The sequence below is a fragment of the Streptomyces griseus genome (assembly GCF_900460065.1).
GTDB classification, from domain to species: domain Bacteria; phylum Actinomycetota; class Actinomycetes; order Streptomycetales; family Streptomycetaceae; genus Streptomyces; species Streptomyces griseus.
Window position 1 is genome coordinate 1 of record NZ_UAVD01000037.1, and the last position, 115,343, is coordinate 115,343.

Annotated in this window: 89 protein-coding genes (1 of these 89 running past the window's edge); 40 read left to right on the forward strand and 49 right to left on the reverse strand. The window is 72.3% G+C overall.

The features are described from left to right. Positions 1 to 141 precede the first annotated feature (141 nt). Genes DTB53_RS26520 through DTB53_RS26530 form a run of 3 tightly spaced genes read right to left on the reverse strand, consistent with a single transcriptional unit; the run spans position 142 to position 3,547 of the window. Complete coding sequence (locus tag DTB53_RS26520) at positions 142 to 972, reverse strand: GNAT family N-acetyltransferase (protein ID WP_003965616.1); 831 nt, start codon at positions 970 to 972, stop codon at positions 142 to 144. 55 nt (positions 973 to 1,027) lie between these two features. Next, complete coding sequence (locus DTB53_RS26525) at positions 1,028 to 1,849, reverse strand: PaaX family transcriptional regulator (protein WP_003965615.1); 822 nt, start codon at positions 1,847 to 1,849, stop codon at positions 1,028 to 1,030. A 9-nt stretch (positions 1,850 to 1,858) separates the two neighbouring features. Continuing rightward, positions 1,859 to 3,547 (reverse strand): AMP-binding protein, encoded by a 1,689-nt coding sequence (locus tag DTB53_RS26530; RefSeq protein WP_012378623.1) that lies wholly within the window; start codon positions 3,545 to 3,547, stop codon positions 1,859 to 1,861. A gap of 145 nt (positions 3,548 to 3,692) precedes the next feature. Here DTB53_RS26530 and DTB53_RS26535 point away from each other — a divergent pair, with 145 nt between their 5' ends. The 11 genes from DTB53_RS26535 (at position 3,693) to DTB53_RS26585 (ending at position 14,033) form a co-directional block, all read left to right on the forward strand. Further along, the gene (locus DTB53_RS26535) at positions 3,693 to 4,910 is read left to right on the forward strand and encodes an acyl-CoA dehydrogenase family protein (protein WP_012378622.1); all 1,218 of its coding nucleotides are present in this window, start codon (positions 3,693 to 3,695) and stop codon (positions 4,908 to 4,910) included. Next, a complete protein-coding gene (locus tag DTB53_RS26540) occupies positions 4,907 to 5,308 on the forward strand; it encodes a RidA family protein (RefSeq protein ID WP_003965612.1) in 402 nt (133 codons plus the stop codon). The genes DTB53_RS26535 and DTB53_RS26540 overlap by 4 nt, the downstream gene beginning before the upstream one ends. Before the next feature lie 76 nt (positions 5,309 to 5,384). After that, positions 5,385 to 5,843, forward strand: coding sequence for a (4Fe-4S)-binding protein (locus DTB53_RS26545; protein WP_012378621.1), 459 nt, complete (start codon positions 5,385 to 5,387; stop codon positions 5,841 to 5,843). 207 nt (positions 5,844 to 6,050) lie between these two features. Then, positions 6,051 to 8,954 (forward strand): Na+/H+ antiporter subunit A, encoded by a 2,904-nt coding sequence (locus tag DTB53_RS26550; protein WP_012378620.1) that lies wholly within the window; start codon positions 6,051 to 6,053, stop codon positions 8,952 to 8,954. Continuing rightward, entirely contained in the window at positions 8,951 to 9,568 is a 618-nt protein-coding gene (locus DTB53_RS26555; RefSeq protein ID WP_003965609.1) for a Na(+)/H(+) antiporter subunit C, read from the forward strand. Before DTB53_RS26550 ends, DTB53_RS26555 begins: the two co-directional genes overlap by 4 nt. Continuing rightward, on the forward strand, positions 9,565 to 11,217 hold the full coding sequence (locus DTB53_RS26560; RefSeq protein ID WP_003965608.1) for a Na+/H+ antiporter subunit D: 1,653 nt from the start codon (positions 9,565 to 9,567) through the stop codon (positions 11,215 to 11,217). Before DTB53_RS26555 ends, DTB53_RS26560 begins: the two co-directional genes overlap by 4 nt. Then, positions 11,214 to 11,843 (forward strand): Na+/H+ antiporter subunit E, encoded by a 630-nt coding sequence (locus DTB53_RS26565; protein WP_012378619.1) that lies wholly within the window; start codon positions 11,214 to 11,216, stop codon positions 11,841 to 11,843. The genes DTB53_RS26560 and DTB53_RS26565 overlap by 4 nt, the downstream gene beginning before the upstream one ends. Then, on the forward strand, positions 11,840 to 12,163 hold the full coding sequence (locus tag DTB53_RS26570) for an MrpF/PhaF family protein (RefSeq protein ID WP_003965606.1): 324 nt from the start codon (positions 11,840 to 11,842) through the stop codon (positions 12,161 to 12,163). The genes DTB53_RS26565 and DTB53_RS26570 overlap by 4 nt, the downstream gene beginning before the upstream one ends. Then, a complete protein-coding gene (gene mnhG / locus DTB53_RS26575; protein ID WP_003965605.1) occupies positions 12,160 to 12,513 on the forward strand; it encodes a monovalent cation/H(+) antiporter subunit G in 354 nt (117 codons plus the stop codon). The genes DTB53_RS26570 and mnhG overlap by 4 nt, the downstream gene beginning before the upstream one ends. Positions 12,514 to 12,658: 145 nt before the next feature. Further along, positions 12,659 to 13,204: an MOSC domain-containing protein gene (locus DTB53_RS26580; RefSeq protein WP_012378618.1), complete on the forward strand. Its 546-nt coding sequence runs from the start codon at positions 12,659 to 12,661 to the stop codon at positions 13,202 to 13,204. A gap of 88 nt (positions 13,205 to 13,292) precedes the next feature. Next, complete coding sequence (locus tag DTB53_RS26585) at positions 13,293 to 14,033, forward strand: CDP-alcohol phosphatidyltransferase family protein (RefSeq protein WP_003965603.1); 741 nt, start codon at positions 13,293 to 13,295, stop codon at positions 14,031 to 14,033. Here DTB53_RS26585 and DTB53_RS26590 read toward each other — a convergent pair. Beyond that, a complete protein-coding gene (locus DTB53_RS26590; protein ID WP_003965602.1) occupies positions 14,002 to 14,451 on the reverse strand; it encodes an FAD synthase family protein in 450 nt (149 codons plus the stop codon). The two genes, DTB53_RS26585 and DTB53_RS26590, sit on opposite strands and share 32 nt — an antisense overlap. Positions 14,452 to 14,602: 151 nt before the next feature. Here DTB53_RS26590 and DTB53_RS26595 point away from each other — a divergent pair, with 151 nt between their 5' ends. The 3 genes from DTB53_RS26595 to DTB53_RS26605 are packed head-to-tail and all read left to right on the forward strand — an operon-like array spanning position 14,603 to position 18,785. Further along, the gene (locus DTB53_RS26595; RefSeq protein WP_012378616.1) at positions 14,603 to 15,865 is read left to right on the forward strand and encodes a glycosyltransferase; all 1,263 of its coding nucleotides are present in this window, start codon (positions 14,603 to 14,605) and stop codon (positions 15,863 to 15,865) included. Beyond that, positions 15,862 to 17,544: a hypothetical protein gene (locus DTB53_RS26600; protein WP_003965600.1), complete on the forward strand. Its 1,683-nt coding sequence runs from the start codon at positions 15,862 to 15,864 to the stop codon at positions 17,542 to 17,544. The genes DTB53_RS26595 and DTB53_RS26600 overlap by 4 nt, the downstream gene beginning before the upstream one ends. After that, the gene (locus DTB53_RS26605; protein ID WP_012378615.1) at positions 17,541 to 18,785 is read left to right on the forward strand and encodes an MATE family efflux transporter; all 1,245 of its coding nucleotides are present in this window, start codon (positions 17,541 to 17,543) and stop codon (positions 18,783 to 18,785) included. Before DTB53_RS26600 ends, DTB53_RS26605 begins: the two co-directional genes overlap by 4 nt. Here the strand turns inward: DTB53_RS26605 and DTB53_RS26610 are convergent. Next, entirely contained in the window at positions 18,754 to 20,286 is a 1,533-nt protein-coding gene (locus DTB53_RS26610) for a hypothetical protein (RefSeq protein ID WP_012378614.1), read from the reverse strand. The genes DTB53_RS26605 and DTB53_RS26610 overlap by 32 nt on opposite strands. A 109-nt stretch (positions 20,287 to 20,395) precedes the next feature. On the opposite strand from DTB53_RS26610, the gene DTB53_RS26615 reads away from it, so the two are divergent. Continuing rightward, positions 20,396 to 21,559 (forward strand): glycosyltransferase, encoded by a 1,164-nt coding sequence (locus tag DTB53_RS26615; protein WP_012378613.1) that lies wholly within the window; start codon positions 20,396 to 20,398, stop codon positions 21,557 to 21,559. Between the two features lie 15 nt (positions 21,560 to 21,574). Here the strand turns inward: DTB53_RS26615 and DTB53_RS26620 are convergent, their stop codons facing one another. The 4 genes from DTB53_RS26620 to gmd form a co-directional block, all read right to left on the reverse strand. After that, on the reverse strand, positions 21,575 to 22,414 hold the full coding sequence (locus DTB53_RS26620; protein WP_003965596.1) for a glycosyltransferase family 2 protein: 840 nt from the start codon (positions 22,412 to 22,414) through the stop codon (positions 21,575 to 21,577). Beyond that, positions 22,411 to 23,142: an Rv1352/Rv1906c domain-containing protein gene (locus tag DTB53_RS26625; protein ID WP_042495878.1), complete on the reverse strand. Its 732-nt coding sequence runs from the start codon at positions 23,140 to 23,142 to the stop codon at positions 22,411 to 22,413. Before DTB53_RS26625 ends, DTB53_RS26620 begins: the two co-directional genes overlap by 4 nt. A gap of 4 nt (positions 23,143 to 23,146) precedes the next feature. Then, on the reverse strand, positions 23,147 to 25,405 hold the full coding sequence (locus DTB53_RS26630; RefSeq protein WP_042495875.1) for a LamG domain-containing protein: 2,259 nt from the start codon (positions 25,403 to 25,405) through the stop codon (positions 23,147 to 23,149). A 352-nt stretch (positions 25,406 to 25,757) separates the two neighbouring features. Beyond that, positions 25,758 to 26,771 (reverse strand): GDP-mannose 4,6-dehydratase, encoded by a 1,014-nt coding sequence (gene gmd, locus DTB53_RS26635; protein WP_012378609.1) that lies wholly within the window; start codon positions 26,769 to 26,771, stop codon positions 25,758 to 25,760. A 114-nt stretch (positions 26,772 to 26,885) separates the two neighbouring features. Here gmd and DTB53_RS26640 point away from each other — a divergent pair, with 114 nt between their 5' ends. Next, a complete protein-coding gene (locus DTB53_RS26640; protein WP_012378608.1) occupies positions 26,886 to 27,869 on the forward strand; it encodes a GDP-L-fucose synthase family protein in 984 nt (327 codons plus the stop codon). Positions 27,870 to 27,939: 70 nt separating this feature from the next. On the opposite strand, the gene DTB53_RS26645 is transcribed toward DTB53_RS26640, so the two are convergent. The 8 genes from DTB53_RS26645 to DTB53_RS26680 form a co-directional block, all read right to left on the reverse strand. After that, the gene (locus tag DTB53_RS26645; protein ID WP_012378607.1) at positions 27,940 to 29,448 is read right to left on the reverse strand and encodes a sugar transferase; all 1,509 of its coding nucleotides are present in this window, start codon (positions 29,446 to 29,448) and stop codon (positions 27,940 to 27,942) included. Between the two features lie 418 nt (positions 29,449 to 29,866). Beyond that, positions 29,867 to 32,104: a DUF8696 domain-containing protein gene (locus DTB53_RS26650; RefSeq protein ID WP_012378606.1), complete on the reverse strand. Its 2,238-nt coding sequence runs from the start codon at positions 32,102 to 32,104 to the stop codon at positions 29,867 to 29,869. A gap of 84 nt (positions 32,105 to 32,188) precedes the next feature. Beyond that, the gene (locus DTB53_RS26655; protein ID WP_003965587.1) at positions 32,189 to 32,725 is read right to left on the reverse strand and encodes a hypothetical protein; all 537 of its coding nucleotides are present in this window, start codon (positions 32,723 to 32,725) and stop codon (positions 32,189 to 32,191) included. 149 nt (positions 32,726 to 32,874) lie between these two features. Further along, a complete protein-coding gene (locus DTB53_RS26660) occupies positions 32,875 to 35,454 on the reverse strand; it encodes a SpoIIE family protein phosphatase (RefSeq protein WP_042495872.1) in 2,580 nt (859 codons plus the stop codon). 96 nt (positions 35,455 to 35,550) lie between these two features. After that, positions 35,551 to 36,180, reverse strand: a complete 630-nt coding sequence (locus DTB53_RS26665) for an alpha-ketoglutarate-dependent dioxygenase AlkB (protein ID WP_012378604.1) — start codon at positions 36,178 to 36,180, stop codon at positions 35,551 to 35,553. A gap of 39 nt (positions 36,181 to 36,219) precedes the next feature. Beyond that, positions 36,220 to 37,797 (reverse strand): GMC family oxidoreductase, encoded by a 1,578-nt coding sequence (locus DTB53_RS26670; protein WP_012378603.1) that lies wholly within the window; start codon positions 37,795 to 37,797, stop codon positions 36,220 to 36,222. A gap of 59 nt (positions 37,798 to 37,856) precedes the next feature. Continuing rightward, positions 37,857 to 39,440: an APC family permease gene (locus tag DTB53_RS26675; protein WP_012378602.1), complete on the reverse strand. Its 1,584-nt coding sequence runs from the start codon at positions 39,438 to 39,440 to the stop codon at positions 37,857 to 37,859. Then, positions 39,437 to 40,906, reverse strand: a complete 1,470-nt coding sequence (locus DTB53_RS26680) for an aldehyde dehydrogenase family protein (protein ID WP_012378601.1) — start codon at positions 40,904 to 40,906, stop codon at positions 39,437 to 39,439. The genes DTB53_RS26675 and DTB53_RS26680 overlap by 4 nt, the downstream gene beginning before the upstream one ends. Positions 40,907 to 41,201: 295 nt before the next feature. Here DTB53_RS26680 and DTB53_RS26685 point away from each other — a divergent pair, with 295 nt between their 5' ends. Both DTB53_RS26685 and DTB53_RS26690 read left to right on the forward strand, forming a co-directional pair. After that, positions 41,202 to 41,552, forward strand: a complete 351-nt coding sequence (locus tag DTB53_RS26685; protein ID WP_012378600.1) for a 5-carboxymethyl-2-hydroxymuconate Delta-isomerase — start codon at positions 41,202 to 41,204, stop codon at positions 41,550 to 41,552. Positions 41,553 to 41,625: 73 nt separating this feature from the next. Next, positions 41,626 to 42,843, forward strand: coding sequence for an FAD-dependent monooxygenase (locus DTB53_RS26690; RefSeq protein ID WP_042495868.1), 1,218 nt, complete (start codon positions 41,626 to 41,628; stop codon positions 42,841 to 42,843). Between the two features lie 60 nt (positions 42,844 to 42,903). Here DTB53_RS26690 and DTB53_RS26695 read toward each other — a convergent pair whose 3' ends face one another. The 7 genes from DTB53_RS26695 to DTB53_RS26725 form a co-directional block, all read right to left on the reverse strand. Beyond that, a complete protein-coding gene (locus tag DTB53_RS26695) occupies positions 42,904 to 43,632 on the reverse strand; it encodes an ABC transporter ATP-binding protein (RefSeq protein WP_003965579.1) in 729 nt (242 codons plus the stop codon). Between the two features lie 10 nt (positions 43,633 to 43,642). After that, a complete protein-coding gene (locus DTB53_RS26700; RefSeq protein WP_003965578.1) occupies positions 43,643 to 44,452 on the reverse strand; it encodes an ABC transporter ATP-binding protein in 810 nt (269 codons plus the stop codon). Beyond that, positions 44,449 to 46,440, reverse strand: a complete 1,992-nt coding sequence (locus DTB53_RS26705; protein ID WP_012378598.1) for a branched-chain amino acid ABC transporter permease — start codon at positions 46,438 to 46,440, stop codon at positions 44,449 to 44,451. The genes DTB53_RS26700 and DTB53_RS26705 overlap by 4 nt, the downstream gene beginning before the upstream one ends. A 1-nt stretch (position 46,441) precedes the next feature. Then, positions 46,442 to 47,650 carry an ABC transporter substrate-binding protein gene (locus DTB53_RS26710; protein ID WP_012378597.1) on the reverse strand — a complete coding sequence of 403 codons (1,209 nt, stop codon included), beginning with the start codon at positions 47,648 to 47,650 and terminating at the stop codon, positions 46,442 to 46,444. A gap of 104 nt (positions 47,651 to 47,754) precedes the next feature. Next, positions 47,755 to 48,159, reverse strand: coding sequence for a roadblock/LC7 domain-containing protein (locus DTB53_RS26715; RefSeq protein WP_003965575.1), 405 nt, complete (start codon positions 48,157 to 48,159; stop codon positions 47,755 to 47,757). After that, on the reverse strand, positions 48,156 to 50,573 hold the full coding sequence (locus DTB53_RS26720; RefSeq protein WP_012378596.1) for a sensor histidine kinase: 2,418 nt from the start codon (positions 50,571 to 50,573) through the stop codon (positions 48,156 to 48,158). The genes DTB53_RS26715 and DTB53_RS26720 overlap by 4 nt, the downstream gene beginning before the upstream one ends. Positions 50,574 to 51,129: 556 nt before the next feature. Continuing rightward, complete coding sequence (locus DTB53_RS26725) at positions 51,130 to 52,053, reverse strand: TIGR03620 family F420-dependent LLM class oxidoreductase (protein WP_012378595.1); 924 nt, start codon at positions 52,051 to 52,053, stop codon at positions 51,130 to 51,132. A gap of 108 nt (positions 52,054 to 52,161) precedes the next feature. Between DTB53_RS26725 and DTB53_RS26730 the strand changes: the two genes are divergently transcribed. Continuing rightward, a complete protein-coding gene (locus DTB53_RS26730) occupies positions 52,162 to 52,755 on the forward strand; it encodes a TetR/AcrR family transcriptional regulator (RefSeq protein WP_012378594.1) in 594 nt (197 codons plus the stop codon). A 174-nt stretch (positions 52,756 to 52,929) separates the two neighbouring features. Here DTB53_RS26730 and DTB53_RS26735 read toward each other — a convergent pair whose 3' ends face one another. Continuing rightward, complete coding sequence (locus DTB53_RS26735) at positions 52,930 to 54,051, reverse strand: hypothetical protein (protein WP_042495864.1); 1,122 nt, start codon at positions 54,049 to 54,051, stop codon at positions 52,930 to 52,932. A 707-nt stretch (positions 54,052 to 54,758) separates the two neighbouring features. Here DTB53_RS26735 and DTB53_RS26740 point away from each other — a divergent pair. Next, complete coding sequence (locus DTB53_RS26740; RefSeq protein ID WP_042495862.1) at positions 54,759 to 56,126, forward strand: tetratricopeptide repeat protein; 1,368 nt, start codon at positions 54,759 to 54,761, stop codon at positions 56,124 to 56,126. 32 nt (positions 56,127 to 56,158) lie between these two features. On the opposite strand, the gene DTB53_RS26745 is transcribed toward DTB53_RS26740, so the two are convergent. Then, positions 56,159 to 58,012 (reverse strand): hypothetical protein, encoded by a 1,854-nt coding sequence (locus DTB53_RS26745; protein ID WP_042495859.1) that lies wholly within the window; start codon positions 58,010 to 58,012, stop codon positions 56,159 to 56,161. 189 nt (positions 58,013 to 58,201) lie between these two features. On the opposite strand from DTB53_RS26745, the gene DTB53_RS26750 reads away from it, so the two are divergent. Then, a complete protein-coding gene (locus tag DTB53_RS26750) occupies positions 58,202 to 59,215 on the forward strand; it encodes a LuxR family transcriptional regulator (protein ID WP_030703682.1) in 1,014 nt (337 codons plus the stop codon). A 396-nt stretch (positions 59,216 to 59,611) separates the two neighbouring features. On the opposite strand, the gene DTB53_RS26755 is transcribed toward DTB53_RS26750, so the two are convergent. The 10 genes from DTB53_RS26755 to DTB53_RS26795 form a co-directional block, all read right to left on the reverse strand. Then, positions 59,612 to 61,507, reverse strand: coding sequence for an ABC transporter ATP-binding protein (locus DTB53_RS26755; protein WP_012378589.1), 1,896 nt, complete (start codon positions 61,505 to 61,507; stop codon positions 59,612 to 59,614). Then, a complete protein-coding gene (locus DTB53_RS26760) occupies positions 61,504 to 62,316 on the reverse strand; it encodes a class I SAM-dependent methyltransferase (protein WP_012378588.1) in 813 nt (270 codons plus the stop codon). The genes DTB53_RS26755 and DTB53_RS26760 overlap by 4 nt, the downstream gene beginning before the upstream one ends. Next, positions 62,313 to 62,921, reverse strand: coding sequence for a hypothetical protein (locus DTB53_RS26765; RefSeq protein ID WP_003965564.1), 609 nt, complete (start codon positions 62,919 to 62,921; stop codon positions 62,313 to 62,315). Before DTB53_RS26765 ends, DTB53_RS26760 begins: the two co-directional genes overlap by 4 nt. Next, positions 62,918 to 64,759, reverse strand: coding sequence for an alpha/beta fold hydrolase (locus tag DTB53_RS26770; RefSeq protein ID WP_042495855.1), 1,842 nt, complete (start codon positions 64,757 to 64,759; stop codon positions 62,918 to 62,920). Before DTB53_RS26770 ends, DTB53_RS26765 begins: the two co-directional genes overlap by 4 nt. A 542-nt stretch (positions 64,760 to 65,301) precedes the next feature. Beyond that, entirely contained in the window at positions 65,302 to 65,502 is a 201-nt protein-coding gene (locus tag DTB53_RS26775; RefSeq protein ID WP_003965562.1) for a hypothetical protein, read from the reverse strand. A 57-nt stretch (positions 65,503 to 65,559) separates the two neighbouring features. Continuing rightward, positions 65,560 to 65,754, reverse strand: a complete 195-nt coding sequence (locus DTB53_RS26780) for a hypothetical protein (RefSeq protein WP_003965561.1) — start codon at positions 65,752 to 65,754, stop codon at positions 65,560 to 65,562. Positions 65,755 to 65,824: 70 nt separating this feature from the next. Beyond that, complete coding sequence (locus DTB53_RS36965; RefSeq protein WP_003965560.1) at positions 65,825 to 65,998, reverse strand: hypothetical protein; 174 nt, start codon at positions 65,996 to 65,998, stop codon at positions 65,825 to 65,827. A gap of 291 nt (positions 65,999 to 66,289) precedes the next feature. Then, positions 66,290 to 66,493 (reverse strand): hypothetical protein, encoded by a 204-nt coding sequence (locus tag DTB53_RS26785; protein WP_003965559.1) that lies wholly within the window; start codon positions 66,491 to 66,493, stop codon positions 66,290 to 66,292. An 837-nt stretch (positions 66,494 to 67,330) separates the two neighbouring features. Beyond that, positions 67,331 to 68,860, reverse strand: coding sequence for a helix-turn-helix domain-containing protein (locus DTB53_RS26790; RefSeq protein ID WP_003965558.1), 1,530 nt, complete (start codon positions 68,858 to 68,860; stop codon positions 67,331 to 67,333). 229 nt (positions 68,861 to 69,089) lie between these two features. Next, positions 69,090 to 69,542 carry a RidA family protein gene (locus DTB53_RS26795; protein ID WP_042498244.1) on the reverse strand — a complete coding sequence of 151 codons (453 nt, stop codon included), beginning with the start codon at positions 69,540 to 69,542 and terminating at the stop codon, positions 69,090 to 69,092. A gap of 246 nt (positions 69,543 to 69,788) precedes the next feature. On the opposite strand from DTB53_RS26795, the gene DTB53_RS26800 reads away from it, so the two are divergent. From DTB53_RS26800 to acnA, 3 genes are all read left to right on the forward strand, one after another. After that, positions 69,789 to 70,223 carry a VOC family protein gene (locus tag DTB53_RS26800; protein WP_012378584.1) on the forward strand — a complete coding sequence of 145 codons (435 nt, stop codon included), beginning with the start codon at positions 69,789 to 69,791 and terminating at the stop codon, positions 70,221 to 70,223. Positions 70,224 to 70,419: 196 nt separating this feature from the next. Then, complete coding sequence (locus tag DTB53_RS26805) at positions 70,420 to 71,337, forward strand: aminoglycoside phosphotransferase family protein (protein WP_012378583.1); 918 nt, start codon at positions 70,420 to 70,422, stop codon at positions 71,335 to 71,337. Between the two features lie 542 nt (positions 71,338 to 71,879). After that, positions 71,880 to 74,615, forward strand: coding sequence for an aconitate hydratase AcnA (acnA, locus tag DTB53_RS26810; RefSeq protein ID WP_003965554.1), 2,736 nt, complete (start codon positions 71,880 to 71,882; stop codon positions 74,613 to 74,615). Between the two features lie 87 nt (positions 74,616 to 74,702). On the opposite strand, the gene DTB53_RS26815 is transcribed toward acnA, so the two are convergent. Next, entirely contained in the window at positions 74,703 to 75,281 is a 579-nt protein-coding gene (locus tag DTB53_RS26815; RefSeq protein ID WP_003965553.1) for an FxLYD domain-containing protein, read from the reverse strand. A 97-nt stretch (positions 75,282 to 75,378) separates the two neighbouring features. Here DTB53_RS26815 and DTB53_RS26820 point away from each other — a divergent pair, with 97 nt between their 5' ends. Then, a complete protein-coding gene (locus DTB53_RS26820) occupies positions 75,379 to 76,011 on the forward strand; it encodes a histidine phosphatase family protein (RefSeq protein ID WP_012378582.1) in 633 nt (210 codons plus the stop codon). 62 nt (positions 76,012 to 76,073) lie between these two features. Here the strand turns inward: DTB53_RS26820 and DTB53_RS26825 are convergent, their stop codons facing one another. Continuing rightward, positions 76,074 to 79,958 (reverse strand): GH92 family glycosyl hydrolase, encoded by a 3,885-nt coding sequence (locus DTB53_RS26825; protein WP_012378581.1) that lies wholly within the window; start codon positions 79,956 to 79,958, stop codon positions 76,074 to 76,076. Positions 79,959 to 80,462: 504 nt separating this feature from the next. Between DTB53_RS26825 and ngcE the strand changes: the two genes are divergently transcribed. The 9 genes from ngcE (at position 80,463) to DTB53_RS26870 (ending at position 92,615) form a co-directional block, all read left to right on the forward strand. Beyond that, complete coding sequence (gene ngcE / locus DTB53_RS26830) at positions 80,463 to 81,908, forward strand: N-acetylglucosamine/diacetylchitobiose ABC transporter substrate-binding protein (RefSeq protein ID WP_042495849.1); 1,446 nt, start codon at positions 80,463 to 80,465, stop codon at positions 81,906 to 81,908. A 49-nt stretch (positions 81,909 to 81,957) separates the two neighbouring features. After that, complete coding sequence (locus DTB53_RS26835; RefSeq protein ID WP_012378579.1) at positions 81,958 to 82,878, forward strand: carbohydrate ABC transporter permease; 921 nt, start codon at positions 81,958 to 81,960, stop codon at positions 82,876 to 82,878. Next, complete coding sequence (locus DTB53_RS26840) at positions 82,878 to 83,816, forward strand: carbohydrate ABC transporter permease (RefSeq protein WP_012378578.1); 939 nt, start codon at positions 82,878 to 82,880, stop codon at positions 83,814 to 83,816. The genes DTB53_RS26835 and DTB53_RS26840 overlap by 1 nt, the downstream gene beginning before the upstream one ends. A gap of 212 nt (positions 83,817 to 84,028) precedes the next feature. After that, a complete protein-coding gene (locus DTB53_RS26845; RefSeq protein WP_003965547.1) occupies positions 84,029 to 85,228 on the forward strand; it encodes an ROK family transcriptional regulator in 1,200 nt (399 codons plus the stop codon). 120 nt (positions 85,229 to 85,348) lie between these two features. Continuing rightward, the gene (locus DTB53_RS26850; protein ID WP_003965546.1) at positions 85,349 to 86,461 is read left to right on the forward strand and encodes a sugar ABC transporter substrate-binding protein; all 1,113 of its coding nucleotides are present in this window, start codon (positions 85,349 to 85,351) and stop codon (positions 86,459 to 86,461) included. A 300-nt stretch (positions 86,462 to 86,761) separates the two neighbouring features. Beyond that, entirely contained in the window at positions 86,762 to 87,550 is a 789-nt protein-coding gene (locus tag DTB53_RS26855; protein WP_003965545.1) for an ATP-binding cassette domain-containing protein, read from the forward strand. Then, positions 87,547 to 88,881, forward strand: a complete 1,335-nt coding sequence (locus DTB53_RS26860; RefSeq protein ID WP_012378577.1) for a sugar ABC transporter permease — start codon at positions 87,547 to 87,549, stop codon at positions 88,879 to 88,881. Before DTB53_RS26855 ends, DTB53_RS26860 begins: the two co-directional genes overlap by 4 nt. A gap of 164 nt (positions 88,882 to 89,045) precedes the next feature. Then, complete coding sequence (gene dxs / locus DTB53_RS26865; protein ID WP_012378576.1) at positions 89,046 to 90,959, forward strand: 1-deoxy-D-xylulose-5-phosphate synthase; 1,914 nt, start codon at positions 89,046 to 89,048, stop codon at positions 90,957 to 90,959. A 189-nt stretch (positions 90,960 to 91,148) separates the two neighbouring features. Next, on the forward strand, positions 91,149 to 92,615 hold the full coding sequence (locus DTB53_RS26870; protein WP_003965542.1) for an amino acid permease: 1,467 nt from the start codon (positions 91,149 to 91,151) through the stop codon (positions 92,613 to 92,615). Between the two features lie 16 nt (positions 92,616 to 92,631). On the opposite strand, the gene DTB53_RS26875 is transcribed toward DTB53_RS26870, so the two are convergent. The 9 genes from DTB53_RS26875 to DTB53_RS26910 all read right to left on the reverse strand — a co-directional run bounded on the left by DTB53_RS26875 (position 92,632) and on the right by DTB53_RS26910 (position 103,095). Beyond that, entirely contained in the window at positions 92,632 to 94,770 is a 2,139-nt protein-coding gene (locus DTB53_RS26875) for a prolyl oligopeptidase family serine peptidase (RefSeq protein ID WP_012378575.1), read from the reverse strand. Continuing rightward, positions 94,767 to 96,212, reverse strand: a complete 1,446-nt coding sequence (locus tag DTB53_RS26880) for an MFS transporter (RefSeq protein ID WP_042495846.1) — start codon at positions 96,210 to 96,212, stop codon at positions 94,767 to 94,769. Before DTB53_RS26880 ends, DTB53_RS26875 begins: the two co-directional genes overlap by 4 nt. Beyond that, positions 96,197 to 97,153: a DUF6895 family protein gene (locus tag DTB53_RS26885; RefSeq protein WP_012378573.1), complete on the reverse strand. Its 957-nt coding sequence runs from the start codon at positions 97,151 to 97,153 to the stop codon at positions 96,197 to 96,199. The genes DTB53_RS26880 and DTB53_RS26885 overlap by 16 nt, the downstream gene beginning before the upstream one ends. A 2-nt stretch (positions 97,154 to 97,155) precedes the next feature. Then, a complete protein-coding gene (locus tag DTB53_RS26890; protein ID WP_012378572.1) occupies positions 97,156 to 98,346 on the reverse strand; it encodes a radical SAM protein in 1,191 nt (396 codons plus the stop codon). Then, the gene (locus DTB53_RS26895; protein ID WP_042495843.1) at positions 98,343 to 99,335 is read right to left on the reverse strand and encodes a DUF6895 family protein; all 993 of its coding nucleotides are present in this window, start codon (positions 99,333 to 99,335) and stop codon (positions 98,343 to 98,345) included. The genes DTB53_RS26890 and DTB53_RS26895 overlap by 4 nt, the downstream gene beginning before the upstream one ends. Next, positions 99,310 to 100,506: a glycosyltransferase gene (locus tag DTB53_RS26900; protein ID WP_003965536.1), complete on the reverse strand. Its 1,197-nt coding sequence runs from the start codon at positions 100,504 to 100,506 to the stop codon at positions 99,310 to 99,312. The genes DTB53_RS26895 and DTB53_RS26900 overlap by 26 nt, the downstream gene beginning before the upstream one ends. Positions 100,507 to 100,878: 372 nt before the next feature. Continuing rightward, entirely contained in the window at positions 100,879 to 101,001 is a 123-nt protein-coding gene (locus DTB53_RS37575) for a hypothetical protein (RefSeq protein ID WP_003965535.1), read from the reverse strand. A gap of 579 nt (positions 101,002 to 101,580) precedes the next feature. Next, positions 101,581 to 101,976: a PIN domain-containing protein gene (locus tag DTB53_RS26905; RefSeq protein ID WP_012378570.1), complete on the reverse strand. Its 396-nt coding sequence runs from the start codon at positions 101,974 to 101,976 to the stop codon at positions 101,581 to 101,583. A gap of 39 nt (positions 101,977 to 102,015) precedes the next feature. Continuing rightward, a complete protein-coding gene (locus tag DTB53_RS26910) occupies positions 102,016 to 103,095 on the reverse strand; it encodes an LCP family protein (RefSeq protein WP_012378569.1) in 1,080 nt (359 codons plus the stop codon). A gap of 181 nt (positions 103,096 to 103,276) precedes the next feature. On the opposite strand from DTB53_RS26910, the gene galE reads away from it, so the two are divergent. The 6 genes from galE to DTB53_RS26940 all read left to right on the forward strand — a co-directional run bounded on the left by galE (position 103,277) and on the right by DTB53_RS26940 (position 112,949). Then, positions 103,277 to 104,287, forward strand: coding sequence for a UDP-glucose 4-epimerase GalE (gene galE / locus DTB53_RS26915; protein ID WP_012378568.1), 1,011 nt, complete (start codon positions 103,277 to 103,279; stop codon positions 104,285 to 104,287). 242 nt (positions 104,288 to 104,529) lie between these two features. Continuing rightward, positions 104,530 to 105,645 carry a PLL family lectin gene (locus tag DTB53_RS26920; protein ID WP_012378567.1) on the forward strand — a complete coding sequence of 372 codons (1,116 nt, stop codon included), beginning with the start codon at positions 104,530 to 104,532 and terminating at the stop codon, positions 105,643 to 105,645. A 240-nt stretch (positions 105,646 to 105,885) separates the two neighbouring features. Further along, complete coding sequence (locus tag DTB53_RS26925; protein WP_012378566.1) at positions 105,886 to 107,685, forward strand: stealth family protein; 1,800 nt, start codon at positions 105,886 to 105,888, stop codon at positions 107,683 to 107,685. Then, the gene (locus DTB53_RS26930) at positions 107,682 to 108,638 is read left to right on the forward strand and encodes a hypothetical protein (protein WP_003965528.1); all 957 of its coding nucleotides are present in this window, start codon (positions 107,682 to 107,684) and stop codon (positions 108,636 to 108,638) included. Before DTB53_RS26925 ends, DTB53_RS26930 begins: the two co-directional genes overlap by 4 nt. Further along, entirely contained in the window at positions 108,635 to 111,508 is a 2,874-nt protein-coding gene (locus DTB53_RS26935) for a stealth family protein (RefSeq protein ID WP_012378565.1), read from the forward strand. Before DTB53_RS26930 ends, DTB53_RS26935 begins: the two co-directional genes overlap by 4 nt. Before the next feature lie 49 nt (positions 111,509 to 111,557). Continuing rightward, complete coding sequence (locus tag DTB53_RS26940) at positions 111,558 to 112,949, forward strand: hypothetical protein (protein ID WP_012378564.1); 1,392 nt, start codon at positions 111,558 to 111,560, stop codon at positions 112,947 to 112,949. Positions 112,950 to 113,042: 93 nt separating this feature from the next. Here DTB53_RS26940 and DTB53_RS26945 read toward each other — a convergent pair whose 3' ends face one another. Together DTB53_RS26945 and DTB53_RS26950 are read right to left on the reverse strand one after the other, a co-directional pair. Continuing rightward, positions 113,043 to 115,175 carry a 3-hydroxyacyl-CoA dehydrogenase NAD-binding domain-containing protein gene (locus DTB53_RS26945; protein WP_012378563.1) on the reverse strand — a complete coding sequence of 711 codons (2,133 nt, stop codon included), beginning with the start codon at positions 115,173 to 115,175 and terminating at the stop codon, positions 113,043 to 113,045. Further along, on the reverse strand, positions 115,172 to 115,343 hold the end of the coding sequence (locus DTB53_RS26950) for a thiolase family protein (RefSeq protein WP_012378562.1). Its footprint extends 1,055 nt past the window's final position; the window shows 172 of its 1,227 coding nt (coding positions 1,056-1,227); its start codon lies off the right edge, out of view; the stop codon is at positions 115,172 to 115,174. Before DTB53_RS26950 ends, DTB53_RS26945 begins: the two co-directional genes overlap by 4 nt.

Genomic DNA, 115,343 nt, shown 5'->3' on the forward strand with positions numbered 1-115,343 from the left:
GCACCACATTGGCGGCGACGAGCCACAGCGGCTCCGCCGCCACGGGCTCCTCGGTCACGGGGCCGGCCGCGGACTGCCCGGCCGACTCCTCCTCGGCCAGGGACCCGGCCGCCACGGGCTGTGAACCCACGGGTTGCGAACTCACGGGTTCCTCCTCACCTGCACGCGGTCCGACACCGGTTCGTAGCCGATGCGCAGATACACCCCGTTGCTCGTCGGGTTGGCGAGGTCGGTGAACAGCACGACCTCCGCGGCCCCCGCGCCCAGGGCCGCCCGGCCGGCCTCGTCCGTCACGGCGGCCCCGTACCCCCGGCCGCGAAGCTCCGCCGGGGTGTACACGAGGGTCACCCGCACCGTGCCCGCCAGCATCCGGGAGCGGCCCGCGAGCGCCACCGGAGCCCCGCCGCACTCCCAGAGGGTGAGCGCCCCGCGTGCCGTGCCCTCGTCCACCAGCCACGCGGCCGAGGACTTCGACTGCCCGGTCGCGTCGGCGAACCCGCGCACCCACTCCACGAGCAGCGCCCGGTCGGCCGGCGTCGCCGCTCTGGCCCGGCCCTCCGGGGCGGGGGAGGGCGGCCGGCGCGGTCCCAGCCGGTAGAGCCGCTGCTCCTGCTCGGTCCGGTAGCCGGGGAGCCGGGCGGCCAGCAGCGCCGCGGTGTCCCGGTCCGCGTTGACCGCGTCCAGGTCCGGCCCCGCCCCCAGGGCTTCGGCCAGCGGGCCCACCGCCCCGGCCGGCAGCGAGTTCAGCAGCGCCGGATGCGGCGGAGTCCGCACCAGGGTCCCCGCCACCGCCCCGTCCGGCCCGCGCCACCAGCCGAGCACCGGGTCGCCCCCGCCGTAGTGGTGCGGGCCCGCATGCCTCAGCCGTTCGGTGACGGTGAGCGCCACCGTGTGCTCGACGGGCCGTGCGGCGAGCGACGCGCCGGCCGCCGCGAGGAACGTGGCGACGTCGTCCGTGAAGGTCCAGGTCATGCCTCATCGTGCCCGGGGGCCCCGGCCCGGGGCACCTGGATTTCGCCCGCCGGGGTCACGGTCGCACGTAGCGCTCCCCGGCGTCCCGCAGCCGCTCGTGCAGCCGGTCGAACACCTCCGCCGACCGGCCGCCCGGCCAGTCCCCGGGCAGCAGCTCCGGCGGCAGACCCGGGTCCGCGTAGGGGAGTTGCCGCCATGAGTCCAGGGCCAGCAGGTAGTCCCGGTAGGCGGTCTGCGGGCGGGGCGCCTCGTCGGCGTCCCCGGAGGCCTCCCAGTCCCGCAGGACCGGCTCGTGGAGCTCCAGGAACTCGTGGTGCAGCCGCGCCACCGCCGCCAGGTCCCACCAACGGGCCACGGCCTCGCGGGTGGCGGCGAAACCGAGGTGCTCGCCGCGGAACAGGTCCACGTACGGGGCGAGTCCCAGCCGCTGAAGGGTGTGCCGCGTCTCCTCGTACAGCCCGGCCGGCGCGATCCACACCCCGGGCGCGGCCGTGCCGAAGCCGAGCCGGGCCAGCCGGGAGCGCAGCAGATGGCGCTTGTTGCGCTCCGCCTCGGGAACGGAGAACACCGCGAGCACCCAGCCGTCGGAGAGCCGTGGCCCGCGCCGCCGGTAGATCCGCCGGTCCCCGTCGTCCAGCAGTTGCCGGGCGTCCGGTGACAGCGCGTACCCCGCCGAACCGTCCGCGGCACGGGCGGCCACCAGCAGCCCGCGCCGCTTCAGCCGCGAGACGCACGAGCGTACGGAGGGGGCGTCGACGCCGACGGCGTGCAGCAGACGGATCAGCTCCGACACCGCGAACGGCGCACCGTCCGGCGGGCGGCCGTAGGCGCCGTAGAGCGTGACGATCAGGGAACGGGGGGTGCGCAACTCGGCCACGTGATCACTCTAGGGGCGCTGGTCCCGCAGCAGGAACCGCTGGAGTTTCCCGGTGGCCGTACGGGGCAGGGACGGCTGGAAGACGAAGACCCGCGGGCACTTGTGCGGGGCCAGAGCGGCCTTCATATGGGCGCGCAGCGAGTCCGCGGTCTGCTCCGAACCTTCCGTGAGCACCACGTGCGCCACCACGATCTCGCCGCGCAGTTCGTCCGCCCGGCCCACCACGGCGGCCTCCGCGACCTCCGGATGGCGCAGCAGGGCGTCCTCGACCTCGGGGCCCGCGATGTTGTAGCCGGAGGAGATGATCATGTCGTCGGCGCGGGCCACGTAGCGGAAGTAGCCGTCCGGTTCGCGGACGAAGGTGTCGCCGGTCATGTTCCAGCCGTGGCGGACGTACTCGGTCTGGCGCGGGTCGGAGAGATAGCGGCAGCCGACCGGACCGCGCACGGCCAGCAGTCCCGCCTCGCCGTCGGGCAGTTCGTCCCCGCGCTCGTCGACCACCCGGGCCTGCCACCCCGGCACGGGCACCCCCGTCGTGCCCGGCCGGATCGCGTCGTCGGCGGCCGAGATGAAGATGTGCAGCAGTTCGGTGGCCCCGATGCCGTTGATGATCCGGAGCCCCGTGGCCTCGTGCCAGGCACGCCAGGTCGCCTCCGGCAGGTTCTCCCCGGCCGAGACGCAGCGCCGCAGCGCCGACAGGTCGTGGCCGTCCAGGTCGCCGAGCATCGTGCGGTAGGCCGTCGGCGCGGTGAACAGCACCGAGACCCGGTGCCGGACCAGGGCGGGCAGCAGCTGCCGCGGGCCCGCCTGCTCCAGCAGCAGCGTCGAGGCCCCGGCGCGCAGCGGGAAGACCAGCAGCCCGCCCAGGCCGAAGGTGAAGCCCAGCGGCGGACTGCCCGCGAACACGTCGTCGGCCGAGGGGCGCAGTACGTGGCGGGAGAAGGTGTCGGCGATGGCCAGGAGGTCCCGGTGCAGGTGCATGCAGCCCTTGGGGCGCCCGGTCGTCCCCGAGGTGAACGCGATGAGCGCGACCTCGTCGGCGGCCGTGTCCACTGCCCGGTACGGCCCGCTCCTGGCCTCGGCCAGCCGGGTCAGGTCCCCGGGCCCGTCCCCGCCGAACAGGGTGACCCGCAGGCCCGCCACGTCCGCCTCCGCCAGGTCCCGTGCCGACCGGGCGTCACACAGGGCGTGGCCGATCCGCGCCAGCGAGCAGATGGTGGCCAGCTCCGTCGCGCGCGCCTGTGCCAGTACGGTGACGGCGACCGCGCCCGCCTTCATGACGGCGAGCCAGCAGGCGGCCAGCCAGGGCGTCGTCGGCCCGCGCAGCAGCACCCGGTTGCCCGGCACGACGCCCAGGTCGTCGGTGAGCACCCGGGCGACGCGGTCCACCGTCTCCCGCAGTTCGCCGTAGCTCCAGACGCCGCCGTCGCCGGAGCGCAGGGCGGGACGGTCGGCGCCGTGCTCCTCGACGGTCCGGTCCAGCAGTTCGTGCCCGCAGTTCAGCCGGTCGGGGTAGCGCAACGCCGGATCGTCCAGCAGGAGCTCGGGCCACTGTTCCGGCGGGGGGAGGTGGTCGCGCGCGAAGGTGTCGGTGTGGGCGCCCGGGGCGCGCCCGGTCGGCTCGTGAGGCGCGCCGGGGACGCGTACGGACGCGTCGGCGGCGGCTGCGGGCGTGTTCGGCGAGGAATTCGGCTCCATGAAGGATCGCCCCCTTGTCGCCTCTGGAGCGTATCGTTTGGGTGACGGTAGTCAACGGTCCGCGATAAGCCACGGCGTGCGATGCGACGCGATGCCACCCGGCGCGACGGAGCACGCGACACGACGCGACAAGAGAGGCGCCGCCATGACGGCATTCTCCCTCGAACCGGAACAAACCGCCTGGTGCGAGGAGCTCCGTACCCTTGCCGCACAGGAACTGCGCCCGCTGGCGGAGGAGGGGGAGCCCGGGCGGGTCAACCGCCCGCTGCTGGCCGCACTCGGCGAGCTGGGCCTCCTCGGCCGGATGCTGGCCTCCGGGGCGCTGGACCTCTGCCTGCTGCGCGAGTCGCTGGCCCGGGGCTGCACCGAGGCCGAGACCGCCCTCGCCCTCCAGGGCCTCGGCACCACCCCGATCGTCCGGTCCGGCACCGCCGCCCACCGCGAGCGCTGGCTCCCCGAGGTGCGCGCCGGGCGGGCCGTCGCCGCCTTCGCGCTGAGCGAGCCGGGCGCGGGCTCCGACGCGGCGGCCCTGAGCCTGGCCGCCGAGCACACCGCCGACGGCTGGCGGCTCACCGGCGAGAAGTGCTGGATCTCCAACGCCCCCGAGGCCGACGTCGCCGTGGTGTTCGCCCGGACCACCCCCGGGGCGGGCTCCCGCGGCATCACCGCCTTCCTGGTCCCGTCCGACCGCCCCGGACTCACCGGCTCCGCCCTCGACATGCTCTCCCCGCACCCCATCGGCACCCTGGAGTTCGACGGCGTACCGGTCACCGCCGACGACGTCCTCGGCGAGCCCGACCGGGGCTTTCGGGTCGCGATGAACACGCTCAACCTCTTCCGCCCCAGCGTCGGAGCGTTCGCCGTGGGAATGGCCCGTGCCGCGCTCGACGCGACCCTGGACCACACCGCCCACCGCACGGCGTTCGGCGGCCCGCTGAGCGACCTCCAGGCCGTCTCGCACCAGGTCGCCGAGATGGCCACCCGCACCGAGGCCGCCCGCCTGCTGGTGTACGCGGCGGCGGCCGCGTACGACGCGGGGGAGAGCGGGGTGCCGCGCCGGGCGGCGATGGCCAAGCTGTACGCCACCGAGACCGCCCAGTACGTCGTCGACGCCGCCGTCCAACTGCACGGGGCCCGCGCCCTGCGCCGGGGCCATCTGCTCGAACACCTCTACCGCGAGGTCCGCGCGCCGCGGATCTACGAGGGCGCGAGCGAGGTGCAGCGCACCATCATCGCCAAGGAGCTGTACGCGAACGACGCCCCCCGCGCCGAGCCCGCCGCGGCCCCGCGGCCCGACGCCCGGCCGCCCGCCGCCCAGCCGCCCGTGGAGCCCGCGGGCCTCACCCAGGAGCCGCCCGCATGAGTCCGTCCCACCGGATCAACCCGGCCGAACTCTCCCCGCCCACCGGCTTCAGCCACGCGGTCGTCGCCACCGGCGGCCACCTGGTCTTCCTCGCCGGGCAGACCGCACTCGACCCGGCCGGAAAGGTCGTCGGGGCCACCCTGCCCGAACAGTTCGCCGTCGCCCTGGGCAATCTGCTCACCGCGCTCCACGCGGCCGGCGGCGCCCCCGCCGACCTCGCCCGGGTCACCGTCTACGCCACGGACATCGCCGACTACCGCTTCCACGCCCCCGAGCTGGGCCGGATCTGGCGCCGGCTCGCGGGGCGCGACTACCCGGCGATGGCCGTCATCGGGGTGGCCCGGCTCTGGGACGAGCAGGCGATGATCGAGATCGACGGGGTCGCGGTCCTGCCGTGAGCCGGGCCTCCGCGTGCCCGGGCCGGGCCTCCGAGTAGCGGCGGGAGGGCGGCGGGGCGAGGCTGAGGGGATCCGGATGCCGAGCCGACCAGGAGAGTCAGCGGTGACCAGTCAGCCGCCCCAGCGCCCCGCCGCCAGGTCCTACGACGGCGAGGGCATCGTCGTCGGCTTCGACGCGCACCGCTGCCTGCACGCCGCCGAGTGCGTGCGCGGGCTCCCCGCCGTCTTCGACGTCGGCCGCCGCCCGTGGATCCAGCCGGACAACGCCCCCGCCGACGAGATCGCCGACGTCGTCCACCGCTGCCCGAGCGGCGCCCTCCAGTACCACCGCACCGACGGCATGCCCGACGAGGTCCCCGACGTCCCCACCCATGTGTCGCTCCACGGCGACGGAGTGCTGCACCTGCGCGGGAACCTCGAAGTCGCCACCCCCCACGGTCCACGCCACGAGACCCGGGTGATGCTCTGCGGCTGCGGCGCCACCGGCAACACCCCGTACTGCGACCACAGCGGGCCCTGCGCCGGACACGGCTGAGACCGGCCCCGCGCGCGACGGGCGCCGCACCCCCGGCGCCCCCGGACGCCCCCGCGGCGGGCTCGCGGCGGGCCGCGGAACGGGGCTCCCGGGCACAGCGGCCGGGAGGTGTGCGGCGCGCCGGACGGGTGAATCGCCCTGGGGGATATATCTGTATTTAGTGCTCTTTCTTCCGGATGCCCCGCCGCCCGAACCGGACACCCCTCGGTGATCGCGCTCATCGTCGCCCACTTCGCCCTCGCGGCCTGCGCGGGCCCGCTGGTGCACCGGCTCGGCCGGCGGGCCTTCGTCGTGCTGGCGCTGCCCCCGGCGGCGGCCACCGTCTGGGCCCTCACCCGCTGGAACACCGCCGCGTCCGGAGGCGCGGACACCTGGTCCTGGGAGTGGATCCCGGACTACGGCGTCGCCCTCGACCTGCGCCTGGACGCGCTGGCCGAACTGATGGTGCTGCTCGCCGCCGGGGTCGGCGCGCTCGTCCTGCTCTACTGCGCCTCCTACTTCACCGACGACACCCCGCAACTGGGCCGCTTCGCCGGCAACCTGCTCGCCTTCGCGGGCACCATGCTCGCCCTCGTCCTCGCCGACGACCTGATCACGCTCTACGTGTTCTGGGAACTGACCACGGTCTTCTCCTACCTGCTGATCGGCCACGGCAGCGAACACCGGCACAGCCGCCGCTCCGCCCTCCAGGCCCTCGTCGTCACCACCCTCGGCGGCCTCGCCATGCTCGTCGGCTTCCTGATCCTCGGTCAGGCCGCGGGCACCTACCGGATCTCCGCGATCGTCGCCGATCCGCCCGAGGCGACGCTCGCGGTGTCCGTCGCCATCGTCCTCGTGCTGTGCGGGGCCCTGTCGAAGTCCGCGATCTGGCCGTTCTCGATGTGGCTGCCGAACGCCATGGCCGCGCCGACCCCGGTCAGCGCCTACCTGCACGCCGCCGCGATGGTCAAGGCCGGCGTCTACCTGGTCGCCCGGCTCGCCCCCGCCTTCGCCGACGTCCCCGTCTGGAAACCCGTCGTGCTCGTCCTCGGCGGCGCGACCATGCTGCTCGGCGGCTGGCGGGCGCTGCGCCTGAACGACCTCAAGCTCGTCCTCGCCTACGGGACCGTCAGCCAGCTCGGCTTCCTCACCCTGCTCGCCGGGACCGGCAACCGCGACGCCGCCCTCGCCGCCGTCGCGATGATCCTCGCCCACGCCCTCTTCAAGGCCCCGCTGTTCCTCGTCACCGGCATCGTCGACCACGCCGCCGGCACACGTGACCTGCGGAAACTCTCGGGCGTCGGGCGTTCCCTGCCGTATGTCGCCGGCGTCGCCGTACTCGCCGCCGCCTCCATGGCCGCCCTTCCGCCGCTGCTCGGCTTCGCCTCGAAGGAGGCCGCGTTCGAGGCGCTGCTGCACGGCTCCGCCGCCGACCGCTGGGCACTGGCCGTCACCGTCGCCGGCTCCGCGCTGACCACCGCGTACACCCTGCGCTTCGTCTGGGGCGCCTTCGCCCGCAAGCCCGGCGTCCCCGACACCCCCGTCCACCGCGTCGGGTGGGCCTTCCTCGCACCGCCCGCCCTGCTCGCCGTCCTCGGCCTGGTCCTCGGCCCCGGCGTCGGCTGGACCGACCGGCTGCTGGGCGCCTACGCCGACACGTTCCCGGCCGAGGGGAAGCCGTACCACCTGGCCCTCTGGCACGGCTTCGGCACCGCGCTGCTGCTGTCGGCCCTCGCCTGGGCCGCGGGCGCCGTGATCTTCCTGTGCCGAGCGCAGGTCACCCGGCTCTCCCGCCGGATCGCCTGGCCCACCGCCGACAGCGTCTTCGGCCACCTGCTGCTCGGGCAGGAACGTCTCGCCCTCCAGGTCACCGGCTTCATCCAGCGCGGCTCCCTCTCCGTGTACCTCGCCACCACCCTCCTCGTCATGCTCGCCGGACAGTTCGCCGTCCTCGTCGTCGACACCCCCTGGAACGGGGCCGTGCGCCCCCGGCTCTGGGACAACCCGCTCCAGGGCGCGGTCGCCGCCCTGACCTGCGCCGCCGCCCTCCTCTGCCTGACGGTGCGCCGGCGCATGAAGGCCGTCGTCCTGGCCGGCCTCACCGGCTACGGCGCCGCCCTGCTGTTCGTCGTCCAGGGGGCGCCCGACCTGGCGCTCACCCAGTTCTGCGTCGAGACCGTCTCGATGATCGTCTTCGTGCTGGTACTGCGCCGGATGCCCGTCCACTTCCAGGAGACCGTGAGCACCTGGCGGCGGGCCGCCCGCATCCCGATGGCCCTCGCGGCTGCCGCCACCATCGGCGTCGGCGTGTGGGTCGCCGCCGCCGCGCGCACCGCCGAGCCGGCCGGCGCCGCCATGGTCCGGGAGGTCGCCGACCACGGGCTCAAGGACGTCGTGGCCACCATCCTCGTCGACCTGCGCGCCTGGGACACGATGGGGGAGTCCGCCGTGCTCGCCGCCGCCGCGATCGGCGTCACCAGCCTCATCTACCTGCACCGCCGCAGCGAGGGCACCATGGCCCAGGAGGAGTTGCGGGGGCGCACCGCCTGGTCCCTGTCGGCCCACCGCTCCTCCCGGCTGCCGCAGGGCGACGACGTGGCCCCCGAACGCGGCTGGCTGGCCGCCGGAGCCACCCTCGCCCCCGAGCACCGCTCGATCGTCTTCGAAGTGGTGGCCCGGCTGCTGTTCCACCCGATCCTCGTGCTCTCGGTCTACCTGCTGTTCTGCGCCGAGAGCCTGCCCGGCGGCGGGTTCGTCGCCGGACTCGTCGCCGGACTCGCCCTGATCACCCGCTACCTGGCGGGCGGCCGCTTCGAACTCGCCGAGGCCGCCCCCCTGCAACCGGGACTCTTCACCGGCCTCGGCCTCTTCATCTCCACCGGCGTGGGCCTCGTCGGCCTGATCGACGGCACCGTCCTGCACGCCTTCACGTACTACGGACACCTGCCGGTCTTCGGCTCGTACCACCTGAGCACCTCGGTCCTCTTCGACTTCGGCGTCTACCTGCTGGTCCTCGGCGTCGTCCTGGACATCGTGCGGGCCCTCGGCGCCAAGATCGACCGGCAGATCGAACGGGCGGCCGGCGTCCTGACCCCCGAAGGCGGCCCCGAGGCGGGAGGGATCCCCCGATGATCGTCAGTGCCTCGCTCATCGCCACCGCCGTCGTGCTCTGCGCCGTCGGCGGCATCCTCATGCTGACCCGCCCGCTGACCCGCATCCTGCTCGGCGCCGTCATCCTCGGCAACGGCATCAACCTGCTGGTCCTCTCCTCCACCGGCCGGGCCGGCGCCGCGCCCCTGCTCTACGGGGTGTCCCTGAGCCGGGTCACCGACCCGCTGCCCCAGGCCATCGCGCTGACCGCGATCGTCATCACCCTGGCCACCACCGCGTTCCTGCTGGCCATGGCCTACCGCAGCCACCAGATCACCGGCACGGACGAGGTCCACGACGACCTGGAGGACCGGCGCATCGTGCTGCGCGCCGAAGTCCTCGGCGAGCGAGCCCAGTTGCGTGAACAGTTCCGGTCCGGCGCCGAACCCACCGCCGAGGAGCGCGAACGCTACCGGGAGGAGCGCCGCCGCCTGCGCGACCGGCTCCGCGCCGACCGCGCCCGCCAGGCCCGGGGCCGCGACGCCTCCGGCAACCTCTGGAACGACGTGCTGGGCGCGGACCCGGAGGACTACGCACGCGACGGCGACGCCAAGGCGGACGACCGCTACCCCCGCGACCGAGGAGCCGACGGATGAACGCGCTCGTCCCCCTGCCCGTGCTGCTGCCCCTGTGCGCCACCGGCCTCAGCCTCGCGTTCGGCACCCGCATGGCGCGCTTCCAGCGCTTCATCAGCGTCGCCGTGCTCACCGCCGTCCTCGCGCTCTCGGTGATCCTCATGATCGCCGCCGACCGGCAGGGCCCGCTCTCCGTCCACCTCGGCGACTTCGCCCCGCCGCTCGGCATCACCCTGGTCGCCGACCGGCTGTCCGGGCTGATGCTCACGGTCTCCTCGGCCGTCACGCTCTGCGTGCTGGTCTACTCCCTCGGCCAGGGCATGACCGACCGGGACAAGGAGACCCCGCTCGCCGTCTTCCACCCCGCCTACCTGATCCTCGTCGCCGGGGTCTCCTGCACCTTCCTCGCCGGCGACCTCGTCAACCTCTACGTCGGCTTCGAGATCATGCTGGTCGCCAGCTTCGTCCTGCTCACCCTCGGCGGCACCGGACCCCGGATGCGGGCGGGCTCCACCTACGTGATCATCTCGCTGTTCTCCTCCATGCTGTTCCTGACCGCCATCGCCATGACCTACGCGGCCGCCGGCACCGCCAACTTCGGCCAGCTCGCGGGGCGGCTGGCCGACCTCCCCATCGGCGTACAGACGCTGATCCAGGCGCTGCTGCTGACCGTCTTCGCGATCAAGGCGGCCGTCTTCCCGCTCGCCGCCTGGCTCCCCGACTCCTACCCGACCGCCCCGGCCCCCGTGACCGCCGTCTTCGCCGGACTGCTCACCAAGGTGGGCGTCTACTGCATGCTCCGCACCGAGACCCTGCTCTTTCCCGGCAACCGCCTCGGCGACCTCCTGATGGCCATCGCCCTGGCCTCGATGGTCATCGGCATCCTCGGCGCGGTCGCCCAGACCGACCTGAAGCGGCTGCTCTCCTTCACGCTGATCAGCCACATCGGCTACATGGTCTTCGGGATCGGCCTCGCCACCCGTGAGGCGTACGGCGGGGCCATCGTGTACGTCGCCCACCACATCACCGTCCAGACGACCCTGTTCCTCGTCACGGGACTCGTCGAACGCCGGGGCGGCACCACCGAGCTGACCCGGCTCGGCGGTCTGGCCAGGGCCGCGCCGATGCTGGCCGCGCTGTTCTTCGTCCCCGCGATGAACCTCGCCGGCATCCCCCCGCTGTCCGGCTTCATCGGCAAGCTCGGACTGATGCGCGCCGGCGTCGCCGACGGCGGGGTCTGGGCCTGGCTGCTCGTCGCCGGCTCCGCCGCCACCAGCCTGCTGACGCTGTACGTCGTCGCCAAGGTGTGGAACCTGGCCTTCTGGCGGGCCGCCCCGCCCGGCCAGGCCGCCGCGGGCACGGTCCTGGAGTCCGGCGACGACAGCGACGACGACGCGGACGCGGGCCCCGACAGCATCCCCGGCACCGGCGACGAGGGCGTCGAGCCCGTCCACCGCCCGGCGGGCCGGGCCGTTGCCGCGACCCTGCACGAACGGGCCGTGATCACCACCAGCAGGCTGCCCCGCCCGATGGTCGCGGCGACCGCGGCCACCATCGCGATCGGCCTCGCCTTCACGGTGTTCGCCGACCCGCTCACCGCCTTCACCGATCGCACGGCCACCGAACTGCTCCAGCGGGCCCCCTACGTCCAGGAGGTGCTGGGCCGGTGAAACGCATCCTGCGCCTCTCCTTCCGCAACGCCGACCTGCCGCCGCTGAGCGCCGAGTTCGGCACCCGCCGCCGACGCGTGCTGGACCTGCCGCTGATCGCCTGGCTCACCCTCATCTGGGTGCTGCTCTGGTCCACCCTCACCTGGGCCAACGTCATCACCGGCCTCGTCGTCTCGGTCGCCGTCTGCCTCGCCTTCCCCCTGCCCCGCGTCGACCTGGGGCTACGGCTCCACCCCTGGGGCATCCTGCACCTGGCCGTCTACCTCCTCCACGACATGTACACCTCCGGGGTGAAGGTCACCCGGCAGATCTTCTTCGGCCTGCCGCACCGGGCCGCCGTGATCGGGGTGCCCCTGCGCTGCCGCAGCGACCTGATGCTCGCGGCCACCGCCGTCGCCGTCTCCAACGTCCCCGGGGGCTCCATCATCGAGGTGCGCCGGGCCACCGCCACGGTCTTCCTGCACGTCCTGGACGCCGACCGGCCCGAGGAGCTCGAAGCCGCCCGGCGCCAGGTGTGGCGGATCGAGGAGCTGACCGTACGGGCCTTCGGCACCCCCGACGAGATCGCCCGGGTCGCCGGCCCCCCGCCACCGCCCCAGCTCGCCGCCGGGAGGCCCGCACCGTGACCGCACCCGAAGTGGTCGACCGCGTCCTGCTCACCGCCGCCGTCGTCCTGATCCTGATCGCCGGAGCCCTGCTGCTGGCCCGGATCTGGCGGGGTCCCTCCATGCTCGACCGGGCGATCTCGCTGGACGTCTGCGCCGCCCTGATCATCGCGGGCCTCGCCGCCAAGTCCGCCTTCGCCCGGGACCCGTTCTACTTCCCGATCATGCTGGTGCTGGCGTTCCTCGGCTTCACCGGCTCGGTGGGCATCGCCCGCTTCATCGCCGTACGCGACCGTCCCCGCCCCCCGCACCCCGACGACGCCCAGGAGGGCCCGCGGTGAGTCTCTGGCTCCAGATCGTCGACACGGCCGGTGCCGCGCTGCTCCTCATCGGCGCCGCGATCTGCCTGCTCGGGGTGATCGGCATGATCCGGCTCCCCGACGTCCTCTCCCGCAGCCACGCCGCGACCAAGCCGCAGACCCTGGGCATGATCCTCGTGCTGGCCGGGGTCGCCCTGCGGCTGCGCAGCGGCATGGACCTCGCGACCCTCGGTCTCATCGCCTTCTTCCAGATGCTCACCGGCCCGGTGGCCTCGCACCTGGTGGCCCGGTCCGCGTACCGCACCGGCCAGATCGACCACGACGAGCTGCTTTTCGACGAACTCGACGAGCAGCTCACCGACGGCAGGTGAGCGGACGGCGGACGAATGCGCCGCGTACCGCCGCCACCACGGCCCCGCCGCCCGGCGACGAGGGGCCCCGCGGGCCGCTCCACCGCCGGGCGTAGGGTGTCAGGGGGATCGCGCACCGGGCATGTCGAGCAGGGGGCAGGGAACCATGGCGTACGGAACGGTCACGGCGGTCAGCAGCAGCGCCGGGCACACGTTCGGCAAGGAGAGCCGGGAGAGCGTGACCCTGCTCGCCGGACTCGGGGTCGAGGGGGACGCCCACGCCGGGGTGACCGTCAAGCACCGTTCCCGGGTGGCGCAGGACCCCACCCAGCCCAATCTGCGGCAGGTCCACCTGATCCACGAGGAGCTGTTCACCGAGCTGGCCGACGCCGGCTTCACCGTGGCCCCCGGGGAGCTGGGCGAGAACCTCACCACCCGGGGCATCGACCTGCTCGCCCTCCCCGTCGGCACGCGCTTGGGGATCGGCGACGACGCGGTCGTGGAGGTCACCGGCCTGCGCAACCCCTGCCTCCAGATCGAGGCCTTCCAGGAGGGGCTGCTGAAGCAGGTCGTCGGCCGGGACGCGACGGGCGCGATCGTGCGCCGGGCGGGGGTCATGAGCGTGGTCCGCCGGGGCGGTGTCGTCCGCCCCGGCGACCCGGTCGCCGTCGAGCTCCCCGCCGGACCGCACCGCCCGCTGGAACGCGTCTGACCCCCGCGCCGCCCCGTCCGCGCCAAAGCACCGACGGGCCGGTGTCCGGCATGCCATGATGCGGGCAATGCCGGACGCTGGGGGGCGTATGGGAAGCACGGGCACAGTGCTGCGCGAATTGCGCGGCGCACAGAAGAGCGCCAAGGGCGTCTCGCTCTACTCGCGGTACGTGAACCGGCCCACCGGGCGCGTGCTCGCGGCCGGGGCGTACCGGGCGGGCATGACGCCCAATCAAGTCACGCTGACCAGCGGACTGTTCACCTACGGAGCACTGGCCTCGGTCGCGCTCGTCGAGCCGTCCTGGACGCTCGGCGTCCTGGTCTGGGCGGCCCTCGCGGTCGGCTTCGCCTTCGACTCCGCCGACGGGCAGCTCGCCCGGCTCACCGGCGGGGGAGGGCCCGACGGGGAGTGGCTGGACCATGTCGTGGACTGCGGGAAGCTGCTGCTCGTCCACGCCGCCGTCCTGATCTCCTTCTACCGCTTCGGGGAACTGCCATCCGAGGCATGGCTGTTGCTCCCGCTGGGCTTCCAGCTGGCGGCGGTGGTCACCTTCTGCGCGGGTCTGCTGCGCGAGCAGCTCGGCAAGGCGGCGGCGAGTGCCCGGGGCCCGTCCTGGGCGGCTCCGGAGGCCGCCGCGCCCGTCTCACGGGTCCGGGCCGTGGCGCTGCTGCCCGCCGACTACGGGGTGTTCTGCCTGGTGTTCCTGCTGCTCGGCGCACCCGGGGCGTTCCGCGCCGGGTACGCCGTGCTCGCGGTGGTGCAGGCGGTGTTCCTGGCGGCCTTCCTCGCCAAGTGGTTCAGGGAGCTGAAAGCGCTCCGGGCCGGTTGACGAGCACGTCGAGCGCCCGGCGGAGCTGGGTGCTCGACGTGTGCACGGTGTACGGGAAGTAGACGACCTCCACGCCCACTTCGGCGAAGTCGCGCTCCAGCTTCTCCCCCTTGTCCGTGCCTCTCCAGTCGTCTCCCTTGAAGATCACGTCGAACCGGACCTGCTGCCAGGTCTCGACCTTGTCCGGCACGGTCTCCACGAACGCGGCGTCCACGAAGCGCACGCTGCGGACGATCTCCAGTCGTTCGCGGAGCGGGATCATCGGCGTGTGCCCCTTGGCGAGGGCGGCCATCTCGTCCGACACGACCCCCGCGACCAGGTAGTCGCACTGGCTGCGGGCGTGCCGCAGGATGTTGAGGTGCCCGACGTGGAACAGGTCGTACACCCCGGGTGCGTAACCCACCCTGTGCTGCACCATCCGTATCTCTCCCCCCACGGTGAACGTGATCCGGTGATGTTCCAACGACCTTACTGTGAAGAACACTTGTGCAAGCCGTGAACGGATAAGCTCGGCAGGGGCTGTTCCCCGATGGGGGCAGCGGCTGTCGTGGGGGGAAGGCGATCGTCCGATGTCCGAAGCGTCAAGGCCCAGTCCGATCCGAGGCCGCCGTCTTCTGGTGGTTTCGACCAACTACGCACCGGAGCTGACGGGCATAGGCCCGTACGCCACGCAACTGGCCGAGCACTGGGCGGCGTCCGGGGCCCGGGTCCGCGCACTCACCGGCATGCCGCACTACCCCTCCTGGCAGGTGGAGGAGGGATACCGGGACGTATGGAGGACGGTGGAGATACGCGGCGGCGTCGGCGTGCACCGGCGCCGGCACTATGTGCCGCCCCGTCAGACCGCGCTCCGCAGAGCGGCGTTCGAGGCGAGCGTCCTCGCCACCGGCCTGTTCGCCCCACCGCCCGGGCGCCCCGACGCCGTGGTCTCCCAGATGCCCAGCCTCGCGGGCGGCGTCATCGGAGCCCGCCTCGCCCGTCGCCACCGCGTCCCCCACATACCCGTCGTCCAGGACCTGATGGGCGCCGCCGCCGCACAGAGCGGCATCCGGGGCGGCGACAGGGCCGCCGCCGTCGCCGCTGCCGCCGAGCGGTACGCCCTGCGCGGGGCCGCCCTCGTCGGCGTCATCCACGAGAGCTTCGTCCCCGGCGTCACCGCTCTCGGCGTCGACCCCGGGCGCATCCGCCTCGTCCCCAACTGGACCCATGTGCAGGGCCCCACCGCCGACCGCGCCGCGACCCGCGCCCGGCTCGGCTGGCCCGAGGGCACCCCGGTCGTCCTGCACTCCGGCAACATGGGGCTCAAGCAGGGCCTCGACGTCCTGGTGGACACCGCCCGCCTCGCCCCCGACGTCCGCGTCGTCCTGATGGGCGACGGCAACCAGCGCGAGGCCCTGCGGGCCCGCGCCGAGGGGCTGGCCAACGTGGACTTCCTGGAACCCGCGTCGGCCGAGGAGTTCACCGACGTCCTCGCCGCCGCCGACGTCCTCGCGGTCACCCAGCGCGCCTCGGTCCTCGACATGAGCGTCCCCTCCAAGCTCACCTCGTACTTCACCTCCGGACGCCCCGTGATCGCCTCCGTCGCCGACGAGGGCGGCACCGCCGACGAGGTCCGCCGCTCCGGCGCCGGGGCCCTCGTCGCCCCCGAGGACCCGGCCGCCCTGCTGGAGGCGCTGCGGAAGCTGGCCGCCGACCCGGCCGCCGCCGACGCCCTCGGGGCCGAGGGCCCGCGCTACGTCGCCCGCCACCTGAGCCGGGAGGCGGGCCTCGCCCGCTTCGACGACCTGCTCGCCGAGGCCCTGCCGGACACGCAAGGGAGCCCCCGCCGATGACGCCGCACCACCGCGCCCCGGACGACCACGACGAGCCGGCGCTCCTGCGCGACCAGTTCCGCCAACTCCTGCGCTACCGGCCCCTGCTCGTCTGCGGAGTCGTCGTCGGCCTGCTCGGCGGCGGCTACCTCGCCCTCGGCGGCGACGACACCTACACCGCCACCGGCGAGGTGCTCGTCCGCTCCGCGATCTCCGACCCCTTCGCCGCCGGATCCACCGCCGACAAGGGCATCAACATCGGCTCCGAGCGCCAGACCGCCGTCAGCGACACGGTGGGCACCCTGGCCGCCGGGACCCTGCTCAAGGCGGGCGACGACGTCACCGCCCGCAAGCTGCTCAGCGGGCTCCAGGTGACCAACCCGCCCAACACCCTCACCCTCCGCTTCACCTACACCGCCGCCGCTCCCGAGCAGGCCCGCGCCCGCGCCGAAGCCCTCGCCGTGGCCTATCTCGCCCACCGCAAGGCGCGCACCGAGGAGAGCATCCAAAACATGTCCGACGGCTACCGGGCCCAGCTCGGACCGCTGGAGGAGAAGCGCGACCTGCTGGAGGACCAGATCGAGGCCGGAGCGGAGGACGACGTCAGCAGCGCCCGCGCCAACATCATCGTCTCCATCTCCGAGCTGAGCCGGAAGATCTCCGAGCTGAAGGCCCTGGACACCACCCCCGGCTACCTCAACAAGAAGCCCGTCGCCCCCACATCACCCGCCGGCCCCGGCCTGCCCCTGCTCCTCGGGCTCGGCGGCGTCGTCGGCCTCGCCCTCGGACTGCTGCTCTCCTGGGTGCGCCTCGTCTTCGACCCCGCCGTACGCTCCCCCCGGGAACTGGTCCGCTCGCTCGGCGCCCCCCTGCTCGGCACCCTGCCCCGCGAACGCGGGGCCGCCGGCCGCCTGCTCGCCATCGGGCGCGGCACCTCACGGCTGGCCGAGGAGTACCGCGCCGTCGCCTTCCGGCTCGCCTACGACCCGTCGTTCGCCGAGAGCCGCCGGCTGCTGGTCACCGCCCCCCGCGGCGACAACACGGCCGCCGCCGCGGCGGCGGCCAACCTCGCCGCCGCCTTCGCCGAGATGGGCCGCGACGTCCTGCTCGTCGAGGCCGACCTGCGCACCCCCTCCCTCGCCCGCGACCTCGGCTCCGGCTCCCACGAGGTGCGCCCACCGCGCTGGGCCGCCGAGGAGGGCGGCGGCTGGCCCGCCCGCGGTCGCACCCATGTGGACGTCCCCGGGTCCGGGGCCTTCGCCCTGATCCCCGGGACCACCGTCGACAACGTCCCGCGCGCCCTGACCTCACCACCCGTCGGCCGCATCGTCGCCGAGGCCGACCGGGCCGGCAACGTCGTCATCGTCCTCGCCCCGCCCGTCCTGTCCTACGCGGACGCGGTCGCCCTGGTCGACCGGGTGGAGGGCGTCATGATCGTCTGCGACCCGCGCGCGGTGCACCGCAGCGACCTGGAACGCATCCGCGAGATCATCGGCGCCTCCGGGGGCTCCGTTCTCGGCGCGCTGCTGCACCCCGGCCGGCGGCGGCTCGGGCGGACGGAGCGGCGGGCGAAGCCCACCCGGCGCCGGGGTGGCGGAGGACCGGGCCGCACCGCCGAGCCGGACGCACCCGAGATCTCCGGGGATCCCACCGAGACCCTCGGCCTGCGCACCTTCACCCAGCCGGCCGCGCGCAGGTGAGAGCCCGCACCGCCGTCCTCTGCTCGGTCGCCGACCAAGGAGTGGCGGCGCTCACCAACATCCTGGTGCTCCTCGCCGCCGCCCGGCTCTCCACCGTCACCGACTTCGCCCGCTTCTCCGCGGTCTACCTGGTCTTCACGGTGCTCCTCGGCGTCTCGGGCGCGTACACCGGGCAGCCGCTGGTCCTCAAGCGCGGCGCGGGGGAGGAGACCCGGGGCGCCTGCCGGTCCGCCGTCGCCTTCACCCTCCTCGCCTCGGCCTGCCTCGGCGCGCTGCTCGCGGCCGTCTGCGCCCTCGTCCCGGGCGACACCGCCCGCGCGCTGATGATGCTCGGCCTCGTGCTCCCCGTGGTGCTGGGGCAGGACGCCGCGCGCTACGCCTTCTCCACCCTCCAGCGACCCCATCTGGCCCTGTTCGCCGACCTGTTGCGGCTCGGCGGCGTGCTGGGGGCGCTCTTTGCGCAGGACTACGGAGCCTCTCCGGCCCGGCTGATCGCCGTCTGGGGCCTCTCCGCCCTGCCCGCCCTGCTCCTGTCGGCCGCCCTGGTGCACCGGGCCACCGCGGGCGCCCCGGTGCGGCTCCGGCCGATGCTGCGGCGCGGCCACCTCGGACAGCGCTTCACCGTCGAGTTCGGCGTCGGCAACGCGACCGGTCAGCTGTCGGTCCTCGGCCTCGGCGCGGTGGGCAACCCGCTCCTCGTCGGCGCGCTGCGCGGGGCGACCACCCTGTTCGGACCGCTGAACGTGCTCTACACCTCGGCCACCTCCTTCGGACCCCCGCTGCTCGGCCGGGTCGGCGACGAGCGCCGCCGGATCCGGGCCACCGCCGCCCTCGCCGCCGTCCTCGCGGGAACCGCCGCGCTCTGGGCCACCGTGCTCGCCCTGCTGCCCGACCCCGCCGGACGCGAACTGCTGGGCGACACCTGGCCCACGGCCGCCGCCCTGCTCCCCGCCACCGGCAGCCAGTACGCGGCGATGGCCGTCGGCACCTGCGGGCTGCTCGCCCTGCGCATGCTCGACCCGCGCACCACGCTCTCCATCCAGGTCGTCTTCTCGCTCACCGCCGTGGCGTTCCTCGCGGGCGGTTACGTCGTCGGGGGCGTCCCGGGCGCCGCCTGGGGGCTCGCCCTGGGCTCGCTCGGCAAGGCCCTCGCGACCTGGATCAGGGTGGCCAGGATCCGCCGCCGGGGACCCGCGCACCGGGAGCCCGTCAGCGCCGACGCGCTTCCCGCTGCTCCCTGAACGTGGTGATCAGCGCCAGGCACAGCGCCGCGATGGCGAGCTTCCCCACCGCCTGGAGCAGCGGACCGCGCAGCAGGATGAAGGTGTAGCCGGCGATCAGCGGGGCCGCGATCGCCAGCACACTCGCCGGCCCCGGCCCCGCCCGGGTGACCGCGAGGGCGTACCTGCGGTCGGTGCGGGCCGCCGCGTAGCCGATCAGCGCCAGCCCGCCGACCAGCCCCGCCGGGCCGAAATCGACCCAGAACTCGGTCCACAGCGGGGCCGAGAGGTTCGTCATCCGCAGCCCCATCCACTGCCCGACCCGCACCCCGGTGTCCTCCGGCTTCCCGCTCCACAGCGCGCGCGGCACGAAGAACAGCGCTGAGCCCGTCAGTTGGCGGCCGTAGGTGTGTCCCCGGGTGTCCACCCACGAGACGGTGTTGGCGAACATCACCATCTGGTCGTAGTCCTTGGTCACCAGCGGCTCGAAGACCGAAGCCGACTGGACGGGCCGCTGGCCCCCCTCCTCGTAGCGGAACCTGTCCGCGTACGGGAACACCACCAGCGCCCCCACCACCCCCGTCGTCAGCACGGTGCGGTAGAACGCCGCACTGCTCGGGAACGCGGTGAACACGAACGCCATCAGCACCGTCAGGAACCAGTAACGGGCATTGGAAATCGGGTTGTTCACCACCAGGTTCAGCGCCGCCAGCGCCACCCACACCAGCACCGTCGAGGGGGTGCGCCGGGCGCGGCGGGAGGTTGCCAGGCGGCGGGTGTAGAACAGCAGCGCCAGCAGCGCCGGGACCTGGCCGAAGCCCTTGATGAACGCCGAGCCCACGTTGGAGCCCTCCGCCACCACCCCGCTCGCCGCCACCGTCTCGTTGATCTCCTGCCGACTGGAGAAGAAGACGCCGGGACCGCCCAGCTTCAGCACGTAGAACGCGCTCGCCACGAACGCCACCACCACCAGGATCCGCAGCCGCACCGGATGCGCCCGGGCGGGCCCGCCGCCCGAGCCCCGGACGGAGGGCGTCCGGCGGCGCAGCGGACGGCGGGAGGCCAGCAGCGCCCCCAGGTCGTAGGCCGCGCACCCCACCAGGATCATCGAGATGGCGGTCACCAGGTCCTGGCGCGGTCCCACCATCGGCGTCGGCGTCTGCTCGATCACCACCTGGGCGAACGGCGCCACGCCCATCGCGATGTACACGAACATCCAGAAGACGCCCTGGAGCAGCCGCCGCCGGGTCGAGAGGATCATCGTCGCCAGCCGGGCCCCCGCGTAGCACGTCAGCACCAACTGGAGCCAGTACGCCGTGTCCCGGACCCCGCCGCCGGGCTGGGCGGCTATCACCGCGGGCAGGAAGCAGACCAGGCCCAGGATGAGCGGCACGGACAGCGCCCGCGACAGCATCGACCAGGCGATCCGCCGCTCCGGGGGGCCGCCGGGCTCTTTTGGCCCCGCCGGTAGCCCGTTCACGCGGTCGGCCTCGCTCCGCGCCGACGTGTGCACCGACGTCATGCGCCCCCCCCGGGATCAGTGAACCGCTGGACACTCTAACGAATCGGCCCATATGAGGAAGACCGATGGCTACGCTGTGAACAAGTAGCCATGGTCGAGGGGAACTCCGGTGAAAATCCTGCACGTTGTCACGCTCCACACCCCGGATCACGCCTTCGGTGGACCGACCCGGGTGGCGTTCAACCTGTCCAGGGTCCAGCGGGCCGCCGGGGACGACGCCCGCGTCATGGCCCTCGGCGACGGCTTCCCCGGCGGTGAGCTGCCCGGCCAGGTCGAGGGAGTTCCGGTCCACCTCTTCCAGGCGCGGCACCTGCTCCCGATGTTCGAGGTCAGCGGCATCACCTCCGCCGCACTGCTGAACACCGCGCGCCGCATGATGCGCGGCGCCGACCTCGTACACGTCCATCTGATGCGGGACCTGGTCACCCTGCCCGCGGCGCTTCTCGCACTCGCGACCCGGACGCCCCTGGTCGTCCAGACCCACGGCATGATCGACCCCACCGAGAAGAAGGTGGCCCAGCTCACCGACCTGCTCGGGGTCCGCAAGGTGCTGCGCGAGGCCGACGCGGTCCTGCACCTCACCGAGATGGAGCGGGTCGATGTGAACGCCGTCGCCGCCCCCGTCCCGCTCACCCGCACCGTACGGCTGGTCAACGGGGTGCGCCCGCAGGAGCGCAAGCCCGCCCGCGAGCCGGGCCGTCCGCCCACCGTGCTGTACCTGGCCCGGATCCAGAAGCGCAAGCGCCCCGAGGACTTCGTCGCCGCGATGCCGCACGTCCTCGTCCGTCACCCGGACGCCCGGTTCGTGCTGGCCGGGCCGGACACCGGCGCGCTGGCCGGCACCCTCGCCCTGGCCCGGAAGCTGGGGGTGGCCGACTCCCTGGACCACGTGGGTCCGCTGGAGCACGACGAGGTCCTCGCCGCCGACCGCGCGGCCGACGTGTATGTGCTGCCGGCGATCGAGGAGCCGTTCCCGGTCTCGGTGCTGGAGGCGATGTCGGTCGGCACCCCGGTCGTCATCACCCGCACCTGCGGGCAGGCCCCGGATGTGGCGGGGGCGGGGTCGGGCCGGGTCATCGACAGCCGGGTCGGGGAGGACGCGGCCAACGCCCGCAAGGTCGCCGACGCGATCCTGGAGCTGCTGGAGCCGGAGGCCGCCGAGCAGGCGGGCAAGGCCGCCTGGGAGCTGGTCAACGAGCAGTTCACCATCGAGGCCGTCACCGCCACCCTCCGGCGGACCTATGAGGACGTGGTCCGCCGGAGGCGCGGGTGATGGCCACCTTCTTCGTCAACGCATGGGCCGTTCCCTGGACTTGAGGGCGATCTGCCAGCGGTAGAAGCTCATCGCCAGCGCGAAGTCGAAGCCCGCCCGGCCGTCCAGGAAACCCCGCTTGTAGAGGTACATGTAGGCGAAGGACACCACCGGCTTGAACGGCGCCTTGTGGAACAACTGCCCCTGACGGGACTTGACCTGGCGCACCTGCTCCTTCACCTCGGGGTGCTGCTCCAGCCACGCCTCCCAGTCCGAGTAGCGGTTGTGCCGCTCGAACCAGGCGGTCACCGGATCGAGGTCCTGGTGCTCGATCGGGTGGGTGAGCGTCCCCACGGTCGCCGCGACCGGCTGGTAGTGGCCCTCGACCTCACCGATGCCCGGGGCGTCGAGGTCCCCGACCTCCGGGTAGTGGCAGCGGGTCCGGTCGGTCAACGAGCGCTTGCGGATGGTGTATCCGTGCCGCAGCCGCTTCCCCGAGAACCAGTAGCCGAGCGGTATGTCGTACGCCGCCGGCTTCGGGGCCGCCGGGTCCCGGAAGGTCGCCCGCAGCTCGGCCAGCAGCCCGGGGCTCAGCCGTTCGTCGCCGTCCAGGAGCAGGATCCAGTCCAGATCGGTGCGGACGTTCTCCAGGCACCACTGCTTCTTGCGCGGGTGGCCCCCGTCCCAGGTGTACGTGACCACCTCCGCGCCGCACTCCTCGGCGATCTTGACGGTGTCGTCGGTGCTGTGGGAGTCCACCACCACGACGGCCTCGAAGTGGCCGAGCACCGATCTCACCGCCTCCGCGATGTTCAGCCCCTCGTTCTTCGTGGGGATCGCCACGGCTATCGGCAGCTTCGGCTTTCCTGCGGTCATCCGTCGGCTCCTTCGGGCAGCCAGGCGTAGCAGCCTGTGGAGGTGAACGTACGGGCGGACTTCGGGATCGTGATCGTGCGTGACGTGCCGGTGTCGGACGCGCCCGAGGACAGCTCCTTGCCGCCGGCTCCGATGATCCGCCAGGTGCAGGCCGTGGTGGGGGAGGCGGACCGGTAGACGCCTGGCCGGAGCCGGTCCCCGGTGTGCGTGCCGTCGGGGTAGGCGTACGCCGCCTCGTCCACCAGGTCCTGGTGCCGGGGGCAGAGGCCGGCGACCGCGTCCGCCGCGTCCGGGATCTCGTCCGTCGCGATGGCGCCGACGGCGGTGTCCCGGTCGGCCTTGACCAGGTAGCGGAGCCTGTCGCACGCCTCCTGGCCGGTCTGGAGCACGGCGGCCGGGTCCATGCCCTTCGGCACCCGGTCCGCCAGGTACTCCCGCTGCTTCTCGGTGAACGTCCCGGTGGCCGGGGTGATCTCGTCGGACGGTGTCTTTCGGCCCGTGGCGGGGGCGGCGGGGCCGGCGGCGGCCGGTTCCCCGGGCTCCCCGGCGGCGGGCTTGGCGGGCGGGGTGGGCGTGGCGGCGGACGGGCCGGGGGCGGCGGGCCCGGAGGCCGCGGGGCGCTGGGCGCCCGCGGCCTCCGGGCCGTTCCCGCCGGCGGACGAGCCGCAGGCGGCCAGCGCCGCCGTCGCCATGACGACGACGGCGCCGGCCAGGAACGGGTTCCTCATCGGATCAGCCATTCCTCAGGGCGTAGTGCGCGCTGACCTGCGAACCGCTCAGCGTGGTCGGGTAGACGGCGGTCTCGTCGATCTGTCCGGCGAAGAAGTCGCTCGTCGGCCGGCTCGGCCAGCCGGACAGAGTGTCCCCGCCGACGCGCCAGTATCCCGGGTTGCCGTCATTGCCGGAGACCAGGATGTTCGACGCGCGCAGCTGCCCGTCGACGTACAGCGCCATGCCCTGCCCCAGGGGGCCCTGGGTGGCGACGACGTGGTGCCACTGTCCGTCGTTGTAGGCGGAAGAGGTCGAGATGGTCCGTGCCCCGTTGCTCTGGACGCCGAACACGAGCCGCCCGTCGTTGCGCATGTAGACGTTCTTGTCCTGACGGGTGCTGTTCTGCTGCGTCTTGTTCCCGAAGCCGATGATCTTCCCGCCGTTCCTGGTGGTGGTCCTGATCCAGGTCTCCACCGAGAACCGGCCCGGCGCGGCGTGCAGCCGGTTGCCGAACGCGTAGTCGTCGGCGCCGTTGAAGCCGATCGCCGTCGAGGGCCCGGCGACCGCCGCCGGGGTCTGCTGGTAGGCGGGGCCGTTGCGCAGGAAGCCGTTGTTCAGGTTTCCGCTGCTGTCGTGGGCGAACGTCGACGTGCCCTCGTCGTAGCGCCAGTAGAGGGTCGCCCCGTCGGACCTGACCCGGGCCGGGTACGCCTCCGCCGTGCTCGCCACGGTCGCCGACTGGGCCGGGGACTTGGCGCTGGTGTTGGTGCCGTCGCTCGCGGTGATCCGGTACGAGTGGGTCTCGCCCGGGGCGACGTCGGTGTCCGTCCAGGTCAGCTGGGGCCGGTCCCAGAAGACCGAGTAGCCGGTCGTCGTGTGGACCGGGGTGTTCGAGCCGTCCTTGTAGATCCGGTAGGTCAGCTCACCGTCGTCGGTGTCGAAGCTGGTCTGCCAGTTCACGTCGATCCGCCCCGGGGTCAGCGTGGACAGGCTGACATTGGGCACCCAGGGCGATCCCGTGTCCGGACCGTCCGCGAACCGGGTGAGGCCCTGCTGCGGTCTGCTGTTGACGGTGGTGAACTCGCCGCCCACCCAGAGGTAGTGGCTGCCGCCGCTGCTCACCTGGCTCATCACCCGCGGTCCGACCGGCTCGCCGATGCCGTCGTTGGTGTCCGGGAACCACGGGAGCAGCTTCGGGTCGTCGACCGACTGGGCCAGCAGATGCTTGCGCGGCTGGTCGGGGAAGGCGCCCATGCTGGCGCAGTCGTGGGCGTGGCTGCCGCTGTAGAGCACGCCCGAGTGCACCAGCACCGCCTGGGTCGCGCCGAGGCAGGTGTCCCGCCAGCGCTGCTCGAAGTCGTCGAGGTCCAGGGCGATGCGCCCGTCGAACACCCCGCCGCCGGTGCCCTCGTTGCCGGTGTAGAAGCCGGTGGCGTCGGTGGTGATGTCCTGGACCGTGGAGTTGTTGTGGATGAACCCCGGGTAGGACTTGGCCAGTTGTCCGCTGGTGGCGTCGACCACGGCCAGCGCGTGCGTGTTCGTGCCGTTGATCCGGAAGAAGTCACCTCCGAGCAGCACGTGGCGCCCGTCCGGAGTCACCTCGACCGCCCGCGCGACCTCGTCGGCGTTGGCCGTGAAGGGCAGTAGCGAGGCTCCGGTCGTCACGGCGGCGAAGTGGCTCCTGGTCTGCCCGCCGACCGTGGTGAAGTCGCCCGCCAGATAGACCGTGTCGTCGGTGACGGCGAGGCCCCGCACGGTGGCCGAGACCCCGATCTTGAAGTTGTTGCGGACCGTGCAGGTCTCGGTGTCGATCGCCGCGATGTTGCTGACCCCGACACCGTTGACCGCCCCGAACTGGCCCCCCGCGTACAGCGTATCGCCGTCCGGGGACAGGGCCAGGGACCGGACGGTCGCGGTTCCCGAGGAGACGGTGAAGGACAGCGAGCAGTCGGTGGGGGCCCCGGTCGCCGCGTCGAACGCGGCGAAGTTCACCGCGGGCTGTTCGTCCGTTCCCGGGGCGGCGGCGGGGGGCCGCAGGGTCGAGAAGGTGCCGCCCGCGTAGACGACGCCGTCCCCGGCGGCCATCGACCAGACGATGCCGTTGGTCTGCCAGGTCGTGAGGTCGTCCGCGGTGATGGCGACCGGTGGTGTCAGCGCCGCCGCCGGAGAGGTCCCGGCCGCGGTCGCGGTCAGGGCTCCGGCCAGCAGGCCGAGAGCGGCGGAAGCGGCCCGCACACGGCCGCGTCCTCCGGTTCTCCGCCCCGTACTTCTGTTCATCATTCAGCTCCGAAGGTGAGATTCGAGCTGCGGCCTTCAGGCCGCGGGTCCTGCCTCGCCCGACCGGACGCGGCGGACTGTCCGGCCCGCCGCTGGTCGGGGCGAGTGAGTAGGCGGAGCCGAGGCCCCGCCCGGTGCCGGCGCGGTGAGCTCCACCGGGGAACGGTGGAGACGGCGGTCGCGCCGGTGATCTTCCCGGACACGGGCGCGGCTGGCGCCGGCCGGGAGTCGGTGTGACCGACGGCGCGGCCCGGGCGCCGGTGACCGGCACCCCCGCGGCCGCCGTCGGTGGGAACGGCCGTCGGGCCGGACGGGGCCGCCGGGCGGACGCGCGGGAACGTGCCGCCCGGCCGGTTCACCTGTCCACCCGTACGGCGGCGCCGCTCAGCTGGTCGTCCAGCCGGCGGATGTCGGCGTCGACCATGATGCGGGCCAGCTCGCGCGACCTCACCTCGGGCTTCCAGCCGAGCAGCTGCTCGGCCTTCGACGCGTCGCCGATCAACGCGTCGACCTCGCTGGGGCGTTCGTACTTCGGGTCGTAACGCACGTGCTCGCGCCAGTCGAGCCCCGCGTGCTCGAAGGCGAATTCCACGAACTGCCGGACGCTGACCCCCTCACCGGTGGCGACCACGTAGTCGTCGGGGGTGTCGCACTGGAGCATCCGCCACATGGCGTCCACGTACTCCGGCGCGTACCCCCAGTCCCGGACCGCGTCCAGATTCCCCAGGTGCAGCCGGTCCTGGAGCCCGGCCTTGATCCGGGCGACGCCCCGGGTGATCTTCCGGGTCACGAAGGTCTCGCCGCGGCGCGGCGACTCGTGGTTGAAGAGGATCCCGTTCACCGCGAACATGCCGTACGCCTCGCGGTAGTTGACCGTGGCCCAGTAGGCGTAGACCTTCGCCACGCTGTACGGGCTGCGCGGGTGGAACGAGGTGTCCTCGTTCTGCGGCGGCGGGCTGGCGCCGAACATCTCGGAGGACGAGGCCTGGTAGATCCGGGTCTCGATGCCGCTGGCCCGGACCGCTTCCAGGAGCCGGATGGTGCCGAGCCCCGTGACGTCACCGGTGTACAGCGGGGCGTCGAAGGACACCCGCACATGCGACTGCGCGCCGAGGTTGTAGACCTCGTCGGGCTGGATGTCACGCAGCAGGTTCACCAGCGCCACACCGTCGGACAGGTCCGCGTGGTGCAGGACGAACGAGCGCTCCGGCTCCTCCGGCCCCTGGTAGATGTGGTCGATCCGCTCGGTGTTGAAGCTGGAGGAGCGGCGTATGAGGCCGTGCACCGTGTATCCCTTGTCGAGCAACAACTCGGCCAGATACGAACCGTCCTGGCCGGTCACTCCGGTGATGAGCGCGGTCTTCGCCACGATTCCCCCTTCTCTGCTGATCGCCTCGGCGGCGATGGTCACCGACATATCTGAATTAAGGCGTTCTGCGGCGAAGTGTCACCGCAGTTCCCTTCTGCTGGCACAATCCGAGCCATGACGACCGAACTTCCCGTCCCTTCCCAGGAATCCGACCGCTCCCTACTGAGGCCGGGCTCCCGCATATTCGTCGCGGGACACCGCGGCCTGGTCGGTTCGGCGGTGGCCCGCCGCCTCGCCGACGACGGCCACGAGGTGCTCACCCGCGGCCGTGACCTCCTCGATCTGCGCGACGCCGCGCGGACCGGGGCGTATCTGAAGGAGGTGCGCCCGGACGCCGTGGTGCTGGCCGCCGCCAAGGTGGGCGGGATCATGGCCAACAGCACCTACCCCGTGCAGTTCCTGGAGGACAACCTGCGCATCCAGCTCAGCGTGGTCGCCGGTGCGCACGCGGCCGGGGTCGAGCGGCTGCTCTTTCTCGGCTCGTCGTGCATCTACCCCCGGCTCGCGCCCCAGCCGATCCGTGAGGACGCGCTGCTCACCGGCGAGCTGGAGCCCACCAACGAGGCGTACGCCCTCGCCAAGATCGCGGGAATCGTCCAGATCCAGTCGTACCGGCGGCAGTACGGCGCCTCCTACATCAGCGCCATGCCCACCAATCTCTACGGGCCCGGCGACAACTTCGACCTGGAGACCTCGCACGTCCTGCCCGCGCTGATCCGCCGCTTCCACGAGGCGCGACGGGACGGGGCCCCCGAGGTGACCCTGTGGGGCTCCGGCTCCCCCCGCCGCGAGTTCCTCCACGTCGACGACCTGGCCGCCGCCTGCGTCACCCTGCTGGAGGCCTACGACGGCGACGAGCCCGTCAACATCGGCTGCGGAGAGGACCTCACCATCCGTGAACTCGCCCGGACCGTCGCCGAGGTGACGGAGTATCGGGGAAGCATCGGCTGGGACACGTCGAAGCCCGACGGGACGCCCCGCAAGCTGCTCGACGTCACCCGCCTCTCCTCCCTCGGATTCACGCCGCGGATCCCGCTGCGCGACGGCGTGGCCCGCACCTACGCCTGGTGGCTCGGCCAACTTCAGCCCGGACAGTGACCGTTCGCCGCCGGGAGGTGTCTCGCGGCGGCGAACCGGCGGTGTCTGACGCATCCGCACCCTGCCGTCCTCAGTACGCCCCGCGGCCGTCGGCGACGGCGCGCACGGTGCGGGCGAGAAGTCCCATGTCGGCTGCCACCGACCAGTTGTCGACGTACCAGAGGTCGAGCGAGACGGTCTCCTGCCAGGACAGATCGGAGCGCCCGCTCACCTGCCACAGCCCCGTCAGCCCCGGTTTCACGGTGAGCCGGCGGTGCTCCCTCTCGTCGTACCGCGAGGCCTCCTCCGGCAGCGGCGGGCGCGGCCCCACCAACGACATCTGTCCCAGCAACACGTTGACCAGCTGGGGGAGTTCATCGATCGACGTCCGCCGCAGCAGCCGTCCGACCGGCGTCACCCGGGGGTCGCCGCGCATCTTGAACAACGGGCCGTCCGCCTCGTTGCTCGCGGCCAGCCGCGCCTTGAGGTGCTCCGCGTCGGCCACCATCGTGCGGAACTTCCACATGGTGAACGGCCGGTTGTGCTGCCCCTGCCGGACCTGCCGGTGGAAGACCGGCCCCCGCGAGGACAGCCCGACGCTGAGCGCCACCGCCAGGAGCAGGGGGGTCAGGGCCAGCAGCCCCACCAGGGCCCCCGTGCGGTCCAGCACGTTCTTCAGCACCGTCTGCGGCCCCCCGCGCAGCGGCGGCGCTATGTGCAGCAGGGTGAGTCCGGCCGCCGTGACGGGGCGCACCCGCTCGGCCGCCACCCCGGGCAGCTCCGAGACCACGGACAGGGCGACGCCCCCGTCGTGCAGCCCCCAGCCGAGCCGACGCAGCCGGTCCCCGGTCAGCTGGGGCCCGGGAGCCACCAGCACCAGGTCCGCCGCGTGCGCGTAGACCCCGCCGAGCACCGTCGACACGTCGTCGTCGGCCGGGCAGCCCGCGAGGCGCCCCGGCACCTGCACCCCGTCCAGCTCCAGCCGGGCGGTGCCCACGGGTATGGCCGCGACCAGGCGGTAGTCGTGGTCCGTACGGGAGTTGAGTAACTCCGCCGCCCGGCCCACGGCCGAGGCCTCGCCGACCAGGAGCACCCGGCGGGCCCGGTGGCCCCGTCGCCCGGACCGCTGCCACCGGCGCACCCCCGCCACCGCCGTGGCGATGAGCAGCCCCGGTGTCACGGCCACGACGGCCGTGGCCGGGTCCACCGGGGCGTCCGCCGCCGTGTGCAGGACGGCCAGCAGTCCGATGAGCACGAGCCAGTCCCCGACGGAACCGAGCGCGCCGCCGGGTCCGGTCCCCGGCCGGTCGGTGTACCGCCCCCGGACGCCGCGCAGCCCGGCCCAGACCAGCCCCGCCACCGCCGCGGCCGCCATCGGGCGCGGCTGGTCGCCGGCGCGCAGCAGCAGCCAGGCCGGACCGGCCAGACCCAGCAGGTCGGTCAGTGCGGCGAGGGCCGGGCCGGGCGCCGGCTTTCGCCGGGACGGTGCCCGGCCGGCCGGGTCGCGCTGTGCTGTCGGGGCCCTCCACAGCTGTTCCAGGGCCGCCGTGCGGTTCCGGGACGCGGCGGTGCGGGGGCGCGGCGCACCCCGGAGCCCCACCGGTCCGGATAGGTCGGTATCAGGTATTTCGACATGCCCCATGAACCCCCCAGTCACAGTCGCACCCCCACAAACGCGACGCATCCGCCGATCCCATGGACTGACGGATGCGCCCTCGCTCGGTGCACGATATCCACACACGTGCCATTTCGCTGGAGTTCTCGTGAAGTTCAGACGGCTCGGCCCAGACGGCTCCGATCGGCCGGAACCGTCCGATGTCGCCTTGTGGGTACGGATGTTGATGGAGCGACAGATCGGTAAGCGCTTGTGCGCGGCGGCGTCGGGGGGCGTCCTGCGGAGGCCGCGGCTCCGGTGTGCTCCGGCGGGAACGCGCTAACCCCCTGGCAGGAGCCGTGCCCGGCCAGGGGGTTCGCGGACGCGCCCGCCCGCCCGGGGGTCCGGGCGTGGCGCTTCAGGGTCAGAACGCGCCGTCCGTGCGCCTCCTGGTGCGCCGGTGGATCAGCAGGCCGCCGCCAACGAGGGCTGCTGCCACGAGAGTTGCGGACATCACAGTGACCCCGGTGGCGGCCAGGCTGCCGCCGCCGGACGTGGTCGAGGTCCCGGTGCCGCCGGCGGCACCGCCGCCGACCGTGGATCCGGCGCCGCCGGACGCACCGGCTCCGCCGGCCGTGCCCCCGGAGCCGGAGCCCCCGGTGCCGGATCCGCCGCCCGACCGGGTGCCGCCGTCGCCTCCGGCCGTCCCGCTGCCTGTCGTGCCGTCCCCTGTCGTGCCGCCGGTCGAGGTGTCACCGCCGCCGCTGTCGCCGCCCGTCCCCCCGCCGGTGGCCGCCGCCGTGACGGTGAGCGTCACGGCGGAGGTGCGGGTGGTGCCGGCGTCGTTGCGGAACTCGGCGCGGTAGCGGTAGCCGTCCTGCGCGGTCCTCGCGGTGAACGTGAGGCCCGGACCGGTCGCGCCCTCGACGTCCTTCCAGGTCTGCGAGCCATCGGCGCTGACCTGCCAGCGGACCGCGGGCTCGGGAGAGCCCTCGGCCGCCGCGGTGAGGGTGACTTCCTCACCGTCCTCGGCCGCCAGGTCGGCGGGCGCACGGGTCACCAGCGGTGAGATCTGCCGGACCAGCTTGGTGATCCGGCCCTCGGCGGGGTTCGTCACGAAGACGGTGGCCCCGCCCGGTTCGACGGCGAGCGAGGCCGATCCGGACTGGGAGTGGTTTCCGGGCAGCGACAGGTCCTTCGCGGCGGGGGTGAAGTCCTCGGTGTCGTACACGGTCAGCGTGCCGTTGTTGTCATTGGCCGGATCGGAGAGGTCCCCGCCGTCCTGCCAGACGACGTAGGCCCGGCCCGTCTCCTCGTCGAAGGCGGCGTCGCGGGCCAGGTCCGCGCCCACGAGCGTCCTGAGCAGTCTGCCCGCCGCGTCGAAGACGAGCACGGACCGGCCGACGCCCACCCAGACCGCGCCGGTGGCCGGGTCCGCCTCGGTGAATCCGGTCAGGCCCTGGGCGCCGGGCAGTGCGAAGTCCGCGGTGACCTCGAACGACGCGAGGTCCACCCGGTGCAGCCGGCCGGCCGCGAAGTCGGTGAACCAGATCGCGCCCCGGGCGGGATCGGCGGCGAACTGCGCCCCGCCCGGGAGTGTGACGCTCCGGGTCGCCGCGCCGGTGGCCCGCTCGATCTCGGAGAGCTTCGCGCCCTGGGCGACCAGCACCGTGCCGGGGGTCGTGCCGGGGGCGATGTCGGTGATGGTGGATCCGGTGAGCCAGACGCCCGAGGCCTTCTCGTCACCGGCCTTGGCGCTGCCGACGCCCCGCAGCGGGTAGTTGTAGACGACGCCGTCGCCCGGCAGCGGTCCCGCGATGCGGGCGGCCGTCGAGGCGCGCATCTCTCCGGTGGGTCCGGGCGCCTGGCTGGTCCAGCTTTCCGACTTCCCGTCCCGCGGGTTCAGCACGTGCAGGCCGCGCTCGTCGACGTCCGCGGTGTCGGGGAGGTTGTCCGCTCCGACGTACAGCTTCTTCGACGCGGGGTGCAGCAGCAGGTCCAGCGGCTTGCCCGCCGAGGTGAAGTCCGCGGCGGGCTTGTACGAGACGGTCCCCGCGGGCACGTCGACGCCCTCGCCGCCCGGTTCGCCCGGCTCCTGGCCCGCGAAGGCGACGGGTATGCGGACGTCCTGCGACCGGTCGCCACTGGAGCGGTGGTCGGCCCGGGTGACCAGTGAGCAGGCCACCTCGGCGCAGTCGAGGCCGTCGCCCTTGGCCGAGATCTCGATCTCCACGTCGAAGGTTCCGCCGGGCCCGAAGGCCCGGGCCAGATCGCCCTCGTACGGGTCGCCCGCCGGCACGATCCACTGCGAGGTCTTCGAGCCGCCGCTCATGTCCGCGCCCCCGAGACAGGGGGAGGGCACCCGGTTGTCGCCGTTGTCCTTGCACAGGGCGACGTAGATGCCCGACTTCTGGCCGTACCCCTCGCCGGTGACCCGGACCTTCTCACCGGCCGGGTCGAGCCCGGTGGTGGCCGAGACGGTCAGCTTCTGCCCCTGGGGGCCGGTGGCCGTCTTCGGGGTGCCGGCGTCGGCGCTGACCGCCGCGCCGGTGGGGACCGCCGCGAGCAGCAGGGCGGCGACGGCGGCCGTACCCGCCCGGCGCCCGAGTCTGCGGCGGCCGGTCGGCGGGGAGCCGGGAGCGGTGCCCGGAGTGGATGTCATGTCATTCCTCGTCACGACGCAGGGGAGCCCGGTCCCGGCACGTACGGCCGGGACCGGGCGAGGGTCTGGTGGACTCGACTGGTGCTACACGAAGGTGATCGGGGCGTGGACGTCGTACTTGCGGTCGTTGGTGTCGGTGTGGTCGGCGCGGGTCACGATCGCGCACTCGACGGTGTCGCCGCAGACGTTGCCGCCGCCGAGGTCGGCCTTGACGTGTATCCGGACGCTGAAGGTGCCGCCGGCGCCGAACGGCGAGGTGTTGGGGAGGCCGCCGCCCAGGCTGGACACCCAGTGCGAGGCCCCGGTGGTGCCGGCCTGGTCCTGGCCGCCGAGACACGGCGAGGGCTTGTTGGCGCCCTGGGCCCCGTTCACCACGCACAGGCTCACGTAGACGCCCTGGCCGGTGTTGTAACCGCTGCCGGTGACGGTGATGTTGGCGCCCGCGGCGGCGGCCGTGTTCGGGCCGGAGAGCGAGAGGTTGTAGGTGGTGCCCCCGTCGGTGACCGTACGCGTTCCGGTCGCCGCGGCGGCGGGGGAGGCGAAGGTCAGGGCCAGTGCGGAGGCGGCGAACGCGGCGAGCCCCGCGCGGGCGACGGTGCGGGTGGAGGGAACAGCACTCATGAGATGAGCACCTTTCTCGGCATCGGTAACCAGAACCACGGACACCCAGTCGACTTAGGTAAGGCATACCTAAATCGATGTCTGTTGGGTTGTCAACAAAGGCGGTGCCCACGGGGGCTGTTCACGGATGTTCTCCCCGGGCGTGACGGTCAGCCCGCTCCGGCCGGCGGCAGGGCCTGCTCGGTCCAGATGGTCTTCCCGGTGGGGGTGTACCGGGTGCCCCACCGCTGGACGAGCTGCGCCACGATGAAGAGTCCGCGCCCGCCCTCGTCGTCCGCCGCGCTGTGCCGCAGGTGCGGCGAGGTGTGGCCGGTGTCGGCGACCTCGCAGACCAGCGTGCGGTCCCGGATGAGGCGCAGCCCCAGTGGCCCGCCCGCGTACCGGACCGCGTTGGTGACCAGCTCGCTGACGACCAGTTGGGTCGTGAACACCAGCTCCTCCAGGCCCCAGGCCTCCAGCTGTCCGGTGGCCAGCTCGCGGGCGCGGCCCACCGACACCGCCTCGGCGGTCAGCTCCCAGTCGGCCACCCGCTCCGCGTCGAGTTCGCGGGTGCGGACCAGGAGCAGGGCGGTGTCGTCGGCGCTCGTGCCCTCGGGCACCAGCTCGGAGACCGCCCGGTCGCACAGCTCCTCCAGCGACGCCGTACGGTCGCCGAGCACCCGGCCCAGGGTGTCGAGGCCGCGTCCGATGTCGTGGTCCCGGGCCTCGACCAGGCCGTCGGTGAAGAGCGCCAGCAGACTGTCCACGGGCAGGTCGATCTCCATCGACTCGAACGGCAGCCCGCCGAGACCGAGCGGCGGCCCGGCGGGCAGGTCCGGGAACGACACCCGGCCGTCCGGTCCGACGACCGCCGGCGGCAGGTGTCCGGCGCGGGCCATGACGCAACGCCGGGAGACCGGGTCGTAGACCGCGTACAGGCAGGTCGCTCCGGTGGTCACGTCGTAGGTCTCGACCGCTCCGCCGTACGCGTCCGACCGGTCCTCGGCCGGCTGTCCCACCAGATCGTCCAGCCGGGTCAGCAGCTCGTCGGGGGCCATGTCGAGCTGGGCGAAGGCCCGTACGGAGGTGCGGAGCCGGCCCATGGTGGCGGCCGCCCGGAGCCCGTGCCCGACCACGTCCCCCACCACCAGGCCGACCCGGGTCCCCGACAGCGGGATCACGTCGAACCAGTCCCCGCCGACGCCGGTCACGTCGTCGGCCGGCAGGTAGCGGTGGGCGGTCTCCACGGCGGACCGCGGCGGCAGGTGATGGGGCAGCAACTGCCGCTGGAGCGCGAGGGAAGCGGTGCGCTCGCGGGTGTAGCGGCGCGCGTTGTCGATGCTGACGGCGGCGCGGGCCGCCAGCTCGTCGGCCAGGGCGACCTCGCCGTTGTCGAACGTGGTCGGCCGGTCGGGGGCGGGTGCCCGGCCCGCGGCGTCGGAGCCCGTACCCCGGTCGAAGGTGACGAGCCCCAGAACGCCGCCCCCGCCCCGCAGCGGAATGACCAGGGTGCCTTCGTCGAGCACCAGACCGCCCGAGGCCAGGCTGCGGTTCTGCGGTGATCCGGGCGGATAGGCGACCGGCGGATACGGCTCTCGCGGCTCGCCGGGGCCCCGCGCCGCCCCGGGCGGTCCGGTCCCCGGGCGGTCGTCCGTCCCCGGCGGCCCCGCCCCGGGGAGTTCGCCCGCTCCCGCCTGCCCGGGGTCCGGCAGGCCGGGATCCGGCGTACCGGACCCCGGGGCCGACCGTTCGGCCACCCGCAGCAGGGACATGTCCGCCGGGCTGCCCACCGCCGCCGTCTCGCCGGTCACCGCAGCCCGGGTGACGTCGACCCGGACGGTGGTGGCGAAGTCCACCACGGCCACCCCGGCGATCTCCTCGGCGGTGTTGGCGACGTCCAGGACCGTGCCGATGCGGCGGCCGGCCTCGACCAGGAGGGTCAGCCGCTCCTGGACCCGGTAGCGGTCGGTGATGTCGAACGCGTCCTCGCACACGCCGAGCACGTGCCCGTGGGCGTCCTCCAGCCGGTAGTAGGCGCAGGACCAGAGGTGGTACCTCCCCGGGTCGCTGGGCGGCTGTCCCCGGAAGTGCAGGTCGAGGATCGGCTCACCGGTGTCGAGGACCTGACGCATGACGCCGCTGAGCATCCGCGGGTAGCCGGGGGTCACGAAGGAGCCCGTACCGTACAGCTCGTCGGCCCGCTTGCCCCGGAACGCGGCCAGCGGCTGCCCCATCTCGCGTTCGTAGGCGGTGTTGCTCCAGCTCAGCCGCAGGTCGGTGTCGTAGATGGCCAGACCGACGGGGGACTGGGTGGCCAGCCCCTGGAGCAGGGCGATCCGCGACTCCCAGTGCAGCAGCGACTCCACCTCGGACGCCACCAGGATCCGGTCCGGCTCGCCGGGGCCGTGGCCCTCGGCCCCGCCGGGCAGCGGACAGGTCGCCGTCGCCACCAGCAGCTCACGGCCGTCCCGGGTGCGCGCCAGGCGGATCTCGTTGCCGACGAGGGACGGCGGGCCGGGACCGGCCGTTCCGGCCGCTTCCACCGGGAGGAGACCACCGGCCGGCCGCTCCGGGAGGAACGCGGTCACGGGCCGTCCCAGGGCGTCGGAGGGGGCGTAGCCGAGCAGCTCGGCGGCGGCGGGGCTCCAGCCGATGACGGTGCTCTCGGCGTCCAGGACCATCGTGGCCGCCCTGGTGATGTCCAGGGGGCCGCGGAAATCGGCGCTCTCCGCCGTGTTCGCCGCGCTCACGGCGCGGCTCCGGCCCGGTTCATTACCCTCAGAATCCGCCCTGCCCGGGGCCGGCACAACCGCGGTGCTCCGGGCGCCGGCCGGTGGGCGCCGGGCTCAGCGCACCCCGTCGGTCCGGAACTGCACGCTGATGCGCGGCCCGACGGCCCGGGCGGTCTTGGGGATCGCGTGCTCCCAGGTGCGCTGGCAACTGCCGCCCATGACGATCAGGTCGCCGTGTCCGAGCGGTCGGCGGACCGGGGCGGGGCCCGGGCGGCGCGGCCGGAGCGCGAGGTGCCGGGGGGCTCCCAGCGAGAGGATCGCGACCATCGTGTCCTCGGTGCTCGCCCGGCCGATGGTGTCCCCGTGCCAGGCGACCCCGTCGCGGCCGTCCCGGTAGAAGCACAGTCCCGCCGTGGTGAAGGGCTCGCCCAGCTCGGCCGCGTAGTGCGTGCCCAGTGCGGTGCGGGCGGCCTCCAGGGCCGGGTGCGGCAGGGGGGCGCGGCGGCCGAAGAAGGCCAGCAGCCGGGGGACCGCCACCACGCGCTCGTACATCACGCGCTGCTCGGCCCGCCAGTCGACCTCGCGGACCAGCGTCTCGAACAGGGTGTCCGCGCCCCGGAGCCACTGCGGCAGCACGTCGATCCAGGCGCCGTGGCCGAGATCGGTACGCCGCAGTCCGCTCAGGGGGCCGGTGCCGACCTCGGCCTCCTGGTCGAAAAGCGAGCTTTGCAGGTGTACGGACATGAGGAGAGCGTATCGCTATTCGAGCATGTGTGCGAATAGCTAGCGAGTCACGGAGGCGGGTCCGTCCTTGATCAGATCGGCGCACTTCTCGCCGATCATCATCGTCGTGATGCACGGATTGACCGCGGGAAGGAACGGCATGACCGACGCGTCGGCCACCCGCAGCCCGGTGACGCCCTTCACCCGCAGCTCGGGGTCGAGCGGCGAGTCCGGGTCCTCCGCCGGACCCATCCGTACGGTTCCGGCCGGGTGGTAGACGGTGTTGTGCGTCTCGCGGATGTAGTCGAACAGCTCCGCGTCCGTGGTCGCCCCGGGCCCCGGGGCCAGCTCGGTCCCCGCCCACGCGGCCATCTCCGGCTGCGCCACGATCTCCCGTGCCAGCCGCAGCCCGTACGTCATCACCCGTACGTCGTGCTCGTCGGTGAAGTAGCGCGGATCGACCCGGGGCTTGTCCCGGAAGTCCCGGGTCCGCAGCCGCACCGTGCCCCGCGACCGGGCCCGGGTGACGTTCGGGGTCAGGCAGAACGCGTTGTCGGAGGTGGGGTAGCCGCGCCGGTAGGTGTTCAGGTCGAACGGCACCGAGCCGTAGTGGAACATCAGGTCCGGCCGGTCGAGCCCCGGCTCGGTGTCCGCGAAGATCCCGATCTCCCACCACTGGGTGGACGTGGTCACCATGGGCTGCTTCGCCTCCCACATGACCACCCCCTCCGGGTGGTCCTGGAGGTGGGAGCCGACGCCGGGGGAGTCCACCCGCACGTCCACCCCGGTCTCCCGCAGATGCCCGGCCGGACCGATCCCCGACAGCATCAGCAGCTTCGGGGAGTCGATCGCCCCGCAGCAGACGATCACCTCGCGCCGCGCGTGCACCGTCCCGCTGTGCACGGTGTCGGGCTCCAGGTACTCCACCCCCGTGCACCGCGCGCCGTCGAACAGCAGCCGCTTCGCCTGGAGCCCGGTCCGTACCTCCAGGTGGGGCCGCTTCCCCAGCACCGGGTGCAGATACGACACCGAGGCCGAGGAACGGGTGCCGTCCTCCCGGGCGTTGATCTGGAACCAGTGCGCGCCCCGGATCACGGTGGAGCCCGTGTTGAACGGGACGGTGGGGATGCCCGCCGTCGCGCAGGCCGCCAGCAGGGCCGTACCGCAGGGGTCGCGGGGCGGCACCGTCCGGATGGTGACCGGGCCGGAGCGGCCGTGGTGGTCGCCGGGCGCGTCGTTGGCCTCCAGCCGCCGGTAGAGCGGATAGCAGTCCGCCGCGCTCCACCCCGTGCAGCCGAGCGCCGCCCACGCGTCGAGGTCCTCGGCCGGGGCCCAGAAGGCGATGCAGGAGTTGTGCGAGGAGCAGCCGCCGAGCACCTTGGCGCGGGCGTGCCGCAGGAAGCTGTTGCCCCGCTCCTGCGGCTCCACCGGGTAGTCCCAGTCGTAACCGGACTCCAGCAGCGCCATCCACCTCTCCAGCCGCAGGACGCTGTCGTCCCCGACGTCCGAGGGGCCCGCCTCCAGTACGCAGACCGTGACGGCGGGGTCCTCGGTGAGCCGGGCGGCGATGACCGCACCGGCCGTACCGCCGCCGACCACGACGTAGTCGAACGTGGGTACGGAGCTCTCTTCGGGCATCGGGGTCTCCAGGGTTCGGGCGCGGACGGGGCTCCGGGCGGCCGGCGGGTCTTGGGGGTTCAGCCGGCCGGCGGGGCGGCGGTGGGGTCGTCCTGGGCCTCGACGCGGTGCTCGGCGAGCACACCGGTGCGGTGCCGCTGCACGAACCAGTAGTAGGCGAAGCCGCCGAGCGCGACGACGCCGATGAACAGGAACGCGCCCCAGCGCAGATACCAGTGCTGCGGGCCGGTCGCGTTGTACACCTCGGCGCGCGGCCAGGCCAGGTTGAGCGACATGGCCGTGCCCCAGAGCACGGCGGCGATGTTGACGGGCAGCCCCCAGCGGCCCAGCGAGAACGCGTCCCCGCCGCACGGCTGCCGGTCGCCGCGCAGCCGGCGCAGCAGCATCGGCACGGTGACCAGCAGATACGCCAGGTAGATCATGATGATCGCGATGCTGGTGATCACCGAGAAGATCTGCGGCTGGTTGATGTTGACCACCAGGATGACGACCCCCACCACCCCGATCAGCACGGCGGGCGCCACGGGCGTCCCGAAGCGGGGGCTGACCCTGGCCAGCTTCGATCCGGCGGGCAGGTTGTTGTCCCGCGCCATGGCGAACATCAGCCGGATCCCGGCGGCCTGCACGGCCAGCACGCACACCGTGATCGCGACGACCACCGCCCAGAGGAAGATCTCCCCGACCGTGTCGCCGAGCGTCGCCGGCACCACGTACTGGAGTCCGCCGGTGGAGAGCTCCTCGGCCTTGAGGTCCGGCACCGCGAGCAGCGCGAACAGCAGGATGAACGCACCGATCAGGAACGACGCGATCAGCGCCCGCAGAACGGCGCGGGGCGCGTTGCGGGCCGGATCGTGCGACTCCTCGCCCAGCGAGGACGCGGTGTCGAAGCCGTACATCACGTAGGCGGAGGCCAGCGACGCGGTGAGGAACGCGCCGAAGTAGCCCAGCGGCCGGCCGCTGCCCAGCCCGTACGTCTCCGTCAGCGCGGTGCCGGGGCCCCGGGTGATGTGCGCGCCCAGGAAGATGATCAGGGCGAGGGCGGCGATCAGCTCGATGAAGACACCCGCGGAGTTGATCCGGGCCATCAGCCTGACGCCGAACGCGTTGACCAGGGTGGAGAACAGGATCAGCACACTGCCCAGCAGGACGGCGTTGGCCGCCTGGTCGTTCCGGCCGCTCCCGTCGCCCACGAACTGGAACCACGCGTCGATCTGCGGCAGCGTGATCTGGTAGGCCAGCGCCACCGCCGACAGGGTCACCATGGTGGCCGTCATCATCATCCAGCCGCCGAGCCAGCCGACGTGCGGACCGCCCATCTTCTTGGCCCAGTTGTAGATCGAACCGGCCACCGGATAGCGGGCCGCCAGCTCGCAGAAGCACAGGGCCACCATCAACTGACCGCAGAAGACCATCGGCCAGGACCACCAGTAGGCCGGACCGCCGAAGGCGACCCCGAAGTAGAACAGCTGGAAGGTGCCGGTCAGGATCGAGATGTAGCTGATCCCGGCGGCGAACGTGTGGAAGTCGCCGAGCGTGCGGCGGAGTCCGGGCCGGTAGCCCAGCTCGCCGAGCGCCCTGTCGTCGGCGCTGCCGGGGGCGGCCCCGGCAGCCCGGTTCCGTACCGGACCGCTGTCCGGACTCACTCGAACCACCGTTGCGGAACCGCCGCGACCTTGCGCCAGACGTGCTTGGCCTCCTGGTACTCGGCCAGCCCGGCGGGCCCCAGCTCGCGGCCGAAGCCGGACTGCTTCATCCCGCCCCACTCCGCCTGCGGTACGTAGGGGTGGAAGTCGTTGATCCACACGGTGCCCACCCGCAGCCGTGCGGCCACCCGGTGGGCGAGCCCGTCGTCCCGCGTCCACACGGCCGCCGCCAGCCCGTACACGGTGTCGTTGGCCAGCCGGACCGCGTCGTCCTCGTCCCGGAACCGCTCCACCGTGAGCACCGGCCCGAACGACTCCTCCCGCACCACCGCCATCGAGGTCGCGCACTCGTCCAGCACCGTGGGCGGGTAGTAGAAGCCGTCCGCCAGCGCCGGATCGTCCGGCCGCGCCCCGCCGCAGCGCAGCACCGCGCCCTCGGCGATGCCCTCGGCCACGTACGCCTCGACCTTGTCGCGGTGCGCGGCGGAGATCAGCGGGCCGCTGCGCGCGTCCTCGTCGAACGGGCCGCCGAGCCGGATCCGGCGGGCCCGCGCCACCAGCTCGTCGGTGAACCGGTCGTGCAACTCGTCCTGGACGAGGAGCCGCGCCCCGGCGGAGCAGACCTGCCCCGCGTGCAGGAACACCGCCATCAGGGCGTGGTCGACGGCGGTGTCGAAGTCGGCGTCGGCGAAGACGATGTTGGGATTCTTGCCGCCCAGCTCCAGGGCGACCTTCTTCACGGTGGCCGCCGCGGCGGCCATGACGCGCCGCCCGGTGGCGAGCCCTCCGGTGAACGACACCAGGTCCACGCGCGGATCCTCGGTCAGCGGCGCGCCCACCACCGCCCCCGCCCCGAGCACCAGATTGGCCACCCCGTCCGGCAGCCCGGCCTCGGTCAGCAGCCGCATGAGCAGGACGGCCGTGTGCGGGGTCAGCTCGCTCGGCTTGAGCACGAACGTGTTGCCCGCCGCGAGCGCCGGAGCGACCTTCCAGGCGGTCTGGAGCAGCGGATAGTTCCACGGCGTGATGAGCGCGCACACCCCCACGGGCTCGTGCACCACCCGGCTGTCGACGCCCGCGAGCCCGGTGTCGACGACCCGGTCGGCGCCCCCGGCGGCGGCGAGGTTGCCGAAGTACCGGAAGCAGTTCGCGATGTCGGCCATGTCGGAGGCGCTCTCGACCAGCCGCTTGCCGGTGTCCAGCGACTCGGCCCGCGCCAGGACGGCCCTGTCCCGCTCCAGCAGCTCCGCCACCCGCAGCAGCAGCCGCCCCCGCTCGGCGGCCGGCGTCCCCGGCCACGTCCCCCGGTCGAAGGCCCGCCGGGCCGCGGCGACGGCCGCGTCGGCGTCCCGGACCCCGCCCTCGTCGACCTCCGCCACCAGCGTGCCGTCGGCGGGACAGCGGATCTCCCGCCTCCGCCCCTCGGCGGCGCCGGTCCACCGGCCATCGATGAACAGCTCCGGCATGGCTCCTCCTGTACGGGGGTGGCAGCGGCGCCCCGCCGGCTGCGGGCTTCCGCGACGACCGGCTCCCCGGGTGACGGCATCAGCACAGACGCTAGGGCTGCGCGCCCGGGTGCGCAGTGCGGGCGGGGCCGACCGGAGCAGCCGCCGACCGGGACGGCGGACGGGCCGCCGCGGACGCCGCGGGTGCGCCCACCCCGGACGGCGGGCGGGCCCCACCCCGGACACGCGTTCGGCTACCGTTCCCCCGTACCGACGGATGCCCCCATCCCGCCCTGTTCTCCGAGGAGTTGCCCCCATGCCGCAGATCACCGTCGACTACTCCGGCACGCTCGCGGCGGCCTTCGACCGGCAGGCCTTCGCGCTCGCCCTGCACCCGGTCGTCGTCGACACCGTCGCCGCCCGGCCGGAGGCCTGCAAGACCCGCTTCCGCCGCGTCGACGACTTCGTCATCGGCGACCGGACCACAGGCCACGCCGTCCTGCACATCGAGATACGTCTGCTCCACGGCCGCCCCGACGACACCAAGATCCGCCTCGCGAACGCCGTACTCGATCTGATCGCCGCCCGGGTCCGGCCGGCCGACGGCGTCACCCTGCACTCCTCCGTCGAGGTCCCCGACCTCGACGTGACGTTCCGGAAGCGCTGAACGGGCATCGCCCCGGGTAGGTCGGGTGGGCAGGACCGGAAGGCCGGAACGTCGAATGAGTGGAGTGCCAGACATGCGTGGAGGCAGCGTCGCCGTGGTCGGCGGCAGCATAGCGGGGTGTGCCGCGGCCCTGGCCGCGTCGCGCGGGGGAGCCGAGCGGATCACCGTCCTGGAACGCGCCGATTCCCGGCTCCGTGACAGAGGGGTCGGAATCGCCCTCCACAGCGACCGCTACGACGAGTTGAGGGACGCCGGATACGTCGCCCCGGAGATGCCCTGGGCGCCGCTGACCCGACGGGTCTGGAGCGTACGGGACGGCGAGGCCGATCACGGCCGGGTCGTCGGCGAGCAGCCGTTCCCCTTCCGGGCCTACAGCTGGGGCTCGCTGTGGAGCGAACTGCGCCGGCGGGTGCCCGAGGGGGTCTCCTACCGGTCCGGCACGGTGGTCACCGGTGTGGAACCCGACGCCGACGGGGTGACCCTGCGCCTCGCGGACGGGCACCGGGAGCGCTTCGACGCCGTGATCGGGGCCGACGGATACCGATCCGTGGTCCGGGAGGCCATGTTCCCCGGCGCGGACGCCGCGTACGCCGGATACATCGGATGGCGCGGCACGTCGCCGGAGGTCGCCGACCTCCCGTCGGACGGCCACGACGCGCACAACATCGTCTTCCCCGGCGGCCACTGCATGATCTACCGCATCCCCGACGGCACCGGCGGACACCGGCTCAACTGGGTGCTCTACACCGCGCCCCCCGAGGCCGACGGCCTCCACCCCGACCTGCGCACCCCCACCTCCCTCCCGCCGGGCCGGCTCAACTCCGAGCTCACCGCGCGCCTGAGGGCCCTGGTCGCCGACAACTTCCCGCCGTACTGGGCGGCCAGGGTGCTCCGCACTCCCGCCGAGACCACCTTCATCCAGCCCATCTACGACCTGGAGGTGCCGCACTACACCTCGGGACGCATGGCACTCGTCGGTGACGCCGCCAGCGTCGCCCGGCCGCACATCGGCGGCGGCAGCGTGAAGGCGCTCCAGGACGCCACCGCCCTGGAGGCCGCCTGGACGGCCGGGGGCAGCTGGAGGGAGGTCCTGGAGAGCTACGACACCGCGCGCGGGCCCATCGGATCCGCCATGGTGGCGCTCGCCCGCCGGATGGGCGCCGCGCAGGTCGAGCACACACCCGACTGGTCCGCCATGGGCCGGACCGCGTTCGACACCTGGTGGCAGGACCAGAACGAGGGCTCCGACCGGCGCAGCGGATTCGGCGGACACAGCCTGAAGCCCCGGTAGGCCTCCCGGGGCGGGGAAGGGGCGCGGCCCGGCACCACGCCCCTTCCCCCCCCGCGCGTGTCAGACCGCCGTCGTCGCCAGCTCCAGGGCCGCGTGCAGCGCGCTGCCGTCGGCGCGGGCGTCCGCACCGTCCATGCGCAGCGTCGCCCGCCCCGAGGTGAGCACCGTCAGCGCTCCGGCGGACTCGACGGCCTGGGCGGGACTGGGGGAGACCAGCAGCACCGCGATGCCCTCGCCCGCCAGCGTGGCCACCAGCCCGTGCACCTGGCGGACGAGCGCAGGGGCGAGCCCCTCGGTCGGCTCGTCGAGGAGGAGCAGCCGCGGCGAGCCGAGCAGGGCACGGGCCAGCGCCAGCATCTGCTGTTCGCCGCCGGACAGCTCCGCACCCCGGTTGCCCCGCCGCTCACCCAGCCGGGGCAGCAGCTCCGTCACGCGTGCGGGGGTCCACACGCCGGGCCGCTCCGGGTCGCCCCGGCGGGGCGGGCGGTACGACAGCCGCAGGTGCTCGTCGACGGTGAGCCCGGCGAACACCCGGCGGCCCTGCGGTACGAGCCCGATCCCGGCACGCGCGATCCGGTGCGCGGGCAGCCCCGTGAGGTCGCGGCCGTCGAGGCGTACGGTTCCGGCGCTCGGGCGCATCAGTCCGGCGACGGTGTGGACGAGCGTGGTCTTGCCCGCGCCGTTGTGGCCGACGACGGCGTGGACCGTGCCGGCGGGCACCGACAGGTCGAGCCCGTGCAGGACGGTGCCGCCGTGGTATCCCGCGGTCAGGCCGGTGAGTTCGAGCATCGGGCGTCGGTCATCCTCTCGCTGGTGCGGCGGCGGGACCCGCCGTCGAGCCGGTGCCGTGGTACGCGTCGCGGACCTCGGGACGCGTCAGCACCTCCCTCGTCGGGCCGGTGGCGATCGTCCTCCCGGCGGCCAGCACCGTGACCGTGGAGCAGACCTGGGCCACCACCTCGACGTGGTGCTCGACCAGGATGACCGCGACGTGAGGGGGCAGGGCGCCGAGGATGGCGAGCAGCCGGCCGATGTCGTCGTCGGTCAGTCCGGCCGCCGGCTCGTCCAGGAGCAGCAGCCGGGGGCGGCCCGCCAGCGCGGCGGCGAGGTCGAGCATGCGGCGCTGCCCGTGCGAGAGCGTGGCCGCCGGCCGGTGGGCGAGATCCGCGAGGCCGACGGTCTTGAGGTGGCTTGCCGCGGACGCGGTGTGCAGCCGGTAGCGGGACGGGCTGCGCCAGGCCCCGCGGCGCTTCGGATGGTGCGGCCAGCCGGCCAGGACGATATTGTCCAGCACCGACAACTCGCCTATCACCGATGGCTGTTGAAAGCTGCGGGCGATGCCGAGACGGCTGCGCCCGGCGGTCGGCGTCCGGGTGATGTCGGTGCCGTCCAGGGTGATCGTGCCGTGGTCGGGCCGGTCCGTGCCCGCGATGAGGTTGAGCAGGGTGGTCTTGCCGGCGCCGTTGGGGCCGATGACGGCGTGCCGGGCGCCCGCCGGGAGCCGCAGGCCGACGTCGTCGACGGCGGTGAAGGCGCCGTACCGGCGGGTGAGCCGGGCGAGGTCGAGGACGGGGGGCTCCGGCACGGCGGATCCGGGTGCTGATGTCATGGGGAGACCTTCCCGGCGGGGTTTTGGGCGGGCGCGGACGGGGAGCGGTCCTCGACGGCGGGGAGCCCGGGCGGCGGCCCGCTCCCCGCCCCGCCGCGCAGCCCCGCGAGGCCGCGCGGCAGCAGGTACACGGTGGCGACGAAGAGCACGCCGAGCAGCAGCGGCCCGTGGCCGGGCCAGGAACCGGCGACCCAGTCCCGGGTGGCGACGATGAGGCCGGCGCCCAGCAGGGCGCCGATCACGGACGTCGTACCGCCGATGACGACCGCCAGCAGGGCGAACGCGGCGATCTCGAACCCGACGTCGGCGGGGGCCAGATACTGCTGGACGGTCACCATCAGCGAACCGCCCACCCCGGCCAGCGCCCCCGCGCAGATGTGGGCCACCAGCAGATAGCGCCCCACGGGGTGTCCGGAGGCGCGCATCCGGGCCTCGGCCCCCCGGGTGCCGGTCAGCAGCTTGCCGGCCGGGGAGCGCAGGACGAGCAGGGTGACGGAGACGGCGACGACGGCGACGACGAGCGCGTAGGTGTAGAGCTCGCTCTCCTCCAGCATCTCCTCCCCGCCCCACAGCGCCCGGGTGGCCGGGAAACCGACGAGCCCGTCGGCTCCCCCGGTGACGGACTTGAGCTGGTTGACGACCGCGCCGGTCAGCTCGCCGACGGCGAGCGTGATCATCAGGACGGTGGTGCCGCGGGCCCGGATCACCGCCGGACCCACCACCGCGGCGAAGACGGCGGCGGCGAGCGCCGAGAGGGCGAGCTGCACGGGCCCCACGGTCCACCCCGCCTCCGCGAGGTTCGCGGTGGCGTACGCCCCCACGGCGAAGGGCGCGGTCTGCCCGAGGGTGGGCAGACCGGCGTAGCCGGTGAGGATGGTGACGCTGACCGCGAGCAGCCCCAGGGCCAGGGCGGAACCGGCCAGCGAGATGCTGTACGCGTCGAGCAGGGCCGGCAGGGAGATCAGCACGACGAGCAGGACGAGCAGCGGGGCCGCCCGCCACCACGCGGCCCCGCCCGGCAGCCGGCCGATCCGGGACGGCACGCGGCTCCCGGGCACGCGGCCGGCGAGGCGGCTCCGGAGCCGGGCGACCGGGTCCGGTCCGGGGTCCTCCGGGCCGTGCCCCGCGGTCGGTTCCGCGAAGCGGGAGCGCAGCACCAGCACCGCCGCCATCGCCGCGAAGAGCAGATACGGCGCCAGATCGGGCGCCAGCGCGACGCCCAGCGTCTGCACCTCGCCCACCGCGATCGCCGCGAAGAAGGTCGCCCACAGCGAGCGCAGCCCGCCGAGCACGACCACCACGAGGGAGAGCATCAGCACGTTCTCGGAGGTACCGGGGCCGGGGCCGATGATCGGCGCCCCGAGCACCCCCGCCGCCCCGGCCAGCGCCCCCGCCGCCGCCAGGACGCCGGTGTGCACGGCCCGGGGGTTGCGACCGGTGGCCGCGAGCATCTGCGGATCGTCGGCGGCGGCCCGTACCGCGGCGCCCATCCTGGTCCGGGTCAGCACCCAGGTCCCGAACGCCGCGAGCAGCACGGCCATCACGATGAAGCAGAGCCGGTAGGCGGGGTAGCGGTGCCCCAGCAGCATCACCGAGGAGTCGAGGGCCTCGGGGACCCGCACGGGGAGTTCGTCCGCCCCGAAGACCTGGATGAGCAGATCGCCGCCGATCAGGGCGAGCCCGAAGGTCAGCAGTGCCTGCGCCAGATGCCCGCGCCGGGCGAGCGGAGCCGTCGCGGCGGACAGCCCCGCCCCGGCGAGGCACGCGGCGGCGGTTCCGGCGGCCAGGCCGAGGGCGAGACCACCCCAGGTCCCGTCGCTGAGCTCGGCCCCCGTGTAGGCGCCGATCGCGTACAGCGTGCCGTGCGACAGGTTCAGCACACCCGCCGTGCCGAAGGCGAGACTCAGGCCGGCGGCGACCACGAACAGCAGCAGCCCGAAGGCCACTCCGTCCACCGCCGGTATGAGGTGGCCGTCGAGGAGGTCCATGTCAGCTGCCGAGCGTCGCCAGGTCCTGGACCATGACGTTGGCCAGCTGGTTCCCGTCCGGCCGCACCTGGCGCAGATACCACGTCTGCACCGGTGAGTGGGCCTTCTCGCCGAACTCCCAGGCGCCGCGCGGGCTGTCGATCTGGCCCAGCCCGGCGATGGCCTTGTTGATGGTCTGCGAGGTGACGTCGCCGTCCTTCGCCGCGTCGGCGATCGCCTTGTCCAGCACGGCCGCCGCGTCGTAGGACGCCATCGCATAGGTGGTGGGCTGCGTGTCGTGCTCGGCCGTCCAGTCGGCGGCGAACGTGCGGTTGGCCTCGTTGTCGAGGTCGGCCGCGTAGTTCAGGACCGAGTAGATGTCCTTCGCCGCCGCGCCCTGCGCCTGGAGCACGCTGCCCTCGGTCACGAAGGCCGTGTACAGCGGCAGGTCGGCGATGTCCGACTGGGCGTACTGCTTGGCGAAGTCGATCGCCGCCTTGCCCGCGTAGAAGCAGTACACCGCCTTGGCGTCCGTCTTCGCGATCTCCGCGAAGTACGGCATGAAGTTGGTCGTCTTCGGGAACGGCGTCCAGGTGGTCTTGCCGTCCGGGTTGGCGAGCTTCCCCTTGATCCGCTTGAACTCGTCGGTGAAGCCGCGGAGTTCGTCGTGGCCTCCCTGGTAGTCGGGGCCGATCGCGTAGACCGGCCCGTCGACCTTCTCCTTGATGTACGGGGCGATGGCCCGGCCCGGCTCGTCGGAGAGGAAGCTGGTCGTCCAGACGTACTCGATGTCCTTGACCGGAGGCCGGGCGTTCGATCCCAGGAGGGGGATCTTCGCCTGCTGGATCAGCGGCAGGACCGCGTTGACCGAGCCGCCGCCGACGAGGCCGGTCAACACGTCGACCTTGTCCTTCTTGACGAGCTTGGTGGCCGCGGGCACGGCGGTCGGCGGGCCGTCGCCCTCGTCCGCCACGATCAGCTCGACCTTTCGTCCGCCCAGCTTGTTGCCGTGGGTGTCCAGGTACAGCTTGAAGCCGTCCCGCAGCTCCGTGCCGACCGGCTCGTAGGTGCCCGACAGGGAGGCCACGAGGCCGATCTTCACGGTGTCGTCATCGTCGGCGCCGCTGTCACCGCTGCAACCGGTCACGGCCGCCAGCCCGAGGGCGAGGGCGGCAGCGCAGGCCGGCCGGATTCTGCGGCGGTGGGGGCGGGAAGGGGCGAAGGGGAACATGGGGGCTCACATCACAGTCTCGGGGGCGGGAGTGTCGTGCGTGCGAGCCGGTCGGGACGGGGGCGGCGGGTGGCCGCCACCCGTGGGGAGTCCGGACCGGCGGATCAGCGCGGGGGCGGCAGGCTCGGGTCGCGGACCTGGGGAGACAGCGAATCGCCGACCTGGTTGATCAGTTCGGACATCATGTAGCTGACCTCGCCGATGTCCGCGTCCCGGGTCGTGGTGACGAGCAGCGAGGCCCCGCTGGAGACGGCCATCGAGAACATGTAGCCGCCCTCCATCGCGGTGAGGCTGTGCTCCACGGGGTCGGTGTCGGTCAACTGGGCAGCGGCGGAGAGCAGGTTGACGACGCCGGACGCGATGGCGGCCAGCCGCTCGGCGTCGTCGCGTTCCACACCGGTGTACGCCAGCGCGAGTCCGTCCACGGACACGGCTATCGCCTGGGTGACTTCCGGGAGACGCCCGGCGAAATCGCTCAGGATCCAGCTCAGGTCGGAGGAGGTGGTCATTTCTCGGTCCGTTCGGTGGTGTCGTCCGGGGCGGAACGCCCCCGGTGGTTCGTGCTCCGGTTGATGCCCTGGGCGTATGCCGCCAGCACGTCGGAGACCTGTCGGGAGTCCCTGCGACGGGGCGACGGCCGCGGCGCTCCGCCCCCGGGACGCTGTTCTGCGCCCTCCCGCTTCCCCGCGGTGGGCCACTGCTGAGGTGCTCTGCGCTGCCGTACGGGCAGCCCCGAGGAGCTGACCCCGGCGACACGTGACACCGGCTCGTCGTGCACGGGGTGCGGCGCGGGCGCCGTGCCGTGGTCCCGTTCACGGGCGCCGCCGCGGGGCCCGTCGTGGCCGGGCGGGGCCTGCCGCTCGCCGTCCGCGGGGGCGCCGACCCCCGCCCCGACCCGGGTGCTGTCACGGCCGGGACGGGCCTTCACGGCGCCGCCCTGCCGGCGGCCCCCCGGCCCCGGCGGTGTGATCGGCCGGGACGCCTCGTAGCCGACATCGTTGCCGACCGTGCCCGCTGTCGGGACCGGGTCTTCCTTCAGGTCCAGCGCCAGCACCTTGGCCGGCAGCGTGACCTCGGCGATGGTGCCGGGGCCCGAGGAGTCGCGCAGTTCCACGACGATGCCGTGGCGCGCGGCGAGTCGTGCCACCACATGCAGCCCCATGGACCGCACGTCGCCGATGCCGGCCTGCGGTTCGAGCAGGGCGGCGTTGTGCACCGCTCGGCGTTCCGCCGTGATGCCCACGCCCTCGTCGACGATCTGCACGACGGCCCGGTCCCACAGTCGCCAGACGGCGACCCCGACCTGCTTGTCCGGGGGCGAGTAGCGGGTCGCGTTGTCGAGCAGCTCCGCCAGGATGTGCGCCACGTCGTGCACGGCACGGGCGGTGACCCCGATCCCCGACTCGATCACGCCGAGGGAGACCCGGTCGAACCGCTCGATCTGCTGGGCGGCGGCCACGATGACGGTGGAGCAGTCCACATCGGCCGAGCGCACCCGGGCGTTCCCGTAACCGCCGAGGACCAGCAGGTTGTTGGTGTTGCGCTCCATGCGGACGGCGAGGTGGTCGAGAGCGAAGAGGGTCTTCATCCGCACCGGGTCGGCCTCGTCGCGCTGCACCGTGTCCAGCTCGGACACCATGACAGCCGTCAACCGGGCGCCGCGGCGCGCGACGCCGACCAGCGTCTCCGCCAACTGCTCGTGCACGTGCGCCTGTTGGGCGGCGAGTCGGACGGCCTCGTGGTGGACGGCGTTGAACGCCTCACCGACCTCGCCGATCTCGTCCTCGCCCGTGGTTCTGACCGGGTCACCGGTCCGCCGGGCCACCTCCTCGGGTGTCGCGCCGCGCAGTGCTCCGGGCTGGGACAGCTCGCTCATCACCGCGGGCAGCCCGGAGTGGGCGACCTCGTGCGCGGCGTTGCGCAAGTCGCGCAGCCGCCGGATCATGACGCGGCCCAGGCGGATCGCGACGACGACGACGCCGATCAGGGTCAGCACCACCAGTACGACCTCGGCGCCGGCCGTCCAGAGGAGCGTGGCGCGTACGTCCAGGACCTGCGCGAGGACGGCGGCGTCGACCCGCTTCTCCACCGAACGCAGCATCTCCTGGCGGTCGTTGGCCGCCTTCTGCCATTCCTTCGGGGTGACGGTGATGTCCTTGCCGGCGCCCGTCCGCCCGATCTCGTCCTCCAGGCGCCGGGCCTCCAGCGCCTTCGTCCCGGAGAGGGTGCGCTCCAGCCAGGTCCGCCATTCGCCCGGCCCGAGGTCGAACATGGCGCCGGTCGACTCGGTGTAGCCCAGCCGCCCGGCGTCGAACGTCCGCTGCGAGGCGATGGTGAAACCGCCCGCGGCCTGCGCCCTCGCCACGGTGACCTGCTGCTGGGCGGTGTGCTCCGCCGCCTCGGACAGGGCGGCCGCGGCGCGGATCCGGTCCGCGATGTCGGCGTCCACGCCGTCCGCCTGCGCGATGCCGTCGCGGTAGCTGTTGAGGTCGGCGATCACGATCCGGTAGCCGAAGGCGAGGGCGGAGACGGTGCTGCTTCCCGAGCGCACCTGGGCGCGGAGGCCGGGCATCTCCTCGACGAAGCGCTCGATACGGTCGAGGGCGCCCCGCGCGCTGCCGGGTACCGCGGAGAGCCCCTCGGTCCGGCTGCGGAACCCGGCGATGCTCTCGTCGGTCGCGGTCGTGCGTAACCGGAACGCCTCCGCGTCTCCCTGTTCGGAGACCAGGGCGGTGGCCGCGGCCCGCTCACGCTGTAACCGGTTGGCCAACTCGCTTGCGCCGTCGGCGGCTTCGACCATCGCGGCCAGCCGGTCGGCCTGGAGCGCCTGGTTGGTCGCCGGCGCGAGTGCCAGGACCGAGAAGGCGACGGCCACGGTGAGCGGCGCGGTGACGAGGAGTACGAGGCGACGATTGATTTTCACTGCGCGGCTCCGTCGCCGGAACCGGGCTCGAGTATCGGTGACACGCGGATACCTGTACCTGTTTACGGATGGTGGGGGGTGTCGGTGAGGGCGTGCTGGTGGGAAGAACGATGACGGTGGGGGAGCGATGCCGGTGGGGCAGCAGAGGCCCCGGGGGCGCGCGGCATGATCCTATGCCGTAGTACCCGTCCGGGGATGGGGGAATCAGCGAAAAAACTGCGCACCGAGCGCACAGAGATGTTTGGACTTCGCTCACAAGTGAGCACAAACCAAAGGATCTTGACGGTGCCGGTCATGCGCGTCGCCGAGACCGGCCGTGCGGCGCCGAGTGCCGGCCCATGCCCGTACGCCTCTGCCCCCGGGGCTCCCGACGCCACGGCTCCCGCCCCGCGCGGCCGGCCGCCGGGGGAGCGCGAGCCGCGCGTCCTTCAGCGGCCCGGTCGCCCCGTCCCACGGCGCCGCGCAGGCCACCCGGGCCCTCGACAGCCCCCTCGCGCGGCCCGATGAATGCCGTCGGGCGGCGTGACGGTCCCCCGGCGGTCGCCCCGGTCGGACGTCACGCGTGCTGTGCGGTGGGCAGGAGGGCGGCAGCCAGCTCGCGCCACGCACGTTCGGGCAGTGAGAGGGGGTCGGCGGTGAGCACGTGCAGGCAGACGTGATCGGCTCCCGCGTCGAGGTGCTCCTGGACCCGTCGGCGGATCGCTCCTTCGTCCCCCTGGGCGACGATCGCGTCCACCAGCCGTCGGCTCGGGCCGCTGATGTCCTCGTCGCCGAAGCCGAGCCGCCGTACGTTCGCCTCCTGGTGCGGCGCCAGGAGGTAGCCGGCGACGTGTGCTGTGGCCACTTCGCGGGCGCGGGCGAGGTCGGTGTCGAGCACCACCGCCTGCTCCACCGCCAGGAGGGCTTCCGGTCCCATGATCCGGCGCGCCCGTTCGGTGTGCTCGGGGGGTACGAAGTAGGGGTGCGCGCCCCAGGTGTGCTCGGCGGCCAGCTGGAGCATCTTCGGGCCGAGGGCGGCCAGCACGCGGCGCGGAGCCGGGGCCGGAACGGGGCCGTGGGCCGGTACCGCGTCCATGGCCCGCAGGTAGGCGCGCATGGTGGTCACCGCCCGGCCGCGCGCCGGCAGGGGATAGCCGTCCCGTTCGTGGACGGTGTCGTCGACGCGGTGTCCGCCCAGGCCGAGTAGGTAGCGCCCGGGGAACGCCTCGCCCAGGGCCCGTGTCGCGGTGGCGGTGGCGATCGGGTCGCGGAACGCGATGTTGGCGATGCCGGAGGCGACGACGATGCGCTGAGTCGCCGACAGCAACAGCCACGCCTGGCCGACCGTATCGCGGCCGAACGCCTCCCCGTACCAGATGGCCCCGTAACCCAACTCCTCGATCTCCGCGACCGATTCGCGTACCCGCTCGGCCGGCTGTCCGTCATAGGCGGTGGTCCAGATCCCGACGCGGCCCAGCTCGGTCCGTCCGCTGTCCGTCATGTGCACTCCTCGGGCCAAGGCATTCCGGAGAGGTTCTCCGTTTGGCGCACGCTACTATACGGAGAAGCTCTCCGCTTGGCTCTCCGGGTTCGACCGAAAGACGGGACGATGACGACTGCACACGGGCACGGCTCCGCGCGGCGACCACCGCGCGCCGATGCGCGACTCAACCGGGAACGTCTCATCGCCACGGCACAGGACGTGTTCGCCGAAGCGGGGCCGGAGGCGTCCCTCAACGAGATCGCCCGCCGGGCCGGCGTCGGCCCGGGGACCCTCTACCGCCACTTCCCCAACCGCTTCGCCCTGCTGACCGCTGTCCTCAGGGACCGGATCGAGGCGCTGTGCGGGCTGGCGGAGACGCTGCTCGCCTCGGAATCGGCCGACGACGCGCTCGCGCGGTGGCTGCGCGCGTTTCTCGTCCACGCCCGGGTCGACCAAGGGCTGGGGGGCGCGGTGATGACCGAGGACCCGGACGCGCTGGGGCTCGACTGCCATCGTCTGATTCTCGACGCGGCAGCCGGTCTTCTCGCCCGGGCCCAGCGGCGGGGAACGGCGCGCCCCGACCTGACCGCCGACGACCTGGTCCGGCTCGTCGTCGGGATCGCGCTGTCCACTGCTCACGGCACCGACTCGACACAGCCCGACCGGCTGCTCGGTCTGGTGCTCGATGCCACGTACGGGACACCGCTTCGCAACGGGTGACCGCGACGAAGGCCTCCGCACGCCAGGTCCTGCTCGCGTGTGCGCGTGACCCCGAACGCCGAAGGCGTCCACGGAGTTCGCCGGCGTCTCGGCCGGGCACCGCCCGGGCGGGCCGCGTCCGGGCGGTTCGCGTCCGGGGGGTGAGCGGCACGCCGCGGGGGCGCTGTCGAGCGATCAGCCTCGACGGCAGCGCACGCGGAGATCCGAAATCACGGCCTTCTCCCGCGCGTTGACGTCACCGTCCACCGAGGCCACCTGTTCGGCCACGTCGAGGAGGTCGCTCAGATCCCCTGGCTCCGCGTCCAGGCGTCGCCACACCTCGGAGGCGTCGACGTCGACGAGCCGAGCGAGTCGTTCGTCGACGATCTGGTGCCGCTCCCGGACCAGCCTCACCAGATGGCGCATCAACAGTGCCTCGTCGTCCGCGATCGTGCGGTTCGCTCTGATGACGAGCCACGCCACCCACAGCATCGACCGCGGGTGCCGACTCCGGCTGCTCAGCCCTTCGGCGACTTCGATCACCCGAGCCTCGTTCCGGAAGACCGCTTGCGCGTGCCGCCCCGCGACCAGCGTCGTGTAGCGGTTCAGCACCACCGCGAGGGGCACGCCGACGAGGGGAATGCCGATCTTGATGACGTTGCGCTGGAGAAGGTACTTCCCGACGAACGGGAGCCCCTTCGCGGCGTTCAGCACCCCCTTGGAGTAGAAGCGTTTGATCACCGGCCGCACGACGACCGGAACCGCCTTGGCCACACCTTCCCGGGCCACTTCCCCGCTCTTGATCGTGAAGGCCACGCGTATGAGCTTCCACAGGTCATCGGGGTCGGACAGGTCGAGCGGGACCCGGTAGAGGACCGCGATGTCGTGGGCCAGACGGAGCTGGAGCCGGGTGGTGAACGCGACATCGACCATCAGCGTCGCGACGGCGGCCGGGACGGTCGCCGGTGAGGCCCCGCCGAGGGTCCCGATGGTGGAGGCGACGGCCGCGGTGTAGGCCCCGGCGGAGAGGCCGCCTTCGAGCGCGGCGTACCGGGCCGCCATCTTGATCCGCTGGTCGACGATGCCGTCCGGGGGTACGCCCTCGTACCGCTCCTGGAAGTACTGCCAGTCGGCCTTCGCCGTGTAGGAACTCATGGCCTGGGCGCAGAGCTTGGTGAACCAGTTGCCGGACTTGATGTCGTCGGCACTGAGGCCTTTGACGAACTCGCGTATCTCGGAACGCTCCTGCTCGACGGTCTCCCGGGCGGCACGGGTGTCGGCGTCGTCGTCGCCGGCGTCGATCACGGCTTCTGTCATGGTGGGTTCTCCCGGGTCGGTGTCCGTCGGGACGGCTGGTTCTTGTGCGGGCCGCAACCGCCGAGCAGGACACCGCACGAAGAAGTGGTCGCGCGTCCGGCCCCGCGTGAACCGGTCGAAGTCATCACGGGCGAACGGCGGGAACGCCGGGCGGTCCGAGACCCGGCCCGGCCGACGACCGCGGTCTGTGCCGTGCGCGTGTCCTCTTCCTCTGCGTACCGCACGGGGCTCCTGGTGGCGGATGGTGGCTGGTTGGCCGCTCGGTGCGGCGCGGAACGGGTTCTCGCACGGATACCGAAGACGCCCATGGCGTTGGGCGGATGCGGCTCCCTGCGAGGTACGGGCACGGGTGCGGCTGGGCTGCGCTCCGGGAGCCGAGTCCGATCGGGCCGATGCCGATGCCGATGCCGAAGTCGAGGTTTTTGACGGTGCCATCACGGGTCAGTGTGAGCACGGCGGGTTTCGGATCACCCGGGCGGCGATCCCGGCGATGACCTGCGCGCCGATGGCGGGCCTCCCCCTTTTCTTCACCTGCCGCATGCGAGGCGGGCACCTTCTCCGGAAGCGTATACCGCGAGCCGATCGTCCACATGGCGTACTTCTGTGGACATCGCCAACACGTCGCGTTTCGGCCGTCTCTGTCGCGCGATCGACGTGCGGAGGTCGCCACGGAGAGACGTCACCGCCGTTCGCTAAGGTGCCGTGGCGTGGACGTTGCTGATCTCGACCGCCAGGTCCGGACCCTGTCCGGCTGTATCCCGCCGCAGTTGGCCGACCGGCTCCTTGGGCTCGGTCATGAACAGGACGTGGAGTCCCTGGCAGGCCGGGGCGAATGGTTCTGCGCCCGGGCGTGGGCCCGGCTCCTCGGCGAGCGGGGCCGGCACGACCGTGCCCGGGACGTCCTCGCCCCGTACGTCGCCACGGGCTGGTGGCCGGCTGCCCGGGTGCAGGCAGAACTGCTGGAAGGCCGGGGGCGGGCGCTGGAGGCGATCGCGCTGACGCGCCCCTACGCGCGGGCCGGTGACCGGATGGCGCTCGACTTCGTGGGCCGCCTCATGGCCCGCCACGACCACGGCGCCGAAGCCTTCGACCTGCTGAGCCCGGGAGTCGAGGACTGGTTCCTCGCCGACGCGCTGGTGGACGTCGCCGAAGCGGCCGGCCGGGACGCGGAGGCCGCCGAGCTGCTGAGCGCCTGGATACCGGCCGACCACCGCTGCGACACCCCGTGGTGCTGCCGCAGCGGTCTGGACCCCGACACCGCACTCGGTCTGCTCGCCCGGATCCGTGAGCGCCAGGGCCGCGTCGACGAGGCGATCGCCCTGCTGCGCGCCCGGAACGGCACCTCCGTCAACGGCCGGGACCAGCTCGCGGAGCTGCTGGCCCGACACGGCCGGATCGAGGAACTGCGGGCGTACGCGGCCTCCGACGTACACGGGCACGCCGCGCAGCGCCTGGCCGAAGTGCTGGAGGAGCGCGGCGACCTGGAGGGCGCGATCGCCGTCTACCGGCAGGAGAAGGCCGGTTCGAACCGCCGCTACCACGATCCCGTGCTGCTGGCCGGGCTGCTGTCCCGCCACGGCCGGGCCGACGAGGCGATCGCGGGATTGCGCGCGCAGGTGGACTCCCCGGGCGGGGCGGAGGACTGGGTCGTCGACGCGCTGTGCACCCTGTACGCCGAACACGGCCGTGCCCGGGAGGGTCTGGCCCACCTCGACGCCCTCAAGGAACGCCGCGGTGGACAGGAGGAGTGGGACTTCTTCCGGATGCGGCTTCCCCTGCTGGCCGACTGCGGCCTGCTCGACGAGGCGATCGAACTGGCGGGCGCGCACCACGAGGGCGCCTCCTGGTACGCGGCCTGGTCCCTCTCCGACCTGCTGGCCGAGGCGGGCCGGGCCGAGGAGGCCGTCGCCGTCCTCGAACAGCACCCCGCGTCCAACGGTTCCGTCCTGGCCGAGCGCCTCATCGACCTCGGCCGTGTCGAAGACGCCGTACGGGTCCTCCGGAACCGGCCGGACCCCGAACCCGTCACCGACGATCCCTGGGACGGTGACCGTTTTGACGCCCCGCCGTTCTGACGCCGCTCCGCTGGGCCTGCCCGGGCTGCCCCTCAGGGAACGCTCTGTTCCGTCGCCAGTCCGAGACCCACCAGGTCCAGGCCGTGCCGGAGCCGCCGGAAGTAGGTGGCCCGGCTGATGTGGAGCTGCTGGGCGAGCCGCTGGTGGGTCCGCGGCCGTCCGAGGTAGTAGTGCTGGAGAATCCACCCGGCCTCGGCCTCCTCCCGCACCTCGCTGTCCGTCAGTCGCCGCACCGCCTCCCACAGGTCCGTGCGCAGTTCCGCCACCGTCCGGGGGCGCGGCGAGGAGAGCAGCGGGCTCTCGGCCAGCCGGGCCGGGTCGGCGATGTCGGCGAGGGCACGCGCCACCTCCTGGCCGGTCGGACGCGGGCCGCCGCGCATCCCCGAGGTGCGGGCGAGCCGCTCCGTCCAGTCGGGCAGCGCCGCGGAGCCGAAGTCCTGGCTGAAGATCTCGGGCTTGCGACCGCAGCGGTAGACGTCGTCGGTGGTGGTGCCGTGACGCTGGAAGCGCAACCCGCGCAGGAGCCGCTGGTAGTCCGGGTTCGGGGTGGACACCGTCAGCAGCAGACCGCCGGTGATGACCTGGCGCAGCAGGCCGCGCAGCAGGTGCGCGTGGGCGCCCCGGTCGGGGCAGTAGGCCGCGCCGAGCAGCCACCCCCCGGTGCCGCGCGGGCGGCCGAGCAGCCGGTCCGTGTGCTGCTGGAGCAGGGGTTCCACAGAGTTCACGGTGCGTTCGGTGACCTGCTGGGTGTTCGTCAGGCCGATGATCCGGTCCCCGCCGTCGCGGATCAACTGGAAGCTGGCGGGGTCGTCGACGAGCCAGCGTTCCACCAGGCGGTCGGTCCAGCGCGTGTCCAGGCCGCCGTGCCGGGCCCACTGGCGCATCAGGGTGCCGATGGCGTCGGCGTCGTCCGGGGTGGCTGTGTGGATCACGTCCCGGGTCACGCTGATGGGGAACATGGTCTCGCGGACGGCCTCGTCGTCGGCGAGGGCGATGATCCCCTCGGTGAGGCGGCTACGGCGGTCGGGGGCGGGTTCGTCGGCCAGCAGCTTCTTGCGGTGGGCCAGCGCGCCGGCCCACGCGCCGCGGTGCGCGGCGGGCCGACGCCAGCGGTGGGCCAGGTCGATGACCCCCCGGAAGGGCTCGGCGAGGGTCAACCCGAGTTCGGTGGGGACGACCGGGCTGAGCCCGGCCAGGGTGTCGAACAGGTCCGGGTCGGCGTCGAGCAGTTCCTCGTCCGCCGCCCACACCGTGGCCAGCCGGACCAGGGCCTGCTGCCACGGCCCGGCGGGCCGCTCCCGGGAGAGCCGCTCCACGATCTCCCGGGCGGCGCCGTCCGCCACCGCCCCGGCCGCGGTCGGCGGCGCACCCGCGTGGACGGCCCGGCAGGCAGCGTCGGCGATCAGCGGGTTGCCCGCGGCGAGCCGGACGACCAGTTCGCGGCACCGCGCGTCGGTCACCCGCGCCTCCGTGGCCAGACGCCCGATCCGCGCGTCCGGCCACGGGCCGGTCTCCACGACCGCGACCCCCGTGTCGGCCCACCCCGGCCGGGCCAGTAAGGAGCGCCTGCTGACCACGAGGACGGGCCTGCCGCTTCCCGGCGGGCGCAGCCGCAGCGGCTCCAGCGCGGCCAGGGCGTGGTCGCCGTCGGCGCTGTCCACGACCAGCGGAGCCCGGGTGCGCTCAAAGAGCGCGGTCGGCAGCCGGTCCAGGGCGCCGGGCCGGTCGAGGTCGAGGAGGGAGACGGGCCCGAGTCCGGCGGCCAACCGGGACTTCCCGCTGCCGAGCGGGCCGGTGAGATTGGCCAGGCCGCGGCTTGCCACCACCTCCCGCAAGGAGTCGGGCGTGGCTCGTACCGCCGGTGCGGCTGCGGGTGCCTCGGCCATCGGACCTCCAGATCACTTCGGTGCGCGGGCTCCTTCCTAGCGATCGAAGGCCATTCGTACAAGTGGTCGCACCATCCTGAACTTCCGTGGTACCAGCGGGTCGTGAGACTTCGGTGAGACCCTCACGCCCCGTCTCCCCGGGCAGACTTGGGCTTCGTCGTTCCGCCGGACATGTTCAAGGGAAGGGCCATGGGGACCTATACGATGTCGCCACTCGGTCTGAGCAGCACCGAGGAAGCGGTGTACCGGTATTTCCTGCGGAATCCTGGCGCCGCCGTCCGGGACGCGGGCACCGCCGCGCCGATGGACGGGGAGGGCGTGCACCGGGCCGCGGCGCGGCTGCGCGACCAGGGGCTGCTGCACGGGAGCGAGGCGCGGACCTGGGCCACGGACCCGGGGGTCGTGGTGGCCCGGCTGGCGGAGGAGCAGCTGGACGCCGCCTACCGGACGCTGCGCCGCCTCGCCGACCCGCGGCCGATCCTGCGCTCCCTGTGGCGGGACGTGCCCGGCCCCTCCTCGGCGGGCGGCGGGGGCGTCGACGCGGGCTCCGCGATCGCCTTCGACCGCCTGGACGACCTGGGGCAGGTCCTCGCCCGGATCGACCGGGCGGCCTTCCACGCCGACGCCGAGATCCTGGCGGCGGTGCCCAACCGGGCCCTGGTGCCGCTGGGCACGGCCCACACGCTCTCCCTCGGCCTGCGCTGCCTGCGGCGCGGCGTCCGGGTGCGGACCCTGGTGGGGAGCGAGGCTCCGGCGCCCCGGACCGGGGCGGACGACCTCCGGCGGCTGCGCTCGCACGGTGCGGAGGTCAGGGTCGCGGAGGGGCTCTCGGAACTGGTGCTGGTCTACGACCGGCGCACCGCGCTGGTCCCCGTCGACGCGCACGACATCGACCGGGGCGTGCTGTGGATCGAGGAGAGCGGCCCGGTGAGCAGTCTCGTCACCCTCTTCGAACGGTTGTGGGCGGCCGGGACGGACCTCGCCGACCCTCCCGCTCCGGAGCCGGACACCGACAGCCCCACCGGGACCCAGCGCACGGTGCTGCTCCTCATGTGCACCGCCACCAAGGACGAGGCGGGCGCCCGGGCCGCGGGCATGTCGCTGCGCACCTACCGGCGCCATGTCTCCGATCTGCTGGCCCTGCTGGGCGCGCGCAGCAGGGCCCAGGCGGCGCTGCTGGCCCGCGAACGCGGCTGGGTGTGACCTCGGGCCCGTGGCCCGCGCACCGGTGCCGGGCGGCACCGGTGCGCGGGCCACGTCGTCATGCGGCCGGGGTCCCCGCGCCGACCGGTGTCCCCGCGCCGACCGGGCCGAGCGCGGGCAGCGGCCGGCCGGTCTCCGTCCGAGGGGCCTCCGGCCCGCCGGTCTCCGTCCGGCCGGGGGGTCGGTCGGCCGGAGAGCGGGAACTCCGCCTCGCCCGCGGCCGGGCCGCACCGGTACCGCGACAGTCACCGGGTCTCGCCGGGCGGCAGGGTCCCCCGGCGGGGCGAGCAGGCCCGTTCGCCCCGCCGCCCACGACCGCCGTGCTCGCCGCGCTGCCCACGACCGCCGTGCTCGCCGCGCTGCCCACGACCGGCGGGCCCGCCGCGCCCGCCGTCCTCACCGGACGGCTCCCGGCAGGGCGGCCGGGACCGGCTCGGACACCGGGCCGGAGCCCGGCGCCGCGCCCCGGTCCCCGTCCGGTACGGGGTCCGGCGCGGAACGTCCGCCGAGGGGGCCGTCGGCGAACTGGGTGGCGGCCAGCCGCCGGTAGAGCGCGTCGGTGCGGAGGAGCTCGGTGTGCGTACCCACGGCGCGCACCCGGCCCTCGTCCAGGACCACGATCCGGTCGGCCTCGGCCACCGTGGAGATCCGGTGGGCGATGGCGACGACGGCGCACCGCTCGGCGATGCCGCGCAGGCTGTCGCGCAGCGCCGCCTCGGCGTCGGAGTCCAGGTGCGCGGTGGCCTCGTCGAGCAGCATCACGTCCGGCTTCTGGAGCAACGCCCGTGCCACGCAAAGCCGTTGCCGTTGCCCGCCGGAGAGTCCTGTGCCCTGGTCGCCGAGGAGGGTTTCGAGGCCGTCCGGCAGCTCCGCCAGCACCTCGGTGAGACCGGCGAGTTCGACGGCCTCGGCGATCTCCGCCTCGGTGGCGTCGGGCGCGGCGTACACGATGTTCTCGCGGAGGGTTCCGCGCATCGCTGCGTTGTCCTGCTGGACGTAGCCGACGCGGCCGCGGATCTCGGCGGACGGGAGGTGGGCGATGTCCCTTCCGTCGAGGAGGATCGCGCCGCCCCGGGGCCGGTAGAACCGCTCGATGAGCTGGAAGACCGTGGTCTTGCCCGCGCCGGAGGCGCCCACCACGGCGGTGAGCCCGTGGGCGGGGACGGTGAACGAAACGCCCTCCAGCACCGGGCGGTCGCCGTAGCCGAAGGAGACGTCGCGGAACTCCACCGCGTGGTGACCGCCGGGCGGGGCCGGAAGGACGGCCGGGGCGCCGGCAGGTGTGCCGGTCCGGCCGTCGGCCGGGTCCGCGGTGCCGGCCGGGTGCTCGTCCTCCTGCGGCAGGGTGTCGAGTTCGTCCACGCGCTCGACGGCCGCCCGGCCCTGGAGGTAGGTGCCGATCGAGAGGAAGACCAGCACCAGCGGCGACACCAGGTAGAACAGGTACATCGTGAACGCCGAGAAGTCGGCCAGGCTGATGGAGCCGCTGACGACGCGGGCCATGCCGATGCCCATCACGGCGGCGAGCGACGCCTGGAGACCGACATTCAGCGCGGGCGTGAACAGGGCGTTCAGCACGGTGACCCGGTTGCCGGAGGTACGGGCGCGGTCCGCGGACCCCGCCAGGCGGAGCTGCTCACGGCCCTCCGCGTTGGCGGCCTTCACCGTCGTCAGGGCGGTGAGCACGCGTTGCAGGTCGGCGCCGAAGTCACCGATGTCCTCCCGGTTGGCCAGGGCGGCCCGGCGCAGCGCGCGGGCCAGCCACACCGACCCGGTCCCGGCGACACCGAGGCATCCGACGGCGATCAGGAGCAGCCAGACATCGGTGAACGCCATCATCACCACGGCGCCGACCACGATCAGCCCGTTGAGGACGATCTGGGCGAGGCTCTGGGTGAGCGCGATCTTCATCAGGGAGGTGTCGGAGACCAGCCGGGTGTGCAGGTCGCCCTGGCGCCGGGTGTCGAGGTGCGCGCGGTCGGCCCGGAGCACCTTGCCCGAGAGCAGGACCCGGGCGTCACGGACGATGTTCTCGCCCGCCCGGCCGATGAGACAGCCCTGTGCGGCCGAGAGCACGGCGTCCAGCAGGAACAGCACGACCAGCGCCACGACGATCCCGACCACCGGGCGGTTGTCCCCCGCGGCCCTGATCAGGTCGCCCAGCAGCACCGGCTGCGCCAGGGTGCACACCACGCCCACCAGCCCGAGCGCGGTGCCCCCGAGGAGCAACCGCCACTGCTTGCGGGTCAGGTTCCGTACGGCGCCGCCGGACGCCGCCGCGGCGGCCGTCATGACCGCTCCTCACCGGAGGCGGGGCGGCGGTAGCGGCTGATGTGGACGCCGCTCCCCTCGGGCACGAACGGGCTGCCCGCCCAGTCGCCCTGCCGGGACACCAGGACGAGACCGGCTTCGGCCGCGTACGAGTCGACGTCCTCGGCGGTGGTGAGCCGGGTGACCTCGGTGCCGATGCTCACCCGCCCGCCCTCGTGCACCAGGTGCGAGGCGTGCCAGAGCCCGCCGGGGATCAGGGTGGAGTAGGTCTGCACGCCGGTGCCCGGTTCGGCGTAGGGAATGAAGAAGGAGGTGCGGGCCAGCCCCTCGTGCAGGGCGGTCACGAAGCCGGGGTTGTGGGTCTCCACGACGAGGGTGCCGCCGGGAGCCAGGTGCCGGGCCGCGCGCGCGACGGCCGTCCGCTGCTCCGCGGGGTCGCAGATCAGCGAGAGGGTGGCGCAGATGCAGTAGACCAACCCGTACCGGGCGTCGTCGGCGTAGGTGCGGATGTCGCCGTGCACCGGGGTGACCGGGGCGCCGGTGGCGTCGACCGTTTCGCACAGCCGCTGGAGCATCTCCGGCGACGAGTCCACGCCGACGACCTCGCCGGAGAGCCGGGAGAGCGGGACGGCGACGCGTCCGGTGCCCACGCCGAGTTCGAGGGTGCCTCCGCCGGGGTGCCAGGAGGCGAGGACCTCGGCGGTGCGTTCTGCGGAGCCGTCGTGGGGCAGCAGACGGTCGTAGAAGTCGGCGAACACCCTTCCGTAGCCGATGTCCTGGACCTCGGGAGCGGTGGCCACGGGGGTCGAGGAGGGGGCGGCGGTGCTCATACGGTCTCGCTTTCTCGCACCGGTGCCGCGGTCTCGCGCATCGGTGTGTAGGGGGAGAGGAAGATGATCTCGGGCTCCTCGGCCTTGTCGTAGCCCGATTCCTGGACCAGGGCGAACTGGAAGCCCTTGACGTCCGGCGTGCCGGACCGCTCGATCTCCTCGCGGAAGAACGTGCGCAGGATCCGGAAGGACGGCAGGGTCGCGGCCACCTCGAACCCGCGGTCGAGGACGCGCAGGATCTCGCTGCCCAGGTCGTACACCGCCTTCTCGGCACGCCGTTCGGGGAACCAGACGAACTGGCGGGCGCGGCGGCCCTGGATGACCTCCAGCGCGGACCAGTCGGAGGTCTCGCCCGCCTCGTCGAGGGTGCGGTAGTAGAACTGGAAGTCGTGCTGGGCCGGAGTCGGGGCGAAGAAGCGCCAGTTGGGGAAGATGCTGGAGAGCGGGTCGAGCCGCTGGACCCGGTCGAAGGACGGGTGCGGGTGCTGGCAGCAGACGGCGCCGAGGAAGACGACGCCGGCCACGAGGCGGACCTTGCCGTCCGCGCCGCCGAAGGCGCGGTTCAGCAGCGAACCCGTGGCGGTCGGGAGACGGGGTGTGCTCATCGGTCCTCCTCGGACGCGGTGGACAGGCCGGACGGCTGCGCACCGTTCAGGAGCCGGGACTCCGGTTCCCGCCCGGCGGTGTCGGCCAGGAAGGCCAGCAGGTGGCGGAGCGTCTCGGCGGCGTACTGGGGGTCCGTGAGGATGCCGTCGTGGTCGGCGCTCTCGATGACGACGTTGCGGACGGTCCGGCCCTCGGTGTGGGCGTCCGCGAGGTCCTTGTGCATCAGCAGGTGGTCGGGGTCGCGGTCCACGGTCCGCTGGGCGGAGAGCACCAGGGCATGGGTGTCCAGGGCGTCGAGCGGCCCGGTGAAGGAGGGGAAGTCCCGCTCGACGGCCTTCCACTCACGCACCGCGGCCGTCCACACGCGGGAGTCCGCGAACTCCGTCCTGACCTTGTCCCGCACCTGTTCGGGCAGGTTGGCGACCGGCTCGGGCGCCCGCATCAGCACCCCGAAACCCAGCCGCAGGCTGATGGCCATGGTGCGCAGGCCCTCCCCGATCCGCGGGGCGGTGGCGCCCTGCTGCGCCGACCGGTTGAGCTGTCCGGGATGCGAACTGTCGACGTACACGACGGAGTTCACCCGGGAGCCCAGCCTGACCGCCGCGCGGCGGGAGATCTCGCCGCCCAGGGAGTGGCCCATCAGCACCACTTGACGCCCCTCCGGGACCGCCGCGCCGATCAGGTCGACCAGGTCGTCGACCGACTCCTCCAGCGTGTACTCCCCGTCCGCGCGGCGCCGGCTGGGGCCGTAGCCGGCCCTGTTGTACATCAGCCACTGCCGGTCCCCGCCGACGAGGGCGCGGGCGATCCAGGCGAAGTACGCGGGGCAGGCGCCCAGCCCGTGGACGAAGACCACCACCGGGTCCGCACTCCGGCGGTCGAGGGTGCTCTGCACGCTCAGTTCGTTGCCGTGCCGGGTGGTGACGACGGTGCCGCCGTGCGGGGCGTCGGTGACGCGCAGCCGCCGGGCCACCGCGATCGTCCCCAGCACGGCCGCGCCGCCCGCCGCCAGCAGGGCCACCGCGGCCGGCATGGTGTCGTCGCGGCCCGCCACCGCGGGGTGGCTGCGCGGCGTACTGGTGTAGGCGACCATCGGGTGCATCGCGGCGAAGGCCGGGAGGAACCTGCCGAGGCCCATGACGTAGCCGTTGGCCACGTGGAAGAGGACGGCGCCGCTCAGCACCGGGCGGGTCAGCCGGCCGCCCTTCAGGTAGAGCACCGGGAACAGGCACTCCAGGCTCAGCACTCCGTAGACGAGGGCGCGGGTCGTGCGCGGGTGGTGGTGGACCAGCTTCCAGATCCCCTCGTGCCCGTACGTCCTGGTCCGCATCACCCCCGCCAGCGCGGCCCCCGACCGCCAGTCGGGACCGAGCAGCTTGACCCAGCCGGAGATCAGGTAGGACAGGTTCCCCTGGAGCGCGACGTACCAGATCAGGGCGTCCTGAGTGCGGGACGAGGGGGCGAGCCTGGCCAGCCCGGTCACGGTCTGCACCATGGTGGACGCCTGGTCGGAGCCGTCGGTGCCGTAGCGCTCGCCCGGGTAGAGCAACGCCCCGCTGACGCCGAGGTAGAGGGTGGCGGCCCCGCGCCACCGGCCGTTGCCGGGCAGCATGAGGGCAGCGCTCGCGGCCACCCGCCCGACGTGCAGCGCCCGGTTGGTCCGCTCGTCGGAGGCCAGGTCCAGCAGCTTGCGGAAGGGCCTGCCGTAACGGGCGTACGCGTCACGGGAGATGGCCCAATCGTTCATCCGGCTCGACCGGTGATCCCGGCGGCGCGCGAGGTGCTCGACGCTGGACAGCAGGGACGTCGTCGCGGCCAGTCGCTCGGTTGCGCCCATGGCTTGCTCGCGGGAGAGCGGGACGGGGCCTTGCAGGGCGGACAGGACAGCGCGCAGCGTCGGCCGCAGCCTGCTGGGTCCACTCGGTCTGGTAAGGCGTGAGGGCATGGACGGGCCTTCCGTGCTGGGGACGAACGAGGCGGGGGGCTTTTGGGGACGAGGCGGAGGGAGCGGGCAGCGCTCGGGCCGGTACGGGGTCCCACGGGCCCGGCGGGGTGCTGCCCGGGGGCGCGACGGGGCGTGCGGGACGGGCTCCCGCCGGGCCGGGCTCGTGCCGGGCGGGGCCGTTCGTGCCGGGGCCGGGCCGCGAGTCCGGGCGGGGTGGCATGGGCGGGCGACCGCCCTGGAGGCGCTCGTCCCCACGCCACCCGCGCACCGTCGCTCCCGGCCGGCCCCGGCACGGTGGCCGCGGCTCCCCGTGCCGGAGCCGGGGCGACGGACCTACCGCCCGGCGCCCGGGCCGCCGTTGCGGCCCACCGCCCCCTGGGACGTCACCGCGATCAGAGGGTTCCCCCACCGGTGACGGGGACGGCGTGAGGAGCTCACATCGGGAGCTCGACGTTGCCGCCGCAGTGGTTGTAACCGGCGGCGAAGGCGTTCACCAAGGCGACGCCGAGGGCCACGCCGGCCACGACCCCGGGGGTCGCGGTGACCGGCGCGAGGGACGACAGCGCCCGGCCGGGGTCGGACTCGGACAGACCGCCGGCGCCGCGCAGGGCGGCCGGAGTCGGAGACATGCTCATGGGGCTCTCCTCACTGGAGTGATGGAACGAAACGGTCCGGTGCAGGGGGACGCGCGCCTACATCGGGAGTTCGACGTTGCCCGTCGCCGCGCGGCCGGCCGCGTAACCGGCGACGAACGCGACTCCCATGGTCGCCGCGATGGCCACCGGGGTCGCGGCGACCGGCGCGAGGGTCGGCAGCGTCACGCCGGCGTCGGACTCGGTGAGGGCACCGGTCGCGGTCAGGACGGCCGGAGCGGAGGACTTGTTCATGAAACTCTCCTACGGGTGAGATGTCGGTACGGGTGAGATGCGGGGCCACCCGCGAGGGCGGCCCGTCGGGCTACTGCGGGAGCTGAATGACGCTTCCGGTGAGGCAGACCGAGACCTCGACGCATGCCGTCATGGTGAACGTGACGGAGGCGACCGGAACGGTGTCGAGCAGCGCCCGGCCGTGGTCGGACTCGGACAGGGCACCGGTCTCGGAGAGAACGGCCGGTATCGAAGCGGTGTTCAAGGACTTCTCCTCGCTGGTGGGCGGCCGGTGGGGTGACGCCATGGGCGGACGACGCCGACGGGACGGACCCACGGGTGCGGGCGCCGCATGCCGTCGGCCGCGTGCCCTGTCGGCGGACGGCCTTCGCCTCGTGGAGCCGCTTTCGGCGCGGCAACCGACGCGGGCGGCCCCTGACGGGGACACGGCTCCGAAAGGAGGGCGTGGGACGGGCCGCCCCGGTGGGAACGGCGGGTGTCCGGGCCGCGCGCCGGGCGTCTTCCCCGGCGGATACGGATGGTGGGGTGCCGCCGCCTACATCGGCAGTTCGACGTTGCCGCCATTGGCCAGATGGCGAGCGGCCACGCCGGCCGCGAAGGCGACCACCACGGCACCCGCGGTGGCCACGACGGCCGGGGTCGCGGCGACCGGGGACGCGCCCCCGAACACCTGCCCACCGGCGCTCTCGTCGAGCGGGGCGACGCCCCTGGTCCAACCGGGTTGTCTGAATTCGGGCATGTCTCTCCTTCATCGATGAGCCGTCACCGGGGCCCATCCAGGCGCGCGCAAGCGCACCCGGGAGCCGGCCCCCGCGTGAACAGACGATCTGTGATGCGCTCCACACGATGCCGAGCGCCCGACGCAAAGGGAAGACCACTCAGCTGGCATGAGGATGCGGACTCGGACGCAACATGCTGCGGGTTCGGGCGAGGGGGTATGCGGCGCGTGCCGCGTCCGTTAACCCGCCCTGGAACGCGTGGTGTTGAGCGCGATCGGCGGAGCTTCCCCGACGCTTCGCGAGGCCATCTCGGCGGCAGCTCGAACAGCTGACGGGTACTCGGCGAGCCCGGACGTGACGTCAAACGGCGGGAGCGTCTTGCTGCGCACGCTGCCGGACCGGAACCTGCTCCGGTCGACCCGAACGGGCAGACCTGCCCTGCCGGACCAGCGCGGTCGGTGCGATCACTGGTGGAGGCTCGAACCCCGCCGGACTGCCGGCCAGCACGACCGAGTGCGACGCCGCTTCCGGCAGGCCGGTCGAGACCTTGTCAGCGACTGGCGGAATGTCATCAACGCCAACGCGGCGCTCAAGCGCGGAGGTTGCTTCACCTGGAAGTTCGGAGCCACTGTGGGCCACGGCGTCCACGGTTGGGCACGTCCTGACTCCCCGGCACCCGACCCAACTGTCCACCGGATCGAAGGCGCTGCGGCGATTGCCACCGTGGTAATTCCACTGCTGTCACGCCGCTACGGCGTGACCGTCACGCGGGCGGCGGCAGCATCGCGCGCCGGGTGCCGCACCGAACCGGTACCGCCCCGACGCGCGATCTGCCGCAACTCCTCCAGGTCGGAGCGCTAGATGTCCCGGAAGATCTCGATCTGCGCGCCCACCGAGTTCAGCCGCTCGGCCAGTTCCTCGTAACCGCGGTTGATCACGTAGACGTTGCGCAGTACGGAGGTGCCTTCCGCCGCCATCATCGCCAGCAGCACCACCACGGCGGGCCGCAGGGCGGGCGGGCACATCATCTCCGCGGCGCGCCAGCGGGTCGGGCCCTCGACCAGGACCCGGTGGGGGTCGAGGAGTTGGAGGCGTCCGCCGAGGCGGTTGAGGTCGGTCAGGTAGATCGCGCGGTTGTCGTAGACCCAGTCGTGGATCAGGGTCTGGCCGTGCGCGGCGGCGGCGATGGCCGCGAAGAACGGGACGTTGTCGATGTTGAGGCCGGGGAACGGCATCGGGTGGATCTTGTCGATCGGGGCCTCCAGCTTGGAGGGCCGCACCGTCAGGTCCACCAGGCGGGTGCGCGCGTTGTCGGCCGCGTACTCCGGGGTGCGGTCGCAGTCGAGGCCCATCTCCTCCAGGACCGCGAGCTCGATCTCCAGGAACTCGATCGGCACCCGGCGGATGGTGAGTTCGGACTCGGTCACCACCGCGGCGGCCAGCAGGCTCATCGCCTCGACCGGGTCCTCGGAGGGGGAGTAGTCCACGTCCACGTCGATCTGCGGGACCCCGTGCACGGTGAGCGTCGTCGTACCGACTCCGTCGACCCGTACGCCCAGGGCCTCCAGGAAGAAGCACAGGTCCTGGACCATGTAGTTGGACGAGGCGTTGCGGATGACCGTCGTGCCGTCGTGGCGGGCGGCCGCCAGCAGGGCGTTCTCGGTCACCGTGTCGCCGCGCTCGGTCAGCACGATGGGGCGGTCCGGGGCGACGGTGCGGTCGACCTGTGCGTGGTAGAGGCCCTCCGTCGCGGCGATCTCCAGGCCGAACCGGCGCAGCGCGATCATGTGCGGCTCGATCGTGCGGGTGCCCAGGTCGCAGCCGCCCGCGTACGGCAGGGTGAACTGCTCCGTCCGGTGCAGCAGCGGACCCAGGAACATGATGATCGAGCGGGTGCGGCGCGCGGCGTCGGCGTCGATCGCCGCCAGGTCCAGTTGCGCGGGCGGCACGATCTCCAGGTCCACGCCGTCGTTGATCCAGCGGGTGCGCACCCCGATGGAGTTCAGCACCTCCAGGAGCCGGAACACCTCCTCGATCCGGGCCACCCGGCGCAGCACCGTCCGCCCCTTGTTGAGGAGCGAGGCGCACAGCAGTGCGACGCAGGCGTTCTTGCTGGTCTTGACGTCGATGGCCCCGGAGAGCCGGCGGCCGCCGACGACCCGCAGATGCATGGGCCCGGCGTAACCGAGCGACACGATCTCGCTGTCGAGGGCTTCACCGATGCGGGCGATCATCTCAAGGCTGATGTTCTGGTTGCCGCGCTCGATGCGGTTGACGGCGCTCTGGCTGGTGGCGAGCGCCTCGGCCAGCTGCGTCTGTGTCCAGCCCCGGTGCTGACGGGCGTCACGGATGAGCTTGCCGATGCGTACGAGGTAGTCGTCTGACATGACGGCAGGTTATCTCAGATATGAGATGAGGCTGCTGTGGGGGTGTGCCGTTCGAGTGACGGGTGTGTACCGGCTCCGCGTACAGGCCTCTCCCCATCGTGCCCCGCGCCGGAGCGAAGGGCGCGGCCCGCGCGTCCGTCCGAGCGAGCGGCCACAGCCGACCGCGCCCCCTCGCACGCTTCGGTGTGAGGGGGCGCGGAGGGGGCGCGGACGGTGCGGGCCGTTGCCGCTACGCCGACGGGAGGCGGGCCGGGTCGCCGGACGCCGGGGTGTCGAGGACGGCGGCCACGGCTTCGATCTCGACGAGCTGGTCCGCGTAGCCGAGCACGGTGACGCCCATCAGGGTGCTGGGCACGTCGTGGTCGCCGAAGGAGTCCCGGACCACCGCCCACGCGGTCACGAGGTCCTCCTGCCGGGCCGACGCCACGAGGACCCGGGTGCTGATGACGTCCTGGACGGAAGCGCCCGCGTCGGCGAGCGCCGTCCGCAGGTTCTCCACGGCCTTTGCCGCCTGGCCCGCGTAGTCCCCCACGGCCACGGTGTCACCGTGCTCGTCGAGCGGGCACGAACCGGCGAGGAAGATCAGCCGGGATCCGGCGGGCGCGGTGGCCGCGTAGGCGTACTCGGCCACGTCGGAGAGGGAGCGGGATCGGATCAGCGAAACGGCGCTGGCGCGGGTCACGGTGGTGCGTCTCCTGGTGCTGAGGTCGGTCCTGGAGCCCTCCATCCTTGCAGCGTGCTCCGCGGTGCGCCCGCGCATTTTTCCGCTGGGCCGAACACGCGCCCCGCGTCGTCCACTTGGGCGGAACGCGGCGCGCGGGACGTCAGCCGATCGGCGATCCGGCGCCCAAGCCCCCTACCGCTGCCGCGGCTTCGGCGGCGGCGAAAACCACCTGCCCGGCGAGCGGTGCGCCGCTACGGTGGCCGGATGGCTCCGATCAGGCAGGTACAGATCACCTTCGACTGCGCGTCGCCCTCGCGCGTCGCGTATTTCTGGTGCGAGGTGCTGGGGTACGTCGTTCCGCCGCCACCGGAGGGGTTCGCCACGTGGGGCGACTACGACCTCTCGCTGCCGCCCGAGAAACGCGACGCGGGATTCGTCTGCCAGGACCCCTCGGGTGTGGGCCCGCGGATGTACTTCCAGCGCGTTCCCGAAGGCAAGGTCGTCAAGAACCGGGTGCACCTGTGCGTGCGGGTCGGCACCGGGCTCGTGGGGGAGGAGCGCCTCGCCGCGCTGGAGGCCGAATGCGCGCGACTGGTACCGCTCGGCGCGGTGCGCCTGCGCCTGCTGCTCGCCGACGAGGAGAACGAGTCCTGCCTCGTCATGCAGGACATCGAGGGCAACGAGTTCTGTCTCGACTGACCCCCCCCGGCTCCCGGCTCCCGGCCTCTGGCTCCTGGCACGCGGCCCTCGGTTTCTGGCGCCCGGACCGGGCCCGGTCTCTGACCGCCGCCTCCGGCCCCCGGCCTCCGGTCGCAGCGCCCCCAACCCCCGGCCCGCGTGGCGGGGCCGGGGGTTGGGGCCCGTCCGGCGGTCCGCCGCACTACCGTGGTTCCGCATGACCGACTTCGAGATCGAGATCACGGCGGACCTGGTCCGCGGCCTGCTCCAGGAGCAGCATCCGGACCTCGCGCGGCTGGCCGTCCGCGAGGTCGAGGGCGGATGGGACAACCAGCAGTGGCGCCTGGGCGACGAGTTGGTCGTCCGTATGCCCCGTACCGAGCGCGCCCCGGAACTCCAGCGCAAGGAGCGCCGGTGGCTGCCCGTTCTGGCCCCCCGCCTGTCGCTTCCCGTCCCGAACCCCGTGCGGGCCGGCGAACCGTCCGAACGGTTCCCGAAGCCCTGGACGGTCATGACGTGGGTCCCCGGTGAGCCGTTGGACCGCACTCCGATCAGCCGCGGCGAGCATGCCGCCGACGCGCTGGCGGACTTCCTCCGGGCCCTCCACGTCCGGGCGCCCGCCGACGCGCCGGCCGCTTCGGACCGCGGCGGCCACCCCGGCGCGCACACGGAGGGCTTCGGCCACCTCTTCGACGCGGTCGTCCCCGACGGTGTCGCCGACGACGTCCGGGCCGTCTGGGACCAGGCTGTCGCCGCCCCGGAGTGGGAGGGGCCGCCGGTGTGGGTGCACGGTGATCTCCACCCGGCCAACGTCGTCGTGTCGGACGGGACGCTCTCGGGCGTGATCGACTTCGGCGACCTGTTCGCCGGCGATCCGGCGTGGGACCTCGCCGCCGCGTGGGTCGTCCTCCCCGAGGGCGTCGACGCACGGTTCTTCGACGCCTACGGGGGCGCGGACGAGGCGATGATCCGGCGGGCCCGGGGGCTGGCCGCCATGAAAAGCCTGTTCCTCATGCTCATGGGCCGGAACGGGGACCAGGGGCTTCCCGGCGGCAAGCCGACCTGGGGCCCCGCGGGGCGGACGGCACTCGACCGCGTTCTGCGCACGGGCGTGGTCCGGGCGCCTCGTCCCTGAGCGCGCCGCGGAGCCTCCTGGGTCTCCTTGGCCCTGTGGGGCCCGGGAGTACGCCGCGGAACCTCCTCCGTCCCCCTGGTCCTGTGGGGCCCGATGCTCGGCATCCCGACGTACGCGGAGTGGCACCGTTGCGGGGACGTGGACGAGCGGCCCACTACTGCCGCGGGCGGTACGGGGTAGGCGGTCATCCAGGGGCCCGGTGTCCCCCCGGCGAAGTCGGCCGCTCGCGCCCGGTGACGTCGTCCCCGCCCGGACTCCTCCGGCGGGGCCGCTCGCCACCCGGCGGGGCCCGCTCGCGACTGCGGCGTACCGGGCGTCCGGCGGCGTGGAGGGGCACCTGGGCATGACCGAGCGGCGGCTATGTACTAGAGTTATCTCGACATCGAGATATCTGCCGAGGCGCACCACAGCCGCCGCCCGGTAAGGGTTACCTAACTAATCCTTACCTTAGCGGATGGTCGGGACCGTGTACGGCAAACGCGGCGCCGGCTTCCAATGAGGCGCGGCGCGGAGATACGCGCACATTGAAGAAGGAGACTGTCGTGTCGGCGAACAGCTTCGACGCCCGCAGCACGCTGCGCGTGGGCGACGAGTCGTACGAGATCTTCAAGCTGGACAAGGTAGAGGGCTCCGCGCGCCTCCCGTACAGCCTGAAGGTCCTGCTGGAGAACCTGCTCCGTACCGAGGACGGCGCGAACATCACCGCCGACCACATCCGGGCCATCGGTGGCTGGGACTCCCAGGCGCAGCCCAGCCAGGAGATCCAGTTCACGCCGGCCCGCGTGATCATGCAGGACTTCACCGGCGTGCCGTGCGTCGTGGACCTCGCCACCATGCGTGAGGCCGTCAAGGAGCTCGGCGGCGACCCGGCGAAGATCAACCCGCTGGCCCCGGCCGAGCTGGTCATCGACCACTCCGTCATCGCCGACAAGTTCGGCACGAAGGAAGCCTTCGGCCAGAACGTCGAGCTGGAGTACGGCCGCAACAAGGAGCGCTACCAGTTCCTGCGCTGGGGCCAGACCGCCTTCGACGAGTTCAAGGTCGTCCCCCCGGGCACCGGCATCGTCCACCAGGTGAACATCGAGCACCTGGCGCGTACGGTCATGGTCCGGGGCGGCCAGGCGTACCCCGACACCCTCGTCGGCACCGACTCGCACACCACCATGGTCAACGGCCTCGGCGTGCTGGGCTGGGGCGTCGGCGGCATCGAGGCCGAGGCCGCGATGCTCGGCCAGCCGGTCTCCATGCTCATCCCGCGCGTCGTCGGCTTCAAGCTGACCGGCGAGCTCCCGGCCGGCACCACCGCCACCGACCTCGTGCTGACCATCACCGAGATGCTCCGCAAGCACGGCGTCGTCGGCAAGTTCGTCGAGTTCTACGGTGAGGGCGTCGCCGCCACCTCGCTCGCCAACCGCGCCACCATCGGCAACATGTCGCCGGAGTTCGGCTCCACCGCCGCGATCTTCCCGATCGACGGCGAGACCCTGAACTACCTGCGCCTGACCGGCCGCGACGCCCAGCAGGTCGCCCTCGTCGAGGCGTACGCCAAGGAGCAGGGCCTCTGGCTGGACCCGGCCGCCGAGCCGGACTTCTCCGAGAAGCTGGAGCTCGACCTCTCCACGGTCGTCCCCTCCATCGCCGGCCCGAAGCGCCCGCAGGACCGCATCGTCCTGGCCAACGCCGCGCAGCAGTTCTCCTCGGACGTCCGCAACTACGTCTCCGACACCGGTGTCGACGAGGCGGGCAAGGAGTCCTTCCCGGCCTCCGACGCCCCGGCCGTCTCCAACGGCGTCCCGTCGAACCCGACCACCGTCACGGCCCCCGACGGCTCCACGTACGAGATCGACCACGGCGCCGTCACCGTCGCCGCGATCACCTCCTGCACCAACACCTCGAACCCCTACGTCATGGTCGCCGCCGCGCTCGTGGCGAAGAAGGCGGTCGAGAAGGGCCTGACCCGCAAGCCGTGGGTCAAGACCACCCTCGCCCCGGGCTCGAAGGTCGTCACCGACTACTTCGACAAGGCGGGCCTGACCCCGTACCTCGACAAGGTCGGCTTCAACCTCGTCGGCTACGGCTGCACCACCTGCATCGGCAACTCCGGCCCGCTGCCGGACGAGGTCTCCAAGGCGGTCAACGAGAACGACCTCGCGGTCACCTCGGTGCTCTCCGGCAACCGCAACTTCGAGGGCCGGATCAACCCCGACGTCAAGATGAACTACCTGGCGTCCCCGCCGCTGGTCGTCGCGTACGCCATCGCCGGTTCGATGAAGGTCGACATCACCAAGGACGCCCTCGGCACCGACCAGGACGGCAAGCCGGTCTACCTGACCGACATCTGGCCCTCCGAGGCCGAGGTCAACGACGTCGTGGCGAACGCCATCGGCGAGGACATGTTCAACAAGTCCTACCAGGACGTCTTCGCGGGCGACGCCCAGTGGCAGGCGCTGCCGATCCCGACCGGCAACACCTTCGAGTGGGACTCCGAGTCCACCTACGTGCGCAAGCCCCCGTACTTCGAGGGCATGACGATGGAGACGACCCCGGTCGAGGACATCACCGGCGCCCGGGTGCTCGCCAAGCTCGGCGACTCGGTCACCACCGACCACATCTCCCCGGCCGGCGCCATCAAGGCCGACACCCCGGCCGGCAAGTACCTCACGGAGCACGGCATCGAGCGCCGTGACTTCAACTCCTACGGCTCGCGCCGAGGGAACCACGAGGTCATGATCCGCGGCACGTTCGCCAACATCCGCCTGCGCAACCAGATCGCGCCGGGCACCGAGGGCGGCTACACCCGCGACTTCACCCGGTCCGCCGAAGGTGACGGAGGGGCCCCGGTGTCGTTCATCTACGACGCCTCGCAGAACTACCAGGCCGCCGGCACCCCGCTCGTGATCCTCGCGGGCAAGGAGTACGGCTCCGGCTCGTCCCGTGACTGGGCCGCCAAGGGCACCGCGCTCCTGGGCGTCAAGGCCGTCATCGCCGAGTCCTACGAGCGCATCCACCGCTCGAACCTCATCGGCATGGGCGTCCTCCCGCTCCAGTTCCCCGAGGGCCAGACCGCCGAGACCCTAGGTCTCACCGGCGAGGAGACCTTCTCCTTCACCGGCGTCACCGAGCTGAACGACGGCACCACCCCGCGCACCGTCAAGGTCACCACCGACACCGGTGTGGAGTTCGACGGCGTCGTGCGCATCGACACCCCCGGCGAGGCGGACTACTACCGCAACGGCGGCATCCTGCAGTACGTGCTCCGCAGCCTGATCCGCAAGTAGACGGACCGGACCGAGCAGGAAGGGCCGCACCCCGGGGCAACCCGGGGTGCGGCCCTTCCGCGTACCGCCGAGAGCCCTGGCGGACCGTCACAGCAGATGCCGGTCGACTGTGCCGATCCGGCACTCCGTGTCCGCGGCCACCTCCCCGGAACCCTGGGCCCTGACCTCGACCGACGCGCCGGGGGCGATCTCCTCGGTGGTCGCGATGCCGTCGGACACCACGGCGCCGTCCGCGTCCAGGAACGCGATGGTCACGATGTACGCCGCCGGACTCCCGGACCTGTTCACGATCTTCAGGTCCGCGTGTGGCCAGCCGATGGAGGAGTCGCGCGTGCACGTCGTTATCGTGACGTCCTTCTCGGCGGGCGGCCCGGGCTCCGCGGGCTCCATCGGCTCCTCCTCGTACGGCTCCGCGTAGGGCGCGTCCGACCGCGGCGGCAGCGCGATGGAGTCCGAGACCGAGTCCATCAACGCGTAGACGAGCGCCACCATCGCTCCCGCAACGACCAGCCCACCGCCCACGGCGAGCGTCACGATCAGCCCGGTGCGCTGCTTGCCCGGAGGCGGGGCGGGGGCAGCCCACGGTGAGAGCGGTGGCGCACCGGCGGGAGACCGGTGGTCCGGCTGCGGCTGTTCGGGCGGCGGAGGCGGAAAGGTGTCGGACATACGGTCCCCCCACGGGAAAGTGATCAGCTGAGGGGCTTACCGTACGTGGCCCCACCAGCCCCAACCGCACCACCTGTACAGAAAGCGAACGGACCCCATGGGCGAGCTGATCCTCATCCGGCACGGCGAGACCGCATGGTCCCGTTCCGGACAGCACACGAGCTACACCGACCTGCCGCTCACCGACGCCGGGGAGCGCCAGGCCCGCGCGCTCGTCCCGCTGCTGGCCGACCGGAACATCGGGCTCACCCTCGTCAGCCCGATGATCCGGGCCCGCCGCACCGCCGAGCTGGCCGGACTCCCCGCACCCGGGGTCACCCCCGAGCTGCGGGAGTGGGACTACGGCGGCTACGAGGGCATCACCACCCCGGCGATCCGCCGCACCCGGCCCTTCTGGAACCTGTGGACCGACGGCGTGGACCCCGGCTCCGACGAGCACCCCGGTGAGAGCCCCGACCAGATCGGGCAGCGGGCCGACCAGGTCCTCGCGGGCGTCCGGTCCGCCGCCGACGGGATCGGGAGCGCGGACATCGCGCTCGTCGCGCACTCGCACTTCCTGCGCGTCCTCACCGCCCGCTACCTCGGTCTGACCCCGGCCGAGGGGCGCCTCTTCCAGCTCGCCACCGGCGCCCTCTCCCGGCTCGGCACCGAACACGGCCGGCCGGTCGTCGCCGCCCTGAACGTCGCGCTGCCCGAAAGCCTTCTGGACAGCCTCGGCGAGAACCGCTGACACGCCGGCGGCCGGCACCCCGCCCTCCGGGGTACCGGCCGCCGATGCCCATCACGTACGGGTCAGGAGAGCAGCTCCACCTCCGCGAGCGTCGCCGAACCCGTCAGCACCAGCCGGTACTTCGTGTACGAGCCGGGCTTCGCCACCGAGAACACCCGGGTCTGCCTGTCCCAGGCGAACGACTGGCCCGAGCGGCGGTCGACGTCCTTCCACTCCCTGCCGTCCGCCGAACCCTGGAGCGTCCACCCCTGCGGGGCCTTGTCCGCCGCCGCCGAGGTCAGCGTGTACTGGACGCCCTTCGTGGCCGAGGCCACCGGCAGCTCCACCGACGACTCCACCGTCGCCGAGGTGGCCGAGGTGTCGTCGAACAGCGCGCCGTCACCCTTCAGCGCGTCGCCCTTGGGCGTGGGGACCCGGTCGTCCTTCTGCACCGAGACCGGGGCGGCGTCCTTGCCCGTGCCCCAGGCCGACGGCTTCGGGCCCATGGCGAACTCCAGCGTGCCGCCCTTGGCCAGCACGTCGTGGGGGAGCGCCGTGGAGGTCCACTTCTTGCCGTTGACCTTCACGCCCTGCACGTAGATGTTCTCGTCGCTGTTCTTCGGGGCCTTCACGGTCAGCTTGCGGCCGTTGTCCATGCGGACGGTGACCTCTCTGAAGAGCGGCGAGCCGATCGCGTACTCCCCGCTGCCCATCACCAGCGGGTAGAAGCCGAGCGAGGAGAAGAGGAACCAGGCCGACTGCTCGCCGTTGTCCTCGTCGCCGTGGATGCCCTGCCCGATCTCGCTGCCGACGTACAGGCGGCCCAGCACCTCGCGGACCTTCTCCTGCGTCTTGTACGGCTGCGAGGCCGCGTTGTACATGTACGTGGCGTGGTGGGCGACCTGGTTGCTGTGGCCGTACTGGCCCATCCGCACGTCCCGTGCCTCGGTCATCTCGTGGATGACCCCGCCGTAGCTGCCGACGAACTCCGGGCCCGCCGTCTCCGGCGTCGAGAAGTACGTGTCCAGCTTCTTGCCCAGACCGGCCCGGCCGCCGTACAGGTTGGCCAGGCCCCGGCTGTCCTGCGGGGCGGTGAAGGCGTAGCCCCAGCCGTTGGTCTCGGTGTAGTCGTAGCCCCAGACGCGCGGGTCGTACTGGTCCGAGGGCAGGCGCCAGTCGCCGTTCGGCTTCTTGCCCTGGAAGAACCCGGCCTTGCCGTCGAAGAGCTTGACGTACTTCTGCGCCCGGTTCATGAAGTACTCGGACTCCTCCTTGTACCGCGCCTTCTTCGTCTTCCTGTACAGCTCCTGGCCCATGCGGGCGATGCCGTAGTCGTTGACGTAGCCCTCCAGGGACCAGGACAGGCCCTCGTGGGTGGCCGTGTCGGCGTACCCCGTGAAGACCGAGGTCTCCAGGCCCTTGCGGCCGACGCCGGAGGACGGCGGGGCCACGGTGGCGTTCTTGAGCGCCGCGTCGTAGGCCGCCTCGGCGTCGAACTCCACGCCCTTGACGTACGCGTCGGCGAACGCCACGTCCGAGCTGGTGCCGGTCATCAGGTCCGCGTAGCCGGGGGAGGACCAGCGCGAGGTCCAGCCGCCGTCCTTGTAGTGCTGGACGAAGCCGTCCACCAGCTCGCCGGCCTTCTTCGGGGAGAAGAAGGAGTACGCGGGCCAGGTCGTGCGGTAGGTGTCCCAGAAGCCGTTGTTGACGTACACCTCGCCGTCGACGATCTTCGCGCCCGTCCGCGTCGGGGTGTTCTCACCGGTCGCCTTGGAGAAGGGGCTGGCGTACCTGTTCTTGCCCTTCACCTTCTCGTGGCCCGAGTTCGGGTAGAGGTAGAGCCGGTAGAGGCTGGAGTAGAGCGTCGTCAGCTGGTCGGCGTTCGCGCCCTCGACCTCGACCGTCCCGAGGACGTCGTCCCAGGCGCCCTGCGCCCTGCGCTGCACCCGGTCGAAGGAGGCCGACTCCGGGATCTCCATCGCCAGGTTCTGCTTCGCCTGGTCGACGCCGATCAGCGAGGTGGCCAGCCGCAGGTTGACCGTGCGGTCCTTGCCCGCGTCGAAGCGGAAGAACCCGGTGACGTCGTCGCCCCCGCCGCCCTTCAGCCTGCCGCTGTCGGTGACCGGCGCGTCGAAGACGCCGTACACGAACATCCGGGTCGCACCGGTGGACAGGCCGCTCCTGACGTCCGTGAAGCCCGAGAACGAGCTGGTCTTCGGGTCCAGGGTGATGCCGCCGTCGTTCGACACGTTGTCGAAGATCAGGCTGGCGTCCTTGCCCGGATAGGTGAACCGCATCCGGGCCGCGTGGTCGGTCGGCGTCATCTCGGCCTTGAGGCCGTTCTCGAACGTGACGCCGTAGTAGTGCGGCTTCGCCGTCTCGTTCTCGTGCCGGAAGGGCAGTGCGCGGGCGGTGCGGGAGGCGTCCGGGGTGCCGCTCGCGGTCGAGGGCATCAGCTGGAACGTCTGCCGGTCGCCCATCCACGGACTCGGCTCATGGCTCGCGCCGAAGGCCTGGAACGTGGGGAGGTTGTCCGCGTTGTTGCCCCGGTGGTAGTCGTACAGCCAGCTCAGCGAACCGGCGTTGGTCACCGGCGTCCAGAAGTTGAAGCCGTGCGGGACCGCCGTGGCCGGAATGTTGTTGCCGCGCGAGAAGCCGCCGCTGGAGTTGGTGCCGCGGGTCGTCAGCGCGTAGTCCGACAGGTGCGCCTTGCGCTTCTCGGGCTTCTTCGGGGCGATCGTGATGTCGTCGATCCAGCCCTGGAACTTCGCCTTCCCCTTGGGGGAGTCGTACGCCACCAGGATCCGGTCGACCGTCTTGCCCGCGGCGACCGTGCCGAGGCGGGCGGCGACCTTGTTCCACTGGTTCACGTAGAGGCGCTTGGCGTCCGCCTGGCCCTGCGGGGTCAGCAGCCCGCCGTGGCTGTCGGTGGCCTTCAGCTCGCTCAGGTACGTGCCGTCGGTGAAGGCCAGGTCCACCGCGACGTGCGTGGCCGGATAGTTCAGGTCGGTCTCGCCCATCTGCGGATAGACGAGGTAGGACAGCTCGGTGTCCTTGGTGACGGCCGTGTTCACGTCGAAGATCTTGTTGTACGAGTACGCGCGTCCGTCGGGCGTGTGCGTGCCCGCGTAACGCAGTGCCTTCTTTCCGGTGAATCCCGCACCCGACTTCGCGGTGGGGGAGCCGGAGGGGCCGCGGTCGGGCTGGCTGCGCATCTCCTCGGGCACCGGGGCCGAGGAGTCACCGTTCGAGAACTGAACGTCGGCGAGCTGGAGGGCGTCCGCGCCGTTGTTCGCGGTGATCTCCAGACGGAGGTGCGGGTAGGCGGTCTCGCTCGCGAAGTCGTACGTCTTCGTCTCGTGCCGCTTGGCGAAGGACTCGCCGGTGCGGGTGTCGAGGTCGGTCCACTCCTTGCCGTCCGCCGAGCCCTGGAGCGTCCAGTCCTTCGGGTCGCGCTCCGCGTGGTCGTTGGCCGAAGTGAGCGCGTACGTCACGACCTTGACGGGTTCGTCCAGGTCGAACTCCACCCAGCCGGTCTTCGCGAACGTCAGCCACTTGGAGCCCGGCTCGACGTCGACGAGGTTCTCCTTGACCTCGCCGCCCGCGGTGTTCTCGGCGCTCGCGCGGACCTCCGTCACCCGGTCGGTGACGTTGCCCGGTATGCCGGAGGAGAAGCCCCCGTCGACGCCGGAGGACCGCTTCTCGCCGTCGGGGCCCTCCTCGACGGTGTTGCGCCAGTCCGGCTGCTTCTCGTCCGCCTCGAACGAGGTGCTGAACGTCCGGTCGCCGGAGGGCTTCCGGTCCGGCGCGGAGGGCTGGGCGGTGGCGACCGCGGGGGCGATCACCACCAGGGCGAGGGAGGCCGCCAGGGCCGCCGCTGTGGGGGTCCGTCTCCGGCGGGGAGCCGGGCGGGGGACCGCGTGAGGGTCCTGGTCGGATCCGTGATTGAGGCCGCGTGGTGGCTGCATGCCGAGCCGTTCCTCCCCGGGAAAATGCCTGGACAACGTTGTCATAGTGGGATGCAAGGTCCAGTAGGGAGCCAAGTGGCTGGACGTGTCAAGGGTGTTGCCGCGAGGCCCCTCGGCGAATCGGCCGGAATGCGGAAATAGTCGCCGCGGGGGGAGGGCGCGGGGTGCCGAGGTGTCCGTGAGGTCTCAACTCGGGAAAGACTGCCGCCCAAACCTGCATTCGATCTTGCTCAGTTGGCGACGAGTGGACTATACCTGTCGGCACCTGCACGGCCGCTTCACGCGGACGTGCGCGCGGGGGAATCAGTGACGGTCGCGAGGACGCCAGGGGTGTCCTCGCTGTACGGTCTTCCGGCATCCCCACTGCACCGGCCCGTCCGGTACATCTGCATATCCGCATGACCCAAGCGCAATTGACCGCGGTGGCGGGGCCCTTCGCCTGAGGCGAGTTTCGACGGGTGACCGGCACACCGCCTGAGTCCTGGAGAAGGCGAGGACTTGAGCATGGGATCCACCTCCGCCCACAACAATGAGGGCCTTGGCCGTCGCGATCTGATCAAGCGTTCTGCCGCACTCGGCCTGATCGCTGTTCCGACGATGAGCTTCCTGTCCGCCTGCGCGAGCGGCGACAGCAGCAGCGACGACAAGGTCGAAAAGGGCGAAAAGACCGAGAAGAACCCGCTGGCCGTCAACGGCAGCGCACCGCTGGACATCGTGATCTTCGACGGCGGCTTCGGCACCAAGTACGCCGAGGACGCCAAGGCCGTCTACGAGAAGACCTATCCCGAGGCGAAGGTCAAGTTCTCCGCGACGCAGAAGATCCAGTCGGTTCTTCAGCCGCGGTTCAACGGTGGTACCCCGCCGGACCTGATCGACAACTCCGGTGCGCAGCAGATGGACATGGGCGTCCTGGTCGGCAAGAAGCAGCTCACCGACCTGACCCCGCTGCTCGACGCCCCCTCCATCGACGACCCCGCCAAGAAGGTCCGCGACACCCTGCGGCCCGGCATCATCGAGATGGGCCAGTTCGACGGCGACCCGGTCTGGATCATGTACTACGCGTACACGGTCTACGGTGTCTGGTACTCGCAGACCGCGCTGGAGAAGCTCGACGCCACGTACCCGGAGACCTGGGACGACATGCTCGCGCTCTGCGCGAAGGCGAAGAAGAAGGGCATCGCCGGCTGGACCTACCCCGGCAAGCACCCCTACTACCTCCCCTTCTCGCTGTACCCCTTCATCGGCAAGATCGGCGGCGTCGAGGTCCTCGACGCGATCGACAACCTGGAGCCGAAGGCCTGGGAGCACCCGGCGGTCAAGGCGGCCTTCGACGCGTACTACGAGCTCGTCGCCAAGGACTACATCCTGGAGGGCACCCCGGGTCTGGACCACCGCGGCTCCCAGGGCGCGTGGGCCCGCGGCAAGGCGCTGTTCATCCCGAACGGCTCCTGGGTCGAGAACGAGGAAGCGGCGATCATCCCCAAGGACTTCAAGCTGTCCGTGGGCGCTCCCTCCAGCCTCGACTCCTCGGACAAGCTGCCCTTCGGCACCCTCTGGGCGTCCGGCGGCGAGCCGTTCATCGTCCCGAGCAAGGCGAAGAACCCCGAGGGCGGCATGGAGCAGCTGCGCATCATGCTCAGCGAGGACTCCTCGAAGTCCTTCACGTCGAGCACCAAGTCGCTCTCCGCCTTCAACGGCGGCACGGACGGCATCGAGCTCTCCGACGGTCTCAAGTCCGGTGTCGCCGCGCTGGAGAAGGCCGGCACCAACGTGGTCAACCCGCGCCTGCAGGACTGGTACGTGAAGCTCCAGAAGGAGCAGATCGGCGTCGCCGCGCTCGGCGAGATGATGGCGGGCCGCGCCAAGCCGGCCGAGACCATCAAGAAGATCCAGGCCTTCGCCGACGCGACCGCCAAGGACCAGTCCATCAAGCACTTCAAGCACCAGTGACCACGCGTCACCAGCGGCGGGCAGCACGGGAAGGTCGGAGTCGGTAACGATGCAACACGGTAAATACCGGTTCATAGTCGGGTTCTTGGTGGTCCCGATGGCGTTGTACGTCATCTTCGTCATCTGGCCCTTCATCCAGTCCATCTACTACTCGTTCACGGACTGGACGGGGCTGAGTCCCGACTTCAAGATGGTCGGGTTCGACAACTACACCAAGATGCTCGACGACGACATCTTCTGGAAATCGCTGCAGCACAGCGTGATGCTGGCCATTCTGCTGCCGCTGGTGACGCTCGGGCTCGCGCTCTTCTTCGCCTTCATGCTCAACGTGGGCGGGCGGCGCCGCAAGGGCGCCGCCATCGCCGGCGTACGCGGCTCCGGCTTCTACAAGATCGCCTACTTCTTCCCGCAGGTGCTCTCGATCGCGATCGTGGCCATCCTGTTCCAGTTCGCCTTCGACCCGGCCCAGGGCATGATCAACGGCACGCTCAAGGCCGTGGGCTTCGACGACGTGCCGACCTGGCTCGGGGATCCGCAACTGGCCCTGTGGGTCGTGATGGCGGTCCTCGTCTGGTGCACCACCGGCTTCTTCGTGGTGCTGTTCTCCGCGGGCATGGCCTCCATCCCCAAGGACTTCTACGAAGCCGCCCTGCTGGACGGGGCGAGCCGCTTCACGACCTTCTTCCGGATCACGCTGCCCCTGCTGTGGGACACGGTCCAGTCCGGCTGGGTCTACATGGGCATCCTGGCGCTCGGCGCCGAGGGCTTCGCGATCGTCCACATCATGAGCGTCGGTCCCGGTGGGCCCGACTACTCGACCACCGTCCTGCCGCTGTACGTGTACCAGTCGGCGTTCCGTGACGGACAGGCGGGCTACGCGACCACGATCGGTGTCGCCCTGCTCATCGTGACGCTGGCGTTCGCCGCCATCGTCATGCGGGTGGGCCGGCGCGAGCGGCTGGAGTTCTGATGAAGACCACTGACACCCCTCCCCCCGGGCCCTCCGACGCCCACGCGGCGACCGTCCCGGCCCAGCGCACCGGGCCGGTGGGCAAGGGCGCCTCCGCCCCCGCGAAGAAGAGTGAGGGCCAGGTCCTCAACGTCTTCTCGCACGGGGTGCTGATCCTGTGGGCGATCATGGTCGTCCTGCCGCTGTTCTGGGCGGTGATGTCCTCGTTCAAGACCGACGCGGACATCTTCAACACCCCGTGGTCGCTGCCCGGTTCACTGAACTTCGACAGCTGGGGCCGGGCCTGGAGCCAGGCCCACATGAGCGAGTACTTCCTCAACACCATCCTGGTGGTGGGCGGGTCGCTCACGGGCACCCTGGTCCTCGGGTCCATGGCCGCCTACGTGCTCGCGCGCTTCGAGTTCCCGGGCAACCGGTTCATTTACTTCTTGTTCGTCGGCGGCATGAGCTTCCCGGTCATGCTGGCGCTGGTCCCGTTGTTCTACGTCATGGACAACATGGGGCTGCTGAACACGATCCACGGCCTGATCCTGGTGTACATCGCCTACTCGCTGCCGTTCACCGTGTTCTTCCTGACCTCGTTCTTCCGGACGCTGCCGACCTCGGTGGCGGAGGCGTCGATCATCGACGGGGCCTCGCACACCCGTACGTTCTTCCAGGTCATGCTGCCGATGGCCAGGCCCGGCCTGATCAGCGTCGGCATCTTCAACTTCCTGGGGCAGTGGAACCAGTACATGCTGCCCACCGTGCTGAACACCGACCCGGACAAGCGGGTGCTGGCCCAGGGCCTGGTGGAGCTGGCCTCCAGCCAGGGCTACAAGGGCGACTACTCCGGCCTCTTCGCCGGGCTGGTGATCGCGATGCTGCCGGTGCTGGCGGCGTACATCATCTTCCAGCGCCAGGTCGTCTCCGGCCTGACGGCGGGCGCCCTGAAGTAGCCCGCGACGCGCGTACGGCCCGGTGCCCCGGCGGAATCCCTCCGCCGGGGCACTGGGCCGTTGTGGTGTGCACGTGCTCAGGTCTTGACGGGAGGCACCCCCGAACGGTGAGCTTAGAGTTCACATGTTGGAGGAAGCCGGGGTCTCATCGCTGCGGCCCCGGCCGGGGCGGTCTTCAGGACCGCCCGCCAAGGGCAGGAGTGGATGAGTCGATGGAGACTCCCGGGTCGCAGACATCGCTGCACAGGGCCAATCTGGAGCGGGTCGTCCGCGCCGTACGGATGGCGGGATCGCTCACCCAGGCGGAGATCGCCCGGAGCACGGGCCTCTCCGCGGCCACCGTCTCCAATATCGTCCGGGAGCTGAAGGACGGCGGAACGGTCGAGGTCACTCCCACCTCGGCGGGCGGCCGGCGGGCCCGCAGCGTCTCGCTCAGCGGCGACGCCGGCATCGTCATCGGCGTCGACTTCGGCCATACGCACCTGCGCGTCGCCGTCGGCAACCTCGCCCACCAGGTGCTTGCCGAGGAGTCCGAGCCGCTGGACGTCGACGCCTCGTCCGCCGAGGGCTTCGACCGCGCGGAAGTGCTGGTCAAGCGGTTGATCGAGGCCACCGGCATCGGCCCGGACAAGGTGATCGGCATCGGACTCGGCGTACCGGGCCCCATCGACGTCGAGTCCGGCACCCTGGGCTCCACCTCGATCCTGCCGGGCTGGACCGGCATCAATCCCAGCGAGGAGCTCTCCGGCCGCCTCGGCGTGCCCGTGTACGTCGACAACGACGCCAACCTCGGGGCGCTCGGCGAGCTGGTCTGGGGGAGCGGGCGGGGCGTCAAGGACCTCGCCTACATCAAGGTGGCCAGCGGTGTCGGCGCCGGCCTGGTGATCGACGGGACCATCTACCGGGGCCCCGGCGGCACGGCCGGCGAGATCGGGCACATCACGCTCGACGAGTCGGGCCCGGTGTGCCGCTGCGGCAACCGCGGCTGCCTGGAGACCTTCACGGCCGCCCGCTACGTCCTGCCGCTGCTCCAGCCCAGCCACGGCCCCGGGCTCACCATGGAGCGGGTGGTCCAGCTGGCCCGGGAGGGCGATCCGGGCTGCCGCCGGGTGATCGGTGACGTGGGCCGCCACATAGGCAGCGGCGTGGCCAACCTGTGCAATCTGCTCAACCCGAGCCGGGTCGTGCTCGGCGGCTCGCTGGCGGAGGCCGGGGAGCTGGTCCTGGGGCCCATACGGGACTCCGTGTCGCGTTACGCGATCCCCAGCGCCGCGCGGCAGCTCTCGGTGCTGCCCGGCGCGCTCGGCGGGCGGGCCGAGGTGCTGGGCGCACTCGCCCTGGTGCTCAGCGAGATGGGGGATTCGACCCTTTTGGAGAGCACCCTCCCCACGGCCACTCCTGCCTTCACTTAGATAACGGATGGCACCGTTGTCATCTCGTTAAGGATTTACTCCTTGACGCTGACGCTGGGGCCGAGTTGACTTCCAGCCACCTCGGCCGCAACGTCGCGGCCTCGTCAGGGAGGTTCGAGAATGAACACGCGTATGCGTCGTGCCGCCGTTGCCGTTGCCGCCACCACGATGGCGATGTCGCTGGCCGCCTGCGGGAGTGCCAAGGAGTCCGGCGACAAGGCCGAAGGAGGTTCGGAGAAGAAGGGCGACGACCTGAAGATAGGTCTGCTCCTCCCCGAGAACCAGACGGCCCGTTACGAGAAGTTCGACCGGCCGATCATCGAGAAGAAGATCAGCGAGTTGACCGGCGGCAAGGGGAAGGTCACCTACGCCAACGCCAAGCAGGATGCGAACGCGCAGGCCCAGCACGTCGACACCATGATCACCAACAAGGTCGACGCGCTCATCGTGGGCGCCGTGGACTCCAAGGCGATCGCCAACAGCATCAAGAAGGCCAAGGACGCCGGCATCCCCGTCGTCGCCTTCGACCGTCTCGCCGAGGGCCCCATCGACGCCTACACCTCCTTCGACAACGAAGAGGTCGGCCGGGCCCAGGGCACCGCCCTGCTGGAGGCCCTGGGCGACAAGGCCGACGGCGGCACGATCGTGATGATGAACGGTGCGATCACCGACCCGAACGCCGCCCTCTTCAAGAAGGGCGCCAAGTCGGTCCTCGACGGCAAGGTGAAGTACGGCAAGGAGTACGACACCAAGGAGTGGAAGCCGGAGAACGCCAACGCCAACATGGAAGCGGCGATCACCGCGCTCGGCAAGGACAAGATCGACGGCGTCTACTCCGCCAACGACGGCATGGCGGGCGGCATCATCACCGCCCTCAAGGGCGCCGGCATCTCGCCGCTGCCGCCGGTCACCGGCCAGGACGCCGAACTGGCGGGCGTGCAGCGCATCGTCACCGGTGAGCAGTTCATGAGCGTCTACAAGTCCTACCCGGCCGAGGGCATCGTCGCCGCGGAGATGGCCGTCGCCCTCGCCAAGGGCGAGAAGCTCGACTCCATCGCCACCTCCAAGGTCGACAGCGCCACCACGAAGGGCATCCCGACGGTCCTCGTCCCGGTCGTCTCGCTGACCAAGGACAACATCAAGGACACCGTCATCAAGGACGGCATCTGGACGCTGGACGAGATCTGCTCGGCCAAGTACAAGGCCTCCTGCGACAAGATCGGTCTGAAGTAGTCCCCAGGGGCCCCGGCCCCGGGAACCCGGCACGCCCCCGAGCCGCCGGGTCCCGCCCGCTCCACCGCCACCCGGCCCGCCGCGCCCGCGCGAGGGCCGGGCGGCCCCACCGCCCGCGCGAGCGTCGGCCCCCGGCCCGCCCGCGCAACGAAGCCTGTCCGGCGTCCCGCACATCAACCGTCCCGCTACCGGGCGGGGCGCCGGACGGAACGCTTCCCCGCATTCCTCGTATCCCTTCTGCTCGACACCGCCGCGCCTTCCCCCGGGCGCGGCATCCCCGCCGGTCAGGCGGCGAAGGAGATGGTTCATGTGTCCGCTACGCCCGTGTTGGCGTTGCGAGGGGTCTCCAAGCGCTTCGGTGCCGTCCAGGTACTCACCGATGTAGAGCTTGAGGTCCACGCCGGTGAGGTGGTCGCCCTGGTGGGCGACAACGGCGCCGGTAAATCAACGCTGGTCAAGACGATCGCCGGAGTGCACCCCATCGATGACGGCGTCATCGAGTGGGAGGGCAGGGCCGTGCGGATCGACAAGCCGCACGACGCCCAGAACCTCGGCGTCGCGACCGTCTACCAAGACCTCGCGCTGTGCGACAACATCGATGTCGTCGGCAACCTCTACCTCGGCCGGGAGCTGCGCAGGTTCGGCGTCCTGGACGAGGTCGAGATGGAGCGCCGCTCCCGCGAGCTGCTGTCCACGCTCTCCATCCGCATTCCGAGCGTCCGCATCCCGATCGCCTCGCTCTCCGGCGGCCAGCGCCAGACGGTGGCCATCGCCCGGTCGATGCTGGGCGAGCCCCGCCTCGTCATCCTGGACGAGCCGACCGCGGCCCTCGGCGTCGAGCAGACCGCCCAGGTCCTCGACCTCGTCGAGCGGCTGCGCGAGCGTGGCCACGCGGTCATCCTCATCAGCCACAACATGGCCGACGTGAAGGCCGTGGCCGACAAGGTCGCTGTGCTCCGGCTGGGCCGGAACAACGGTGTCTTCGATGTGAAGACCACCTCCCAGGAAGAGATCATCTCCGCCATCACCGGGGCCACGGACAACGCCGTGACCCGACGTGCGGCGCGCAACGCGGAGGTTTCCCCGTGACCACCGACGAGACCACCAACACGGCGGACAAGAGCAGCAGCTCCTGGGACAAGGGCAGCGACCCGGTGGACGCGCCCCCGGTCGGCAATCCGGACGCCGCCGACGGCGCCGCCACGGTCGTCGACCCCCGGCTGCTCATCCGCGAGCAGGGCTTCGCCGGCTACCTCACCGAGTTCAAGCGCAAGATCAGCGGCGGTGACCTGGGCTCGATCCCGGTGATCATCGGACTCGCGATCATCGCCATCGTCTTCCAGAGCCTGAACTCCGAGTTCCTCTCCGCGAAGAACATCAGCGACATCGCGGTCACCATGGTCGCCACGGGCATGATGGCCGTGGGCATCATCTTCGTCCTGCTGCTCGGCGAGATCGACCTCTCGGTCGGCTCCGTCTCCGGTGTCTCCGGCGCCCTGGTCGCGGTCCTCAGCGTCACCCAGGGCATGAACGAGTGGCTGGCGATCGTCGTCGCCATCGTCAGCGGCGCGGTGATGGGCGCGATCCACGGCTTCTTCTTCGCCCGGATCGGGGCCCCGGCCTTCGCCGTCACCCTGGCGGGCCTGCTGTTCTGGCTCGGCTTCATGCTCCAGCTGCTCGGCGACTCCGGCACGATCAACCTGGACGGCGAGGGGGTGGTCGGCAAGCTGACCACGTACTACTTCACCGACGTCGCCGCCGCCTACGGGCTCGCCGCCGTCGCGGTCGTCGGCTACTTCGCCGCCGCCTTCCTCGACACCCGCCGCCGGGAGGCCGCGGGCATCCCGTCCCGGCCGATCGCCGACATCGCCGTGCGCACCGCGGTCCTCGCGGTGTTCGCCTTCGCCGCCGCGTACATGTTCAACCAGTACCGCGGCCTGCCGCTGGCCCTGGTCCTCTTCCTGATCGTCCTGGTCGGCACGGACTTCGTGCTCCGCCGCACGGCCTACGGGCGGAAGATCTTCGCGCTCGGCGGCAGCGTCGAGGCCTCCCGGCGGGCCGGTATCAACGTCACCGCGATCAGGATCTCCGTCTTCTCCATCGCGGGGACCTTCGCGGCGATCGGCGGCCTGTTCTGGGCCTCCAAGATCGCGGCGGCCAACCAGGGCTCCGGCACCGGCGACCTCCTGATGAACGTCATCGCGGCGGCCGTCATCGGCGGCACCAGCCTCTTCGGCGGCCGCGGCCGCACCTGGAACGCCCTGCTCGGCGTCATGGTGATCGTCTCGATCCAGTACGGCCTGTCGCTGGAGGGCATCGCCACCCCGATCCAGTACATGGTCACGGGCGCCGTGCTTCTCGCCACGGTCGTCATCGACTCCGTCACCCGTAAGACCCAGAAGACCGCGGGTCGCGCCTGACCGCACGTTCGCGCAGGTGCCCGGCGTCCCCACAGGGGCTGCCGGGCACCTGTGCGTGTCCGGGTATCGCTACGAACGGGCCCGCCCGCTGCTCACGTCCGGTAGCGGAACATTAGACTCATCGGATCGGCACGCTCGATCAGCTCAAACGCAAGGAGGCACGGGTGGATCTGCTGACCCGCATCAAGGGACCGCGCGACCTGGACCGGCTCAGCCTCGGTGAGCTGGACCAGCTCGCCCAGGAGATCCGCACCTTCCTGGTGGACGCGGTGTCCAAGACCGGCGGCCACCTCGGACCCAACCTGGGCGTCGTCGAGCTCACCATCGCCCTGCACCGGGTCTTCGAGTCGCCCCGGGACAAGGTGCTCTGGGACACCGGCCACCAGAGTTACGTCCACAAGCTGCTCACCGGCCGCCAGGACTTCTCCCGGCTCAAGAGCAAGGGCGGCCTCTCCGGCTACCCCTCCCGTGCCGAGTCCGACCACGACGTCATCGAGAACAGCCACGCCTCCGGCGTCCTCGGCTGGGCCGACGGCATGGCCAAGGCGAACGAGGTCCTGAGGAAGGACGACCACGTCGTCGCGGTCATCGGCGACGGCGCCCTCACCGGCGGTATGGCCTGGGAGGCGCTGAACAACATCGCCGCCGCCAAGGACCGCCCCCTCGTCATCGTCGTCAACGACAACGAGCGCTCCTACGCCCCGACCATCGGCGGCCTGGCCAACCACCTCGCCACGCTCCGTACGACCGACGGTTACGAGCGGTTCCTGGCCCGCGGCAAGGACATCCTGGAGCGCACGCCCGTCGTCGGCCGCCCGCTGTACGAGACCCTGCACGGCGCCAAGAAGGGCCTCAAGGACTTCATCGCCCCGCAGGGCATGTTCGAGGACCTCGGCCTGAAGTACGTCGGCCCGATCGACGGCCACGACATCGAGGCCCTGGAATCGGCCCTCCAGCGCGCCAAGCGCTTCCGCGGCCCGGTCATCGTGCACTGCCTCACCGAGAAGGGCCGCGGCTACACCCCGGCCCTGGAGGACGAGGCGGACCGCTTCCACGCGGTCGGCAAGATCCACCCGGACACCGGCCTGCCGATCTCCACCTCCGGCCTCGACTGGACCTCCGTCTTCGGCGAGGAGATGGTCAAGCTCGGCGAGGAGCGCGAGGACATCGTCGCGATCACCGCGGCCATGCTCCAGCCCGTCGGCCTCGGCAAGTTCGAGGCCGCCTTCCCGGACCGGATCTACGACGTCGGCATCGCCGAGCAGCACGGCGCGGCCTCCGCCGCCGGCCTCGCCACCGGCGGACTCCACCCGGTCTTCGCGGTCTACGCCACCTTCCTCAACCGCGCCTTCGACCAGGTCCTGATGGACGTCGCCCTGCACAAGTGCGGTGTGACGTTCGTCCTGGACCGGGCCGGCATCACCGGCACGGACGGCGCCTCGCACAACGGCATGTGGGACATGTCGATCCTCCAGTGCGTGCCCACGCTCCGGATCGCCGCCCCGCGCGACGCCGACCAGGTCCGCGCCCAGCTGCGCGAGGCCGTCGCCGTCGACGACGCGCCCACCGTGGTCCGCTTCTCCAAGGGCGCGGTCGGCCCCGCGGTCAAGGCGGTCGGCCGGGCCGGCGGCATGGACATCCTGCGCCGGCCGACGGCCGCCCGCCCGGACGTCCTGATCGTCTCCGTCGGCGCGCTCGCCCCGATGTGCCTGGAGATCGCCGACCTGCTCGACGCCCAGGGCATCTCCAGCACCGTCGTCGACCCCCGCTGGGTCAAGCCCGTCGACGAGGCGCTCGCCCCGCTCGCCGAACGCCACCGCGTCGTCGTCACGGTCGAGGACAACAGCCGGGCCGGAGGCGTCGGCTCCGCCGTCGCCCAGTCCCTGCGCGACGCCGGGGTCGACGTACCCCTGCGCGACTTCGGCATCCCGCCGGTCTTCCTCGACCACGCCTCGCGCGGCGAGGTCATGGCCGAGATCGGACTGACCGCACCGGACATCGCCCGGCAGGTCACCGGCCTGGTCGCCAAGCTCGACGGCCGCTTCGAGAGCCGCGCCGTGGAGCCCGCCCGCGACTGACGCACCCACCTCCGTTCGGCCGATGGGCCGGGAGAACCGCCCCTGTACGGGTGGTTCTCCCGGCCCATTCGCATGAAACGGGCCGGATGGCGCGTTCACCCGCGGCACGGTCCCCATCATGGCGTTCACAACGAATGCGTGGAGGTAACGCAGGTGAGCGCGCAGGTCACACCACCCCGCGGAAACGGCATGTTCCGCACCAAATCCATCGAACAGTCGATCCGCGACACCGAGGAGCCGGAACACGCGCTCAGGAAGTCCCTCTCCGCCCTGGACCTCACCGTCTTCGGCGTCGGCGTCATCATCGGCACCGGTATCTTCGTCCTCACCGGACAGGTCGCCAAGGAGACGGCCGGCCCCGCCACCGCCATCGCGTTCGCCGTGGCCGGCGTCGTGTGCGCGCTCGCCGCCCTCTGCTACGCCGAGTTCGCCTCCACCGTCCCGGTGGCCGGCTCCGCCTACACCTTCGCCTACGCCGCGCTGGGCGAACTGGTGGCCTGGATCATCGGCTGGGACCTGGTGCTGGAGTTCGCTTTGGGCACCGCCGTCGTCGCGGTCGGCTGGTCCGGCTACGTCCGCTCTCTCATGGACAACGTCGACTGGACGATGCCCGAAGTGCTCTCGGGCACGGACGTGGCGGAAGGATTCGGCTTCGACATCCTGGCCTTCGCCCTGGTACTGATCCTGACCGCCATCCTGGTCGTCGGCATGAAGCTCTCCGCCCGGGTCACCTCGGTCGTGGTGGCGATCAAGGTCGCGGTGGTCCTCATGGTGATCATCGCGGGCCTGTTCTTCATCAAGGCCGAGAACTACAAGCCCTTCATCCCGCCGGCCGAGAAGCAGCCCGCCGGCTCGGGCTGGGACGCGCCGCTCGTACAGCTGCTGTTCGGCTACGAGCCCACGAACTTCGGCGTGATGGGCATCTTCACCGCCGCCTCCATCGTCTTCTTCGCCTTCATCGGATTCGACGTGGTGGCCACCGCCGCCGAGGAGACCAAACTGCCCCAGCGCGACATGCCGCGCGGCATCCTCGGCTCGCTCCTCATCTGCACGGTGCTCTACGTCGCGGTCTCGATCGTGGTCACCGGCATGCAGCACTACAGCGAGCTCTCCGTCAGCGCCCCGCTCGCCGACGCCTTCAAGGCCACCGGGCATCCCTTCTACGCGGGGCTGATCAGCTTCGGCGCGGCGGTCGGCCTCACCACGGTCTGCATGATCCTGCTCCTCGGCCAGACCCGCGTCTTCTTCGCGATGAGCCGCGACGGCCTCCTCCCGCGCTTCTTCTCCAAGACGCACCCGCGCTTCCGCACGCCCTACCGCCCGACGATCCTGCTCGGCGTGCTGATCGCGATCATCGCCGGGTTCACCAGCATCGAGGAGCTGGCCACCCTGGTGAACATCGGCACCCTCTTCGCGTTCGTCATCGTCGCCCTCGGCGTCCTGGTCCTGCGCCGCACCCGGCCCGACCTGCCCCGCGCGTTCCGTGCCCCGTGGGTGCCGGTGCTCCCGATCGTCTCGGTGGCCGCCTCGGTCTGGCTGATGCTCAACCTGCCGGTGGAGACCTGGGTCCGCTTCGGCGCCTGGATGGTCCTCGGGGTGGTCATCTACTTCGTGTACGGGCGCTCCCACAGCCGCATGGCCAAGGAGGGCCGCTGAAGCCCGGGCCGGGGCCTCACGGAGCGACCCCGCCCGGCGCCGGCAGCCCCACCCGCCCCGCCAGGAACGCGAGGCAATCGGCCTCCAGCGCCACCACGCGCGAGACGGCACGCGCGCCGTGCCCGACGCCGCGTTCCAGGCGGAGCAGGACCGGCCCGGACCCGGACGTGGCGTGCTGCAACGCGGCGCACATCTTGCGCGCGTGCAGCGGATCGGTCCTGGTGTCGCCGTCCGATGCGGCGAGCAGCACCGCCGGGTAGCCGACGCCGGGCGTGACGCGGTGGTACGGGGAGTAGCCCAGCAGCGTCCGGGCCTGCGCGGGGTCGCGCACACTGCCGTACTCGGGCACCCAGCTGGGCCCCAGCCCCGACGACTCGAAGCGGACCATGTCCAGCAGCGGGACCCGGCACACCGCGGCGGCGTACTTCTCCGGCTCCTGGGTCAGGGCCGCGCCGACGAGCAGCCCGCCGTTGGAGGAGCCCATGACCGCGATCCGGCCCTCCTCGGCCCAGCCGGCCGCCAGCAGGTGGTCGGAGGCGGCGGCGAAGTCGTCGAACGTGTTCTGCTTGTTGGCCCCGCTGCCGGCGAGGTGCCACTCCTCGCCCTCCTCGCCGCCGCCGCGCAGCCCCGCCCAGGCGAAGACGCCGCCCGCCCGGACCCAGGCGAGGATCTGGGGCCGGTACCGGGGCGACATGATCTGGCCGAAGCCGCCGTACCCGGTGAGCAGGGCCGGGCGCGGCACGTCCGGACGCCCGGTGGGGGAGATCACGAACATCCGCACCGTCGTCCCGTCCCGGGAGGGGAAGGCGACCTGCCGGGTGACGGCCCCCTCGGCCTCGGGCGCGCTCCGGGCGCCGTGCTCCCAGCCCGTCACGCGGCGCGTCCGCCCGTCGAAGCGCAGGACCCGTGTCGGGGTCGCGAAGTCGGTGTAGGTGAACCAGGCCTCGTGGCTGCCGGCGGGCCCGGCCGCGAAGCCGCCCACGGTGCCGCTGCCCGGCAGCGGCACCGAGCCCACCCGCGTCCCGTCCGTCAGGTCGTGCACGGTCACCTCGGCCACCGTGTGCCGGGTCCAGGCGGCCAGGCCGAGCGGGTGGTCCAGCTCGGGCCCCGTGACCACGGCGAAGTCGGTGAGGACCGCGTCGGGGCGTCCCTCGACCACCTCCCGCCACGCCTCCGGCCCCCGGTGGAGCGCGTCCGGCGGGCAGGCCACGACGTGGCCGCGAGCGGCCCCGTGGTCGGTGCGCAGCCACACCGGGTCCCGCGGACCGGTGCCGGGGGCCACGTGCAGACGGGTGGCGGCCGGGGTGTTCTCCTGGACCGGCACCAGCAGCGGCCTCTCCAGCGGTCCCGCGGTCAGGTCGGCCAGGTAGAGGTCGGTGCGGCGACCGGTGCCGAGCGTGGCCCGGATCCCGAGCCAGCGGCCGTCGGCGGACCCGGACACGCTGTAGAACTGGGTCCGGTCCCGGCCCTCGCCGAAGACCAGGGCGTCGGCACCGGGCGCGGTCCCGACGCGGTGCAGCCAGACCCGGCGGTGGTACTGCTCCTCGCCGGGGTTCAGCCGCGGGTCCAGCCGCCGGACGTAGTAGAACGCCCCGCCGCCCGGCAGCCAGGCGACCGACGACTTCCGCACCCGGTCCACCGGCCCGTCGACGACCTTCCCGGTCGCCACGTCGATCACCTGGAGCCGCGAGTCCTCGGTGCCGTCCCGGGAGGTCTGCAGGGCCAACAGCTCGCCCTCCAGGGACGGCTGCCAGGCGTCGAGGACGGTACGCCCCGACGGATCGAGGACCTGGGGGTCCAGCAGCACCCGGCCGGATTCCGCCCCGGGCTCCGCCACCATGAGCACGGGCTGCTCCTGACCCGCGTCCTGGCGCAGCCAGAAGACCCGGCCGCCGCGCACCCTGGGCGGGGTCGCGCGGTCGACGGCGGTGAGCGCCGCCACCTCCGCCTCCCACCGCTCCCGCCCCGGCCAGGCGGCCCGCTCCGCCGCGTAGAGGGCCTCCTGCTCGGCATCCCAGCGGATCACCGCGTCCGTCCGCGCGTCCTCCAGCCAGCGGTACGGGTCGGGGACGGGCACCCCGTGCAGCTCGTCCACGACGTCCTGCCGTGCCGTGCGGGGGTAGGCGTGCGGTGCCGGTCGGGCGGCGGAGGTCACTGGGTGCTCCCTCGTCGTGGTGGGGCGGGGCTGGGGACGGCGGCGGCCCGCGGGGCCGCCTCCTCGGCGGGTCCGGCGGGCTCACCGGCCGTTCCCTCCCCGGCCGGTGAGCCGTCGGGTCCGCCGTCCTCGGCGGTCTCCGTGTCGGGCAGGGCGCCGCGGGCGTAGAGCCCGGACAGCAGGATGCAGAGCCCGGCCACGGCGATGATCGTGTCGATGGGGCCGAACCGGACGCCCGCCACCGAGCCGTCGAAGTCCCGCAGCACGGTGCCGGCGAGCCAGCCGGACAGCGCCGCCGCGACCATCGCCGCCAGCTGCGTCATCGGCTGGAACACGGCGACCACCCGCCCGCGGTACTCGGCGGACGCCGCCGAGAGCAGCAGCGGGGCCATCGCGGTGTTCAGCACGGTGAGCGGAATGGTGAACAGGATGAGCAGGGCGATACCGGCGACGAACCCGGTCTGCCGGGAGTAGGCGACCAGCAGGGCGCCGCTCACCAGCAGGCTGACCCACGTCGTCCGCCGCGCCCCGATCCACTGGACCACCCGGCCGGCGCACAGCGCGCCGACGATGCCGCCCACCCCGATGGCCATGCCGACGTAGCCGAACAGCTTGGCCGACATGCCCAGGTTCTCGGTCGTGAAGAAGATGTTGAGCGTGTTGAGCGCGCCGACCCCGAACTGGCCGATCACGGCGAAGACCAGCAGCGCGACCAGGAACCTGCTGCGCCCGAAGAAGCGGAGGCCCGCCACGAACTCCCGTACCACGCCGGTCCGCGGGCCGGGCGCCTTCCCCGGGCCGCTCGCACCCGCCGGAGCCTTCTCGGCGGGGGCCACCCGGACCGAGGCGATGGCGACGTACGACACCAGGTAGGAGAGCGCGTTGAAGAGCATGGCCCACTGCACGCCCAGGGTGAAGAACAGCGGTGCGGCGAGCGGTGGCCCCACGATCAGGGCCGTCTGACTGGTCGCCTGGGTGATGCCGGCCGCCCGGGCGCGGTCGGCGTCCCCGGTCACCAGGTCCGCGATGATCGTGAAGCGGGCCGGTGCGAAGAACCGGGCGGCCGCGTGCAGGAGCAGCACGGTGCCGTAGACGAGGGTGAGCCACACCCCGGCCGGCAGCGCGTCGGCCGGCAGGAAGGAGACGACCGCCAGCAGGGCCACCAGTCCGCCGCGCAGCACTTCGGTGCCGAGCATCGTGCGGCGTTTGTCCCAGCGGTCGACGAAGACGCCCGCGATCGGCCCGACGACGAGGACGGCGGTGCCGCCCGCCACCAGGACACCGCTGACCGCGGCGGGGGCCCAGCTCTCGTCCTTCGCCAGCACGGTGGCCACCCAGAGCATCAGGGTGGTGCTGAAGACCATGTCCCCGACGGACGAGACCGCCTGGCCGAACCAGAGCCGCGTGAAGTCGGGGCTGATGAGGGTCAGCCGCGGTGCCATGACGGCCTCCCCGAGGAGAGGACCAGCGCCATCAGCGCGGTCACCAGCGTCGTGTGGTACGCCTTCCGGAAGAACTCCCCGGCCGGGGCCGACGAGGACGCCATGAGCGCGGCGGACCGCCCGGGGATCGCCCCGTCGGACCGCTGGGCCCGCACCAGGCACTCCACGGCCGCGGCCCCCGAGGGGGTGCGCAGCGGCTCCAGCCCCAGGATGAACTGCGTGATGACGAGTTCGGCGGCGAGGTCCCACCGGTCCTGTCCGACGCAGTGGTCCAGCATCCGCCGGGCCAGCTCCCGCGCGTCCGCCAGGGCCTCCCCGTACAGACCGGTCGGGGTCCGCCCGTAGTCGCCGAGGAAGAACGCGGCGTGGGTGAGGGAGTATCCCTCGGAGTCGGTGAGCGGTGGTGCGTCCCCGGTGGCGACGGCCCCCGGAACCCCGTCCTCCGCCGCGCCGGTCAGGGTGACGAGCGGGCTCTGCCCGAGGAGCTCGGCGTACGGCTCGACGGTGTGGTCCACCCCCGCCTTGTCCGCGTAGAAGCGGATCTCCATGCGCTTGAGCGGCGGTCTGCCGGCCGGTGAGAGGAAGTCGGGAGCGAGCCGCGCGAGCGTGGCCCGGCGCACCGTGTCGTCGATCCCGTCGGGAGCCAGCGCGGCGAAGGCCAGTCGGTAGGTGGAGGCGGAAGGGGGGTGGGTGTCGAAGGTCCGGGGGAACTCCGGGCGCTGCCAGAGCTTGCGCAGCAGGGCGGTCGCCCCGTCGAGCCGCTCGTCGCGGGGGCCCCCGGGGCGGTTCGAGCAGTGGCACAGCAGCGCCAGTTCCAGTACGGCCTTCGCGTGCCGGTGCGTCGCCGTCCCCGCGTCGGCCGTGTACGGGTCGAAGTGGTCCAGGTTCGCTCCCAACCAGTCGAGCGTGCCGGCGGAGAGCTGGTCGAGAGATGACGTCATGGCTACAGCCGCTCCGTCTCGTCCAGGTAGTCGAGCAGGGTGGCGTCCACGTCGTCGCGGAACCGTGTGAGGTTGCGGGTGTCCTCGTCGTAGCGGTAGAGGTCCTCGCAGGAGATCCAGCGGTCGAGGGTCGCCTCGGCGGGCCGGTACCCGTCGCCCACCGTGCCGACCTCCCAGTCGGGTTTGCCCGCGGTCTCCCAGCAACTGGCCAGGGTCCCGTCCGCGCTGATCACCGCGCCGTAGCGGCCTTCGGTGTGGCCGCAGGTGAGGCAGGGGCGGCGGGCGCCGGGGCGGCTCACCCTGAAGCCGAGGTCGAGCGCCCGGCGCTGCCACCTGGTGAAGTGGGCGGAGAGCTCGCCCGTGTGCAGCAGGTCGTTGGCGTAGCCGATGCCCACGTCGCCGACCCGGGCGAAGTACAGCGCGCACCGGGAGGGGTCCAGCTCCGCCGCGAGCCGGTCGATGAGCGCGTCGACGCCGTCGAAGGTCTCCTGGGAGACGTTGACCCGCAGGGTCCACCGGATCGGCGTGACCTCGCTCGCCGCGACGATGTTGCGGACGATCTTGTCGAAGGTCCCGCCGTTGTCGGCCCTGTTGACCCGGATGCGGTCGTGGTCGGCGCGGTCGCCGTCGAAGGTGACCTGGACGGAGTCGAGCCCGAGGTCGGAGAGCTGCCGGGCCAGCCGGGGGGAGAGCAGCGTGGTGTTGGAGATCATCCAGGCCGACGTCATCCCGATGTCCGCGGACCGCTCCAGCAGTTCCAGGCAGCCGCGCGGGTTGAGCAGGGGCTCCCCGCCGAACAGGAGGATCCGCAACCGGTCCAGTTCGGCCGCGGCCATCTGCCGCTGGGTGAACCCGAGGATCGAGGTGATGGTCCCCGAGCTGAGACGGGTCCGGGCGATCCGGGGCGGACGGCTGCCGTTCGTGGTGTCCTGGGCGGTGTTCTGGAAGCAGTATCCGCAGCCGAGGTTGCAGTTGGTGCTGGTGAGCACGGTCAGCGCGTACGAGCGGACCGGCGGGGCGGCGAACATCCCGCCCTCGCGCAGTCGGCGCTCCGTGTCCGGCCGCAGATCCCCTTCCGGGGTGACGTGCCGGCCGCCGAGGCGGACGACCCCGCCCCGGCCGAGGAACCACCAGTTGCGCTTGCCTTCGAGGAGGCGTGCGCCGTCCGGGAGTTGGACCTGTTGCAGGCTCATCGCGTCCTCCGAGCTGTGGGTGATGCGGTGGTCGGAACGGGGTGGGGGCGGCGGTCGGCGGTGAGCAGCAGCGTCGTCAGCGCCGTGACGAGCGTCGGCTGGTAGGCCCACCGGAAGTACACCTGGGGGGTGGCGGAGGCCGGGGCCCGTCCCCGGGCGGTCTTGCCGGGTATCGACCCGTCCGGCGACGCGGCCCCCGCGAGCATCCCGAGGGCCGCGGTCCCCGAAGGCGTCCGCAGCGGGTCGGAGCCCAGGCAGTGCTGGGCGAGCAGCAGCTTGGCCGCGTACTCCCACGCGTCCTCGCGCACGCAGTGGTCGGTGAGCCGCTCCACCACGCGCAGCGCCCGCTGCCGGGCCCGCGTGTCCAGCCCGGTGGCGCGGAAGCCGTAGTCGGAGAGGTAGAACACGGTGTCCGTCACCTGGCAGACGTCCAGTTCGGCCGCCGGCACGCCGTCGGCGCGGGCCAGCACGCTGTCCGCGTACAGCTCCTCGTACGAGGCCAGTTCGTGCCCGAGGCCCGCGAGTTCGGCGTAGAACCTGGTTCCCAGGTGGAGGTAGGGCGACTTGCGGCGGGGCGTCAGATAGCCGTCGGCGGCGAGCCGTTCGAGCACCTCGCGTCGGGCCCCGGAGGCGGCCGCGTCCGGTGCGAGGGCGGCCCACACCAGGGCGAAGGGTCGCGCGCTGCCGGGGGAGTGGGCGAGGAGGCGCGGGAAGTCCGGCTGCCGCCAGGCGTGTTCCACGACCGCCCGTACCGGTTCCAGCGCGGGGTCGTCCGGCGTGGCCTTCCGCCAGCAGCGGCAGAGCAGCGCGAGTTGCAGGAGGGCCTTCACCCGCGGGGTCACGGGCAGTTCGGCGCGGCCGGCAGGGGAGTCCAGGCGGCCGGCGTGGAGCCCCAGCCACCGCCGCGTACCCGTGGACAGGATCGCGACGGTCTCCTCGGCGGCGGCTGTCCCGCCGCTCGTGTCAGGGGCTGACGTTCGCGTAGTCATGGTCCTCCTTCGGGATCGTGGAGTGCCGGGTCACCCGCTCGACGATGTCGGCCGCGCGGGCGGCGCCGTCCACCGCGGCCAGCCGCCGGCCGAGTGCCTGGGCACGGCCGCGCAGGGCCTCGTCCCGCCAGGCCGAGTCCAGCAGCGCCGGCCAGTCCGACAGCGCGGATTTCGGCAGATGCACGCCCACACCCGCCCGCATGCAGGCGCCGGTGAGCAGCGGCTGCTCGGAGCCGTTGGGCGAGGCCGCGAGGGGGCGGCCGCGCAGCAGGGCGGCGAGTACGGGGGCGGAGGTGCCGCTCGTCAGTACCAGGTCCGCCAGGTCGATCAGCGGCCCCATCCACGGTTTGCGCACCGTCAGGATGTCCGCGCCCGGCGCGGGTTCGGGGCTCGGCGAGCGACCCTGCTCGACCACGGCCTGGAACCGGCCGCCGGTGAAGGCCTCGTTGAGGTGGGGCCACCGGCTGCCACCCTCGAACACGCGCCCGAGATGGACGTACACCAGGGGTTTCCCGGACCGCTCCACCTGCTCCCTGACCGCCTCGACCTCGCCCGGTCCGGGCGTCGGCTCCCAGCGCAGCGGTCCCACGTGCCGGACCCGGTCGGGCAGTTCGCCGCCCGGGTACTCCAGCGCCGGGTCGCCGCGCAGCAGCAGGGCGTCACCCGGCAGCGGGTCGTCCCCCCACCGGGAGCCACGCGCCGGCAGCCCGGCCAGCTCCCGCACCTCGGCGTACTGCTGGCGCATCTCACGGGTCCGGTTCCGCCGGGGCCTGCCCAGCGGCGGTTCGCCGTCCCCGCCCGCCCGGTAGTCCCACAGGTGGACCGAGAGCCCGACCACCACCACGGGAAGGCCGAGCACTTCGGCGGCGAGCAGGGTGCCGTGGCACAGCACGGAGGTGATGAGCAGGTCGGCCCGGTCGGCGCGGGCGGCGCGCACGGTCGCGCGGTACTGCGCCATGGCGGAGGTGCCCCACCACGCGACGGAGAACGCGCGCCGTTCGCCGAAGTCCTCCGTCGCCGCGAACGGCAGTCCGGCGTCGGCCGCGACGGCCGCGACGCCGGACCTGCCCAGCAGGCTGACGTGGTGGCCGCGGCGTCCGAGCTCACGACCGGCCGCGATCGTCGGGTAGAGGTAGCCGCCGTCGCTGAGCGGACACAGCAGGATTCTCACGACGCCTCCCGGTCGGAACGGTCGGTCCGGATGCCGGACGGGGCGGTCCGGAGCTGAGCGGCCGCCGCCGGGAGTTCCCGCGCCGCGGGCCGCGGGGCCCGGTGCGGGCGCCGGCACTGTGCCGGTGGGGCGGCGGGGGTCACTCGGTGCTCCCTCGGGGCGTGGCGGGCGGTGACGGGCGGCCGGCGGGCCTGCCGGGCGGGAGGGCCGAAAGGGGCGGGTCTCGCGGCGGCCGGGGCCGGCGGCGGCAGGTGCGACGGCGGCGGGCGCCTCTCGGCGGGTGGCGCCGGACGGCGGCCGGGCCTCCGGCGCTCGGCACGATGGGTGCGAGCTCCGGAGGCCCGTGCGGTGCACAGGACGCGACGGGGCGAGTTACTGCAGCATGTCGCTGTTGTTGGTGAGGCAGTTCCCCGCCTCGTCCTCGCCGTCCTCGCTGTGGGCGACGACCTCGAACTCCTCGGACTCGGTCGGCTCCTGGCTCTGGTTCTCGGGCATGTTGTTCTCCTCTGGTCGACGGTGGCGGTTGCACCGGCTGAGAAGAACGTACGAACGCGCGGTATGGGAACGCCTGATCGTCGGCCCGACGCCGGTATACGGCCCACGACGCGGGCCCGGGACGGCACCGGTGACCGGAGGGGATGTCGGGGCCCGGACCGTGGACACGTGTCGGCCCCGCCGCAGGTAGGCGGGTGTGCGGAGCCGGCTGGGGGCGGTCGGGCGCGGTGCGTGTGGGGCCGCGGAGGGCGGTCCGGCGCGGTGTGGCCGGGCGGCGGTGCACGGGGAGGGCCACCGCACCCGGGGCCGGAGGCAGCGGGGTCCCGTGGGCAGCGGTGCCCCGTGGGCGCGGACCGGGGGACCGGCTCCGGCGGGCAGGGACCGGCCAGGCCGCTCGACGCAGTCCACGGACGGGCGAGCCGTCTCGTAGGCCAGGGACCGGTCAGTCCGGTCGTCGCAGTCCACGGACCGGGCAGGCCCCCTCGGAGGCCACGGACCGAGGGGGCCTCAGCCGTCCGGCTGACAGGTACGGCCCCGGCCGGCAGGTGCCCGGGGAGGGGAGGGCCAGGGCGACAGGCCCTAAGCGCCCGGCGACGGCCGTACCGTACGGGGTCCCACACAGCGGGCCCCGTACGCCTCGACCCGCCGCCGCAGTCCCCGGTCGGCGGTGACGACGACGCAGTCCCGGTCCGGGGCGGCCCCGGCCGCCAGCTCGGCGATCAGGTCGTCGCCGCTGCCGGGGGCCGAGTCGACCCGCACCCCGGGCACGGAGGCGACGCCCCGGGCGGCCCCCTCCACGACGAGCACCAGCTCGGCGGGGCCGGGCAGCCCCGGCAGCCCGGCCGCCGCGTACGGGACCAGCGAGTCACGCAGCCGGGTCGCCGCCCCGCGCCGGTCCCGCCACCATCCGTCGGGCACGGAACCGACCACGTTGGCGGCGTCCACGATCACCAGCACCGCGTCGTCCTCGCTCATCCCGGCAGGGTGTCACGGGCGGCGTGGTTCGGCGGGGTCTCAGCCTCCGGTGGCGGGGGACTTCTTCGCTTCCTCGGGGATCGCGGTGTCCTCGCGGATCGCCTTCCACAGCTGGCCGGCCTGCGGCTCGGCCGCGATCACCCGGTTCTTGTCGATCTTGTCGTACGCCACCGGCAGCATGATCGTCTCCATCGAGGCCGGGTCGACGCCGTTCATCGAGCGGGCGAACTCCGCCAGCGAGGTGAGCGACGCGAGCCCCGAGTCGGTGGTCAGCGACTTGGTGGCCGACTTGGCGATCTTGTACGAGTTCGCCGGACTGCCCAGCAGGTCCTGCGACTTGACCTCGCTCAGCAGGGCCATCAGGAACTGCTGCTGGAGCCCGATGCGGCCCAGGTCGCTGCCGTCGCCGATGCCGTGCCGGGTCCGGACGTACGCCAGGGACTCGGTGCCGTCCAGCTTCTGCGGGCCCGCGGTGAGGCTCAGCCCGGAGGCCTTGTCGTCGATGTCCTGCGGTACGTCGACGGTGACCCCGCCGATGGCGTCGACCAGGTCCTTGAACCCGGCGAAGTTGATCTCCAGGTAGTGGTCGATGCGGACGCCGGACATCTTCTCGACCGTCTTCACCACACAGGCCGGACCGACCTGGGAGTAGACGGAGTTGAACATGACGCGTTCCTTGGCGGACACCGTGGATCCGTTGTCCCCGACGCACTCGGGCCGGGTCACCAGGGTGTCGCGCGGGATGGAGACGGCGACGGCCTTCGACCGGCCCTCGGGTATGTGCACCACCATCGCGGTGTCGGAGCGCGCACCGCTGACGCCCCCGCCCCCGCCCAGCTCCTTGTTCTCCGCCCCGGCGCGCGAGTCGGAGCCCAGGACCAGGAGGTTCTGCCCGCTGGTGGGCAGCTTCTCCGGGCGGTCCTCACCGAGCGCCTTGTCGATGTCGACGCCCGTGATGTTCCCGTCGAGCTGGCTGTAGAGCCAGTACACGGTTCCGCCGGCGGCGAGCAGCAGGACGAGCAGGACACCGAGCGTGATCTTGAGCCCGCGGCGGCGCTTGCGGGGCTTGGGTGAGCGCCGGGAGGCACGGGGGCCCGGAGGCATGACGTCGTTGCTCATCCTGTTTCGAGTCCTCAAATCTCATTGCCCGGGAGGGCAGGGGAGTGCGCGGGACTCGGGTGGGGGGTGTGGCCGGTCCGTGAATGTTCGACTGACCGAGCACTATAGAACAGACGGGCGCATGAACTGGTGAGCCGATGCCTGGCAATGGACGACGAGCGTATCGAACTACTATTCGCCCATGACTTGGTTGATCACAGGCGGAGCGGGCTATATCGGGTCTCACGTCGTACGCGCCATGACGGCGGCCGGCGAGACGGTCGCCGTCTACGACGACCTCTCCACCGGAGACCGCGAGCGCGTTCCGGACGACGTGCCCTTCGTGCACGGCTCGACGCTCGACGCCGTCGGCCTGCGGCGCGTCATGCGGGACCTGTCGGTACGCGGCGTCGTGCACCTCGCGGCCAAGAAGCAGGTGGCCGAGTCCGTCGAGCGCCCCCTCCACTACTACCGCGAGAACGTCGAGGGGCTCCGGGTGCTCCTGGAGGCGGCGGCCGACAGCGGGGTGGGCTCGTTCCTGTTCTCGTCCTCCGCGGCCGTGTACGGAATGCCGGACGTGGCGCTTGTGACGGAAGACACTCCCTGCGCCCCCATCAACCCCTACGGCGAGACCAAGCTCGCGGGCGAGTGGCTGGTGCGCTCGGTGGGACGGGCGCACGGCATGGCCACCGCCTCGCTGCGCTACTTCAACGTGGCGGGTGCCGCGGCGCCCCACCTCGCCGACGCCGGTGTCTTCAACCTCGTGCCCATGGTCTTCGAGAAGCTCTCCCAGGGCGCCGCCCCGGTGGTCTTCGGGACCGACTACGACACCGCCGACGGAACCTGCGTCCGCGACTTCATCCATGTGGACGACATCGCCTCGGCCCACCTGGCGGCGGCCCGTGCGCTCGTCGGCCGCGGCCCTGGGTCGGATCTGACGGTCAACATCGGCCGTGGGCAGGGTGTTTCGGTCCGCGAGATGATCGCGCTGATCGGCGAGGTGACCGGGTACAGCTCTGCCGCCGAGCCGGTTTCCGCTCCGCGGCGACCGGGCGATCCGGCCCGTGTCGTCGCCTCGGCGGACCTGATCCGCGAAGAACTGGACTGGTCCGCGTCCCATGACGTCCGGCAGATGGTGGAGTCGGCCTGGGCCGGCTGGTGCCTGCGGCATCCGGCCGCGTGGCGCGACCTCGCCGGGATCCCGTCGGCCTGAGACGCGCGCGGGCGCACTCTCCGGGCGTCGCGCCGAGCTGTCTCGCCCCGGCGCACCAGCCCCCCCCTGTGCCGTCTCCATGTCAAGGCTGTGGGACGCGTATGGCAAACTTCTGCAGAGATTTCACTAGTAGTCCACTTGTGCGACCCCCGGCGGCCGACGCCGACAAGCTCCGGGGGGAGGGGCGCCAAGCGGGGGGCGTGGCCGACAGGGCTGCGGTACGGGGAGCGTGAGGGGCGGACATGGGGGCGAAGTACGGGCGTGGCGCCACGAAGACGGAGCGCCCCGGGGCCGCCGGGTCCGGGGGGAGTGCGACGCCGTCCAGGCCGCTGGCCGACGAGGGCGTACGACTGTTTCTGGGCAGGGATCACCGGTTCACCGCGATCGCCCGGACCGCTGACGGTCTGCTCCGGTGGACGCAGCACCGCCCGAACGGAACCGGGTGGGACGGGCCCGAGCTGATTGCCACTCCTCGGCTCACCGGTCTCTCGTCGACCCAGGGGGCCGACGGCTTCCTTCACTTCGTCGGTCGGCGGGTCTCCGACGGAGGGGCCTCGGTCACCGTGGTGCAGGCCGTCCAGTACCAGACGGGCCGCCCGCTCACGCAGTGGCGCTCCATCGGCAACCCGCACAAGGATCCTGAGCGGATCCGGGCGGTGACCGTGCCGGGGATCGCCGTGAGCGGCGCGGGGCTCGTCCACGTCTTCCTGGCCAGGGCCGGGGGCGGGGTCGTGATGCGTCAGGAGGGGGCCAAGGGCCCGTGGCAACCCTGGCGCGGACTCAAGGGGCAGCTCGCCGAGGGGGACGTCACGGCCGTCGCCTCGTCCTCCGGCCGGATCGAGTTGCTGGTCCCGGACACGAGCGGCCGGGCCATGCGCTGGCGGCAGAGCGAGCCGGACGGCGAGATGGAGCGTGGCCCCAACATCCCCATGGCTCCCGCGCCCGGCAGTCTCGTCGGGCTGGAGACGGGCCCGGACCGCATCACCTATTACTGGGCGGACCCGGCGACGGGGGGTGTCTTCGCCCACCGCCCGGGGGAGTGGGTGATCCCCCTCGGTGGGGGACCGGTCAGCGGTCGTATCGCGGCCCTCCGGGTGGCGCTCGACGGATACGACTGCACCGTGCTGGCCCACCGCGGCGTTGACGGCGACGTGATGGTGGCGGCCTGCGCGACGGAGAACGAGGCCGCCGGGCTCTGGTGGGCGCCGACGGGCGAGCGGTGTGCGGGTCCCCCCGCCCTGGCCCGTGATGGGTACGGCCGGGTCGTCATGGCCACGCTCGGCTCGGACGGCGCATTGCGGATTGCCCGTCAGTCCCGTGAACAGGGACTCGTCATGGAGCCTTCCGTGCGCGTGTGAGTCCGCCGGCAGAACGGGCGAGACCGGAACCGTACGTTTCCTTTCCACTTCTGCACTATTGCACCTGTGTAACAGATGCGAATTTCAACGATCAAAGATGGACACAGAGTGTTCAGGATGTGAAGATTTCGTGGCGGCCATCTGTCTCCGGTGATGGCGTCGGTGAGTGCGACCACTTGCCAGGCGAAGGCGCGGGAGTGGGCCGAGGCCCCATGGGTGTATGGATGGTGCGGAAATTCAGTGGTGAGCGTCAGTAATCCCGAGACCAGTTCGCTCGTCTCCGCCTACCGGTCCCTGCTGCCCGTCCGAGCGCGCCGCCGCATCGTGCGTCGCGTGCCCGCTCCCTTGCGCAACGTCGTCATGCACCTGCTGGCCGTCTTCGACTCCGCGCGCTCCGCCGTGGTCGTGCGGGCGCTGGGAGGCCGGCGCAATCCCGCCAGGCACAGCGCGGAGGCATCCCTGCGCGTCCTCAAGATCGACGGCAAGCACGTCAAGGTCGTCGTGGTCAGAGGTGCGACGGAATGGGCCGCGCGCGCCCGGAACCTGCACATCGTGGTGGCCGTGCTGGAAAGCGCGGAGATCGACTACTTCGCGGTCCGGGGTACGGGAAAGTCCGTTCCGTGTGTCGCCGTCTCGTCGCGACACCGCGCGGACGTCGAGGAAGTGCTCCAGATCGCCTTCGGCCGCAATCCGGGCTACGTCCGCGATGTGGCCGGCGGGCAGCTGCGGACCGGGGCGTCCGCGAAGACCTGGAGGAGGCTCCGCTCCAGCAGCGTGCTCCGGCTGACGTGGAACGTCTGCGACCCGACCGGGAAACTGGTCTTCGGTCCCGACTCGGGATGCGATCTGGAGTTCTGGTCGGAGACGGACGGGATGCTGGTCGCGCCCCGGCCCAACGCCGTCGTGACCCAGCTGCCGGTCGGCACGGAGCTCCGTACGGCCGAACAGAAGCGCTTCAGCCCCGTCCCGGGCCCGTACCACACCGGCTACACGCGCACGGTCGCCGACTTCACGGCCCGTCTCCCCGGCGACCACGCCTTCCCGATCGACGTCGTCTACACCTGGGTGGACGACGCGGATCCGGTGTGGCGCGCGGGGAAGGACGCGGTACGCCGCTCCCTCGCGGGCGGTACGGCGGAGCTGCACGAGCAGGCGGACAACGGGGCCCGCTACACCAGCCGCGACGAGCTCAGGTACTCCCTGCGGTCGATCCACCAGTACGCGCCCTGGGTGCGGAACGTCTTTCTCGTCACCGCGGGCCAGGCGCCGGGCTGGCTGAACACCGATCACCCGGGACTGCGCGTGGTCGATCACCGGGAGATCTTCTCCGACCCCGGCGCGCTGCCCACCTTCAATTCACACGCCATCGAAAGCCAGCTGCATCACATAGCCGAGCTGTCTGAGCACTTCCTTTACCTCAACGACGACGTGTTCTTCGGCCGGCCCGTCACGCAGGAACACTTCTTCCACACCAACGGGCTGACGAAGTTCTTCACCTCGAAGGCCCTCATTCCCTCCGGCCAGATCACACCGGACGACCTGCCGGTGGACGCGGCGGGGAAGAACAGCCGCGGGCTGATCGCCCAGCAGTTCGGCACGGTCATCTCCCAGAAGATGAAGCACACGCCCCACGCGCTCAGCAGAACCGTTCTCGCGGAGATCGAGCAGACCTACGAGCGGGCCCACTGGGTCACCCAGAACTCGAAGTTCCGGTCGCCGCACGACATCCCGGTCGCCTCGTCGCTCCACCACTACTACGCGTACCACCAGGCGCGGGCGACGCTCGGCAACCTGCGGTACGTGTACGTCGACATCGGCGACGCCCTGGCCCAGCGGCGGCTGGACCGGCTGGTGGCCCGGCGCGACTTCGACACCTTCTGCATCAACGACACCGTCGTGCCGGAGGACCCGCAGGCGCAGGAACGCATGGTGAGGAAATTCCTCAACGACTACTTCCCCGTGCCGAGCCCCTTCGAGCTCCCCGGAGCCGAGGGCACCCCGACACGGCGTACAGCAGAACTGGGAGCGGCAGCCACATGATCCCGCGACGCAGACACCTCGCCGCCGTCCGGCGGCGGCTCACGGCCCGCGCGGTCCCGCTGCGGTCCTGGCTGATGCAGCGGTTCTTCCTGCCCCGGCGGTCCGGGCGGGCCGCCCGGCTGCTCTACGCGGCCGTGCTGGACGGCCAGACGGTCAACCTGCACGCCGTTCTGCCCCCTTCGGCACGGCTTCCCGCGGAGGCCGAGCTGGTGATCCAGCGAGGCCGCCGACGGTACGAGAGCCCTGCCCGCGTGTACCAGGGCCGGGACGGGGAGGTGCTGATGGACGCCACCGTGCTGCTGGGCGCGGAAGTGGGGGGCCTGCCCCTCCACGACGGCCGCTGGCGGGTCGTCCTCGCGACCCGCTCCGGACGCCGCACCGCGCGGTTCCCGCTGCTCCTCGTCGAGCCGCCCCGGCCCTACGGCGGACCCACCATGCCCATGGAGGTGTCACCGGTCAGCGGCCGGCGCCACCGCCTCGGCCGCACCGTGACCGGCAACCTCCGGGTGGTCACCTCGCAGCCGCGGCCGTCCGCCGAGGTGATGAAGGTCGACCTGTCCCACACCGGGCTCGTGGTCGACTTTCGTGTCGTGGGCGCCGAAGTGGCCGAACCCTGGGCCGAGTTCACCGCCACGGGACGCAACATCCGACGTCCCCTGCACGACCTGGGCGACGGGATGTGGCGTGCCGCCGTACCGCTGGAGGAGATGACACCGCAGCGCAGGGCCACGGAGCACTGGGACGTCGCCTGCTGCTCGGCCGACGGCCGTCCCATGAGGCTGGGGAAGAGGATGCACGACGTCCGCAATCCGCTGCGCGTCTTCACCATGCATCAAGCCAGTGTCGCCCCCCGAGGGCAAGCGCCCTTGCTGGTCCACCCCCGCTACACGCCCGCGGGCAACTTCCGTGTGACGTGCAGTCGCATGCCCGAAGCCGGGCGGAGACTCCGATGAAGATCACCTTTCTGCTGACCACCGCCGACGCCGTGGGCGGCACGGAACGGGCGGTGTTCAACCAGGCCGCCGAACTCGCCGACCGCCACGACGTGCGCGTCCTCAGCGTCTTCAAGAGCAAGTCCGAGCTGTTCTTCTCCCCCGACGAACGGGTGCGCGTCGACTACCTGGTCGACATGACCGGCCGGGTGCAGCGGCCGATGCGCCGCGCGGAGCTCGACGAGTCCGTGTACGGGGCCCTCGCCGAACAGCCGAGCAGCCTGGTCGACCGTGCCTGGGAGGCCGCGTTCAACCGGCTCTCCGACATCGAGCTCGGCCTGGCGCTCGAACACACCGACACGGACGTCCTGATCACCACCACCCCGGCTCTGATGGCGCTGGCCGTCCAGCTCGCCCCGGCCGAGGTGATCACGGTGCACCAGGAGCACAGGGTCTCCGAGCTGCGGGGCACGAGTGGGGAGCCGTTGCTCCGCTACGCCGCCCGGCTGGACGCCCTGGCCGTGCTCAGCGACCGCACGAGGGATTGGTTCGCGGAGACGCTCGGCGCCACCGCTCCGCGCATCGAGGTGGTGCCGAACGCGCTGCCCGCGGGGTTCCGGCCGCGCTCGACGCTGGAGACCCGGACCGTGGTGTGCGCCGGCCGCCTGGTGGGGGAGAAGCAACTCGACCAGGCCCTCGACGCGTGGGCGCTGCTGGCGCCGTACCACCCCACCTGGACGCTCAGGATCTTCGGCGACGGACCGCTGAGCGGCGCCCTGCGACGGCAGATCGCCCAGTTGGGACTGCATGACAGCGTCCAGCTGAACGGGAACTCGCCGCATCTGGCCGAGGAGTGGGCCAAGGCGAGCATCGCCCTGCTCACCTCGAAGAACGAGGCCTTCCCCCTGGTGCTCATGGAGGCACAGGCGGCCGGTGTTCCCGTGGTGTCCTACGACTGCCCGAACGGCCCGCGCGAGATCGTGCTGGACGGGCGGTCGGGCATGCTCGTGCCGCCGGGAGACGTGGAGGCGCTGGCCGGTCGGCTGAACCAGTTGATGTCGGACGGCCCGTTGCGGCACCGCATGGGTGCGGCGGCGGCCGAGTCCATCACCCGGTTCGCGCCGCCCCTGGTCACCGCCCAGTGGGAGGCCTTCTTCCAGGGGCTGGTGGACGACCGGGAGCGCGGCGACCGGGCCGCCGCCAAGGCGGACCGGCTCGCCCTGCACGCCGCGTACAGCGGTCTGGAGGGCGCCGCGACCGCGGCCACCGCTCCTCCGCCGAGTCAGGTGCGCTCCGGCGCCCACCGGCAGCTGGAGCAGCAGGTGGCCAAGAGACGGCCCGACCTGGTCAAGGACGGCGGCCAGCTCTGCCGGGTGGTGGACTCGGAGTCCCCGTTCGACATCGTGCAGGCCAACCTGGCCCTCGCCGCGTCGGCGCTGGAAGCCGCGGACGTGCCCTACCTCGTGGTCCGGGACACGATGGTGCGGCGCACCGTCGCCGTGCACGCCTCGTACCGGGAGGCGGTCCTCAAATCACTGAGCGGCACGTACCGGTACGAAGCTGTCTACACGGCGCTGCTCAACGCCCGCCAGAACCCCGTGACCACCACGCTCGCGGGCCTTCTCGGAGACCATCTCGACCAGCCCTGCTCAGGCGTCCGCGTCTACCAGAACGCCGTGTCGACTTCGCGCACCCTGCGACTGGGAGCGGTGTACGGCTGCACGATCTCCTTCTGGGACAACGACCCCGAGGAGAGCGACACGATGGTCGCGCCCTCCCGCACCCTGATCGGCGACCGGGTCTCGCAGCACTCCATGGGACGTGCCTCGATGGTCCTCTCGGGGCGCACCTACCCGACCATCAACGCGTTCGCACAGCCCCTCCACGGCGACGTCGGCTTCCCCATCGACGCCGTGTACACCTGGGTCGACGGCTCCGACGTCCAGTGGCTGGAACGCAAGAACCAGGTACTCGCGATGCTGGGCCTGGAGACGGTCGACGCGGCGGCCAGCGCCGCGCGCTTCCGCAGCCGCGACGAACTCCGCTTCTCGCTCCGGTCCATCGACATGTACGCGCCGTGGATCCGGAACATCTACATCGTCACCGACCGGCAGGTCCCGTCCTGGCTGGACAACGCGCACCACCGGGTCCGGGTGGTCGACCACACGGAGATCTTCGGCAACCAGGGCGCCCTGCCCACCTACAACTCGCACGCGATCGAAAGCCGGCTCCACCACATCGAGGGCCTCTCCGAGCATTTTCTCTATTTCAACGACGACTTCTTCATCGGCCGCACCGTCCTGCCGAGCCTGTTCTTCCTCGGCAACGGGCAGGCCAAGCACTTCCAGTCGCCCACCGCGGTACCCATGGTGCCGCCGCTGGCCACCGACGACTTCAACATCAGTGCGGCGAAGAACAACCGGGCACTGATCGCCAACAGCTTCGGGCAGATCCTCACCCATTCCTTCCTCCACGCACCGTACGTGCTGCGCAGAAGCGTGATGGAGGATCTCGAACGCGCCTATCCGCAGCAGATCGCCGCCACCTCGGCGAGCAGGCTGCGCAGCCACAGCGACGTGTCGATCGCCTCCTCGCTCCACCACTACTTCGGCTTCCACACCGGACGGAGCGTGCCCGGTTCCCTCTCCTGCGGATTCGTCAACGTGGGTTTGAGCGAACACCGCACCAGGCTCAGCAGATTGCTGACCAGCCGCCCGAACGACGTCTTCTGCCTGAACGACTTCCACGACGGTGACGTGCCGGAGGACGAGCAGGACGCCATTCTGGCCGCGTTCCTCCCGAGCTATTTCCCCATCGCGAGCCAATTCGAATACGGCTCGCCCCGCAATCAGCGGTACCACGCGCGCACCCTGCCCGACTGGCCGCTGTGAGATCCACGGCCGACAAGCCGGAAGAGGCGACCGTGAGAGAGGTGAACCCATGAGCAAGATCTGCATAGTCGGGAATTCCGTGGCTGCGCCACGCACGCCGGAGGAGTCCCCTCTCGCGGGCTGGGGGCAGTTTCTCGCGGACTTCCTGACGCCGTACCACGAGGTACGCAACTACGCCCGCGACGCGATGACGCTGCGGACCTACTTCACCGACCGGCTGGCCACCCTGCTGAACCTGCTGGCCCCCGGGGACGTGGTCCTCGTGAACCTCGGCGGGGTCGAGCAGCGCATCGACAACCCGCTGCGCTACCACGGTCCCAGGGAGTTCAAGGAGTTCCTCTACCTCTACATCGAAGGGATCAGGGCTGAGGGGGCCTTTCCCGTCCTGGTGACCCCGGCCGCCCGGTGCGCCTTCACGGCCGAGGGCGACGTGGCCGACACCCGGGGGGTGTACCCCGACCTGATGCGTGAGGTGGCCGCCGAGACGGGTACCGCCCTCGTCGATCTCGCGGCTTTCACCCAGAGGTGGCTGCAGGAGCTGGGCCCGCAGCGTGCGCGCCAGTTCTTCCGCTGGCTCGACGCCGGCGAGCACCCCCGGCATCCCGAGGGAATCATCGACTCGTCCCACTTCAACGAGGCGGGAGGGCGGGCCGTGGCCCGGATGGTGGCCATCGCCCTGCACGACTCCCGCGAACTGCCTCCCGGTCTCATCGACGTCAATACTCTGGGCGCGGCGCCGGAGTACCCTCCGGTCCTCACCGAATTCACGGTGGAGAAGCCGGAGTTCGCCCTCTACGCCGACGTGCGCACAGGTGCTGCCCCCGTGGTGGAACGGCCCGCTCCCGCACAGTTGACCGGTGCCATGCAGAAGTTCTCCGGTACGGCCGAGGTGGGGACGAGCTATGTGATGTTCTTCGAGAACGGCGCCTACCTCGGCGGGGCGCGCGTCAACGCCGAAGGCCGCTGGCAGTGGCGGAGAGTCCTGAACTGGCAGGCGGGCGACCACCTCGTCCAGGTGGTCGGCTACAACCAGCAAGGGGTGACCCCCCTTTCCACGGTGGCCTTCACCGTGCGCGACTACGTCGAACCCCCCGTCGTGCTGGGCCCCAAGGAGGGAGCGCTGAGCGGCGCGCGCCCCCGCTTCTCGGGGACCGCTGCCGTGGGCGTCACCAAGGTCATGGTGCTCGAAGGCGGCCGGCTGATCGCCTCCGCCCCGGTCGCCAAGGACGGCACCTGGAAGGTGACCCACCCGCACGACTGGAAGCCCGGCGCCTACACGGTCGAGTTCGTGTCGATCTTCAGCGCCATCCACTCCCGACCGGCCCAGCTCGCCCTGAGGGTGCACGGCGTACCGGAGGGGAACTGGATCAGGCAGTCGGTCAGTGCCAGGGAGGCCTGCTCCGAGGCGTGCGACCACCTTCCCTTCAGCGGGCGGCGGTGACCGAACTCCACCGGTGAGGCCATCGCGGCCCGCTGAGGACGAAGCGGCCCGGCACCCCCCGAGGGGTGCCGGGCCGCTTCGTCCTCCGGCGGACTACGACGCCGGTACGCTCGCCACGCCCTGAGCGAGGAACGGCTTGCCGTTCACCCGCTGGGAGACGCCCTCGCGGTCCAGGTACGGCGTGATGCCGCCCAGGTGGAAGGGCCAGCCCGCGCCGGTGATCAGGCACAGGTCGATGTCCTGGGCCTCGGCGACGACGCCCTCGTCCAGCATCAGGCCGATCTCCTGCGCCACCGCGTCGAGCACGCGGTCGCGGGTCTGCTCCTCGGTCAGGACGGTGTCGCCCTGCTTGAGGAGGGCTGCGACCTCGGGGTCGAGGACCGGGGCGCCGGAGTCGTGGACGTAGAAGCCGCGCTTGCCGGCCTTGACGACCGCCGCGAGGTTCTGCGAAACGGTGAAGCGCTCCGGGAAGGAACGGTTCAGGGTCTCGGAGACGTGCAGGCCGATGGCCGGGCCGACCAGCTCCAGGAGCACCAGCGGGGACATCGGCAGGCCGAGCGGCTCGACGGCCCTCTCCGCGACCTCGACCGGGGTGCCCTCGTCGATGACGTTCTGGATCTCGCCCATGAAGCGGGTGAGGATGCGGTTGACGACGAACGCCGGGGCGTCCTTCACCAGGACCGCGGTCTTCTTCAGCTTGCGGGCCACACCGAACGCCGTGGCCAGCGAGGCGTCGTCCGTCTGCTCGCCGCGGACGATCTCCAGCAGCGGGAGGATCGCGACCGGGTTGAAGAAGTGGAAGCCGACGACCCGCTCGGGGTTCTTCAGCTTCGACGCCATCTCGGTCACCGACAGCGAGGAGGTGTTGGTGGCGAGGATCGCGTGCGCCGGGGCGACCGCCTCGACCTCCGCGAACACCTGCTGCTTGACGCCGATCTCCTCGAAGACGGCCTCGATGATGAAGTCCGCGTCCGCGAAGCCCTCGGCCTTGTCGAGGACACCGGAGACCAGGCCCTTGAGACGGTTGGCCTTGTCCTGGTTGATGCGGCCCTTGCCGAGCAGCTTCTCGATCTCGGCGTGGACGTAGCCCACACCCTTGGTCACGCGCTCCTGGTCGATGTCCGTGAGGACGACCGGGACCTCCAGGCGGCGCAGGAACAGCAGCGCCAGCTGCGAGGCCATCAGACCGGCGCCGACGACGCCGACCTTGGTGACCGGGCGGGCCAGGTTCTTGTCCGGGGCGCCGGCCGGGCGCTTGGCACGCTTCTGGACCAGGTTGAAGGCGTAGATGCCGCTGCGCAGCTCGCCGCCCATGATCAGGTCCGCGAGCGCCTGGTCCTCGGCGTCGAAGCCGGCGGACAGGTCGCCGTCCTTGGCCGCCGCGATGATGTCCAGCGCGCGGTACGCCGCCGGGGCCGCGCCGTGCACCTTGGAGTCCGCGATGGCCCGGCCGCGGGCCACGGCCGCGTCCCAGCCCTCGCCGCGGTCGATCTCGGGCCGCTCGACGGCGAGCTCGCCCCTGAGGACGGCCGCGGTCCAGATCAGCGACTGCTCCAGGAAGTCCGCGCCCTCGAAGATCGCGTCGGCGATCCCGAGCTCGTAGACCTGCTTGCCCTTGAGCTGGCGGTTCTGGTTGAGCGAGTTCTCGATGATCACCGAGACCGCGCGGTCCGCGCCGATCAGGTTCGGCAGGAGCGCGCAGCCGCCCCAGCCGGGGACCAGGCCGAGGAAGACCTCGGGCAGCGAGAACGCCGGGATGGCGGTGGAGACGGTGCGGTAGGAGCAGTGCAGACCGACCTCGACACCGCCGCCCATGGCCGCGCCGTTGTAGTACGCGAAGGTCGGGACCGCGAGACCGGAGAGGCGGCGGAAGACGTCGTGGCCGCCCTTGCCGATGGCCAGCGCGTCCTCGTGGCGGCCGAGCAGCTCGACGCCCTTGAGGTCGGCGCCGACGGCGAAGATGAACGGCTTGCCGGTGATGCCGACGCCAGTGACGGTGCCGTCGGCGGCCTCCTTCTCGACCTGGTCGATCGCGGCGTTCAGGTTCGCCAGCGACTGCGGTCCGAAGGTGGTCGGCTTGGTGTGGTCCAGGCCGTTGTCCAGCGTGATGAGGGCGAAGTTGCCCGCACCGCCCGGCAGGTCCAGGTGGCGTACGTGCGCCTGCGTGACGACCTCGCCGGGGAACAGCTCGGCCGCGCCCCTCAGAAGCTCAGTGGTGGAGCTCACTTGTTGCCTCCGTCAGCGTTGAAGTGCGGGTTCTCCCAGACGACCGTGGCGCCCATGCCGAAGCCGACGCACATCGTCGTCAGGCCGTAGCGGACCTCGGGCTGCTCCTCGAACTGCCGGGCCAGCTGCGTCATGAGCCGGACACCGGAGGAGGCCAGCGGGTGGCCG

Excerpts from the sequence above, each read along its gene's own strand:
- DTB53_RS26520 (WP_003965616.1), bottom strand. The coding sequence starts at position 972 with ATGACCTGGACCTTCACGGACGACGTCGCCACGTTCCTCGCGGCGGCC.
- DTB53_RS26530 (WP_012378623.1), bottom strand. The coding sequence starts at position 3,547 with ATGGAGCCGAATTCCTCGCCGAACACGCCCGCAGCCGCCGCCGACGCG.
- DTB53_RS26535 (WP_012378622.1), top strand. The coding sequence starts at position 3,693 with ATGACGGCATTCTCCCTCGAACCGGAACAAACCGCCTGGTGCGAGGAG.
- DTB53_RS26540 (WP_003965612.1), top strand. The coding sequence starts at position 4,907 with ATGAGTCCGTCCCACCGGATCAACCCGGCCGAACTCTCCCCGCCCACC.
- DTB53_RS26545 (WP_012378621.1), top strand. The coding sequence starts at position 5,385 with ATGCCGAGCCGACCAGGAGAGTCAGCGGTGACCAGTCAGCCGCCCCAG.
- DTB53_RS26555 (WP_003965609.1), top strand. The coding sequence starts at position 8,951 with ATGATCGTCAGTGCCTCGCTCATCGCCACCGCCGTCGTGCTCTGCGCC.
- DTB53_RS26560 (WP_003965608.1), top strand. The coding sequence starts at position 9,565 with ATGAACGCGCTCGTCCCCCTGCCCGTGCTGCTGCCCCTGTGCGCCACC.
- DTB53_RS26580 (WP_012378618.1), top strand. The coding sequence starts at position 12,659 with ATGGCGTACGGAACGGTCACGGCGGTCAGCAGCAGCGCCGGGCACACG.
- DTB53_RS26585 (WP_003965603.1), top strand. The coding sequence starts at position 13,293 with ATGGGAAGCACGGGCACAGTGCTGCGCGAATTGCGCGGCGCACAGAAG.
- DTB53_RS26590 (WP_003965602.1), bottom strand. The coding sequence starts at position 14,451 with ATGGTGCAGCACAGGGTGGGTTACGCACCCGGGGTGTACGACCTGTTC.
- DTB53_RS26595 (WP_012378616.1), top strand. The coding sequence starts at position 14,603 with ATGTCCGAAGCGTCAAGGCCCAGTCCGATCCGAGGCCGCCGTCTTCTG.
- DTB53_RS26600 (WP_003965600.1), top strand. The coding sequence starts at position 15,862 with ATGACGCCGCACCACCGCGCCCCGGACGACCACGACGAGCCGGCGCTC.
- DTB53_RS26610 (WP_012378614.1), bottom strand. The coding sequence starts at position 20,286 with ATGACGTCGGTGCACACGTCGGCGCGGAGCGAGGCCGACCGCGTGAAC.
- DTB53_RS26620 (WP_003965596.1), bottom strand. The coding sequence starts at position 22,414 with ATGACCGCAGGAAAGCCGAAGCTGCCGATAGCCGTGGCGATCCCCACG.
- DTB53_RS26625 (WP_042495878.1), bottom strand. The coding sequence starts at position 23,142 with ATGAGGAACCCGTTCCTGGCCGGCGCCGTCGTCGTCATGGCGACGGCG.
- DTB53_RS26630 (WP_042495875.1), bottom strand. The coding sequence starts at position 25,405 with ATGATGAACAGAAGTACGGGGCGGAGAACCGGAGGACGCGGCCGTGTG.
- DTB53_RS26640 (WP_012378608.1), top strand. The coding sequence starts at position 26,886 with ATGACGACCGAACTTCCCGTCCCTTCCCAGGAATCCGACCGCTCCCTA.
- DTB53_RS26650 (WP_012378606.1), bottom strand. The coding sequence starts at position 32,104 with ATGACATCCACTCCGGGCACCGCTCCCGGCTCCCCGCCGACCGGCCGC.
- DTB53_RS26655 (WP_003965587.1), bottom strand. The coding sequence starts at position 32,725 with ATGAGTGCTGTTCCCTCCACCCGCACCGTCGCCCGCGCGGGGCTCGCC.
- DTB53_RS26665 (WP_012378604.1), bottom strand. The coding sequence starts at position 36,180 with ATGTCCGTACACCTGCAAAGCTCGCTTTTCGACCAGGAGGCCGAGGTC.
- DTB53_RS26670 (WP_012378603.1), bottom strand. The coding sequence starts at position 37,797 with ATGCCCGAAGAGAGCTCCGTACCCACGTTCGACTACGTCGTGGTCGGC.
- DTB53_RS26680 (WP_012378601.1), bottom strand. The coding sequence starts at position 40,906 with ATGCCGGAGCTGTTCATCGATGGCCGGTGGACCGGCGCCGCCGAGGGG.
- DTB53_RS26685 (WP_012378600.1), top strand. The coding sequence starts at position 41,202 with ATGCCGCAGATCACCGTCGACTACTCCGGCACGCTCGCGGCGGCCTTC.
- DTB53_RS26690 (WP_042495868.1), top strand. The coding sequence starts at position 41,626 with ATGCGTGGAGGCAGCGTCGCCGTGGTCGGCGGCAGCATAGCGGGGTGT.
- DTB53_RS26695 (WP_003965579.1), bottom strand. The coding sequence starts at position 43,632 with ATGCTCGAACTCACCGGCCTGACCGCGGGATACCACGGCGGCACCGTC.
- DTB53_RS26700 (WP_003965578.1), bottom strand. The coding sequence starts at position 44,452 with ATGACATCAGCACCCGGATCCGCCGTGCCGGAGCCCCCCGTCCTCGAC.
- DTB53_RS26705 (WP_012378598.1), bottom strand. The coding sequence starts at position 46,440 with ATGGACCTCCTCGACGGCCACCTCATACCGGCGGTGGACGGAGTGGCC.
- DTB53_RS26710 (WP_012378597.1), bottom strand. The coding sequence starts at position 47,650 with ATGTTCCCCTTCGCCCCTTCCCGCCCCCACCGCCGCAGAATCCGGCCG.
- DTB53_RS26715 (WP_003965575.1), bottom strand. The coding sequence starts at position 48,159 with ATGACCACCTCCTCCGACCTGAGCTGGATCCTGAGCGATTTCGCCGGG.
- DTB53_RS26725 (WP_012378595.1), bottom strand. The coding sequence starts at position 52,053 with ATGACGGACAGCGGACGGACCGAGCTGGGCCGCGTCGGGATCTGGACC.
- DTB53_RS26730 (WP_012378594.1), top strand. The coding sequence starts at position 52,162 with ATGACGACTGCACACGGGCACGGCTCCGCGCGGCGACCACCGCGCGCC.
- DTB53_RS26735 (WP_042495864.1), bottom strand. The coding sequence starts at position 54,051 with ATGACAGAAGCCGTGATCGACGCCGGCGACGACGACGCCGACACCCGT.
- DTB53_RS26745 (WP_042495859.1), bottom strand. The coding sequence starts at position 58,012 with ATGGCCGAGGCACCCGCAGCCGCACCGGCGGTACGAGCCACGCCCGAC.
- DTB53_RS26750 (WP_030703682.1), top strand. The coding sequence starts at position 58,202 with ATGGGGACCTATACGATGTCGCCACTCGGTCTGAGCAGCACCGAGGAA.
- DTB53_RS26755 (WP_012378589.1), bottom strand. The coding sequence starts at position 61,507 with ATGACGGCCGCCGCGGCGGCGTCCGGCGGCGCCGTACGGAACCTGACC.
- DTB53_RS26760 (WP_012378588.1), bottom strand. The coding sequence starts at position 62,316 with ATGAGCACCGCCGCCCCCTCCTCGACCCCCGTGGCCACCGCTCCCGAG.
- DTB53_RS26765 (WP_003965564.1), bottom strand. The coding sequence starts at position 62,921 with ATGAGCACACCCCGTCTCCCGACCGCCACGGGTTCGCTGCTGAACCGC.
- DTB53_RS26770 (WP_042495855.1), bottom strand. The coding sequence starts at position 64,759 with ATGGGCGCAACCGAGCGACTGGCCGCGACGACGTCCCTGCTGTCCAGC.
- DTB53_RS26775 (WP_003965562.1), bottom strand. The coding sequence starts at position 65,502 with ATGAGCATGTCTCCGACTCCGGCCGCCCTGCGCGGCGCCGGCGGTCTG.
- DTB53_RS26780 (WP_003965561.1), bottom strand. The coding sequence starts at position 65,754 with ATGAACAAGTCCTCCGCTCCGGCCGTCCTGACCGCGACCGGTGCCCTC.
- DTB53_RS26785 (WP_003965559.1), bottom strand. The coding sequence starts at position 66,493 with ATGCCCGAATTCAGACAACCCGGTTGGACCAGGGGCGTCGCCCCGCTC.
- DTB53_RS26790 (WP_003965558.1), bottom strand. The coding sequence starts at position 68,860 with ATGTCAGACGACTACCTCGTACGCATCGGCAAGCTCATCCGTGACGCC.
- DTB53_RS26800 (WP_012378584.1), top strand. The coding sequence starts at position 69,789 with ATGGCTCCGATCAGGCAGGTACAGATCACCTTCGACTGCGCGTCGCCC.
- DTB53_RS26805 (WP_012378583.1), top strand. The coding sequence starts at position 70,420 with ATGACCGACTTCGAGATCGAGATCACGGCGGACCTGGTCCGCGGCCTG.
- DTB53_RS26815 (WP_003965553.1), bottom strand. The coding sequence starts at position 75,281 with ATGTCCGACACCTTTCCGCCTCCGCCGCCCGAACAGCCGCAGCCGGAC.
- DTB53_RS26820 (WP_012378582.1), top strand. The coding sequence starts at position 75,379 with ATGGGCGAGCTGATCCTCATCCGGCACGGCGAGACCGCATGGTCCCGT.
- DTB53_RS26825 (WP_012378581.1), bottom strand. The coding sequence starts at position 79,958 with ATGCAGCCACCACGCGGCCTCAATCACGGATCCGACCAGGACCCTCAC.
- ngcE (WP_042495849.1), top strand. The coding sequence starts at position 80,463 with ATGGGATCCACCTCCGCCCACAACAATGAGGGCCTTGGCCGTCGCGAT.
- DTB53_RS26835 (WP_012378579.1), top strand. The coding sequence starts at position 81,958 with ATGCAACACGGTAAATACCGGTTCATAGTCGGGTTCTTGGTGGTCCCG.
- DTB53_RS26840 (WP_012378578.1), top strand. The coding sequence starts at position 82,878 with ATGAAGACCACTGACACCCCTCCCCCCGGGCCCTCCGACGCCCACGCG.
- DTB53_RS26845 (WP_003965547.1), top strand. The coding sequence starts at position 84,029 with ATGGAGACTCCCGGGTCGCAGACATCGCTGCACAGGGCCAATCTGGAG.
- DTB53_RS26850 (WP_003965546.1), top strand. The coding sequence starts at position 85,349 with ATGAACACGCGTATGCGTCGTGCCGCCGTTGCCGTTGCCGCCACCACG.
- DTB53_RS26855 (WP_003965545.1), top strand. The coding sequence starts at position 86,762 with ATGGTTCATGTGTCCGCTACGCCCGTGTTGGCGTTGCGAGGGGTCTCC.
- DTB53_RS26870 (WP_003965542.1), top strand. The coding sequence starts at position 91,149 with ATGTTCCGCACCAAATCCATCGAACAGTCGATCCGCGACACCGAGGAG.
- DTB53_RS26880 (WP_042495846.1), bottom strand. The coding sequence starts at position 96,212 with ATGGCACCGCGGCTGACCCTCATCAGCCCCGACTTCACGCGGCTCTGG.
- DTB53_RS26885 (WP_012378573.1), bottom strand. The coding sequence starts at position 97,153 with ATGACGTCATCTCTCGACCAGCTCTCCGCCGGCACGCTCGACTGGTTG.
- DTB53_RS26890 (WP_012378572.1), bottom strand. The coding sequence starts at position 98,346 with ATGAGCCTGCAACAGGTCCAACTCCCGGACGGCGCACGCCTCCTCGAA.
- DTB53_RS26895 (WP_042495843.1), bottom strand. The coding sequence starts at position 99,335 with ATGACTACGCGAACGTCAGCCCCTGACACGAGCGGCGGGACAGCCGCC.
- DTB53_RS37575 (WP_003965535.1), bottom strand. The coding sequence starts at position 101,001 with ATGCCCGAGAACCAGAGCCAGGAGCCGACCGAGTCCGAGGAGTTCGAG.
- DTB53_RS26905 (WP_012378570.1), bottom strand. The coding sequence starts at position 101,976 with ATGAGCGAGGACGACGCGGTGCTGGTGATCGTGGACGCCGCCAACGTG.
- DTB53_RS26910 (WP_012378569.1), bottom strand. The coding sequence starts at position 103,095 with ATGAGCAACGACGTCATGCCTCCGGGCCCCCGTGCCTCCCGGCGCTCA.
- galE (WP_012378568.1), top strand. The coding sequence starts at position 103,277 with ATGACTTGGTTGATCACAGGCGGAGCGGGCTATATCGGGTCTCACGTC.
- DTB53_RS26920 (WP_012378567.1), top strand. The coding sequence starts at position 104,530 with ATGGGGGCGAAGTACGGGCGTGGCGCCACGAAGACGGAGCGCCCCGGG.
- DTB53_RS26930 (WP_003965528.1), top strand. The coding sequence starts at position 107,682 with ATGATCCCGCGACGCAGACACCTCGCCGCCGTCCGGCGGCGGCTCACG.
- DTB53_RS26935 (WP_012378565.1), top strand. The coding sequence starts at position 108,635 with ATGAAGATCACCTTTCTGCTGACCACCGCCGACGCCGTGGGCGGCACG.
- DTB53_RS26940 (WP_012378564.1), top strand. The coding sequence starts at position 111,558 with ATGAGCAAGATCTGCATAGTCGGGAATTCCGTGGCTGCGCCACGCACG.